Annotated in this window: 96 protein-coding genes and 2 tRNA genes (1 of these 98 running past the window's edge); 50 read left to right on the top strand and 48 right to left on the bottom strand. The window is 71.1% G+C overall.

From position 1 onward, the window contains the following. Together BM287_RS11140 and BM287_RS11135 are read left to right on the top strand one after the other, a co-directional pair. Positions 1–1,191, top strand: partial view of an ATP-binding protein gene (locus BM287_RS11140; RefSeq protein ID WP_090039469.1) — the 3' portion only. Its footprint begins 2,574 nt before the window's first position; only the last 1,191 of its 3,765 coding nucleotides appear in the window; its start codon lies beyond the left edge, outside the window; the stop codon is at positions 1,189–1,191. A gap of 43 nt (positions 1,192–1,234) precedes the next feature. After that, the gene (locus BM287_RS11135) at positions 1,235–1,453 is read left to right on the top strand and encodes a hypothetical protein (RefSeq protein ID WP_139230658.1); all 219 of its coding nucleotides are present in this window, start codon (positions 1,235–1,237) and stop codon (positions 1,451–1,453) included. A gap of 1,061 nt (positions 1,454–2,514) precedes the next feature. Here BM287_RS11135 and mscL read toward each other — a convergent pair. The 3 genes from mscL to BM287_RS11120 are packed head-to-tail and all read right to left on the bottom strand — an operon-like array spanning position 2,515 to position 4,008. Beyond that, entirely contained in the window at positions 2,515–2,952 is a 438-nt protein-coding gene (mscL, locus tag BM287_RS11130) for a large-conductance mechanosensitive channel protein MscL (RefSeq protein WP_090039466.1), read from the bottom strand. A gap of 37 nt (positions 2,953–2,989) precedes the next feature. Next, positions 2,990–3,388, bottom strand: coding sequence for an FmdB family zinc ribbon protein (locus tag BM287_RS11125; protein WP_090039463.1), 399 nt, complete (start codon positions 3,386–3,388; stop codon positions 2,990–2,992). 35 nt (positions 3,389–3,423) lie between these two features. Continuing rightward, positions 3,424–4,008: a 5-formyltetrahydrofolate cyclo-ligase gene (locus tag BM287_RS11120; RefSeq protein WP_090039460.1), complete on the bottom strand. Its 585-nt coding sequence runs from the start codon at positions 4,006–4,008 to the stop codon at positions 3,424–3,426. A gap of 59 nt (positions 4,009–4,067) precedes the next feature. Between BM287_RS11120 and galU the strand changes: the two genes are divergently transcribed. The 4 genes from galU (at position 4,068) to BM287_RS11100 (ending at position 7,215) form a co-directional block, all read left to right on the top strand. After that, a complete protein-coding gene (gene galU / locus BM287_RS11115) occupies positions 4,068–5,036 on the top strand; it encodes a UTP--glucose-1-phosphate uridylyltransferase GalU (RefSeq protein WP_090039457.1) in 969 nt (322 codons plus the stop codon). 22 nt (positions 5,037–5,058) lie between these two features. Beyond that, on the top strand, positions 5,059–5,721 hold the full coding sequence (locus BM287_RS11110; RefSeq protein WP_090039455.1) for a GNAT family N-acetyltransferase: 663 nt from the start codon (positions 5,059–5,061) through the stop codon (positions 5,719–5,721). Between the two features lie 160 nt (positions 5,722–5,881). Further along, the gene (locus BM287_RS11105; RefSeq protein WP_090039453.1) at positions 5,882–7,045 is read left to right on the top strand and encodes a hypothetical protein; all 1,164 of its coding nucleotides are present in this window, start codon (positions 5,882–5,884) and stop codon (positions 7,043–7,045) included. Between the two features lie 94 nt (positions 7,046–7,139). After that, positions 7,140–7,215 (top strand) — tRNA-Ala (locus tag BM287_RS11100). 68 nt (positions 7,216–7,283) lie between these two features. Here the strand turns inward: BM287_RS11100 and BM287_RS11095 are convergent. Beyond that, a complete protein-coding gene (locus BM287_RS11095) occupies positions 7,284–7,883 on the bottom strand; it encodes a LysE/ArgO family amino acid transporter (RefSeq protein WP_090039450.1) in 600 nt (199 codons plus the stop codon). Positions 7,884–7,953: 70 nt separating this feature from the next. On the opposite strand from BM287_RS11095, the gene BM287_RS11090 reads away from it, so the two are divergent. Then, a complete protein-coding gene (locus BM287_RS11090) occupies positions 7,954–8,976 on the top strand; it encodes a LysR family transcriptional regulator ArgP (protein WP_090039447.1) in 1,023 nt (340 codons plus the stop codon). Here BM287_RS11090 and BM287_RS11085 read toward each other — a convergent pair. Further along, complete coding sequence (locus tag BM287_RS11085) at positions 8,915–11,818, bottom strand: aminotransferase (protein WP_090039445.1); 2,904 nt, start codon at positions 11,816–11,818, stop codon at positions 8,915–8,917. The genes BM287_RS11090 and BM287_RS11085 overlap by 62 nt on opposite strands. Before the next feature lie 183 nt (positions 11,819–12,001). On the opposite strand from BM287_RS11085, the gene BM287_RS11080 reads away from it, so the two are divergent. After that, positions 12,002–12,445, top strand: a complete 444-nt coding sequence (locus tag BM287_RS11080; protein ID WP_170857520.1) for a DUF3054 domain-containing protein — start codon at positions 12,002–12,004, stop codon at positions 12,443–12,445. Positions 12,446–12,548: 103 nt separating this feature from the next. Here the strand turns inward: BM287_RS11080 and BM287_RS11075 are convergent, their stop codons facing one another. Next, positions 12,549–13,661, bottom strand: coding sequence for an aminopeptidase P family protein (locus BM287_RS11075; protein ID WP_090039440.1), 1,113 nt, complete (start codon positions 13,659–13,661; stop codon positions 12,549–12,551). 170 nt (positions 13,662–13,831) lie between these two features. Then, complete coding sequence (locus BM287_RS11070) at positions 13,832–15,010, bottom strand: acyl-CoA dehydrogenase family protein (protein WP_090039438.1); 1,179 nt, start codon at positions 15,008–15,010, stop codon at positions 13,832–13,834. Between the two features lie 150 nt (positions 15,011–15,160). On the opposite strand from BM287_RS11070, the gene BM287_RS11065 reads away from it, so the two are divergent. Continuing rightward, complete coding sequence (locus BM287_RS11065; RefSeq protein WP_090039435.1) at positions 15,161–16,141, top strand: aldo/keto reductase; 981 nt, start codon at positions 15,161–15,163, stop codon at positions 16,139–16,141. 485 nt (positions 16,142–16,626) lie between these two features. Here the strand turns inward: BM287_RS11065 and BM287_RS11060 are convergent, their stop codons facing one another. Together BM287_RS11060 and BM287_RS11055 are read right to left on the bottom strand one after the other, a co-directional pair. Continuing rightward, a complete protein-coding gene (locus BM287_RS11060; RefSeq protein ID WP_090039432.1) occupies positions 16,627–17,490 on the bottom strand; it encodes a hypothetical protein in 864 nt (287 codons plus the stop codon). A 328-nt stretch (positions 17,491–17,818) separates the two neighbouring features. Then, a complete protein-coding gene (locus BM287_RS11055) occupies positions 17,819–19,030 on the bottom strand; it encodes an MFS transporter (RefSeq protein WP_090039430.1) in 1,212 nt (403 codons plus the stop codon). A 275-nt stretch (positions 19,031–19,305) separates the two neighbouring features. Between BM287_RS11055 and BM287_RS11050 the strand changes: the two genes are divergently transcribed. The 7 genes from BM287_RS11050 (at position 19,306) to BM287_RS11020 (ending at position 27,643) form a co-directional block, all read left to right on the top strand. After that, on the top strand, positions 19,306–21,840 hold the full coding sequence (locus tag BM287_RS11050) for a ribonucleoside-diphosphate reductase subunit alpha (protein ID WP_170857519.1): 2,535 nt from the start codon (positions 19,306–19,308) through the stop codon (positions 21,838–21,840). A 121-nt stretch (positions 21,841–21,961) separates the two neighbouring features. Next, positions 21,962–22,951, top strand: coding sequence for a ribonucleotide-diphosphate reductase subunit beta (locus tag BM287_RS11045; protein WP_090039427.1), 990 nt, complete (start codon positions 21,962–21,964; stop codon positions 22,949–22,951). Between the two features lies 1 nt (position 22,952). Further along, positions 22,953–23,831, top strand: coding sequence for a sulfurtransferase (locus tag BM287_RS11040; RefSeq protein ID WP_090039425.1), 879 nt, complete (start codon positions 22,953–22,955; stop codon positions 23,829–23,831). A 231-nt stretch (positions 23,832–24,062) separates the two neighbouring features. Then, positions 24,063–24,962 (top strand): ABC transporter substrate-binding protein, encoded by a 900-nt coding sequence (locus BM287_RS11035; protein WP_090039423.1) that lies wholly within the window; start codon positions 24,063–24,065, stop codon positions 24,960–24,962. 5 nt (positions 24,963–24,967) lie between these two features. Beyond that, positions 24,968–25,951, top strand: coding sequence for an amino acid ABC transporter permease (locus BM287_RS11030; protein WP_090039421.1), 984 nt, complete (start codon positions 24,968–24,970; stop codon positions 25,949–25,951). Next, positions 25,948–26,724, top strand: a complete 777-nt coding sequence (locus tag BM287_RS11025; protein WP_090039419.1) for an amino acid ABC transporter ATP-binding protein — start codon at positions 25,948–25,950, stop codon at positions 26,722–26,724. The genes BM287_RS11030 and BM287_RS11025 overlap by 4 nt, the downstream gene beginning before the upstream one ends. A 124-nt stretch (positions 26,725–26,848) precedes the next feature. Next, on the top strand, positions 26,849–27,643 hold the full coding sequence (locus BM287_RS11020; protein ID WP_244528166.1) for an SDR family oxidoreductase: 795 nt from the start codon (positions 26,849–26,851) through the stop codon (positions 27,641–27,643). 97 nt (positions 27,644–27,740) lie between these two features. On the opposite strand, the gene hrpA is transcribed toward BM287_RS11020, so the two are convergent. After that, positions 27,741–31,781, bottom strand: a complete 4,041-nt coding sequence (hrpA, locus tag BM287_RS11015; protein ID WP_090039416.1) for an ATP-dependent RNA helicase HrpA — start codon at positions 31,779–31,781, stop codon at positions 27,741–27,743. Between the two features lie 195 nt (positions 31,782–31,976). On the opposite strand from hrpA, the gene BM287_RS11010 reads away from it, so the two are divergent. The 3 genes from BM287_RS11010 (at position 31,977) to BM287_RS11000 (ending at position 36,098) form a co-directional block, all read left to right on the top strand. Then, positions 31,977–33,551, top strand: a complete 1,575-nt coding sequence (locus tag BM287_RS11010; RefSeq protein WP_090039414.1) for a long-chain-fatty-acid--CoA ligase — start codon at positions 31,977–31,979, stop codon at positions 33,549–33,551. Positions 33,552–33,560: 9 nt separating this feature from the next. After that, positions 33,561–33,971, top strand: coding sequence for a hypothetical protein (locus BM287_RS11005; protein ID WP_090039412.1), 411 nt, complete (start codon positions 33,561–33,563; stop codon positions 33,969–33,971). A 261-nt stretch (positions 33,972–34,232) separates the two neighbouring features. Further along, the gene (locus tag BM287_RS11000) at positions 34,233–36,098 is read left to right on the top strand and encodes a thioredoxin domain-containing protein (protein WP_090039410.1); all 1,866 of its coding nucleotides are present in this window, start codon (positions 34,233–34,235) and stop codon (positions 36,096–36,098) included. A 334-nt stretch (positions 36,099–36,432) separates the two neighbouring features. On the opposite strand, the gene BM287_RS10995 is transcribed toward BM287_RS11000, so the two are convergent. The 4 genes from BM287_RS10995 to BM287_RS10980 all read right to left on the bottom strand — a co-directional run bounded on the left by BM287_RS10995 (position 36,433) and on the right by BM287_RS10980 (position 38,825). Continuing rightward, positions 36,433–37,053, bottom strand: a complete 621-nt coding sequence (locus tag BM287_RS10995; protein ID WP_090039406.1) for a dihydrofolate reductase family protein — start codon at positions 37,051–37,053, stop codon at positions 36,433–36,435. A 13-nt stretch (positions 37,054–37,066) separates the two neighbouring features. Further along, the gene (locus BM287_RS10990) at positions 37,067–37,402 is read right to left on the bottom strand and encodes a hypothetical protein (RefSeq protein ID WP_090039402.1); all 336 of its coding nucleotides are present in this window, start codon (positions 37,400–37,402) and stop codon (positions 37,067–37,069) included. 127 nt (positions 37,403–37,529) lie between these two features. Then, entirely contained in the window at positions 37,530–38,423 is an 894-nt protein-coding gene (locus BM287_RS10985) for an aminodeoxychorismate lyase (protein ID WP_090039400.1), read from the bottom strand. A gap of 126 nt (positions 38,424–38,549) precedes the next feature. After that, positions 38,550–38,825 (bottom strand): acylphosphatase, encoded by a 276-nt coding sequence (locus BM287_RS10980; RefSeq protein WP_090039504.1) that lies wholly within the window; start codon positions 38,823–38,825, stop codon positions 38,550–38,552. Between the two features lie 412 nt (positions 38,826–39,237). Here BM287_RS10980 and BM287_RS10975 point away from each other — a divergent pair, with 412 nt between their 5' ends. Then, positions 39,238–40,845 (top strand): DUF7059 domain-containing protein, encoded by a 1,608-nt coding sequence (locus tag BM287_RS10975; protein ID WP_090039502.1) that lies wholly within the window; start codon positions 39,238–39,240, stop codon positions 40,843–40,845. Between the two features lie 111 nt (positions 40,846–40,956). Here the strand turns inward: BM287_RS10975 and BM287_RS10970 are convergent, their stop codons facing one another. After that, a complete protein-coding gene (locus BM287_RS10970) occupies positions 40,957–41,475 on the bottom strand; it encodes a metallophosphoesterase family protein (RefSeq protein WP_090039397.1) in 519 nt (172 codons plus the stop codon). 47 nt (positions 41,476–41,522) lie between these two features. Between BM287_RS10970 and BM287_RS10965 the strand changes: the two genes are divergently transcribed. Next, positions 41,523–42,554 carry an aldo/keto reductase gene (locus BM287_RS10965; RefSeq protein WP_090039394.1) on the top strand — a complete coding sequence of 344 codons (1,032 nt, stop codon included), beginning with the start codon at positions 41,523–41,525 and terminating at the stop codon, positions 42,552–42,554. A 75-nt stretch (positions 42,555–42,629) separates the two neighbouring features. On the opposite strand, the gene BM287_RS10960 is transcribed toward BM287_RS10965, so the two are convergent. Together BM287_RS10960 and BM287_RS10955 are read right to left on the bottom strand one after the other, a co-directional pair. Further along, on the bottom strand, positions 42,630–43,052 hold the full coding sequence (locus BM287_RS10960; RefSeq protein ID WP_090039392.1) for a WapI family immunity protein: 423 nt from the start codon (positions 43,050–43,052) through the stop codon (positions 42,630–42,632). Beyond that, positions 43,049–43,651, bottom strand: a complete 603-nt coding sequence (locus BM287_RS10955; protein WP_090039389.1) for an NADPH-dependent FMN reductase — start codon at positions 43,649–43,651, stop codon at positions 43,049–43,051. Before BM287_RS10955 ends, BM287_RS10960 begins: the two co-directional genes overlap by 4 nt. Positions 43,652–43,818: 167 nt before the next feature. On the opposite strand from BM287_RS10955, the gene BM287_RS10950 reads away from it, so the two are divergent. Both BM287_RS10950 and BM287_RS10945 read left to right on the top strand, forming a co-directional pair. Further along, complete coding sequence (locus BM287_RS10950; RefSeq protein WP_090039387.1) at positions 43,819–44,070, top strand: hypothetical protein; 252 nt, start codon at positions 43,819–43,821, stop codon at positions 44,068–44,070. Positions 44,071–44,155: 85 nt separating this feature from the next. Further along, positions 44,156–47,083: a helix-turn-helix transcriptional regulator gene (locus BM287_RS10945; RefSeq protein ID WP_090039384.1), complete on the top strand. Its 2,928-nt coding sequence runs from the start codon at positions 44,156–44,158 to the stop codon at positions 47,081–47,083. A gap of 147 nt (positions 47,084–47,230) precedes the next feature. Here BM287_RS10945 and BM287_RS10940 read toward each other — a convergent pair whose 3' ends face one another. Continuing rightward, positions 47,231–47,677 (bottom strand): TraR/DksA family transcriptional regulator, encoded by a 447-nt coding sequence (locus tag BM287_RS10940; RefSeq protein WP_244528164.1) that lies wholly within the window; start codon positions 47,675–47,677, stop codon positions 47,231–47,233. A gap of 97 nt (positions 47,678–47,774) precedes the next feature. Here BM287_RS10940 and BM287_RS10935 point away from each other — a divergent pair, with 97 nt between their 5' ends. Beyond that, the gene (locus BM287_RS10935) at positions 47,775–48,065 is read left to right on the top strand and encodes a hypothetical protein (protein WP_090039378.1); all 291 of its coding nucleotides are present in this window, start codon (positions 47,775–47,777) and stop codon (positions 48,063–48,065) included. A gap of 63 nt (positions 48,066–48,128) precedes the next feature. On the opposite strand, the gene BM287_RS10930 is transcribed toward BM287_RS10935, so the two are convergent. From BM287_RS10930 to BM287_RS10895, 8 genes are all read right to left on the bottom strand, one after another. Next, complete coding sequence (locus tag BM287_RS10930; RefSeq protein WP_090039375.1) at positions 48,129–48,617, bottom strand: glutathione peroxidase; 489 nt, start codon at positions 48,615–48,617, stop codon at positions 48,129–48,131. Positions 48,618–48,668: 51 nt separating this feature from the next. Continuing rightward, entirely contained in the window at positions 48,669–49,607 is a 939-nt protein-coding gene (locus BM287_RS10925; protein ID WP_090039373.1) for a sulfurtransferase, read from the bottom strand. A gap of 1,018 nt (positions 49,608–50,625) precedes the next feature. Next, the gene (locus BM287_RS10920; RefSeq protein ID WP_090039370.1) at positions 50,626–52,011 is read right to left on the bottom strand and encodes an L-serine ammonia-lyase; all 1,386 of its coding nucleotides are present in this window, start codon (positions 52,009–52,011) and stop codon (positions 50,626–50,628) included. Between the two features lie 164 nt (positions 52,012–52,175). After that, the gene (locus BM287_RS10915; RefSeq protein WP_090039367.1) at positions 52,176–52,994 is read right to left on the bottom strand and encodes an ABC transporter permease; all 819 of its coding nucleotides are present in this window, start codon (positions 52,992–52,994) and stop codon (positions 52,176–52,178) included. Continuing rightward, complete coding sequence (locus tag BM287_RS10910) at positions 52,991–53,992, bottom strand: ATP-binding cassette domain-containing protein (protein ID WP_090039365.1); 1,002 nt, start codon at positions 53,990–53,992, stop codon at positions 52,991–52,993. The genes BM287_RS10915 and BM287_RS10910 overlap by 4 nt, the downstream gene beginning before the upstream one ends. A gap of 213 nt (positions 53,993–54,205) precedes the next feature. Further along, on the bottom strand, positions 54,206–54,718 hold the full coding sequence (locus BM287_RS10905) for a Clp protease N-terminal domain-containing protein (protein WP_090039360.1): 513 nt from the start codon (positions 54,716–54,718) through the stop codon (positions 54,206–54,208). Continuing rightward, complete coding sequence (locus BM287_RS10900) at positions 54,711–54,950, bottom strand: helix-turn-helix domain-containing protein (RefSeq protein ID WP_090039358.1); 240 nt, start codon at positions 54,948–54,950, stop codon at positions 54,711–54,713. The genes BM287_RS10905 and BM287_RS10900 overlap by 8 nt, the downstream gene beginning before the upstream one ends. Before the next feature lie 62 nt (positions 54,951–55,012). Continuing rightward, entirely contained in the window at positions 55,013–58,582 is a 3,570-nt protein-coding gene (locus tag BM287_RS10895; protein WP_090039356.1) for an AfsR/SARP family transcriptional regulator, read from the bottom strand. Positions 58,583–58,863: 281 nt separating this feature from the next. Here BM287_RS10895 and BM287_RS10890 point away from each other — a divergent pair, with 281 nt between their 5' ends. Then, complete coding sequence (locus BM287_RS10890) at positions 58,864–59,445, top strand: class I SAM-dependent methyltransferase (protein ID WP_090039499.1); 582 nt, start codon at positions 58,864–58,866, stop codon at positions 59,443–59,445. A gap of 118 nt (positions 59,446–59,563) precedes the next feature. On the opposite strand, the gene BM287_RS10885 is transcribed toward BM287_RS10890, so the two are convergent. The 5 genes from BM287_RS10885 to BM287_RS10860 all read right to left on the bottom strand — a co-directional run bounded on the left by BM287_RS10885 (position 59,564) and on the right by BM287_RS10860 (position 66,097). Further along, positions 59,564–60,094, bottom strand: coding sequence for a CoA-binding protein (locus BM287_RS10885; protein WP_090039496.1), 531 nt, complete (start codon positions 60,092–60,094; stop codon positions 59,564–59,566). 215 nt (positions 60,095–60,309) lie between these two features. Continuing rightward, positions 60,310–61,611: an O-acetylhomoserine aminocarboxypropyltransferase/cysteine synthase family protein gene (locus BM287_RS10875; RefSeq protein WP_090039352.1), complete on the bottom strand. Its 1,302-nt coding sequence runs from the start codon at positions 61,609–61,611 to the stop codon at positions 60,310–60,312. 86 nt (positions 61,612–61,697) lie between these two features. After that, positions 61,698–62,720: a YeiH family protein gene (locus BM287_RS10870; RefSeq protein WP_244528163.1), complete on the bottom strand. Its 1,023-nt coding sequence runs from the start codon at positions 62,718–62,720 to the stop codon at positions 61,698–61,700. Between the two features lie 110 nt (positions 62,721–62,830). After that, positions 62,831–64,417: a S53 family peptidase gene (locus tag BM287_RS10865; protein WP_090039348.1), complete on the bottom strand. Its 1,587-nt coding sequence runs from the start codon at positions 64,415–64,417 to the stop codon at positions 62,831–62,833. A 54-nt stretch (positions 64,418–64,471) separates the two neighbouring features. After that, positions 64,472–66,097 (bottom strand): dolichyl-phosphate-mannose--protein mannosyltransferase, encoded by a 1,626-nt coding sequence (locus tag BM287_RS10860; protein WP_090039345.1) that lies wholly within the window; start codon positions 66,095–66,097, stop codon positions 64,472–64,474. Positions 66,098–66,187: 90 nt separating this feature from the next. Here BM287_RS10860 and rsmI point away from each other — a divergent pair, with 90 nt between their 5' ends. Then, positions 66,188–67,006: a 16S rRNA (cytidine(1402)-2'-O)-methyltransferase gene (gene rsmI, locus BM287_RS10855; RefSeq protein WP_090039341.1), complete on the top strand. Its 819-nt coding sequence runs from the start codon at positions 66,188–66,190 to the stop codon at positions 67,004–67,006. Between the two features lie 6 nt (positions 67,007–67,012). Here rsmI and BM287_RS10850 read toward each other — a convergent pair whose 3' ends face one another. Beyond that, complete coding sequence (locus tag BM287_RS10850) at positions 67,013–67,402, bottom strand: type II toxin-antitoxin system VapC family toxin (RefSeq protein ID WP_090039338.1); 390 nt, start codon at positions 67,400–67,402, stop codon at positions 67,013–67,015. An 11-nt stretch (positions 67,403–67,413) separates the two neighbouring features. Further along, on the bottom strand, positions 67,414–67,686 hold the full coding sequence (locus tag BM287_RS10845) for a hypothetical protein (protein WP_090107302.1): 273 nt from the start codon (positions 67,684–67,686) through the stop codon (positions 67,414–67,416). A 144-nt stretch (positions 67,687–67,830) separates the two neighbouring features. On the opposite strand from BM287_RS10845, the gene metG reads away from it, so the two are divergent. The 4 genes from metG to BM287_RS10825 all read left to right on the top strand — a co-directional run bounded on the left by metG (position 67,831) and on the right by BM287_RS10825 (position 72,313). Further along, on the top strand, positions 67,831–69,420 hold the full coding sequence (gene metG / locus BM287_RS10840; protein WP_090039335.1) for a methionine--tRNA ligase: 1,590 nt from the start codon (positions 67,831–67,833) through the stop codon (positions 69,418–69,420). Beyond that, on the top strand, positions 69,417–70,346 hold the full coding sequence (locus tag BM287_RS10835; RefSeq protein ID WP_090039333.1) for a TatD family hydrolase: 930 nt from the start codon (positions 69,417–69,419) through the stop codon (positions 70,344–70,346). The genes metG and BM287_RS10835 overlap by 4 nt, the downstream gene beginning before the upstream one ends. After that, on the top strand, positions 70,343–71,194 hold the full coding sequence (rsmA, locus tag BM287_RS10830) for a 16S rRNA (adenine(1518)-N(6)/adenine(1519)-N(6))-dimethyltransferase RsmA (protein WP_090039331.1): 852 nt from the start codon (positions 70,343–70,345) through the stop codon (positions 71,192–71,194). The genes BM287_RS10835 and rsmA overlap by 4 nt, the downstream gene beginning before the upstream one ends. A 183-nt stretch (positions 71,195–71,377) precedes the next feature. Continuing rightward, positions 71,378–72,313: a 4-(cytidine 5'-diphospho)-2-C-methyl-D-erythritol kinase gene (locus BM287_RS10825; protein WP_090039329.1), complete on the top strand. Its 936-nt coding sequence runs from the start codon at positions 71,378–71,380 to the stop codon at positions 72,311–72,313. A 506-nt stretch (positions 72,314–72,819) separates the two neighbouring features. Here the strand turns inward: BM287_RS10825 and BM287_RS10820 are convergent. Together BM287_RS10820 and BM287_RS10815 are read right to left on the bottom strand one after the other, a co-directional pair. Continuing rightward, a complete protein-coding gene (locus BM287_RS10820) occupies positions 72,820–75,720 on the bottom strand; it encodes a helix-turn-helix transcriptional regulator (RefSeq protein WP_090039327.1) in 2,901 nt (966 codons plus the stop codon). 162 nt (positions 75,721–75,882) lie between these two features. Beyond that, positions 75,883–77,694 (bottom strand): ABC-F family ATP-binding cassette domain-containing protein, encoded by a 1,812-nt coding sequence (locus BM287_RS10815; RefSeq protein ID WP_090039326.1) that lies wholly within the window; start codon positions 77,692–77,694, stop codon positions 75,883–75,885. A gap of 1,001 nt (positions 77,695–78,695) precedes the next feature. On the opposite strand from BM287_RS10815, the gene BM287_RS10805 reads away from it, so the two are divergent. Then, positions 78,696–80,315, top strand: coding sequence for an acyl-CoA dehydrogenase family protein (locus BM287_RS10805; protein WP_090039322.1), 1,620 nt, complete (start codon positions 78,696–78,698; stop codon positions 80,313–80,315). A gap of 52 nt (positions 80,316–80,367) precedes the next feature. On the opposite strand, the gene BM287_RS10800 is transcribed toward BM287_RS10805, so the two are convergent. Beyond that, complete coding sequence (locus BM287_RS10800) at positions 80,368–82,872, bottom strand: glycosyltransferase (protein WP_090039320.1); 2,505 nt, start codon at positions 82,870–82,872, stop codon at positions 80,368–80,370. 60 nt (positions 82,873–82,932) lie between these two features. Continuing rightward, on the bottom strand, positions 82,933–83,436 hold the full coding sequence (locus BM287_RS10795; protein ID WP_090039318.1) for a MarR family winged helix-turn-helix transcriptional regulator: 504 nt from the start codon (positions 83,434–83,436) through the stop codon (positions 82,933–82,935). Positions 83,437–83,503: 67 nt separating this feature from the next. Between BM287_RS10795 and BM287_RS10790 the strand changes: the two genes are divergently transcribed. The 3 genes from BM287_RS10790 (at position 83,504) to BM287_RS10780 (ending at position 86,040) form a co-directional block, all read left to right on the top strand. Beyond that, positions 83,504–83,575: transfer RNA gene (locus BM287_RS10790), tRNA-Gln, on the top strand. A 29-nt stretch (positions 83,576–83,604) separates the two neighbouring features. Then, complete coding sequence (gene glmU / locus BM287_RS10785) at positions 83,605–85,062, top strand: bifunctional UDP-N-acetylglucosamine diphosphorylase/glucosamine-1-phosphate N-acetyltransferase GlmU (protein ID WP_090039316.1); 1,458 nt, start codon at positions 83,605–83,607, stop codon at positions 85,060–85,062. Beyond that, the gene (locus BM287_RS10780) at positions 85,063–86,040 is read left to right on the top strand and encodes a ribose-phosphate diphosphokinase (protein WP_090039314.1); all 978 of its coding nucleotides are present in this window, start codon (positions 85,063–85,065) and stop codon (positions 86,038–86,040) included. Between the two features lie 723 nt (positions 86,041–86,763). On the opposite strand, the gene BM287_RS10775 is transcribed toward BM287_RS10780, so the two are convergent. The 4 genes from BM287_RS10775 to BM287_RS10760 form a co-directional block, all read right to left on the bottom strand. Then, positions 86,764–87,114 (bottom strand): hypothetical protein, encoded by a 351-nt coding sequence (locus BM287_RS10775; RefSeq protein ID WP_090039494.1) that lies wholly within the window; start codon positions 87,112–87,114, stop codon positions 86,764–86,766. 117 nt (positions 87,115–87,231) lie between these two features. Next, positions 87,232–88,689 carry an NADP-dependent phosphogluconate dehydrogenase gene (gene gndA / locus BM287_RS10770; RefSeq protein WP_090039312.1) on the bottom strand — a complete coding sequence of 486 codons (1,458 nt, stop codon included), beginning with the start codon at positions 88,687–88,689 and terminating at the stop codon, positions 87,232–87,234. A 200-nt stretch (positions 88,690–88,889) separates the two neighbouring features. Beyond that, the gene (gene uxaC, locus BM287_RS10765; protein WP_090039310.1) at positions 88,890–90,305 is read right to left on the bottom strand and encodes a glucuronate isomerase; all 1,416 of its coding nucleotides are present in this window, start codon (positions 90,303–90,305) and stop codon (positions 88,890–88,892) included. Beyond that, positions 90,302–91,477 (bottom strand): LacI family DNA-binding transcriptional regulator, encoded by a 1,176-nt coding sequence (locus tag BM287_RS10760; RefSeq protein ID WP_090039308.1) that lies wholly within the window; start codon positions 91,475–91,477, stop codon positions 90,302–90,304. Before BM287_RS10760 ends, uxaC begins: the two co-directional genes overlap by 4 nt. Before the next feature lie 133 nt (positions 91,478–91,610). Between BM287_RS10760 and BM287_RS10755 the strand changes: the two genes are divergently transcribed. Genes BM287_RS10755 through BM287_RS10715 form a run of 9 tightly spaced genes read left to right on the top strand, consistent with a single transcriptional unit; the run spans position 91,611 to position 101,091 of the window. Continuing rightward, a complete protein-coding gene (locus BM287_RS10755) occupies positions 91,611–92,972 on the top strand; it encodes an ABC transporter substrate-binding protein (protein ID WP_090039306.1) in 1,362 nt (453 codons plus the stop codon). Between the two features lie 10 nt (positions 92,973–92,982). After that, positions 92,983–93,972 carry a carbohydrate ABC transporter permease gene (locus BM287_RS10750; RefSeq protein WP_090039304.1) on the top strand — a complete coding sequence of 330 codons (990 nt, stop codon included), beginning with the start codon at positions 92,983–92,985 and terminating at the stop codon, positions 93,970–93,972. Further along, the gene (locus tag BM287_RS10745; RefSeq protein ID WP_170857518.1) at positions 93,969–94,892 is read left to right on the top strand and encodes a carbohydrate ABC transporter permease; all 924 of its coding nucleotides are present in this window, start codon (positions 93,969–93,971) and stop codon (positions 94,890–94,892) included. The genes BM287_RS10750 and BM287_RS10745 overlap by 4 nt, the downstream gene beginning before the upstream one ends. Before the next feature lie 52 nt (positions 94,893–94,944). Then, positions 94,945–95,784: a sugar phosphate isomerase/epimerase family protein gene (locus BM287_RS10740; RefSeq protein ID WP_090039490.1), complete on the top strand. Its 840-nt coding sequence runs from the start codon at positions 94,945–94,947 to the stop codon at positions 95,782–95,784. Beyond that, entirely contained in the window at positions 95,781–96,956 is a 1,176-nt protein-coding gene (locus BM287_RS10735) for a Gfo/Idh/MocA family protein (protein ID WP_090039301.1), read from the top strand. The genes BM287_RS10740 and BM287_RS10735 overlap by 4 nt, the downstream gene beginning before the upstream one ends. Continuing rightward, entirely contained in the window at positions 96,953–97,864 is a 912-nt protein-coding gene (locus tag BM287_RS10730; protein ID WP_090039300.1) for a sugar phosphate isomerase/epimerase family protein, read from the top strand. The genes BM287_RS10735 and BM287_RS10730 overlap by 4 nt, the downstream gene beginning before the upstream one ends. Beyond that, entirely contained in the window at positions 97,861–99,192 is a 1,332-nt protein-coding gene (locus tag BM287_RS10725) for a mannitol dehydrogenase family protein (protein WP_090039298.1), read from the top strand. Before BM287_RS10730 ends, BM287_RS10725 begins: the two co-directional genes overlap by 4 nt. Further along, on the top strand, positions 99,189–100,436 hold the full coding sequence (gene manD, locus BM287_RS10720) for a D-mannonate dehydratase ManD (protein WP_090039296.1): 1,248 nt from the start codon (positions 99,189–99,191) through the stop codon (positions 100,434–100,436). Before BM287_RS10725 ends, manD begins: the two co-directional genes overlap by 4 nt. Positions 100,437–100,491: 55 nt before the next feature. Next, positions 100,492–101,091 carry a gluconokinase gene (locus tag BM287_RS10715; RefSeq protein ID WP_244528162.1) on the top strand — a complete coding sequence of 200 codons (600 nt, stop codon included), beginning with the start codon at positions 100,492–100,494 and terminating at the stop codon, positions 101,089–101,091. Between the two features lie 49 nt (positions 101,092–101,140). On the opposite strand, the gene BM287_RS10710 is transcribed toward BM287_RS10715, so the two are convergent. After that, a complete protein-coding gene (locus BM287_RS10710) occupies positions 101,141–101,599 on the bottom strand; it encodes a MarR family winged helix-turn-helix transcriptional regulator (RefSeq protein ID WP_090039293.1) in 459 nt (152 codons plus the stop codon). Continuing rightward, positions 101,592–102,029: an SRPBCC family protein gene (locus BM287_RS10705; RefSeq protein ID WP_090039288.1), complete on the bottom strand. Its 438-nt coding sequence runs from the start codon at positions 102,027–102,029 to the stop codon at positions 101,592–101,594. Before BM287_RS10705 ends, BM287_RS10710 begins: the two co-directional genes overlap by 8 nt. 239 nt (positions 102,030–102,268) lie before the next feature. Between BM287_RS10705 and BM287_RS10700 the strand changes: the two genes are divergently transcribed. The 4 genes from BM287_RS10700 to mfd all read left to right on the top strand — a co-directional run bounded on the left by BM287_RS10700 (position 102,269) and on the right by mfd (position 108,605). Further along, positions 102,269–102,868: a 50S ribosomal protein L25/general stress protein Ctc gene (locus BM287_RS10700; RefSeq protein ID WP_090039486.1), complete on the top strand. Its 600-nt coding sequence runs from the start codon at positions 102,269–102,271 to the stop codon at positions 102,866–102,868. A 9-nt stretch (positions 102,869–102,877) separates the two neighbouring features. Continuing rightward, positions 102,878–103,525: an aminoacyl-tRNA hydrolase gene (gene pth, locus BM287_RS10695; protein ID WP_090039286.1), complete on the top strand. Its 648-nt coding sequence runs from the start codon at positions 102,878–102,880 to the stop codon at positions 103,523–103,525. Positions 103,526–104,219: 694 nt separating this feature from the next. Beyond that, entirely contained in the window at positions 104,220–104,924 is a 705-nt protein-coding gene (locus tag BM287_RS10690) for an alpha/beta fold hydrolase (RefSeq protein WP_090039283.1), read from the top strand. Between the two features lie 54 nt (positions 104,925–104,978). Then, complete coding sequence (mfd, locus tag BM287_RS10685; protein WP_090039281.1) at positions 104,979–108,605, top strand: transcription-repair coupling factor; 3,627 nt, start codon at positions 104,979–104,981, stop codon at positions 108,603–108,605. A gap of 103 nt (positions 108,606–108,708) precedes the next feature. Here the strand turns inward: mfd and BM287_RS10680 are convergent, their stop codons facing one another. Continuing rightward, on the bottom strand, positions 108,709–109,860 hold the full coding sequence (locus BM287_RS10680) for a Na+/H+ antiporter NhaA (protein ID WP_090039278.1): 1,152 nt from the start codon (positions 109,858–109,860) through the stop codon (positions 108,709–108,711). Between the two features lie 131 nt (positions 109,861–109,991). Between BM287_RS10680 and BM287_RS10675 the strand changes: the two genes are divergently transcribed. Together BM287_RS10675 and hisS are read left to right on the top strand one after the other, a co-directional pair. Further along, on the top strand, positions 109,992–110,807 hold the full coding sequence (locus BM287_RS10675; RefSeq protein ID WP_244528161.1) for a nucleoside triphosphate pyrophosphohydrolase: 816 nt from the start codon (positions 109,992–109,994) through the stop codon (positions 110,805–110,807). 359 nt (positions 110,808–111,166) lie between these two features. Next, complete coding sequence (hisS, locus tag BM287_RS10670; protein WP_090039276.1) at positions 111,167–112,459, top strand: histidine--tRNA ligase; 1,293 nt, start codon at positions 111,167–111,169, stop codon at positions 112,457–112,459. 61 nt (positions 112,460–112,520) lie between these two features. Here hisS and BM287_RS10665 read toward each other — a convergent pair whose 3' ends face one another. The 4 genes from BM287_RS10665 to BM287_RS10650 all read right to left on the bottom strand — a co-directional run bounded on the left by BM287_RS10665 (position 112,521) and on the right by BM287_RS10650 (position 114,954). After that, positions 112,521–112,925, bottom strand: a complete 405-nt coding sequence (locus tag BM287_RS10665) for a hypothetical protein (RefSeq protein WP_090039482.1) — start codon at positions 112,923–112,925, stop codon at positions 112,521–112,523. A 100-nt stretch (positions 112,926–113,025) separates the two neighbouring features. Further along, on the bottom strand, positions 113,026–113,436 hold the full coding sequence (locus BM287_RS10660; protein ID WP_090039273.1) for a hypothetical protein: 411 nt from the start codon (positions 113,434–113,436) through the stop codon (positions 113,026–113,028). Next, positions 113,433–114,497, bottom strand: coding sequence for a hypothetical protein (locus tag BM287_RS10655; protein ID WP_139230657.1), 1,065 nt, complete (start codon positions 114,495–114,497; stop codon positions 113,433–113,435). The genes BM287_RS10660 and BM287_RS10655 overlap by 4 nt, the downstream gene beginning before the upstream one ends. Positions 114,498–114,666: 169 nt before the next feature. Beyond that, positions 114,667–114,954, bottom strand: coding sequence for a hypothetical protein (locus BM287_RS10650; RefSeq protein ID WP_090039267.1), 288 nt, complete (start codon positions 114,952–114,954; stop codon positions 114,667–114,669). A gap of 201 nt (positions 114,955–115,155) precedes the next feature. Here BM287_RS10650 and BM287_RS10645 point away from each other — a divergent pair. After that, on the top strand, positions 115,156–115,343 hold a 188-nt coding region (locus tag BM287_RS10645), incomplete at its 3' end, for a transposase (protein WP_170857517.1).

The following is a 115,343-nucleotide window of genomic DNA, read 5'->3' as shown; positions in this document are numbered from 1 at the left end:
CCCGTCATCCGCCGCGCCAAGCAGGTCGTCGCCTTCGGCGACCCGGTCACGCAGACCCCCTCCCGCTTCGACATCGGGGCGCACGAGTACGGGACGACGGTCGAGCCGGTCGACGTGGATGCGCTGCACGCCGACTCCGCGCTGGCCCGGCTCTCCGAGCTCCTGCCCGCCTACACCCTCAGCCGCAGCTACCGCGCCGGCGGCGAGGACCTCGCGGAGCTCGTCAACCGCCGCTTCTACGGCGGCATGATCGACTCCCTCCCGTGGGCCGGAACCTACCTCGGGCACGGGAGCCTCGCCCTCCACTACGTCACCGGCGGCCAGGGGATGCCCGACACCGACACGGGAGCGGTCGAGTCCACGGATGCCGAAGTCGCCAAGGTGGTCGAGCTGGTGCTGCAGCACGCGACCGAGCGGCCGCGCGAATCCCTCATGGTGATCACGGCGAGCGAACGGCACGCGGTGCGCGTCAACCAGGCCGTGCTCGCGGCGTTCTCGAAGCGGTCGGAGCTGGCCGACTTCATCCTCGGCGACCGCGCCGAGCCGTTCACCGTGGTCACACTGGACCAGTCCGTCGGCCAAAGCCGCGACCGCGTCATCTTCTCGATCGGCTACGGCCGCACGCCGCACGGCCGGCTGCTCTCGAACTTCGGAGCGCTCGCCGAACCGGGCGGCGACCGGCTGCTCGCCGTCGGCATGACGCGCGGACGTCGCGGCATGGACATCGTCTCCTGCTTCCGCCCGGAGGACATCGACGAGACGCGCATGCGCCACGGCATCGCAGCGCTCGCGCAGGTGCTGGGGGAGGCCGACCAGCTGCAGAGCGCGACTCCGGAGTACCTCAGCCCGGACGCGGACCCCATGGTGCTCGACCTCGCGCGGCGCCTGGCCCGGCGCGGCCTGGAGGTGCACCTCGGGTACCGCGGCAAGCTGACCCTGGTCGCGTCGCACGAGGGCCGGGCGGTCGTGGTGGAGACCGACCGGGATGTGTTCAAGGGCAGCCTGCGCGAGTCGCTGCGCTTGCGTCCGGACGTGCTGCGCCGCCTCGGCTGGCACTACCTCCGCGTCCACAGCTTCGAGCTGTTCGCGGACCCGGACGCCGTCGCCGGCCGCATCGCCAAGCTGATCGGCAGGACCGAGCCCACCACCGACGCGGACACGGCCCCCATCACGCTGCCCACCCTGGCGTGACCGGGCGACGGTTCGGCGCCTCGTGTCGCTTTAAACTGGACGGATGAGCGAGACACCCGGGACGCGTCGGCACCGGCGCGTGCAGCGCCCGGGCGCGCCCGGCGCCGACCCGGAGCCGCGCGTCGAGCCGGCGCCGCGCGTCGAGCCGGCCGCGCGCGTCGAGCCGGCCGAGGAGGAGGCGCACCCCTCCGACACGGACAACGCGCCCGCCTGGTCGTCGAACGACGAGCGGCTGCGCCGCGACGTCCCCCCGCACTGGTAGCCGCCCCTCCCACCTCCGCCCTCCGCCCTCGGCCCCCCTCCGCCCTCCCGCCTCCGCCCTCCGCCCTCCGCCGAGGTGCTCGTCGTTGCAGGCGACACGCCGTGCGGGCGTGCAACAACGAGCACCTCGGTGGGATCGGCCGAGGGGATGCGAGCCGCCGCTCCGCGCGCCCCCGCGCCCCCGCGCGCGACCCTCCCGCGCGCCGCGCGCCGCGCGTGACCCTCCCGCGCCGCGCTCGCCGCGCGCCGCGCTCGCCCCCTCCCGCGCCGCGCGCGCCCCCTCCCGCCCCGCGCGCATCCGCTCCCCACCTCGTCGAGGTGCTCGTCGTTGCAGGCGACACGCCGTGCGAGGGTGTAACAACGAGCACTTCGGCGGAATCTGCCGAGTGGATGCGAGCCGTCGGTTCGCGCGCCCCCACGTGCCCCAGGCGCCCCACGCGCCGCGCGCGTCCCGGTCCCACCTCGTCGAGGTGCTCGTTGTCGCAGGCGACACGCCGTGCGAGGGTGTAACAACGAGCACTTCGGCGAGAGCTGCTGAGGGGGTGCGAGCCGTCGGTCCGCGCCCACGCGCGCCGCGCGCTTCCCACCTCGTCGAGGTGCTCGTTGTCGCAGGCGACACGCCGTGTGAGGGTGCAACAACGAGCACTTCGGCGGGATCTGGCGAGGGGGTGCGAGCCGTCGGTCCTCATGCCCCCGGTTTCTTGCGCAGTCGCGCCCGCGTCCTTCCGCGCTGCGATGGCGCGCGTCCCGGTCCCACCTCGTCGAGGTGCTCGTTGTTGCAGGCGACACGCCGTGCGGGGGTGTAATAACGAGCACTTCGGCGGGATCTGGCGAGGGGGTGCGAGCCCTTGGTTCTCATGCCCCCGGTTTCTCGCGCTCTCGCGCTCTCGCGCTGTCGCGCTCGCGTCCTTCCGCGCTGTGATGGCGCACGTCACTGTCCCCACTCCGCCGAGGTGCTCGTTGTTGCAGGCGACACGCCGTGCGGGGGTGTAACAACGAGCACCTCGGCGTGAGCCGGCGGAGTGGGAGTGGGGAGTGCGGCGCGGGGTGGCGGCGCGGGGGTTAGGGGAGGGGGTCGGCGTGCTTGCCCGCGGACTGGGGCGGGGCCTGCTGCGCGCGGAGGAGGTCGCGGATCTCGGTGAGGAGGTCGAGCTCGGTGATCGGCGCGTCCGGCTCCACGGCACCCTTCTTGCGGAGGCGGTCCATGCGCGACTTCAGGTGGTTGATCGGGTAGACGAAGACGAAGTAGACGACCACGGCGATGATCAGGAAGTTGATGATCGCCGCGAGGACTGCCCCGAACTTGATGTCCGCGTGGCCGATGGGGAGGATGAGCGCCTTGTCGAAACCCTGCGTCTTGGCGATGGCGCCGATCAGCGGGTTGATGAGGTTGGTCACGATCGAGGTGACGACGGCGGTGAACGCGGCGCCGATGACGACCGCGACGGCCAGGTCGATCACGTTACCGCGGAGGATGAACTCCCGGAATCCTTTGAGCAAGACCGATCCTTTCGAAGAGGAGGTGGTCGCAGATCCGCTAAGCGGCGGAACCGGAGGACGAGCTCGATCCGGACGAGCCGGAGGAGGAGGAGGAGGACGACGACGAGCCCGAGGAGGAAGACGAGCCGGACGAGGACGACCCCGAGCCGGACGACGATGACCCGGAGCCGGACGACCCCGAGCCGGACGACGAGGACGACGAGCCGGACGACCCCGACCCCGACCCCGACCCCGAGTCCGCCGCGGCCTTCTTCGTCCCCCCGCGCGAGTCCGTCCGGTAGAACCCGGACCCGTTGAAGGTCACGCCGACCGTGCCGAACACCTTGCGCAGCGAACCGCCGCAGTTCGGGCACACCGTCAGAGCGTCGTCGGTGAAGGCCTGCTGGATGTCGAAGGAGGTGCCGCAGTCGCGGCACGAGTACGAGTAAGTGGGCATTGTCTTTCCGCTACGTGGGTCAGGTGGTGCGGTGCTCAGGTGAACTGGACGATCCGGGTGGGGGTGACCGCGCCATCCACCGGCTGGTCGTGACGCTCGCGCGGCACCTCGTCCACGAGCTCGCCGTCGAAGACGACGGCGTACACCGGGGGACATTTTTCCATGCTGCCGAGTGTCTTGTCGAAGTAGCCGCGACCCCAGCCCATGCGCATCCCGGTCGCATCCACGGCCGCCGCCGGCACCAGGATGAGGTCGACGTCGTTGATCGCGATCGGTCCGAGCAGGTCGCCGACGGCCTCGGGGAGCCCGAACAGCCCCTCCGTCTCGCTCTCGCCGTCGCCGGTGGTCCAGTCGAGGAGGCCGTCCTCGCGTGACACGGGGAGCAGCACGCGCATCCCCTGCTCGTGGGCCCAGTTCAGGAACGGCCGGGTGTCCGGCTCCGTCGGGGTGGAGAGGTAGGCCGAGAGGCTGCGGGCGGAGAGGTCGGTCGCCAGGTCGACGAGGTTGCGCGTGATTCCCGCTGTCGCGGTCTCCCGCTCGGTCGTGGTCTGGTTCTGCCGGCGCTCGCGGAGCTCCGCACGCAGGGCGCGCTTGCGATGAGCGGCAGTGTCCGGGTCCATACCGCAATCCTAGGAGATGCCATCCTGTGCGCCGATGAAATGCGGATACTGTAGGCGGCATGGCTAATCACGACCGCGTCACGAAAGCAGTGATCCCTGCCGCCGGCCTCGGAACCCGCTTCCTCCCTGCCACGAAGGCGATGCCCAAGGAGATGCTTCCGGTCGTGGACAAGCCGGCCATCCAGTACGTCGTCGAGGAAGCGGTGGATGCGGGCCTCCACGACGTCCTGATGATCACCGGCCGCAACAAGAACGCCCTCGAGAACCACTTCGATCGCAACGCCGAGCTGGAGGAGACCCTCACCAGGAAGGGCGACACCGACCGTCTCGAGAAGGTCAACTACTCCACGGCCCTGGCCGACATGCACTACGTGCGCCAGGGCGACCCGAAGGGGCTCGGCCACGCGGTCCTCCGTGCGAAGATGCACGTCGGACGCGAACCGTTCGCCGTGCTCCTCGGCGACGACATCATCGACTCTCGGGATGTGCTGCTGAAGCGGATGCTGGACGTCCAGGCCCAGCGCAACGCCACGGTCGTGGCCCTGCTGGAGGTCGACCCCGACTCCATCCACCTGTACGGCGCTGCGGCCGTCGAGCCGACCGACGAGGAGGACGTGGTCCGGATCACGGGCCTCGTGGAGAAGCCGGACCGGGAGCACGCACCCTCGAACTACGCCGTCATCGGCCGCTACGTGCTGCGGCCGGAGGTCTTCGACGTCCTCGAGCAGACCGCCCCGGGACGCGGCGGCGAGATCCAGCTCACGGATGCGCTGCAGTCGATGGCACAGGCGCCGGACTGGACCGGCGGCGTGTACGGCATCGTCTTCCGCGGCCGCCGCTACGACACCGGCGACCGGCTCGACTACATCAAGGCGATCGTCCGTCTGGCGGTCGACCGCGAGGACCTCGGCCCCGAACTGCGGCCGTGGCTGCGGGAGTTCGCGGCGGAGCTGGAGGACGAACCGGTCGACTTCGTCGAGGAGATGCCGACCGGCCCCATCCAGACGCTCTCCGACCGCATCCGCTGACAGCCGGCCGAAGGAGGAGTCTGTGGCGTTCGTGGTCCCCACCCTCACCGAGGGCCGCGTCGGGTTACGTCCCATCCGCTTGCGCGATGCCCGCGCCCTGGAGCGATCCCTCCTCGAGAACCGCCGCTGGCTGCGGCAGTGGGAGGCGACGAGCCCGTACGCGCCCGGGTCGTTCGACACGCGGGCCAGCATCCGCTCGCTGCTCGGCAACGCGCGTGCCGGGCACGGCCTCCCGTTCGTCGTGGAGTGGGACGGCAAGCTCGCCGGCCAGCTGAACGTCTCCTCCATCGCCTACGGGTCGCTGTCGAGCGCGACGATCGGGTACTGGATAGCGGAGGAGTTCGCGGGCCGCAGCATCACGCCGACGGCGGTCGCGCTGGCGACCGACTACTGCTTCTACCAGCTGGGCCTGCATCGGATGGAGATCTGCATCCGCCCCGAGAACGCGCCCAGCCTGCGTGTGGTCGAGAAGCTCGGCTTCCGCTACGAGGGACTGCGCCGGCGGTACATCCACATCAATGGGGACTGGCGCGATCACTTCTGCTTCGGGCTGGTGTCCGAGGAGCTCAGCCAGGGGGTGCTGCGGCGGTGGCTGGACCACAACGTCCCGGACGACGCCGCTGTGATCCCTGCCGAGGACCGCGCGGCGGCGGCGGTCCCGCTGCCGATCGCGCGCCAGCACTGAGGGTCGGGCCTCCCGCCGTTGGCGTAGGCACGTGCGACCTCCGGCACGGGGCTGCGTGCAGCGAGCCTCCAGCCCGGAGCCTCCTGAAAGAACTCTGGATCAGGTGACACACCCCCACGACTGACCGGGCCGCGGTCCCTGCCGCCCCTACCGTAGAGGCATGACTGGGGATGTGATGGGCGGTGGGGTCGTCGTCGCTGTAGCGGCCGCCCTGTGGCTGGCCTACCTTGTCCCGGTGTGGCTGCGTCGCCGGGAGTACCTGGCGACCGAGCGGAACGCCGTGCGCCTGCAGCAGACGCTGCGCATCCTCGCCGAGACCAGCGAGCTCCCCGACGAAGTGCGGATGGAGGCGACGGCGCGCACGGTCGCGGAGCAGCAGCGCATCCTCCGCAAGGCCGAGCAGCGGACTCTTGCCACCGCCCGCGCCGAGGCCGCCGCCCACGCCCGCCGGGAGCAGGCGCTCGCGGAGGAGCGCCGCCGGGCCGCCGAGGAGGCGGAACAGGCGGCTGCCGAGGCGATCGCGATCGAGCGGGCTTCGCGCGCGGCCGCGGCCCAGCGGGCGCGGGTGCTCGCGACCGCACGGATCACGACCGATGCCGTCGCGCATGCCCTCTCGCCGCAACGGCGTCGCCGGCTGCGCCGGGCGCGTGCGGTGTCGACGCTCGTGCTCGTGGCCGGACTGATGGGACTCGTCGCCGGCGCCGTCCTGCTGTTCGAGACCGGTGCGTGGCTGCTCGTCGCCGCCTCCGTCGGCGCCGTGTCGGTCGCCGGGTGGATGCTGGGCCGGCTGGCTCGCCCGCAGCGAGCCGCCGCGCGTCCGCAGCCGCTCGTGCGCACCTCGCAGGTCGCGCCGGAGCTGTACGACCACGCGCAGCACGATGTTCCTGTGCAGGAGCGGCTGCGGCAGAGCTGGACGCCGCGTCCGCTGCCGAAGCCGTTGCACCTGTCGCCGGGAACGGTCGCCGCGGCCGCGATGGCGTCGGTGGATGCGGCCGCCGAGCTGCGACGCGCCGCGGCGCGCGCGGAGCTGGAGCGGAAGGCGGCTGCGGCGGGCGCCGCGGCTGTGGCGGGGGCGGGGGCGGAGCGCGCGGCTGCGGCTGCGGCTGCGGCGGGGGCGGCAGAGCGCGCAGCGGCGCCGGCGCCGGTTCCGCTCAGGGCGGTCGGACGCGTGGGGGAGGCGCTGGGGAACGCGGGAAGCGGGGCTGCGGTTTCCGCGCCAGCATCCACTCCGAGCCGCTACGCCCGCATGGGCGTCCTGGACGACGTCGGCACCGGCAGCCTGGACCTGGACGCCGTGCTGCGTCGCCGCCGGGCCGCGAGCTGAGACGGTTCCCGGGCGCCGTCGGAGGTGCCCTCAGCGGCCCTCGCGGATTTCGACTCGACCGGCGGAGGGTGCTAGTCTTTCTAAGCAGTTCCCCGGGGCTATGGCGCAGTTGGTAGCGCGCTTCGTTCGCATCGAAGAGGTCAGGAGTTCGAATCTCCTTAGCTCCACCACCACCGGAAAGGCCGCCCGATCGGGCGGCCTTTTCTGCTCGATGCGGGGCGCCCGGGGCTCAGCGCGGTCAGACGATGAGCAGGATCGCCAGGACCAGCATGAGCACGGCGATCCCGCCGTCGAGGATGCGCCAGGCTACCGGCTTCGCGAAGACGGGCGCGGCGAAGCGCGCGCCGAAGCCCAGCAGCCCGAACCAGAGCAGGCTCGCCGTCGCCGCGCCAGCGCCGAAGACCCAGCGTCCGGGGTCGCCGTGCGACGCGGACAGGGAGCCGAGCAGGAGCACCGTGTCGAGGTAGACGTGCGGGTTGAGCCACGTGATCGCGAGACACGTCGCGACCGCCGCCGCGAGCGAGCCGGCGACGGCACCGGTGGCGGTCAACGATTCCGGCCGCAGCGCGCGGCGGGCGGCGAACACGGCGTACCCGAGCAAGAAGGCGAAACCGGCCCAGCGAACGATCCCGAGCGCCACCGGTGCGTTCTTCACCAGCACACCGATCCCGGCGACGCCCGCGGCGATCAGCGCGGCGTCGCTCACAACGCAGATGATCACGATCGGCAGCACGTTCGCGCGGCGGAGGCCCTGACGGAGGACGAATGCATTCTGCGCGCCGATGGCGACGATGAGGGATGCGGCCGAGCCGAGGCCGGTGAGGAACGTTGCGAGCACGGTGTCGACGCTAGGTCCTGCAGGCTGTTCAGTACAGCTCAGGTTTCTTAGCCTGCGTTAGCATCGCTTCATGACCGCGAACGTCGAACACCTGCGAACTCTCGCGGCAGTCGTCGACGGCGGAACGTTCGAGGTCGCGGCCGCCTCCCTCCACATCACGCCGTCCGCTGTCAGCCAGCGGATCAAGGCGCTGGAGCAGCAGAGCGGTCGCGTCCTCGTCCGCCGCAGCAGGCCCGTGGAGCCGACCGAAGCGGGCACCGTCCTCCTGCGGCTGGCGCGGCAGCTGACCCTGTTGGAGGCGGAGGCGACGGCCGCCCTCGCCGACGACGCGTCCGCGGCGAGCACGCCCGTCCCGCTCGTCGTGAACGCCGATTCGCTCGCGACGTGGGTCCTGCCGGCCCTCGCACGACTCGATGGCATCGCCTTCGAGCTCGTCGTGGACGACCAGGAGCACACCCTCGACCGCCTCCGCGACGGGACGGCGATGGCCGCGATCGGCTCCGACCCGGAACCTGTCCAGGGCTGCGTCGCGCATCCACTCGGCTCCATGGTCTACCGCGCGACCGCCAGTCCTGCCTTCGTCGCCCGGTGGTGCCCGGAGGGATGGACGCCGCACGCGGCCGCCGCCGCTCCGATGCTGGTCTTCGACCGCAAGGATGCGCTGCAGGACCGCTACCTGGACGCCTTCGCACCGGGCGCGCGCCCCCCGCGCCACTTCATCCCCGCCTCCACGCAGTTCGTCGACGCGGCCGTCCTGGGACTGGGATGGGGGATGCTGCCCGACCTCCAGGCCGACGCCCTCGTCGCGGAAGGTCGCCTCGTCGTGCTCGACGACGCCCGCGTCGCGGAGGTGCCGCTGTACTGGCACCAGTGGTCGCTGCGGTCGACCGCGCTCGCCACCGTCGCGGCAGCGATCGCCGAGCAAGCGGCCCGGACGCTGCGCCCGCCGGCCGGGCGGATGCCGGGCGCTGCCGCAGGCCGGAGGCCGGGCGTTCCCGCGGACGGGACACCGGGCGCCGCCGCAGGCCGCCCTACAGCGTCGCCAGCACCAGGTCGAGCGCGTCCACGAAGCGGTCAGCGCTCTCCCGAGTGATGCCGAGCGGCGGCTTGATCTTCAGCACGTTCCGGTAGTCGCCGGTGGGCAGGACGATGCAGCCCTCCGCCAGCATCCGGTCGCACACCAGTGCGGTCTTCGCCGTGGCGGGTTCGAGCGTCTCGCGGTCGAGCACCAACTCCATCCCGAGGTAGAGACCCATGCCGTGGACCGCACCGACGAGTGGATGCCGTTCGCCCAGTTCGCGCAGGCGGGCCGCGAGGTGGTCGCCCACGACGGCGGCGTTCTGTTGGAGTCCCTCGTCGCGCATGACGTCGAGCACGGTCAGGCCGACGACCGCCGACACCGGGCTGCCGCCCGCGGAGGAGAAGAAGTTGCCCTCGGCGGCGAACGACTCGGCGATCTCCCGTCGGGTGATGACGGCGCCGAGCGGATGGCCGTTGCCCATGGCCTTGGCGATGGTGATGACGTCCGGAACGACTCCCTGTTGCTCCGAGCCCCAGAAATAGTGGCCGAGCCGTCCGTAGCCGACCTGGACTTCGTCGGCGATGCAGACGCCGCCGCGGGCACGGATCCTCTCGTAGACGCCGGCCAGGTACCCGTCGGGGAGCATGAGGCCGCCCGCGTTGCCGAACACGGGTTCGGCGATGTAACCGGCGACGTCGGTGCCGGACGCGTCCAGCGCGGCGAGGTCGGCATCCAGATCGGCGAGGTAGGCGGCGGCCGAGTCCGGACCGCGATGCGCGCCGCGCAGGGAGTTGGGTGCGGCGACGAGCTTCACCCAGTCCGGGCGGGTCTCGAGAGCGCGCGGGTTGTCGCCGAGCGACGACGAGACCGCGTCCGCCGCCGTGGTCCAGCCGTGATAGGCCTCGGTCACGGCGAGGATCGTCTGCCGTCCGGTGTGGACCTGCGCGAGCCGCAGCGCCAGATCCACGGCCTCGCTGCCGCTGTTCACCAGGAACACCGTGTCCAAGCCGTCCGGGGCGACCTCGACGAGGCGCTCCGTGAAACGCGACAGCTCGTCGTAGTGGAATCGCGAATTCGTATTGAGACGCGCCCACTGGTCGCGGACCGCCTCCACCAGCCGGGGATGCCCGTGACCGATCTGGGTGACGTTGTTCACCATGTCCACGTAGGTCTGGGCGCGGGTATCGACGAGGTGCTGGCGCCAGCCGCGCTCGATGAGCGGTGGATGCGCGAAATAGTGCTCCTGCACGGTGGCGAAGGTCGCGTCCCGGCGCGCGAGGGACGCTTCGGGGTCCGCGGTGGCCGCTGCGAGGTCGACGCCGAAGAGGTCGGACGGATCGGGTGAGATGGCCGCCCAGACGGCGAAGGGGAGGGTCGGGGTGACGAACGCGGGCGGGCGGTGGCCCGGGAGGGTGCTCAGCTGAGCGGTCAGGCGGGTGGCCGTGCCGATGCGTTCGCCGCGGGCGACGGTGGTGGTCGCCGGGGCGGCGGCGCTGGTGTGCGGCCGGTCCAGTCCGTCCAGCCAGAGGTCGATCCCCTCGCCGGCCAGCAGCCACGCGGCGCCGGTCCAGGAGAGGTCGCCGGCGAACGGAGCGGTCACCTCAACGCCGGACGGCGCGTCGAGGGTGACCCCGAGCGCCACCGAGGCGGAGGCCCGGTCGCGGTCGATGCGGGCGCGCGTCAGGCGGGCCTCCCCGTGTCGGGTGAGGGCGTGTCCCTGCTCGCGCGAGGTGCGGGCGAGCACCTCATCTTCGGCGTCAGGGTGCAACCAGGCTCCGCCGTCGAGCTCGCGGGCGAGGACGGACAGATCGGTGAGGTGGGATGGCGTGCTGGCGATCGAGACGAGCCGGCCGAACGCGGGCCGGGCGGAGGCGCGCCCCTCGCTGCCGGGGCCCCGGAGTCGCGCCCGGATGGCCGTCTCCAGTTCGTCCGCATCCAGTCGCCGGGCGACGTCGAAGGCGACCCACTCGTGGGCTCGGTTCTCGTCCGCGTAGGCATTGTCCGCCTCGAGGGCGACCTGCTGCTCGCCGCTGACCACGAGTACCGCTCCGCGCAGGACGACGAGCGGCCAGAGGGCGGAGATGTCGGCGGCGTCCAGCGGGGTTTCGGCGTGGAACGCCTCCACGACCTCCAGCACGGCGAGGGGTTCGTCGGGGAGGTGGTGCAGCGCACTCGCGACGGTGGCCGCCAGCTCGGCGACGAGCCAGCCGTCGGAGACATCGCCGAAGTCGATGACTCCCGGGCCGTCCTCGCCCAGCACGATGTTGTCGTCGGTGACGTCGCCGTGGACCGCCTGCACGCGCAGACGCTCGCGCAGCGGCTCGAGGCGCGCGAGTGCCGCATCCGTCGCCTCACGGACGACGCGGCGTTTCGCCGGCTGCGCGACGTGCTCGAGGAGGAGGTCCACTACCTCTCCGCTGATGCGCGCATCCCACTGGGTGGTGCGGTCGAGGCCCGGATGCCGGAGCTCGGAGAGGCCACCGGCAACCCGGCCGGACAGCGTCCCCAGAGTCCGCAGCTGCTCGCGGGACGGGCGTTCGACGCCGGTGAGGGGTTCGCCGTCGAGGTAGCGGAGGACTCGTGCGAGGAGCGCCACCCCGCTCACGTCGACGCTGACGAGCTCGTGGCCCTGGAGCGAGCGGACGACCTCGGGGATGCGCACGCCCGACCCGGCCAGCGCTGCGAGCGCCGCATTCTGCGCGCGCAGCTCGTCGGCGGAGAACACGGGATTCGCGAGCTTGAGCACATAACGGCCGGCGCCGGTGTCGATGAGGAAGTTGCGGTCCTGCTGGCTGCCGAGCTCGGTGATGCGGCCGTCGAGGCCGAAATGCGTCGTTGCGATGGCGGCAGCGTGCTTCGGCTCCACCGCTGGGCGCGGGAGCGCAGGCTGGGTGAGGAAGTCGGAATTCGGCAACGGGTCTCCAAGACTCGCCAGAGGCGGATCGGTTCGGATCTGCGGTCAGTCTATTGAGCGGTGTCGGACGCGGTGTCGACCCCGACTGGAATCTGTGGACAGGCTGCCGATTGTGGATAACGTCCGGGATCGGCACGGTTCCCGCCCAGCGAACGTTCGGCGGCTCCACGTACGGTGGAGCCCGTGAAACCTCGGAGGACCGCACTTATCGCTTTTGTCATCGATGCGGCCCTCGTGACGGTTTTCGTGCTCATCGGACGGCGCAGTCATGGCGAGGCGGACAATGTCGGCGGCATCGTGGGCACGCTCTGGCCGTTCCTGGTCGCACTCGTCGTCGGCTGGCTCGTGACCTGGGCCTGGCGGCGGCCGCTGGCGATCGTGTGGGCTGGTGTCCCGGTCTGGTTGATGACGGTGGCGCTCGGGATGTTGCTCCGAACCTCCGCGGGACAGGGCGTCCAGCCGACCTTCATCGCCGTCGCGGCGGTCGTGCTCGGCGTGTTCCTCGTGGGCTGGCGGCTTGTCGGGCTGCCGATCGCGCGGCGGAGGCGGAGGCGGAGCGCGGCGGATGCGCGCCTCGCGGTCGACGCGATCGGCGCCGTCGGCGCCGTCGACGAGGTCGCTCGCTAGCCGGGGCCGTCGACGAGGTCGCTCGCTGGCCGGGGCCGTCGACGAAGTCGCTCGCTAGCCAGGGCCGCTGACGAGGTCGCTCGCTAGCCGGGGCCACGGGGCGTCACCGCACCAGGTGCAGCTCGTGGCTGGTGTTGTTGAGCCGGTGTCCTCCATCCTCCGCAGCGACCACGATGTCCTCAATACGCACGCCGAAACGGCCCGGCAGGTAGATCCCCGGCTCGATCGAGAAGCACATGCCGGCCTCGATCGGATGCTCCTCGCCCTCCACCAGGTACGGCGGCTCGTGCGTCGTCACGCCGATCCCATGCCCGACGCGGTGGATGAAGTACTCGCCGTAACCGGCGTCCGCGATCACGCGGCGCGCGACCCGGTCGATCTCCTGACACGGGACGCCCACGGCGACCGCATCGAACGCCTCCTGCTGGGCCCGTTTCACCACGTCGTAGACCTCGTGCCCCTCATCCGTCGGCTCACCGACGTGCACGGTGCGGGTTGTGTCCGAACCGTATCCATCGAGGAGGCCGCCGAAGTCGAGCACGACCATGTCGCCCTCCCGGATGGTGCGGCCATCCGGCGAGTGATGCGGGTTCGCACCGTTCGGGCCGGCGGCCACGATGGTGAAGTCGACCTGGGTATGGCCGTGCTCACGCAGCAGCCGGTCGAGCTCTGCCGCGAGCTCGAGCTCGGTCCGCCCGGCGAAGGTAAGAGAGAGCACGTCCTCGAACGTCGCGTCGGCGCCCGCTCCCGCCGCTGCGAGACGGTCGATCTCGTCGGTGGTCTTCACGGCTCGCAGCATCGGAAGGATGCGCGAGAGTGACCCGAACTGCGCGGACGGAAGCTTCTCCTGCAGACCGAGGAGATGCATCGCCCAGGTGGCGTCGGAGATGCCGTAGCGGCCGTCCGGGCGCAGCAGCGCCGCGGTCGGGACGTATTCGTCCTCGCCGTCCCGCCAGTCGACCAGCTTGATGGCGTCAGCGGCGCGCGTTCCGGCCGCGTCGCCGTGCTCGAGCGCCGGAACGAGCATGGTCGGCTCACCGTCCGCCGGGATCACGAGCAGCGTGATGCGTTCCGTCGTCGCCGCCGGAAGGTAGTCGGCGAAGTACCCGAGATCGGGCCCCGGCGCGATGACGAGGCCGTCGAGGCCCGCCGCGCGCGCATGCTGCGCTCCGCGCTCCAGCCGCTCGGCGAAGTGACGGGTCGTGATCTCTTGCATGTCGGCTCCTGCCTGCGTATCGGCTCCTGCTTGCGCGTGGGTTCCTGGGTGCGCGTGGGTTCCTGCTAGCGCTTGGGTTCCTGCTTGAGCGTGGGTTCCTGGTTGCGCGTCACCGGCCTTGGCGTGCCTTCGGTGCGCTTCGCGTGCCCCGGGTGTGTCGTTCGCGTGCGCTACTCCTCGATCGGCCCCAGCCAGGCGTTGGCCACGGTGTTGTGTGCCGACTCGGCGTCCGACGGATGGAAGATCCCGGCCAGCACATCCCGGTACAGCCGGCCGAGCTCGCTGCCGGCGAAGAAGGTCGAGCCGCCGGACACGCGGATGGCCTGGTCGACCACGCGCCGCGCCGTCTCCGTGGCTCGGACCTTCAGTCCGACGAGCTTCGGGAACCACATCCCGCCGTGGTCGGCGAGGCTGTCCACATCCCGAGCCAGCGCATCCAGTTGGGGGAGGAGTGCGTCCTGCTCGATCGCCGCCTCCGCCACGCGCCAGCGGATGTCGGGATCGCTCGCATAGGTACGGCCGTCGTTCTTCAGGCTGGTCCGCCGGTGCGCCGCCTCGACGGCGAGTTCCAGCGCTCGCGCACCGATTCCGGTATAGACGGCGGCGAGGAGGATCTCGAAGTTCGCAAAGATGGCGAACACCAGCGGGTCGGCGTTCGGGCCGGGAGCGAGACGGCGGACCACGCGATCGGCGGGAGCCCGTGCTCCGTCGAGGATCGTCGTGTTGCTCTGCGTCGCGCGCATCCCGAGCGTGTCCCAGTCCTCGCGGATCTCGAATCCTCCGCCCGTGCGCTCGATGAAGCCGTAGACGATCTGGGGAGCATCCGGGCTCGTGCTGTCGAGTCCCATCGTGCCCAGGCGCGTCCATGACGGCGAGAGAGAGGTGAAGATCTTGCGGCCATGGAAGCGGTAGGAGCCGTCGGGCTCCGGGCGCGCCTCGGTCGTCGATCCGAACAGGACCAGGTCGTTGCCGGCCTCGCTCAGCCCGAAGCCGAACACCTCGCCGGCGCCCGCCTCGCGCAGCACGAACTCCAGGGAATCGTCGCCGCGATCCCGGAGCGTTTTCGCGATTCCGGTCCAGACCAGGTGCATGTTGACCGCGAGGGCGGTCGCGGGTGCAGCGGCAGCCAGACGCGATTGCAGACGAGCGGTCTGCTGCAGGCTGAGGCCGAGGCCGCCGAACTCGGCCGGGACCAAGGCTTTCAGATAGCCGCCATCGGCGAGTTCCGCGAAGTCTTCGGTGAAGAAGCGGTTGTCGCGGTCGTAGCCCGCGGCACGCTCGTGAATGCGGGAAAGGAGGTTGTCGGGGAGGGGATCGCTTGCCGGGGGGAAGTGCTGGTGCTCTTTCACGTTCCTCACACTAAGGGAGCGGGAGCCGGCCCGGCAGGGATCGCTGAGAACTGTGGAGAACCGGTGTCTGTGGAGGGTTATGTCGTCGTGTACGTCGCCCGGATCCGCTCCCCGGCTTGGCGCTGCGGCGAGCGGCATAGGCTTGGTGACATGGAACAGCGCATCCTCGGTGGAACCGGTCGGGACGTGTCGGTCGTCGGACTCGGCACCTGGCAGCTCGGCGCCGACTGGGGCGACGTCTCCGACGACGACGCGCTCGGCGTGCTGGAAGCGGCGGCGGAATCGGGCGTGACATTCTTCGACACGGCGGACGTGTACGGGGATGGGCGCAGCGAGCAGATCATCGGCCGGTTCGTGAGCGAGCATCCCGAACTGCCGTTGACCGTCGCCACGAAGATGGGTCGGCGCGAAGCGCAGGATCCGGCCAACTTCACGCTGGCGAAGTTCCGCGAGTGGACCGATCGCTCCCGCCGCAATCTCGGCGTCGACCGCCTCGATCTGGTGCAGCTGCACTGCCCGCCGACGCCGGTCTTCTCCAGCGACGCGGTCTACGACGCGCTCGACACGCTCGTCGCGGAGGGCGCCATCGAGAGCTACGGCGTGAGCGTCGAGACTGTGGATGAGGCCCTCGCGGCGATCGCGCACCCCGGCACGGCGACGGTGCAGATCATCCTGAACGCGTTCCGCCTGAAGCCGCTGGACCGGGTCGTCCCGGCCGCCCGCGATGCGGGAGTGGGGATCATTGCGCGCGTGCCGCTGGCGTCCGGCCTCCTCAGCGGCCGCTACTCCGAGCAGACCACGTTCGCGGCGGACGATCACCGCACCTACAACCGCCACGGCGAGGCGTTCGACGTGGGCGAGACGTTCTCGGGCGTCGACTTCGATGAGGGCGTGAAGGCCGCGCGCGAGTTCGCGTCGCTCGTGCCCGAGGGCGCGACGCCGGCACAGGCCGCGATCGCGTGGCTGATCGCCCAGGACGGCGTGACCACCGTCATCCCCGGCGCCCGCTCGGCCGAGCAGGCGCGCGCGAACGCGGCCGCCGCATCCATCCGCCTCCCCGACGGCTTCGACGACGCGGTCCACCGCATCTACGACACGCACTTCCGCGCCACCGTCCACCCCCGCTGGTAGCGTCCCCGGTCGCGGCGCGCGCGCCCGGCGCCTGCGCCTGCGCCCGGCGCCTGCGCCTGCGCCCGGCGCCTGCGCCTGCGCCTGCGCTTCGCCGAGGTGCTCGTTGTTGCACCTCCGCGCGGCGTGTCGGCTGCAACTTCGAGCACTTCGAGCACTTCGGCGTCTCAGGACCCTCCGCCAGCTCCGCCCCTTCGCCGGCTCCACCAGCTCGCCGCTCCGCCAGCTCCGCCGACTCGCGCCTGTGGCGAGGTGCTCGTTGTTGCACCTCCGCGCGGCGTGTCGGCTGCAACTTCGAGCACTTCGAGCACTTCGGCTTCTCCGCCGGCTAGCGGCTCCGCCGGCTCGCGCCTCCGCCGCCTCTTTCGCCTGGCGCCCGGCGCCCGGCGCCCGGCGCCCGGAGCCTCGCCTGCGCCTGCGCTTCGCCGAGGTGCTCGTTGTTGCACCTCCGCGCGGCGTGTCGGGTGCAACGTCGAGCACTTCGGCGGTCAGCGGGTACGGAGGAGGCGGCGGACTCGGGCGACGAGCGCAGCGGGATCATGCAGATCGTCGGCGGTGACCCGCACCATCCGCCAGCCGAGGTCCTCGACGCGCTCCCTGCGAGCGATGTCCCTCCGCCACACGTCGCGATCGACGCGGTGCACATCACCCTCGTACTCCAACGCAAGCTTCGCCACCGGGTATACGAGGTCGGCTCGTGCGACGAAGGCACCGCGGGCGTCCAGGATCCGGTAGTTGGGGGACGGTTCGGGCAGCCCCGCGCGGACCAGCGTCAGGCGCAGGCGCGTTTCACCGGGCGACTCGGAGCCGGTCCTGACGCTTTCGAGAGCCAGGCGGGCGTGGCCGATCCCACGGCGTCCCGCAGATTCCGAGATCGCTCTCCGGAGACGTTCGCGATCGGTGAGGGCATGAGGACCGCCGACAAGGTGATCGCCCACGACCACGAGGTCGTCGTGGCGGAGCATGGTCGCCAGATCCAACCAGGTCTGTTCGGGAGTGGTCACCGGGAGCCCCGCGACCTCGACCGTATGCCAGCGGGCGAGCTTGTGACCGACGAATCCGCGGATGACTGGCGGCCGGCAGCCGGCGGGAACAGTGACATGGATGCTCTCGCTCGACCAGGATGGCAGGGGCAGGCCGTAGATCGCGGCGGCGGTCGAATGGCTGAACGCGAAATCGGTCCGGCGATGGGCGGCGAACGCATGGAGGCGGGCGGCGGCACTGTCGACATCGCGCTCGATCCGCATTCCGCGGAACGGCCTGACCAGCTTGGCCGAGCGCGACCGGCCCATGGAGATGCCGTGCGGGAGGCGTACGGACGAGACGTTCGGACGGTCGAGTTGCTGTTCCATCCGCACAGGGTGCCAGGTTTCGCCGCGACTGGTGCTCGTTATCCACAGCCCCCTTGCCGAAGTGCGCGTTGTTGCAGCCGCCGACGGCGTGTCGGGTGCAACAACGAGCACTTCGGCGAAAAGGGAGGGAGGGAGGGAGCGGGACGCGCGCGGGAGGGAGGGAGCGGGACGCGCGCGGGAGGGAGGGAGCGGGAGGCGCGAGAGAGGGAGGGAGCGGGAGGCGCGAGAGAGGGAGGGAGCGGGACGCGCACGGGAGGGAGGGAGGGGCGGAGCGGGACGCGCGCGGGAGGGAGGGAACGGGACGCGCGCGGAGCGCGCAGGACGCGGGTCAGGAGGGCTGGACGGCCACCGGCTCCGTGTCCGGGATCGGGGACGCGTCGCGGCCGCGCAGGTCGGGGTGGACGCGGTGGGCGAGCGCCGGGACGGCGAAGCCGACGAGCGCGAGGACGCCGGCGACCCAGAAGGCGCCGACGGCGCCCACGTCGTCGATGAGGAAGCCCGCGCCGGCGGATCCGAGCGCCGCGCCGATGAGCTGGCCGGTGCCGACCCAGCCGTAGGCCTCCGCCGTGTCCGAGAACTTGACGCTCGCCGAGACGATGGCGAACAGCACCGCGAGCGCAGGCGCGATGCCGACGCCGGCGATCAGGAGGGTGAGCGAGAGCCCCCACCACGACCAGAGCATGAAGGTCGAGAGCACGACTCCGACGAAGACGAGGAACATGCGGCGCGCCGTCGCCCACGGTCCGATCGGGATGTGCCCGAACGCCAGACCGCCCACCAGGGATCCGAGGGACCAGATGGCCAGGACGATCCCGGCCAGCGGCGATCCCTCGCCGAACGTCGCGACGACGCCCGCCTCGACCGCGGCGCAGGAGCCGATGAGCAGGAAGCCCACCACCGTCGCGAGCAGCACGGGCGGCCGCGCCAGCACCGTCCCGAACCTCCGCTTGCTGCGCGGGATGCGCACCCGCCCGACCTCGGGCGAGGAGATGAACCAGCATCCACCGGCCAGCATGATCGCGACCGACATGAGGATGCCCTCGACCGTGCCGATCTGGGTCGAGACGAACGTGATGGCGACGGGCCCGGCGATCCAGATGATCTCCTGCGCGGAGGCGTCGAGCGAGAACAGGGGAGTGAGCTGCCGCGAGTTCACCATCTTCGGGTAGATGGTGCGCACGGCGGGCTGGATGGGCGGCATGCTGAGGCCGGCGAAGAACGCCACCCCCATGGTCACCGGGATCGGCATCACGAAGATCCCGATCGCAGCGACGGCGAGCGAGCAGAACGCCAGGGTCGTCCACAGCACCACGCGCATCCCGAGCACGCCCATCAGACGGCTCGTCATGGGGCCCGCGATCGCCTGGCCGATGCTCATCGCGCCCAGCACGAGGCCGGCCGCGCCGTAGGAGTGGTGGATGCGCTCGATGTGGAGGAGGAAGGCGAGCGACAGCATCCCGAACGGGAAGCGCGCCGTGAGCTGAGCCGCGATGATGCGGGACACGCCCGGCGTCTTCAGGAGGCTCGAATAGGTGCTCACAACGCTCCACACTATCGGTCCGGACCGGGGCGTCCAGGGGCTGTCCACAGCGTTCCGTCCCCTCTTCGCGGGGTGTGGAAACTGTGCATAAGTTGTCCCCACCTGTGGACGACACGCCCACTAGATGTGGGGGGATGGAAATGTCCGACCCCCGCTATATAGTGGTCGAGCACAGAGAGCCGGAGGGCCGTCCGGACGTTCGACGGCACGGTTCCATGGGGACGCAGCTCCGCTGCACAGGGCCGCTCACGCGGCACATCGAAGAGGGAGAGACAGTGGCAATCACAGTCGTGAAGCGAAACGGCGAGCGCGAGCCGTACGACGCCAACAAGATCAATCTGGCCATCGAGAACGCGGCCCAGGGACTGGACGAGAACATCACCTGGGTCACCCAGATCGCCAGCGAGCTCGAGCTCACGCTGTTCGACGGCATCACGACGCAGCAGTTGGATGAGGCGGTCATCCAGGTCGCCCTCCAGAACGTCAAAGACGACCCCGCGTTCGACACCGTCGCCGCCCGCCTCCTCCTGAAGACGATCTACAAGCGCGTGCTCGGCGACTACGAGAGCCAGGACGCGCTGGTCGAGCTGCACCACGAGCGCTTCCGCCCGTACATCGAGCGCGGCGTCGCCGAGACGCTCCTCGACGGCCGGTTCACCACCGCCTTCGACCTGGACCGCCTGGCCGGCCACCTCGACCCCTCCCGCGACGAGCTGCTCAAGTACATCGGCGTCGTGACCCTCAACAACCGCTACGGCATCAAGGCGCGCAACGGCGACTCGCTCGAAGTGCCGCAGTTCTTCTGGATGCGCATCGCGATGGGCCTCTCCCTCAACGAGGCCGACCCCACGAGCCACGCGATCGCGTTCTACGACAAGATGTCGAAGCTCGAGTACCTGGCCGCCGGATCCACCCTCGTCAACGCCGGGACGGCCTACCCCCAGCTCTCCAACTGCTTCGTCATGGAGATGCAGGACGACATCGAGCACATCGCCAAGAGCGTCCGCGACGTGATGTGGCTGACCAAGGGCACCGGCGGCATCGGCCTCTCCGTCACCAAGCTGCGCGCCCAGGGTTCCCCGATCCGCTCCAACAACACGACCTCGACCGGTCCGATCCCGTTCATGCACACGATCGACTCGGTCCTGCGCGCGGTCAGCCGCGGCGGCAAGAAGTTCGGCGCGCTCTGCTTCTACATGGAGAACTGGCACCTCGACTTCCCCGAGTTCCTCGACCTCCGCCAGAACTCCGGCGACCCGTACCGCCGCACCCGCACCGCGAACACGGCGGTCTGGATCAGCGACGAGTTCATGAAGCGCGTCCAGAACGACGAGGACTGGTACCTCTTCGACCCGCTGGAGGTCGGCGACCTCAACGAGCTGTACGGCAAGGCGTTCTCCGAGCGCTACGCCCACTACGTCGCAGAGGCCGAGGCCGGCAACCTGCGGATGTTCAAGAAGATCAGCGCCCGCGCGCAGTTCAAGGACATCCTGATGAGCCTGCAGACCACCAGCCACCCGTGGCTGACCTGGAAGGACACGATCAACAACCGCGCCCTCAACAACAACACGGGCACCATCCACCTCTCCAACCTGTGCACCGAGATCACGCTGCCGCAGGACCGCGACAACGTCTCGGTCTGCAACCTGGCCTCGATCAACCTGGCGCGTCACCTGGTCGACGGCAAGATGGACTGGGTCCGCATCGAGGAGAGCGCACGCCAGGCGGTCCGCCAGCTGGACAACCTGATCGACATCACGCTCTCGAGCGTGCCGGAGGCGGACTTCTCCAACCAGCAGAACCGCGCCATCGGCCTGGGCGTCATGGGCTTCACCGACCTCGTCGAGAAGCTCGGCCTCAGCTACGAGAGCGAGGAGGCGTACGACCTGATCGACGAGATCATGGAGCACGTCTCGTACGCCGCCATCGATGAGAGCGCCGACCTGGCGCAGGAGCGCGGTGCGTACCCGAACTTCGAGGGATCGCGCTGGTCGAAGGGCCTCGTGCCCTACGACTCGATCGCCCTGACGGAGGCCGACCGCGGCCTGCCGATCACGGTCGACCGCACCATCCGCCTCGACTGGGACCGCCTGCGCGAGAAGGTCAAGGGCGGGATGCGCAACGCGACGCTCATGGCGATCGCGCCCACCGCATCCATCGGTCTCGTCGCGGGCACGACCCCCGGCTTCGACCCGCAGTTCTCGCAGATCTTCAGCCGCTCGACCTCGTCGGGCAAGTTCCTCGAGGTCAACCGCAACCTCGTCGAGACGCTGCAGGAGCGCGGGCTCTGGCAGGACGTGCGCGAGGCGATCCTGCGGTCGCAGGGCGACATCCAGAACATCGCCGAGATCCCGGACGAGGTGAAGGCGACGTTCAAGACGAGCTTCCAGCTCTCGCCGTACGCCTTCATCGAGGTGGCCGCTCGTGCGCAGAAGTGGATCGACCAGTCGATCAGCCGCAACATGTACCTCGAGACGCGCGACCTCGGCGACATGATGGACATCTACTACGCGGCCTGGGAGAAGGGCGTCAAGACGACGTACTACCTCCACATGAAGCCGCGTCACCAGGCCGAGCAGTCGACCGTCAAGGTCAACAAGGCGGAGGAGATCTCCGGCGGTCGCAAGGGCTTCGCGACGGTCGGCGCGGGTGCTCCGGCAACCGCGGGGGCAACGGCGGGAGCAACCGCGGGGGCAACGGCGGGATCGACCGAGTCGGCTCCGTCCCCGGCTCCGGCCGCTCCCGCACGGCGCGGCTTCGGCTTCGGAGGCCTCACCTCCAACAGCACCGCGGGTGGTGAGAACGCGTGAACACCACCAAGATCGAGGACTACTACGTCCCCGTCGACCCGATGGACGACCTGCAGTGCGAGTCCTGCCAGTAGTCCTCACCAACCGCATCCGGCCGTAAGCAACGAGGAGAAGAAACACGATGGCGATTCTGGGAACGGGAATCGAAGAGGGCCTGCTGCTGAAGCCGGTCACGTACCAGTGGGCGATGGACCTGTACGACCAGGCCGTCGCGAACACGTGGTTCCCGAACGAGATCCAGCTGGGCGAGGACATCGCCGACTTCAAGCGGATGACGGACGAGGAACGCCACGCGGTCACCTTCCTGATGAGCTACTTCAACCCGAACGAGCTGCTCGTCAACAAGGCGCTGGCCTTCGGGGTGTACCCCTACATCAACGCGGCCGAGGCGCACCTCTACCTCGCCAAGCAGATGTGGGAGGAGGCGAACCACTGCATGTCGTTCGAGTACGTCCTCGAGACGTTCCCGATCGACCGCGAGCAGGCGTACAACTCGCACGTCGACATCCCGTCGATGGCGCGCAAAGAGGAGTTCGAGGTCCGCTTCATCAAGCGGATGACCGAGCAGGCGCTGGACATCACCACCACCGAGGGCAAGCAGGACTTCATCCGCAATCTGGTGGCGTACAACGTCATCCTCGAGGGGATCTGGTTCTACTCCGGCTTCATGGTCGCGCTGTCGTTCCGCCAGCGGAACCTGCTGCGCAACTTCGGCTCGCTGATCGACTGGGTGGTGCGCGACGAGTCGCTGCACCTCAAGTTCGGCATCAACCTCATCCTGACCGTGCTGGAGGAGAACCCCGACCTGCAGACGCCGGAGTTCGCCGCCGAGATCCGCCAGATGATCCTGGATGCCGTCGAGATGGAGGAGCAGTACAACCGCGACCTGCTGCCGGGCGGCATCCTGGGCCTGAACGCCAACTACATCAACCAGTACGTCAAGTACCTGGCGGACCGCCGTCTGGAGGAGCTGGGCTTCGAGGCCGAGTACAAGGTCTCGAACCCGGCCAAGTGGATGGCGACCGCCAACGACACTCTGGAGCTGGTGAACTTCTTCGAGGCCACCAACACCTCCTACGAGTCGAACGCGAAGGCGTCCAGCGGACGCTGACATGAGCACGGAGAACTCTCCGCTGATCAGCGCCGCCGCGCTGGACGTCGCACTCGGCGCCGAGTCGCTCTGGAGCGCCGCCGGCGGGCGGCGCTCCTCGTGGCGGGTGCTCGACGTGCGGTGGAAGCTGGGCGGTCCGCCCGGTCGTGAGGAGTACGAGCGCGGCCACATCCCGGGTGCCGTCTACGTCGACCTCGAGACCGAGCTCGCCGGACACGGCGCACCGACCGATGGGCGCCACCCGCTGCCGGAGGAGGACGACCTCCAGGCGGCGGCCCGGCGCTGGGGCCTCGACGACGGAGACGGCGTGGTCGTCTACGACGACGCCTTCGGAACCTCCGCCGCACGAGCCTGGTGGCTGCTTCGTCACGCCGGCGTGCGGGACGTCCGGGTGCTCGACGGCGGTCTGGCCGCCTGGCGCGACGCAGGGCTGCGTGTGGAGACGGGGTCGGTGGTGACCCGTCCGGGCAGCATCCGGCTCCGGTTCGGCGCCCTTCCCACGCTCGACGGCGACGGTGCTGCGGCGCTGGCGGCCGGCGACGGGATCCTGCTCGACGCACGGGCAGCGGAGCGGTTCCGCGGCGAGGTGGAGCCGATCGATCCCCGGCCCGGGCACATCCCGGGGGCGGTCAGCGCGCCGACGACGGACAACCTCGACGGGAGCGGCCGGATGCTGCCGCCCGCGGCTCTCGCCGCGCGATTCCGAGCGCTCGGAGTCGACGACGGGACGCGCGTCGGGGTGTACTGCGGCTCGGGGGTGACCGCAGCCCACGAGGCGCTTGCGCTGGTCAGCGCCGGTTTCGGGATGCCGTCCCTGTATCCGGGCTCCTACTCGGCGTGGTCGAACGATCCCGCACGGCCCGTGGCGACCGGGGACTGACCGCTCCGCGACACGCGACGCCGGCGACTCGGCCCGCCGATGAGCGCGGTGGAGGGCCCGGACACACGGTTTCCGCCGCCGGAAGACGGAAACGTGCCGGAAATGCGCGTGTTATCCGCTGTTCTCCGCGCGAATTAGTGTTGAGAAGCGGTTACGCCGCTACGGTATCCTCCACTTACCCTTGCAATACTGAGACACATTCCTGCACCAGGAAGAAGGACGACAATTATCATGCGCATTCGTACCGCGACACCCATCGTCGCCGTCGCCGCCCTCGCAGCGCTCGCGCTCACGGGCTGCGTCGACAACTCCACGCCCTCCGGCAGCTCAACGTCGAGCGCCGGCGCGGGAGTGAAGAAGGACGACGCTCTCGCGAGCCAGCTGCCGCAGAGCGTCAAGGACGCCGGAAAGCTCGTCGTCGGCATGGACGACACCTACCCGCCGAACGAGTACAAAGACGACAACGGAAACCCGGCCGGCTGGGAGGTGGACCTCGCCAACGCCATCGGCGACAAGCTGGGCGTGAAGACGAGTTTCGCGATCGCGAAGTTCGACAACATCATCCCGAGCATCACGGGCGGCAAGGACGACTACGGAATGTCGTCGTTCACCGACACGACCGAGCGCGAGAAGCAGGTCGACTTCGTCAACTACTACTCCGCCGGCATCCTCTGGGCGTCGGCCAAGGGTAAGACGATCGACCCGGACAACGCCTGCGGCCTCAAGGTCGCCGTGCAGTCCACCACCTTCGAGGACACCGACGAGGTCCCCGCCAAGTCGAAGAAGTGCACGGACGCCGGCAAGCCGGCCATCCAGGCGCTCCGCTACGACAACCAGGACGACGCCACCAACGCCGTCATCCTCGGCAAGGCGGACGCCCTCAGCGCCGACTCGCCGGTCACCCTCTACGCCATCTCGAAGTCCAGCGGCAAGCTCCAGGCAGCCGGCAAGACCTTCGACCAGGCACCGTACGGCCTCCCGGTCAAGAAGGGCTCGGCCCTCGGACCGGTCCTTCAGAAGACCGTCCAGGCCCTGATCGACGACGGCACGTACAAGAAGATCCTCGACAAGTGGGGCGTCGGCGACGGCGCGGCCACGACCGCCGAGCTCAACGCGGCCGCGAAGGGCTGACCTTCATGTCCCAGAGCAACACCGCCCGGCCGGCGACGGGATCCTTCCCGTCGCCGGCCGGGGGCCGTTCCGAGCCGATCAAGGCGGTCAAGCTCCGGCACCCCGGGCGGATCGTCCTGGCGGCGGTCCTCATCCTGCTCCTCGTCTGGTTCGTGGTGGATGCGGCGAACCGGGATGCGTACGGCTGGCAGTACGTCGGCAAGTACGTCTTCGACAAGCGCATCAGTGCTGCTGCGCTGGTCACCCTCCAGCTGACCGTCTATTCGATGATCATCGGTGTCCTCCTCGGACTGATCCTCGCGGTGATGCGGCTCTCGCCGAACCCGGTCGTGAAGTCGGTCGCCTGGCTCTACCTGTGGGTGTTCCGCGGGACCCCGGTGTACGTCCAGCTGGTCTTCTGGGGCCTGTTCTCGCTGATCTACCCGCACATCTTCCTCGGGGTGCCGTGGACGCACCTCGGGATCGACCTCGACCTCGGTTTCATGCAGAACGCGTTCATCATCGCGTTCGTGGGCCTGGCCCTCAACGAGGCCGCGTACATGGCGGAGATCGTGCGAGCCGGACTCCTCTCCGTCGACCAGGGCCAGGAGGAGGCGGCGACAGCGCTCGGGATGTCGTGGTGGCAGACCATGACCCGCATCGTCATCCCGCAGGCCATGCGCGTCATCATCCCGCCGACCGGCAACGAGGTCATTTCGATGCTGAAGACGACCTCGCTGGTGGCGGCCATCCCGCTCACGACCGACCTGTACGGGGTCGCGCGCGATATCTCGGCGGTCACGTACACGCCCATCCCGCTGCTGATCGTGGCGTCGCTGTGGTACCTGCTGTTCACCTCCCTCCTGATGGTGGGGCAGTACTTCCTCGAGAAGCGGTTCTCGCGTGGCGTGAACGCGCGGCGACCCGACCGCAACGAGCCCGCGATGGCGACCGGGGCCCTCCCGGCTGCCGGCGCACCGGACGGTAACGACCTCGGAGGCAAGGGATGACCGACACGAACACGACCCCGATGGTCCTGGCCGAGGGCGTCTCGAAGAGCTTCGGCTCGAACGAGGTGCTGAAGGGCATCGACCTCCGGGTCAACCCGGGAGAGGTGCTCTGCATCATCGGCCCGTCCGGATCCGGCAAGTCCACGTTCCTCCGCTGCATCAACCACCTGGAGCGGGTCGACGCGGGCCGGCTCTCGGTCGACGGCGAGGTGGTGGGCTACCGCCAGCACGGCGACAAGCTCTACGAGCTGAAGCCGAAGGAGGCCGCCCGGCAGCGCCGCGAGATCGGGATGGTGTTCCAGCGGTTCAACCTGTTCCCGCACATGACCGCGCTGGAGAACATCATCGAGGCGCCCATCCGCGTGAAGGGGCTCTCGAAGGCGAAGGCCGTGGAGCGCGGGACGCAGCTGCTCGCGCGTGTCGGGCTCTCGGACAAGGGCGACCACTACCCTTCGCAGCTGTCCGGCGGGCAGCAGCAGCGCGTCGCGATCGCCCGGGCGCTGGCCATGGATCCGAAGCTCATGCTGTTCGACGAGCCGACGTCGGCCCTCGACCCGGAGCTCGTCGGCGAGGTGCTCGATGTGATGAAGGGCCTGGCCTCGAGCGGCATGACGATGGTGGTCGTGACGCACGAGATGGGCTTCGCCCGCGAAGTGGCGGACGAGCTCGTCTTCATGGACGGCGGCGTCGTCGTCGAGTACGGTGACCCTCGCGAGGTGCTCAGCAACCCGCAGCACCAGCGCACCCAAGCCTTCCTCTCCAAGGTGCTCTAGCCTCCCGCGTCGGTTCCGCCCCACCGTCGAGTACACGAAGACTGCACGCTCCTACGGCGTTTCGCGTCAAGTCTTCGCGGACTCGATGGTGGGGTGGGACTGGTAGCGTCGCGGGATGAGTGCGATGCGGGGGATGCGGCCGGTGGTGTTCGTGACCGGCGCCAGCAGGAGCGGGTCGATCGGGGACGGGATCGCCCGGCGGCTCGCCGCCGACGGCTGGGACGTCGCGTTCGGGTACTTCGACGGCTACGACGCGGCGATGCCGTGGGGCAGCGGCGAACACGCCGAACTGACGTCGGCGCTGGAATCGCTCGGGGCGCGTGCCCTTCCCGTGCCGCTGGACCTCGCCGACCCTGACGCGCCGGCGGCGGCGCTCGCGCGCATCCGGGATGAACTGGGTCCGGTCGTGGCGCTGGTCGCGAGCCATGCGCACTCGGTGGACAGCGGCCTGCTCGATACGAGCGTGGAGGCGTTCGACCGGCACTTCGCCGTGAATACGCGTGGGACGTGGCTGCTGATCCGCGCGTTCGCCGAGCAGTTCGGGGCCGACGGGCGCGCTCCGGCGACCGGGGTGCCGCTGACGCCGCCGGCCGGCCGGATCGTCGCGCTGACCAGCGACCACACCGCCTACAACCTGCCGTACGGCGCCAGCAAGGGCGCGCTCGACCGCATCGTCATCGCGGCCGCCGTCGAGCTCGCCCACCTGGGCATCACGTCGAATCTGATCAACCCCGGCCCGATCGACACCGGATGGATGACGCCCGACCTCGCCGAGTCCCTCCGCGCCCAGACCGCGCTCGGCCGCCTCGGCACGCCCGCCGATACCGCCGACCTGGTCGCGTTCCTGCTCTCGCCCGCCGGCGCGTGGATCACCGGCCAGCTCCTCCACTCCAACGGAGGCTTCCACCTCCCCGTCTGACGCCCGACGACCCCCACCGTCGAGTACACGATGATTGCACGCGACACGCCGACGGAGCGTGCAATCATCGTGTACTCGACGGTGGGGGGTGACCGGTTCAGGGGGTGAGGACTTTGCGGATGCGCTGGAGGGAGACGGACTCGGCGGTGCCGAGGGACTGGGCGAAGAGGGAGACCCGGAACTCCTCCAGCATCCATCGCGCGTGCACCAGGGAGAGCGGCGAGTCCGGGGCGAGAGGGATGCGGCCGCCGGCGTCGGTGTAGAGGGCGACGGCGGTCTCCACCTGCGTCTGCCACGCGCGATCGCGGCCGGGGTTGGTGGGCAGCGCCTGCATCCGCTGCGAGATGCCGGCCAGGTAACGGGGGAGGTGCCGCAGCTGCTCCAGGCCGGTCGCCGAGACGAACCCGAACCCGGGCCCGGCGGAGCCCGAGCCCGAGCCCGAGCCCGAGCCCGAGGCGGAGGCCGAGGCCGAGCCCGAGGCCGAGCCCGATCCCGAGCCCGAGCCGGCGGCCGGCCGGCCGGCCCAGACCAGGCCGCCGAGCTGCCCCTTGGCGTCGTTCAGCGCAGAGAGATAAGTCAGCGCCGTCACCCCCGCGATCGCCTTCTCCGCAGCGCGGGCCGCGGTGAGGATGCGCGTGACCAGCGCGACCGTCTCGAACATCGCATCCATCACGATCCCGGAAACGCGGTCGCGCACCGCCTCGAACTCCGCGCGCATGAAGACCTGGCCGTCCGGCTTCATCCGGTACAGCACGGAGTCGACCACGGCCAGCAGGCAGTCGTCGAACAGCGCTTTCGTGTTCGGGTAGGGGCTCCCGGCGAGGGTGAGCTTCTCGTTCGAGGTGAGGTGCTGCTGCACATAGGCGACGGGCGACGGGATGCTGGCGAGCAGCAGCCGGCGGACTCCGCCCGGGATCGCGCGTGCCTGCTCGGCGGGCGTCCCCATCAGGCGGATGCTCACCGATCCGCCGTCGTCGACCAGCGCCGGATACGCCCGGATCACGTTCTGGGTCCCGCCCGGACCGGTGTGGGTGGTGTCGAGGAAGCGCGGGAGCTCATCGAAGTCCCACGTGGTGAGCCCGGCGCGCTCGAGGGCGTTCGGCGTCCGTGCCTCGGCGACGGCGGCGACGGAATCCCGGGCGCGAGAGCGCAGCCGGTCCTGGAGCGCCCCGAGGTCCTTGCCGCCGGCGAGGGTCCGCCCGCGCTCGCCGATGACCTCGAACGTCGGTCGCAGGTGCGCCGGCAGCCGCTCGAGGTCGAAGTCGGACGCACTGACCCGTGAGCCGGTCAAGCGGGAGATGGCGGCCGCGAGCGTCTCGGTGAGGGATGCGGCGGGCCGCTCGCCTTCGTGCGCGCGCATCCCGGCGGTGCCGGCGAGCTCGCCGAGCAGCCGCCGCGCCCAGTCCGCCGCGGGCACGACCTGTCGGCGGATCGCCTTCGGCAGCGACTTGATCAGTGCGGTGACCAGCTCGTGGCGCAGGCCCGGGACCTGCCAGTCGAAGCCGTCCGGCAGGAGCCCGGCGAGCAGGGGAAGCGGCACCTGCACGGTCACGCCGTCGTCCTCCGCGCCGGGCTCGAAGCGGTACCGGAGGGTGAGCTGCTGGTCGCCCTGGCGCCACACCGGCGGGAAGGCGTCCTCGTCGACCTCCGCAGCCTCCTCGTCGAGGAGGGCCTCCGGGGTCATGGTGAGGAGGTCCGGCGTCTCCTGCCGGGCCTTCTTCCACCATCCCTCGAAGGACCGGGTGGATGCGATGTCCGCCGGGATGCGCTTGTCGTAGAACTCGAAGACGGCTTCGTCGTCGTTCAGGATGTCCCGCCGCCGGGTCCGCTCCTCCAGTTCGCGCAGCTCGGCGCGCAGCCTCCGGTTGGCGCGGTCGAACGCCTGGTGCGAGTCCCATTCGCCGTCGACCAGGGCGTGCCGGATGAACAGCTCGCGCGAGAGCTCGGCGTCGATCCGTGCGTACTGCACCCGGCGGCGCGGGATGATCGGCACGCCGAACAGGGTGACGCGCTCGTACGCGACGACGGATCCCTGGCCCTTCTCCCAGTGCGGCTCGCTGTACTGCCGCTTGCAGAGGTCGCCGGCGATGGGCACGGCCCAGGCCGGGTCGATGGCGGCGTTCATGCGGGCGAACAGGCGGGAGGTCTCCACGAGCTCCGCGCTCATCACCGCGTTGGGCTGCTTCTTGGCGAGGGTGGATCCGGGGAAGATCACGAAGCGGGTCTGGCGTGCGCCGAGGTACTCCGACGAGCGCGGGCCGCGGGCGCTCCCGTGAGCGGAGCTCTTGGATCCGGTGGGGGACTCGCGCAGATCCTTCAGCCCGATGTGCGACAGCAGCCCGGCGAGCAGTGAGCGGTGGATGCCGTCCGGGTTCACCGACGGCTCGCTGATGGTGAGCCCGAGCGGCTTGGCCAGCTGCCGCAGCTGCCGGTACACGTCCTGCCACTCGCGCACCCGGAGGAAGTTGAGGTACTCGGCCTTGCACAGCCGCCGGAACGCGCTGGAGGAGAGCTCCTTCTGCTGCTCCTCCAGATAGTTCCAGAGGTTCAGCAGAGTGAGGAAGTCGCTGCTGGGATCGGCGAAGCGCGCGTGCTTCTCGTCGGCGCTGCCGCGCTTCTCCACCGGACGCTCGCGCGGATCCTGGATGGTCAGCCCGGCGACGATCGCCATCACCTCGCGGGAGGTGCTGTGGCGTTTGGATTCGACCACCATCCGGGCGAAGCGGGGGTCGATCGGCAGCTGGGCGAGCTGGCGGCCGACGGGTGTGAGCCGGGTATCCGCGCCGTTCGCGGGGGCGCTCTTGGCGCCATCCGACGTTCCGTTCTTCGCGCTGCTGATCGCGCCGAGCTCGGTCAGCAGGTCGAGGCCGTCCTTGATCCCGCGCGAATCCGGCGGGGTGAGGAACGGGAACGCGGCGATGTCGCCGAGGCCCAGCGAGATCATCTGCAGGATGACCGCGGCCAGGTTCGTGCGGAGGATCTCCGGCTCGGTGAACTCCGGCCGCCTCTCGAAGTCCTCTTCCGAGTAGAGCCGGATGGCGATCCCGTCGCTGGTGCGGCCCGAACGACCGGAACGCTGATTGGCGCTCGCCTGCGAGATCGCCTCGATGGGGAGCCGCTGCACCTTGGCGCGGGTGCTGTAGCGGCTGATCCGGGCGGTTCCCGCATCCACGACGTACTTGATGCCGGGCACGGTGAGGCTGGTCTCGGCGACGTTCGTGGCGAGCACTACGCGCCGCCGGATTCCGGGCGTGGTGGAGGCCTGGAAGACGCGGTGCTGCTCGGCCGCCGAGAGCCGGCCGTAGAGCGGGAGCACCTCTGTTCCGGGCAGATTGCGGCCACGGATCGCGTCGGCCGCATCCCGGATCTCGTTCTCGCCGGAGAGGAACACGAGGACGTCGCCGGGCGCCTCCCGGGCCAGCTCGTCGAGGGCGTCGTTGATGCCCTGCAGGTAGTCGCGGTCGGCGGACGGGATGGGGTCCGGATCGTCCGCGTCGTCCGTTCCGTCCTCGAGAGCTTCGGCGACGAGCGGGCGGTAGCGGATCTCGACGGGATAGGTGCGGCCCGAGACCTCGACGATCGGCGCGGGGGAGCCGTCCGCTGCCGCGAAGTGGCGGGCGAAGCTCTCCGGGTCGATGGTCGCGGAAGTGATGATGAGCTTGAGGTCGGGACGCTGCGGCAAGAGCTGCTTGAGGTATCCCAGCAGGAAGTCGATGTTGAGGCTGCGCTCGTGCGCCTCGTCGATGATGATCGTGTCGTAGGCCCGCAGGAGCCGGTCACGCCGGAGCTCGTTGAGCAGGATGCCATCGGTCATCAGCTTGATGCGCGTGGCCCGCGAGACCTTGTCGGTGAAACGCACCTGATAGCCGACCAGCTCGCCGACCGGCTGGCCGAGCTCCTCCGCGATGCGCTCCGCGATCGTCCGCGCCGCGATACGCCGCGGCTGGGTGTGGCCGATGCTCGTCCGCCCCAGCTCCAGCGCGATCTTGGGCAGCTGCGTGGTCTTGCCCGACCCGGTCGCGCCGGCCACGATCACGACCTGGTTGTCGCGGATGGCGTGCGCGATCTCCTCCCGCATCCGGCTGACGGGCAGCTCGGGCGGGAAGTGGATGCGGGGGAGGGTCGCGGCGGTCGACATGAGCCCTCCAGTCTATCCGGGCGCCGCGCCGGGCGGCGGGCCGCGCGCGGGCGGGCGCGGGCCCAGCGGCGGAGCGCCCCGGGACGCACCCCACCCGGGGGCGTTGCCGCGCGACCCCGCCTGACGTAGGTTCTCCTCAACCGGATACGGACACGATCCGCGGCCGGCTCGGCGTCGAAGGAGACGAGGAGAACCATGAGTCACGGCTATGCGACCATGTCGGTCGCGAGCATCCTGGCGGAGACCGCCCGCCGCATGCCGGACAACGTCGCGCTGATCTTCGCCGGCCGCGAGATCCGCTACGACGAACTGTGGGAGCAGACCCGGCGCTACGCCGGAGCGCTGCGCGAGCTCGGGGTCGGACCGGGCGACAAGGTCGCGCTGATGGTGCCGAACGTCCCCGACTTCCCGCGCGCCTACTACGCCGTCCTCGCCCTCGGCGCCGTGGTGGTGCCGGTGCATGCGCTGCTGAAGGCGGAGGAGATCGCGTACGTGCTCGGCGACTCCGGATCCGAGCTGCTGATCTGCGCCGCTCCGCTGCTCGCCGAGGGCGCCCGGGGTGCGGGGCTCGCCGGCATCCCGACGATCTCCGTGCTCGTCCCGGACGAACTGGTCGAGCAGCTTCCCTTCCCGCGCCTGGAAGAGCTGGCCGCCGCTGCGGAAGCGATCGGCACCTACGTGCCGCGCGACCCGTTCGACACCGCGACCATCCTGTACACGAGCGGCACCACGGGCAAGCCGAAGGGTGCGGAGGGATGCCACTTCTCGCTGGTCGAGCAGGTGAACGTGCTGCTGCAGGGGACGCTCGATCTCACGCCCGCCGACCGCATCCTGGGCTGCCTTCCGCTGTTCCACACGTTCGGCCAGACCTGCGTCATGAACATGGGGTTCCGCGCGGGCGCCGCCGTGGTGCTGGTGCCGAAGTTCGACGGAGCGACCGCGCTGCAGCTGCTCAACGAGCATGCCTGCACGATCATGACGGGCGTGCCGACGATGTACATCGCGCTTCTGGAGGCGGCCAAATCCAATCCGGACCGGCCGCCGCTGCGCTACGGGATGAGCGGCGGCGCGGCCATCCCGGTCGCGGTGATCGAACGGATGAAGGAGGTCTACGGCATCGACGTCCACGAGGGATACGGCCTCACCGAGACCTCGCCCGTCGCGTCCTTCAACCACCGCGGCCTGCCGACGCGGGTCGGGACCGTGGGGACGCCGATCTGGGGCGTGGAGGTGGAGATCGCGGACCCGGAGCTCGACGACCGGATCGAGCTCCTGCCGCGTGGCGAGCTCGGCGAGATCGTCGTGCGCGGCCACAACCTGATGAAGGGGTACCTGAACCTCCCGGAGGCGAACGCGGAGGCGGTGGTCGACGGCTGGTTCCGCACCGGCGACCTCGGAACCAAGAGCGACGACGACTACATCACCATCGTCGACCGCAAGAAGGACATGATCGTCCGCAACGGCTACAACGTGTACCCGCGTGAGGTGGAGGAGGTGCTGTCGACGCATCCCGCAGTCGCGATGGTGGCGGTGTTCGGCGTAGCGCACGAGACGCACGGGCAGGAGATCATGGCGGCGGTCACGCTCATGCCAGGCAGCGAGGCGGAGCCGGAGGAGCTGGTCGCGTTCGCGCAGGAGCGGGTGGCGGCGTACAAGTTCCCGCGGCGGGTGGAGATCCTGGAGACCCTGCCCCTCGGCCCGAGCGGCAAGGTGCTGAAGCGCGAACTGGTGGCGCACTTCGAAGGGGAGGGAGTGGCCGGTCCCCGTTAAGCTCGTTGCGTGAGGATCACGACCATCGCGGGGAAGATCAGCTACATCGTCGGCGTCTTCGCGCTCATCCTGGCGCTGAACGTCTTCCTCATCGCGCGCCTGGTCAACCCGACCCTCGACCTCGTCATCGTCGCCCTGCTCAACATCGCGTACGTGCTCGTGGGTGTCCGCACGTTCCGGGGCGCAGGAGAGAACCGGGTCGACCCGCGGCCCTGGTGGCGGGCGACCGCGAGGCCGGCCGCAGGCTATTGGATCGGCGGAGCGCTCGGCGTCGGCGCGTTCATCTCCTGCGTCGGTGCGCTCGCGAGCAAGCCGGAGGACGCGTTCGTGCCGTCGGTGGCCTGCCTGACGTACGGGGCGCTCGCCCTGTTCTACCTGCACTCGTCGGTGCGGCTGCACGGGATGGATGCGCCGGGCTGAGCCGCGTGCTGCGCGCTCTGCGTGACTGTCGCGCGCGTGCTGGCGCCCGCTGAGCCGCGTGCCGCGGGCTCTGCGTGACTGTCTGCGTGCGCTGGCGCCCGCTGAGCCGGGTGCCGCGGGCTCTGCGTGACTGTCTGCGGCGGTTCGGAACGTATGCGGTGCGGCGAACAGCCGCAAACGTTACGAACCGCCGCAGTCGTGGTGGGCCAGAACCCTCGCGGGAGGGAGGCGGGCGGACGAAGGCGGTCGTAGGGTGAGGCCATGGCGAATCGGCTCGCGGATGCGATCAGTCCCTATCTTCGCGGCCATGCGGACAACCCGGTGGACTGGTTCCCGTGGGGCGCGGAGGCCTTCGCCGAGGCGCGCCGGCGCGACGTCCCCGTCCTGGTCTCGATCGGGTACGCCACCTGCCATTGGTGTCACGTCATGGCGCGCGAGAGCTTCAGCGACTCCACCACCGCCGCCGAGCTGAATGCGCGATTCGTCGCGATCAAGGTCGACCGGGAGGAGCATCCCGAAGTGGATGCGGCGTACCTCGCCGCGGCCAGCGCCTTCACCGACAACCTGGGCTGGCCGCTGACGGTCTTCGCCACACCGTCGGGCACGGCGTTCTTCGCCGGAACGTACTTCCCGCCGGAGCCGGTCGGCGACCGGGCGTCGTTCCGGCAGGTGCTCGATGCCGTCTGGGACGCCTGGGAGAACCGGCGGGCGAACGTCGAGTCGGATGCGGCCCGCGTGGGCGAGGCGATGGCCGCCGCCGCCCGCTCGGCCACCGCGGTCGCCGAGCTGCCCGGCGGCCACGCGCTCGACGGCGCGGTCGAACGTCTCGCGCAGGCCGAGGACGGCCTGTACGGCGGCTTCGGCACCGCGCCGAAGTTCCCGGTCGCGCCGGTGCTCGGCTTCCTCCTCACGCGCCCAGCCGGGCGGGAGCTCGCGCTCCGCACCCTCGAGCGGATGGCCGGCTCCCCGCTGCGCGACCCGGTCGACGGCGGGTTCTTCCGCTACGCCACCCGCCGTGACTGGAGCGATCCCCACTACGAGCGGATGCTCTACGACAACGCGCTGCTCCTCGACGCGTACGCGGTCGCGCGGCAGCAGGGCGGCGACGGGTGGGCGGAGCGAACGGCCGACGGCATCGCCGGGTTCCTGCTCGGCGTCCTGCGGCAGCCGTCCGGCGGGTTCGCCTCCGCTCAGGATTCGGAGAGCATCATCGACGGCGCCCGCGTCGAGGGCGCCTACTACCGGCAGCCGGCATCGCAGCGGGTCGCTCTGGAGCCCCCGCCCGTGGATGCCAAGGTGCTGACCGGCTGGAACGGCTTCGCGATCGGCGCGCTGGCCCGCGCGGGACGCATCCTGGACCGTCCGGCCTGGATCGCGGCGGCGGCCGAGGCGGCGGACGTCCTGCTGGCCCGGCACCGTCGCGCCGACGGGATGCTGGTGCGGGCGTCGCTCGCGGGCCGGGTGAGCGCGGCAGCGGCGACCCTGGAGGACTACGGCGGCCTGGCCGGAGGACTGCTCGAGCTGGCCCTGGCCGGCGGCGGGCCGGGCTATGCGGTGGCCGCCCGCGACCTGGTGGACCTGTGCCTGGATGCGGCGGGCGAGGGTTCCTGCCCGTTCGACGCGCCGGGCGGGGGCGACCCGGTGCTCGCCGCGACGGGCCTGGCGGTGCGGGTCGATCCCAGCGAGGGCGCCTATCCCTCGGGGCTGAGTGCGACGGCGACCGCAGCGCACACGCTGTACCTGATGACCGGCGAGCGAAGGTACGAGCGCGCGGCCCGGGAGGGGATGCGGCTGGTCGCCGGGCAGGCGACGCAGTCGCCCAGCGCGTTCGGCGCGTCCCTCGCCCTGATGTCGCGGCTCGCCGGCGAGGCGGAGCAGCTCGTGGTGGTGCGCCCGGCGAGCGTCGGCGCAGGTGCCGTCGGGCTCCTGCGTGCCGCCCGCCGGCATCCCGCGCCGCTCGTGGCGCTCGTCACGGAGGAGGATGCGGCGGCGCTCGCCGAGGACGGCTTCGAGCTGTTCGCGGGCCGCACCTCGCGCGACGGACTGCCGACCGCGTACCTCTGCCGCGACTTCGTCTGCCGCCTCCCCGTCACCGACCCCGCCGCGCTCGAGTCCGGCAGCTCCTGAGTCCGTCCGCGCGCGGCGGCGCGCGGCGTGGCGCGGCGGCGCCCGGCTTCGCGCGGCGGCGCGCGGCGTCAGCTGGGGGTCGGGGCGGCATTCGTGACGAATGTGCATTCAGGCGCGGCTGGGGGCGGTATTCGTGACGAATGTGCACTTAGGCGCGGCTGAGGGCGGTATTCGTGACGAATGTGCACTTAGGCGTAGGCGGGGGCGGTATTCGTGACGAATGTGCATTCAGGCGCAGCTGAGGGCGGCATTCGTGACGAATGTGCTTTCAGGCGCAGCTGGAGGCGGTATTCGTGACGAATGTGCACCCGGGTCCGGCGTCGAACGGGATTCGTCACGGCTTCGGACGCAGAACCCGGTAGGTGAGGTGGGCGACCTCGGGGGTGACCCGCTCCCGGAGCAGTTCCAGGCTGAGGGGCGGGACGCGGTCGAATACGCGCTCACCGGCGCCGAGCGTGAGGGGGACGATGTGCAGCCGCAGTTCGTCGACGATCCCCGCCCAGAGCGCCTGGTTGAGCGTCTCCGGACCGCCCGCGATCGCCACATCGGCGTCCCCGGCGGCCGCGCGGGCCTGCTCCACTGCCGAGTGGATGCCCTCGGTCACGAACCTGAACGTGGTCCCGGTCAGCTCCAGCGGCTCCCGGGCGTAATGGGTCAGCACGAAGACGGGCGCATGGTACGGCGGTTCGTCGCCCCACCAGCCGATCCAGTCGCCCAATGCCTCGTCCGGGCCGGGCCAGTCGTGGCGGACCGGGCCGAACATGTTCCGGCCCATGACGTAGGCGCCGGCCTGGGTGATCGCGTCGATCTCGGCGGTGTGCGCGTCGGCGTGCTCGAACATCCAGGTGTGCAGCCGCTGGTCGACGCCCTCGCCCATCGGCTTCTCCAGCGACTGGTTCGGACCGGCGGCGAAGCCGTCGAGCGAGATGGCGATGTCCGCCGTCACGATTCCCATGAGGGAAGGCTAGTCAGGCCCGCTCCACCTTGTCGAGCATCCCCCAGACCGCTTCGCTGAGTTCGGGATGCTCGAGGGCGATCCGCCGCAGCACGCCGTACTCGAACCGCGTGAACACCTCGCGGCCGGCCGAGGGATGGTGCGCCCGCGACCGCTCCTCTTCGAGGTCGAACGCCTCGATCGCGACGGCGCGGAGACCGATCACGACCTGCTCGTCGACGCTGGGGAGCTCCGGGATGAAGTGCCACGGGTCCTCGCCGGCGCGGCAGCGGTGTTCGATGATGGCCGACAGCTCGTCGCGCGCCTGCTGGCGGAGCAGCTCGATGCTCCGCGGCACGTGCTCGGTCATCTCGCCCTCCCTTCCCCGGGGTCGTGGACGCCCCAGCGCCCTGTGCGCGGCTCCTTCGCCCGCGCGGTGGATTCAGCCTAGGGGGTGCTGCCGACGGTCGCCAATCGGGGTGAAACGAGGTGTCTGCCTACTCGGTCCGAGCGAGCAGGTAGGCGTTCAGGTCTGCGGTGAGCGCCGCATCCACCGGGTACTCCCGCCCGTCGAGGTGCGTGACCGGTGCCGCCTGCCGGACGCTGGAGACGAGCCAGAGCGCGTCGGCGGCCACGACATCCTCGAGAGTCAGCGCTGCGAACTCGGTACGGAGGCCGCGCTGCTCGAAGAACGCGAACACGGCGGCCTGGGTGGTCCCGGCGAGGATGCCCTGGTCGGTGTTCGGGGTCCGGACGACGCCGTCGGTCAGCGTCACCACGTTCGAGGTCGGCCCCTCGAGGGCGAAGCCGTCGCTGCTGACGAACAGCACGTCGTCGGCGCCGCGGCGGACGGCCTCGCGCTGCGCCGCCCGGTTGATGGCGTAGGACAGCGTCTTGGCACCGGCCAGCAGCCACGGCGAGGTCGCGGCGACGTCGTGGCGGTAGCCCCGGTCCAGCGTGACGACCCGGATGCCGCGGCGTGCCAGCGAGAAGTCCTCGCCCTGGTCGACGAACAGCCATCCGCTCGGGAATCCCGAACCCTCCACACCGCGCGTGTAGATCAGCTTGGCGAACAGCTCGGCGTCGCCGCCGCCGTTGCGGGTCTGGTAGTCCGCGACGCCCGCGCGCACCGCCTCCCGCCACACGTCGAGGGCGGGGACCGGCAGGTCGAGCAGGGCGGCGGAGTGGGCGAGCCGCGCCAGGTGCGGCTCCAGCGCCTGCGGATGGCCGTGGATGACGGCGACCGTCTCGAAGACGCCGTCGCCGCGCGTGACCGCCAGGTCGGTGATCCGCACCTGCGGCGCGTCGAAGTCGGCCACCACATATCCGGGATCGCCGGACTCCGGCATCCCGGACGGTGTGGTGATGGTGAGGAGAGTCGCGCGCGTCATGCGTCCCATTCTGCCGCGCGCATCCCGCCCGGCTCACCCCCCACCATCGAGTACGCACAGACTGCACGCTTGCGGGGCGATTCGCGTGCAGTCTGTGCGTACTCGATGGTGGGGGGGCGGGGCGCGTCAGGCGGTTTCGCGGATACGGAAGGCGTCGTCGCCCTCGGGCGGCAGGTCGGAGACGGCGACGGCGTCGACGGCGGCGCCCGGGGGTCCGCGGCGCAACCAGTCCAGCATCCGGTCGACCTGCTCCGGCTCGCCCTCGAGCTCGGCCTCGACGCTGCCGTCGCTCCGGTTACGCGCCCAGCCGCGCACGCCGAGCCGGTGAGCCGCCTCGCGCGCGCCCCAGCGGAACCCGACGCCCTGCACGCCGCCGGTCACGATCGCTCTCCTCCGGATCACAGCCCCATTGTGCCCCCACGCACGCCTGAGGCGGTCGGGGCCGCGCCGCGCCGGCGCCGCGCGCCGCACGCCGGGGGCCGGGTGCCGGGGCGACTGCTGCGGTTCGGAACGTCTGCGCGTGCTCGCCGGGGCGTAGTCGTTCCGGGAGGGCGCAGTCACCGCCGGCGCTGCGGCCGGCGACGCGCCCTCGGCGCAGACATTCCGGGCACGGGCAGTCGCGGCCTGGCGCGGCGGCGATTGCTGCGGTTCGGAACGTGTGCGCGTGCTCGCCGGGGCGCAGTCGTTCCGGGAGGGCGCAGTCGCGGCCGGCGCCGCGACCGGCGGCGCCGCGACCGGCGGCGCCGCGACCGGCGGCGCCGCGACCGGCGGCGCCGCGGCCGCGCCGCCGCCGCGCATGGGTTTCAATGGAGGGATGACCGACTCCGCTCCTCCCGCCGCCGACCGCATCCCGGATCTCCGCTCCGACCTGCTCGCGGCGGGCCTGTCCGTCGACGCGCTGATGCGGCTGTGGGGCGAGGAGGCCGCCGAGGCGCTGCACCGGGGGCAGCGCGTCCCGGCCGAGCGGGCGCTGGCCCGGCGCGAGCCGTCCGCCCTCGCGACGCTGGCCCGCCTGTTCGTGCTCGGCCTGCCGGTCGCCGCGGACGCGGCCGCGGCCGCACTGCCGGCTCTCGGCGTCGAGGGAGCGGTCGCGCTGGGGCTCGTCACCCTGGACGACGCGTCCGGCACGATCTCCGCGGCCGTCGACCTGCGCCCGTACGCGTTCGTGGATGCGGCCGGTCCCGCCGAGTGGTGGATCGTCTCCGACCTCGGCGAGCTCGTCCTCGGCGGACCCCTCCCCGAGGATCACGTGCTCGGCGTCGGCGGCGCCTCCCTCACCCTCAGCGGGCTCATGCTGCAGGATCCTGTCGAGAGCGTCCTCGATCTGGGGACGGGATGCGGCATCCAGGCCATGCACGCCGCCCGGCACGCGCGCCGGGTCGTCGCCACCGACATCTCGCCGCGGGCGCTGCGCCTCGCCGCGCTGAACCTGGCACTCAACGAGATCGACGGCGTGGAGCTGCGTCTCGGGAGCATGTTCGAGCCCGTCGCCGGGGAGCGGTTCGACCACATCGTGTCCAACCCGCCGTTCGTCATCACCCCGCGCGTGGAGGGCGTCCCCGCCTACGAGTACCGCGACGGAGGGATGGTCGGCGACGGCCTGGTCGCCTCGTTCGTGAGTGGATGCGGCACCCACCTGGCTCCGGGCGGCGTCGCCCAGCTGCTCGGCAACTGGGAGTACCGCTGCGCGGGCGACGGGCTGGCGCGCGTCCGGGAGTGGGTGGATGCCTCCATCGTCCCGCTCGACGCCTGGGTGATCGAGCGGGACGTGGAGGATGCCGTCCGGTACGCCGAGACCTGGATCCGCGACGGCGGCACCCGCCCGGGCACGCCCGCGTTCGACCGTCTGCTCGGGGCCTGGCTGGAGGACTTCGAGGGCCGCGACGTCCGCTCGGTCGGCTTCGGCTACCTGCTGCTGCGGCGGGTGGATGCGGTGCCCGGTCGGGACGCGGACAGTGGCCCGGACCGGGCCCCGGACGGCGGCCCGGCCGGATGGATGGATGCGGTGCCGACGCTGCGCAGGTTCGAGCGCCTGCACGGGCCCGTCGGCGCGAACGAGGCCGGCCTCGGCGTGCACCTGGGTGAGGCGCTCGTGGCGCACGACCTGCAGGCCGCTCTCGACGACGACGCCCTCGCCCGGTTGCGGCCCGTCCTCGCGGGCGACGTGACCGAGGAGCGGCACCTGTGGCCGGGCGCGGACTCGCCGACTGCGATCCTGCTGCGTCAGGGCGGCGCCTTCGGGCGCGTCGTCTCGGCGGGCACGGGGCTCGCCGCCCTCGTCGGAGCCTGCGACGGCGAACTGTCCGTCGGCGCCATCGTCGCGGCACTCGCGCAGCTGCTCGAAGTGGATGAGGACGCCCTGCGCAGCGAACTGCTCCCCGCCGTCCGCGGCCTCCTCGTGGACGGCTTCCTGCGCGCCTGACGCGTCAACCGGGCACCGCCCCCGCCGGACGCCGACGCGTCAGCCGGGCACCGCTCCCGCCGCACGCCTGACGCGTCAGCCGGGCGTCGCCACCGCCGCACGCCTGACGCGTCAGCCGGGCGCCGCCCCCGCCGCCCGGTCGACGGGAACGAGCGTCACCGCGGCGAGCCGCCCATCCACCACTTCGACCCGCAGATACGTGCACTCCGGCTGGCGCCGCCGGTCCGTGGGCGAGCCGGGGTTCAGCAGGCGCAGGCCGCGCGGGCTCACCGTGTCCCACGGAATGTGCGAGTGCCCGAAGACGAGCACGTCCGCCTCCGGGAAGTCCCGCTCGCACCGCAGTTCGCGGCCGGTCGCCGGCCCGGTCTCGTGCACGACTGCGAACCGGACCCCCTCGAGCGTGGTCTCCGCCACCTCCGGCAGCCGCCGGCGCAGCTCCGGCCCGTCGTTGTTGCCGTAGACGCCGACCAGGCGGCGCGACCGCTGCTCCAGAAGGTCGAGAGTCGCCGCATCCACCCAGTCGCCGGCGTGGATGACGACGTCGGCCGCATCCACTTCGTCCAGCACCGGGGCGGGCAGCGATCGGGCGCGCTTCGGGATGTGGGTGTCGGAGATCAGGAGGAGCCTCACGTCCGCTCACGATACGCACGCCTGCGGAACGGGGCTAGTTTCGCAGTATGGACCCACGCAACCTCGGAAACAGCGGAACGATCGTGTCGGAGTTCGCCCTCGGCACCATGACCTTCGGAGCGGAGGCCGACGAGCGCACCTCGCACGCCATCCTGGAGCGGTACCTCGACGCCGGCGGCAACTTCATCGACACCGCCGACGTGTACTCGTCGGGCGCGTCGGAGTCGATCATCGGCCGCTGGCTGGGCCGGCACCACGGCCGCCGCGATGGCATCGTGATCGCGACGAAGGGCCGCTTCCCGATGGGAGCCGGGCCGAACGACCTCGGACTCTCCCGCACGCACCTGCGGAACGCGCTCGACGCCTCCCTCCGTCGCCTCGGCGTCGAGCACATCGACCTCTACCAGCTGCACGCCTGGGATGCGCTGACGCCGATCGAGGAGACGCTGCGGTTCCTCGACGACGCCGTCACCGCGGGCAAGATCTCGTACTACGGCTTCTCGAACTACCTCGGCTGGCAGCTCACCAAGGCCGTGCACGTCGCCCGCGCCAACGGCTGGGCGCCCCCGGTCACGCTGCAGCCGCAGTACAGCCTCATCGTGCGCGGCATCGAGCACGAGGTGGTGCCGGCGGCTCTGGATGCGGGCGTCGGCCTGCTGCCCTGGTCGCCGCTCGCGGGCGGCTGGCTGAGCGGGAAGTACCGCCGCGACGAACCGCCGACGGGCGCCACGCGCCTCGGCGAGAACCCGGCCCGCGGCATGGAGGCGTGGGAGGCGCGGAACGCGGACCCGCACACGTGGGAGATCATCGACGCCGTGGATGCGGTGGCGCGCGAGACGGGCGCATCGGCGTCGCAGGTCTCGCTGGCGTGGCTGAGCGACCGCCCGGCGGTGACCTCCGTCATCCTGGGCGCCCGCACGGTCGAGCAGCTGGAGGACGATCTCGGTGCCGCCGGCCTGGAGCTGACCGACGAGCAGCGCTCCCGGCTGGATGCGGCGAGCACCCCGCGCACGGAGGTCTACCCCTACGGACAGCAGGCCGTCCAGCAGCGTCACCGCAAGCCCGAGGGCGGTCGCTGACCGCGCTGCGTGCTGTCTGCGCGCCTCGCGAGCGCGCCTCGCGAGCGCGCATCGCGAGCGCGCCTCGCGAGCGCGTCAGCGGAGGGCGTCGAGGCCGGCGAGGAGGTCGCGGGCGGCGGCGCTGACCGCGGCCTGCGGGGTGCGCAGGCCGACGACGACGTCGGCCGTCCGGTCGTCGGAGGCGCGCATCCTGAGCACCGCGATCCGCAGCTCCACGGTGCCGCCCGGGATGCGGTGGCCGCTCATCGAGAGCACGTTCGACGAGAACGTCAGGGAGGTCCACTCATCGGCGGCCGCCGTCGCATCCTCCGCGATTCCGGCCAGCCATGCGGCCAGGTCCCGTGCTTCGTCCCGGGTGAGGCACGGGGAGTCCGTGAGCGACCAGCGGCGGGCGCCGTCGTCCACGGCGACCTCGGCGAGCACCCGGTCGTCGTCCGGCTGAAGGGCGGTCGGGCGCAGCTCGATGCTGCGCTCGCCTCCCTCGTCCTGCAGCCTCACGGTGCGCTCGGCACCACGGTGAGCACGCGCTCGATGTACTCGAAGAAGGCATTCATGAAACCGCGGAGGAAGTCTTCCGTCCCGGCCTCGGTGACCGTGCCGTCCTCCTGGATCAGCCCGGGGCGCATCCAGATGTAAGCCTCCGGCGCGTTCATCTGCGGCGCCTGCAGGAAGCCGAGGACGCTGCGCAGCTGCTGCTGCGCGACGGCCGTCCCGATCTGGCCCGTGGAGGCCCCGATCACGGCGGTCGCCTTGCGCGCGATCACGTTCTCGCCATACGGACGGCTCGCCCAGTCGATCGCGTTCTTCAGCGCACCCGGGATGCCCCGGTTGTATTCCGGCGTGATGAAGAGCAGCGCATCCTGCTCAGCGATCAGGGCTTTGAACTCGCGGGCCTCGGGCGGGTAGTCGCTGTCGAAGTCCCGGTTGTAGAGCGGCAACCCGCCGATCGGGATCTCGGTGAACTGGAGATCGGCGGGTGCCAGCCGCAGCAGGGCTCTCGAAAGGATGCGGTTCACGGACTTCGCGGAGAGGCTCCCCACGACGTAGCCGACGCGGTACGGAGGCTGGAGTTCGTTGATCGTCGCCATGAGTGCCATGCTGCCCCAGGCCTAGGGAGGAGTGAAGCCCCTCATGCCCTCGCGCAGGCCCGCGGCGGGGCGGGAATAGGGCATCTTCCCGATGTCCGGAGGGGGCCTTAGCGAGCAGGCTGAGGTCATCGCCGAAAGCGGCGCGAGAGCCGCAGGCGAGGATGAAGGGGAGCAGGATGATGCTGATCGACGAGTTCGCGAACACGCGGATGTGGGCCGCGGAGGCCGAGCGCCAGGAGCGGGAGCGCGAGCAGGCGCGGCAGGTGCGGGAGCACGGCCGCTGGCTGCGGTCGGCCGGGCGCGCGCTGCGGCCGGCGGCGTCCGGGGCGGGCACGGTTGAGGCGCACACCCCGAACGGTGAGGCGGTGACGCCCGGGTCCGAGGCGTCCGCGTCGCAGGAGCGGGAGCTGGCCCACGCCGGCCGATGACGGCTCCGCCGGCGGCGTGTCTGCCGTCGGCGAAGCGGTCCATCCGGGGGCACCGGATGTCGGTGGCTCGTGGCACGATGAGGCCATGCGATCATCGGCGTCGAGCCACACTCTGGTCGGGCGGGAGCCCGACCTGGCGGCGCTGCGCGACGAGTTGCGTGCGGCGGCCGCCGGTGAGCCGCGCACGGTCGTGATCGGGGGAGAGGCCGGCATCGGGAAGTCCCGGCTGCTGGAGGAGTTCCTCGCCGAGCGGGAGCCGTCGGCGATGGTCCTGCTCGGCCGGTGCGTCGATCTGGGAGATGAGGGCGCGCCGTACGCGCCCTTCGCGGCCGTGCTGCGGCGTCTCATCCAGACGGTCGGGCTCGAGCGGGTGCTGGAGGCGGCCGGCTCGGGAGCCGGAGTGCTCTCGGCGCTGCTTCCGGAGCTGGCCGACGAGTCGGCGCTGCCGCCGCGGACCGGCGCAGAGCGGTTGTATGAACTGGTCACCGTGCTGCTGGAGAAGATCTCGGTGGAACGACCGGTGATCCTCGGCATCGAAGACCTGCAGTGGGCCGATCGCTCCACGCTCGAACTGCTTCGCTTCATCGTGCGGATGTCCGAGGGCGGCCGCATCCTGGTGCTGCTCACCTACCGGAGCGAGGAGGTTCCGCGCGGGCACATCCTGCGCTCCTGGCTTCCCGAGCTCGACCGGACGCGCCGGGTGACCCGGTGGGAGCTGGCCCGCCTCGGCCTCGAGCAGGTCGCGGAGCTGGTGGAGGAACTGCTTGGCCGCACGCCCGACGCCGCGTCGCTGCAGCGCGTGGCAGAGCTGAGCGAGGGCGTTCCGTTCTTCGTCGAGGAGCTGGTCGGGATCGACGGGCTCCGCTCGGGCGACGACCTGCCCGAGACCCTCCGCGAGCTGGTGCTGACGCGCTTCGAATGGCTGAGCGAGCCGGCGCAGCGCCTGTTGCGCGTGCTCGCAGCCGGCGGAGTCTGCGTGACGCACGAACTGCTCGCCGGCGTGTTCGACGGGTCGCCGGACGAACTGGATGCGGCAGCGCGCGAAGCCGTCACGGCGAACCTGCTCACCGCCGACTCCACGGAGTACTCGTTCCGCCACGCCCTGGTGCGCGAAGCGATCCACGCCGATCTGCTGCCGGGGGAGCGCACGCGCTTCCATGCCCGCTACGCGGAGGCGCTCGAGGCGAGCACGCAGCGCTCGGCCGTCCAGCTGTCGGCGCACTGGCTGGCGGCGCACGACATCCGCCGCGCGTTCCTCGCCTCCCTCGAGGCGATGGATGAGGCGAAGCGCTCCTACGCCTACGCGACGGCCGCGGCGATGGGCGACCGCGTCCTGGAGCTGTGGGATCGCATCCCCGACGCCGAGGAGCTGAGCGGACGCGACCGTGTCGCCGTTCTGGCGTTCACCGCCTCGGCGCTGCGGAACGCCGGCAACAGCGAGCGCGCCCTCGCCCTGGTCGAAGTGGCCCTCGCCGAGGCGGAGGACCGGGAGCCCGCCCTCGAGCCGGCCCGCCTGGCGCGGCTGCTGCGGGACAAAGGGCAGTACATCGCGAACCTCAACCGGCCGGGCACCGCCGAACTCTTCGAAGAGGCGCTGACCCTGGTGCCGCCCGGGTCGCTGCCCCCCACCGACTTCCTCCGCGCACACCTGCTGACCGAGCTCGCGGCCCAGCGGATGCTGCAGGGGTCGTTCGAGGCGGCCATCGAGACGGCGAGTGCGGCGATCGCCGAGGCGGAGGAGGCCTCAGCCGGCCTGCGCTCGATCGCGCACAACATCCTCGCATCGTCGCTGGTGGCATCCGGACACATCGACGAGGGCTTCGCGGAGTTCGAGATCGCCGGTGAGCTCGCCGCCGGCGACGCGGGTGCGATGCTGCGCTACGCGGTGAACATGTCGGATGCGCTCAACTCGGTCGGTCAGTACGCCGAGGCGTTCCGCTTCGCCGAGTCCGGCGTGGCACGGGCGCGGGAGCGCGGAGTGGAGCGCACGACGGGCGTCTGGCTCGCCGCCAACACCGCCGAGCCGCTGATCGCCCTCGGCGAGTACGAGCGTGCAGAAGAGATGCTGCGCATCGCCCTCGGCTTCGACGATCGGGCCGGCGTCACCGCCCAGTTGCAGCGTGCCCGGCTGTGGATCTGGCACGGCGAGCCCGAACGCGCGGATGCCCTGCTGCGGAGGCTGCGCACACCGCTGCTGGCCCTCGCCGAGCTGGAGCAGCAGACGCGACTGGCGCTTGCCCGTATCTCGGCCGAGGTCGCCATCGCGCTCGGCGACTTCGACCGGGCGTGGGCGGAGACGCGCGGCGTCGGCGCGGCACCCTTCCGCCGGATGCCCGGGTCCGACATCCCGGTGCTGGCGGCGGCGGCGCGCGCTCTGGCCGAGCTGGCCCTGCGCGGCGACCGCGGGTCGGGGCTCGACGTGCTGGGCGAGGTCGAGCGGCTCGAGGAGGTGCTCGACGGGAGCCGCGGCTGGCCGACGGCCTCCGCCTGGGCGCCGCTGGTCGAGGCGGAGCTGGCGACCGCCCGGGCGGCGGTGTGCGCTGAGGCGGACCGCGGCGAGCGGTTCGCGCTCGCCGCGACAGCCTGGGCGACGGCGACGGAGGCTGCGGCAGGTCCGCTGGCGCCCGTTCATCTGCTGCCCTACGTCCTCCTGCGCTCGGCGCGCATCGCGCTGGTCGCGGGCGAGCGGTCGCGGGCCGAGTCTCTCGTCGCCCAGGGGCGCGAGCTGGCCGAGCGCAGCGGCATCCGGCAACTCGTCGTGACCGCCGACGCGCTCGCCGCCCAGCCGGCGGGTCGGCCCTCGTCGGCGGCGAACGGGCACGGACAGCCGCTGACCGAGCGCGAGGAACAGGTGCTCGCGCTCATCGAGCAGGGCCTCAGCAACAAGCAGATCGGCGAGCGCCTCTACATCAGCGCGAAGACCGCGAGCGTGCACGTCTCGAGCATCCTCCGCAAGGTCGGCGCTTCGAGCCGCACGGAGGCCGTCTACTTGGCGTCGCGACCCGTCCCCTGACCCGGCCGCGTGCCTTCCCGCTTGGGCGACCTGCTCCGCTGCGCTGCGCCGCGCATCCAGTTGACACGGAACGCCGCCGGCGATGGCCGTGCGACTGCGTGCTGCGTGAACTCGGCGCGAGGCCGGATGGGCGAGCAGCGGTGCCGGTCAGCTCTCGACGGCGACCGCGCACCGGATGCAGAGCTCGGCCGTCGGCCGCGCCCGCAAGCGGTCGACGCCGATCGGCTCGCCGCAGTGCGAGCAGGTGCCATAGGTGTCCAGGCGCAGGCGTTCGAGAGCGGCATCCACGGCGGCGATGTCGTGGGCGGCGTCCGACCGCAGAGCATGCAGCCGGCTCCACTCGGACGAGAGCGTCGGTCCCTCCGGATCGTGTTCGTCGTCAGCAGTGGACTCGGACCGCGAAGCGAGCAGCAGCCCCAGCGACTCCGCCAAATGCTGCGCCTCGGCGACATCGTCGTCTCGCCGTTGTCGCAGCAGCCTTTCCAGCTCGAGGCGCTCGTCCGGGGTGAGGACTTCCACGTCCCTCACGACCGTCAGCTCCTCGGTCTGCGGCTCATCCGGCCGCATCCGCTCCTCCATCTGGGCATCCTGCACGCGCCTACCCCTTCCGATCCCCCGATCGTGCCTCTGATCGAGTCAGGGTACGCCTCGCGGACGGATTCCGCAGGTCCGACTCGCGTAGGCTCAGCCGGTGCCCTCCTTCCGCGTGATCGTCGCCGTCGGCCGTCTCCGCCCGGGTGTGGATCCCCGAACCGTCGAGCCCGCCGCGGCGACGGCGGCCCGCGAGCTCGCCGTCGTGGAAGCTTCGAGCGTGGATGTGGTGGCCGGGGAGGCGCGGATCACCGTCCGCTTCACCGAGGACACGGTGCAATCGGCCCTCCGCGTCGCGGAGCACACGGTCGCCGGACTCCGCGCGATCGCCGACGTCGGCTCCTGGAGGCTCACCGAGCGCGTGGGCGGACGCTGGTTCCGTCGCGCGTGAGAGCTGCTCGCGCCTCGATCCGGCTCCGCGGGTCGGCGCCTCCGCGGCTCACATCCCCTCGCGTCACACCGAAGCGGGCAGCGACGCCTCGATGAGGCCGACGATCGCCGGATCGTCGGGTTCCGTCTGCGGGCGGAAGCGGTGCACCGCACCCTCCGGCGTGATGACGAACTTCTCGAAGTTCCACTTGACGCGGCCCGCCTTGCCTTCGGCGTCCGCGGTCTTCGTCAGCTCCTGGTAGATCGGGTGGGCATTGCGGCCGTTCAGGCGCACCTTCTCCATGATCGGGAACGTCACTCCCCAGGTCATCGAGCAGTACTCCTTGATCGCATCGGTCGAGCTCAGCTCCTGCAGGAACTGGTTGCTCGGGAACCCGACCACCGTGAAGCCACGGTCGCCGTACGTCTCCTGCAACTTCTCGAGCTTCTCGTACTGCGGCGCGAGCCCGCAGCGGGAGGCGACGTTGACGACGAGGATCACATTGCCTGCATACGCGGACAGGGCGGTCTCGTCGCCGTCGATGGTGTGGAACGGGATATCCATGACGGTCATGAGGGAAGCGTATGGTCGTTCGCTTCGAACCGGCTCGGAGTTCCCCGGACGTTACGCGGCGGAGGCGAGCGGTGCGTCGGGATCGGCCGTCCACTCGCTCAGCGACCCGTCGTACAGGAGCACGTCCGTGCGGCCGAGCACAGCCAGTGCGAGGGCGTCGGCGGCCGCGGCGATCCCCGCACCGCAGTAGGAGACGATGGGGCCGGGCGCGCTCAGGACGTCCGCGAAGATCGTGCGCAGCGCATCCACCGGAAGAACGGCGTTGCTCTCACGATCCACCAGCCGCACCGCAGGTGCGCTGACGCTGCCCGGGATGTGGCGGGCGGCGAAGTCGCGGGGCGGCGTCCCGCACACCAGCGTGCCGGTGCGAGAGCCGTCGACGATGGCCGCGACATCGGCGGTGCCGGCCCAGAATCCGTCGCGCTCGACCGCCGTCAGCGGAACCGCCGAGCGATCGCCGGCTGCGGTGACCACGCCGGAGTGCCCGCGATCCAGAGGCCGGCCCTCGGCGGTCCATTTCACGGCGCCCCCGTCGAGCACCGCGACGCGGTCGTGCCCGAAGGCCCGGAACAGATACCACAGGCGCGAGGCCCACTGCCCGACCGCCGCGTCGTACACGACGACGGTCGTCTCCGCCGAGACGCCGACCGATGCTGCGGCCGCCGCGAACGCGTCGGCATCCGGCCGGGTGAAAGGGAACCGGGCGGCCGGATCGCTGAAGGACTCCAGCAGGTCGGCGAAGACGGAACCGGGGAGGTGTCCCTCCTCGGTGAACCGGTCGAGTCCGGTCCGGTAGACGGGCCGTCCGTCCGCACCCTGCGCCGGGACGACGGTCGCGTCGAGGACGACCAGCCCCTCGGCGCCGAGGTGGTCGGCGAGCCATTGCGTCGAGACCAGCGGCCCGTCGAGGGCGGCGGCCAGCGCCGCAGGTGCGGCGGGGACGGCGGAGGAGTCGGACGAAAGGCTGGAGGCGTGGTCGGTCGTGGTCACCCGCTCACGCTAACGGCGACCACCGACGCGGGAAACGCATCCCGCAACGCGCCGTAACGCGACGCGCATCCCGCCCCCGCCCATCCCCACCCCCTCCCGCACCTCGCCCATCCGCACCTCGCCTCTCCCGCACCTCGCCTCTCCTGCGGCAGCCCAATCCCCGAAGTGCTCGTTGTTGCAGGCGACACGCCGTGCGCGTGTGCAACAACGAGCACTTCGGGGGAGGGAACCGGCTCACACCGCACGCGGCGCGAGAACGTGCACCCCTGCGGAGCCCACCGGTGCGGCGCCGCGCCGCCGCCGGCGGGCCGACGCCGCCCCGGCGGCCGCGCGCATCCCCGCGAAGTGCTCGTTGTTGCAGGCGACACGCCGTACGCGTGTGCAACAACGAGCACTTCGGCGGGAGGGGACGGGCTCACGCCGTGCGCGACGCAAGAATGTGCATCCCAGCCGAGCGCGCCGCCGCGCCGCCGCGCCGCCGCGCCGCCTCGGCCCACCCGCACCTCGCCCCACCCGCACCAGCCCCATCCGCGAGGTGCTCGTTGTTGCAGGCGACACGCCGTACGCGTGTGCAACAACGAGCACTTCGGCGGGAGGGAACGGGCTCACGCCGTGCGCGGCGCAAGAACGTGCACCCCTGTGGAGCCCACCATGCCGCGGGCGCGCATCCATCCGCGAGGTGCTCGTTGTTGCAGGCGACACGCCGTACGCGTGTGCAACAACGAGCACTTCGGCGGGAGGGAACGGGCTCACGCCGTGCGCGGCGCGAGAACGCCCACCCCTGCGGAGCCCACCAGTGCGGCGGCGCGCCGCCGAGCCGCGCCGCCGAGCCGCGCCGCCGAGCCGCGCCGCCGAGCCGCCCCCGGCAGACGCCGCGCCGCCCCGGCAGCCGCGCCTCCCCGCGAGGTGCTCGTTGTTGCAGGCGACACGCCGTACGCGTGTGCAACAACGAGCACTTCGGCGGGAGGGAGGCGGCACGCGCGCATGCGCCGGAACGAAGCGCGCGCAAACGGACCGCTCAGCACTCGATGACGTTGACCGCGAGGCCGCCCTCGCTCGTCTCCTTGTACTTCGTGGACATGTCGAGCCCCGTCTGCCGCATCGTCTCGATGACCGTGTCCAGCGACACGAGGTGCCGGCCGTCGCCGTGCAACGCGAGGCGCGCGGCGGAGACCGCGGTGGACGAGGCGATCGCATTCCGTTCGATGCACGGGATCTGGACCAGGCCTCCGACCGGGTCGCAGGTGAGCCCGAGGTGGTGCTCCATCGCGATCTCCGCTGCGTTCTCCACCTGGCGGGGCGTGCCGCCGAGCACCGCGCAGAGCGCCCCGGCGGCCATCGCGCACGCCGAGCCGACCTCCGCCTGGCAGCCTCCCTCGGCTCCCGAGATGGAGGCGTTCGCCTTGAACAGCGAGCCGATCGCGGTCGCCGTCAGCAGGTACTGCCGGATTCCCTCGAGGGATGAGCCGGGCACGAACCGCAGGTAGTAGTGCGCCACGGCGGGGACGATTCCCGCGGCGCCGTTCGTCGGCGCCGTCACGACGCGACCGCCGGACGCGTTCTCCTCGTTGACCGCGAGCGCGAACGCGTGCAGCCACTCCAGCGAGGTGGCGCGTCCCGGATCGTCCTGCACGGACTCCAGGTGCTCCCGCATCGCGGCCGCCCGCCGCCGCACGCCCAGGCCGCCGGGGAGGGTCCCGTCGCCGGCGAGGCCGCGCGCGACGCACTCGGCCATCGCCTCCCAGATCAGGTCGAGCCGTTCCCGCGTGGCCTGCTCGCCGTGGAGTGCGACCTCGTTGCGCCGGGCGACCTCGCAGATCGGGATGCCGTCCCGGTCGCAGATGGCGAGCAGCTCCTCCGAGCTGTCGTAGGGGAGTGGATGCGCGTTGCGCGCCGCCAGCTCGGCCTCCTCGCCGTCGCGCCGGATGAACCCGCCACCGATCGAGTAGTACGTCTCCTCGAGCAGCGGCAGCGGCGACCGCTCGCCCGCGGCATCCCGGCCCCACGCCCGCAACGTGAGCGCGTTCGGGTGGCCCGGCAGGCGCGTCCGCGGCTCGAACGCGATGTCGTCCTTCGAGAGCGGGATGCTGCGCCGCCCCGCGAGCAGCAGGGACGCGCCCGGTTGCAGCTGCGACCAGGCGCCGTGCACGTCGTCGGGGCGGCAGGTCTCCGGCTGCAGGCCGGCCAGGCCCGCGATGACGGCGTCCGGGGTGCCGTGGCCGATCCCAGTCGATCCGAGGGATCCGTAGAGCGTGCAGGTGACCTGGTCGACGCGGTCGAGCATCCCGTCCGCGTCGAGGCGTGCAGCGAACGCGGCCGCCGCGCGGAGGGGGCCGACGGTGTGCGAGCTCGAGGGGCCGATGCCGATCGAGAACAGGTCGAAGGCCGAGACGTACGCTGTCACTTCTCCAGTGTATGTCGGTTCCAGCGCAGGATTTCCGCGTGGGCCCGCACATTCGCGCAGCGATCCTGCAGCAGCGAGCCCCAAGGCGCCGCACGCGTGAAGCGGCCGCCGCATCCCTCCGCAGGGTGCGACGGCCGCCGCCGGGTGACCGGACGCTCGCCCGGTCAGGCCTTCCGCATGTAGGCGCGGACGGTCAGTGGCGCGAACACCGCCACGATCACCGCCGCTCCGGCGAGGGCGATCCAGCCGTCCGCGCCGAACGTGGCGCTGTCGGCCAGGTCGCGAACCGCCGTGACCAGGTGGGAGACCGGATTGACGTTGACGAACGACTGGAGCCAGTCGGGCATCGTCTTCACGGGCACGAAGGCGTTCGAGAAGAACGTCAGCGGGAACAGCACGAGGAAGGAGATTCCCTGGACGGATCCCGCGGTCCGGGCGATGACGCCGAAGAACGCGAAGATCCAGCTGATCGCCCACGAGCACACGATCACCAGCAGGCCGGCGAGGATCACCGGGCCCGCACCGGCGGCAGGGCGGTAGCCCATCAGGATGCCGACGATGAAGGTGATGGTCGTCGCGATGGCGTAGCGCAAGGTGTCGGCGAGCAACGCGCCGGAGAGCGGTGCGATCCGCGCGATCGGCAGGGACTTGAAGCGGTCGAACACGCCCTTGTCCATATCCTCCCGCAGCTGGACGCCGGTGACGACGGACGTCGTGATGACCGTCTGGACGAGGATTCCGGGGATGAGCACCGGCAGGTACGACTGCACGTCGCCGGAGATGGCGCCGCCGAAAAGGAGCGCGAACATGACGGTGAAGATGATCGGCTGGAGCGTCACATCCATCAGCTGTTCGGGCGTCCGCTTGATCTTCAGGAGCCCGCGGTGCGCCATGGTGACGGTGTTGGCAAGCGTCTGGCTGAGGCTGACGTGGTTCTTGAGGTCCCGCTCGGCGGGAGGGGTGATGGTGGCGATGGCGGTCATGCGGGGACCTTCTCTCCTTCGTCGGCGGACGCGTGGTCCGCGGTGTCGTCGTCCACGCCGTGGCCGGTGAGCGTGAGGAACACTTCGTCGAGCGTCGGCTTCTGCACGGACATCTCGGACAGGTGGATGCCGGCCTCACGCAGGGTCACGAACAGGTCGGTGACCGTGTCCGCGCTGCGCATCGGCGCGGTGATGCGGGAGCCCTCGGGGGAGGCGACCGCATCCACACCGAGGACCGTCCGGATGGCGCGGCGCGCGTCCTCGAGGTCTGCCGGGTCGGCCAGGCGCAGCTGCAGCGAGGACTCGCCGACGGACGCCTTGAGCTCGTCCGCCGTTCCCTCGGCGACGACGCGGCCGCGGTCGATCACGGCGATGCGGTCGGCGAGCTGGTCGGCCTCGTCCAGGTACTGCGTGGTCAGCAGCACCGTGGAGCCGGTGGCCACGAGGCGCCGGATGGTGTCCCACATCTGGGCCCGGGTCCGCGGGTCGAGGCCTGTGGTCGGCTCATCGAGGAAGATCAGCGGCGGCTGCGCGATCAGGCTGGCCGCGAGGTCGAGGCGGCGGCGCATCCCGCCCGAGAACTTCTTCAGCGGACGCTTGGCCGCCTCCGTCAGTCCGAACTCCTCGAGCAGTTCGGCGGTCTTCCGCTTCGCCTCGCTGCCGCTGAGGCCCAGGAGCCGGGAGAAGATCATCAGGTTCTCGTTCGCCGAGAGGGTCTCGTCGACGGAGGCGAACTGGGCGGTCACGCCGATCAGCTGGCGGACGACCTGCTGCTCCCTCCGGATGTCGTGCCCGAAGACGAAGGCTTCGCCGGCGTCGGGCTTCAGAAGAGTGGCGAGCATGGAGATGGTGGTGGTCTTGCCGGCGCCGTTCGGGCCGAGGACGCCGTAGACGGCGCCGGCGCGGACCGTGAGGTCGACGCCGTCGACGGCGCGGTTGTCGCCGAAGGTCTTGACGAGTCCGTGGGCTTCGACGGCCCACTCGGAGCTGCGAGTCATGGTGGTCCTTTCCTGGTGGGAATGGGTGATGCTCCGATCGTGCCGAGGCGCGCTTACACGGCGCTTACGTCGCGCTTACACCGGCAGCCGGACCCTGTAAGCGGCCGCCGTGCGAGTGAGGGCCGTGGATCGAGTGGTCCCGACACGCCGTTATCGCGCGCGTCGAGACGGCGTGTTGGGACCAGCGGATGGATGCGGCGGTGCGGCCGTGCGTCAGGCGGCGGCCGCCGCTGCGGCGAGCACCGCGGCGCGGTCCACGTCGGCGATGGTCAGGGCGCGGGGGACCGTTCCGAGCTCCAGGCCCAGCAGGGCCGTGAGCAGGTCGAGCTCGGCCATGCCCTGGCGCCGGCGGTTCGCCGACGCGACCCGGTGGGCGCGGCTGAGCACGTCGCGGGCGGAGGTCCCCCAGCGCGGCCGTGCCACGCGCGGGGCCGCGGTCAGACGCGCGGCCGGGGGCGGGGTCACGCCTGCCACGCGGAGGCTCGCCGCGCGCTCGGCGGCGAGCGCCGCATCCAGCCCTTCCGGGTCGAGGCCCGCGTTCGCGAGCGCCGACCGGATCGGGACGCTGCTCTCGCGGGAGAGGGCGAGCAGCAGGTGCTCCGCCTCGACCAGGGGCGCGTTGCGGAGCTGCGCCTCGGTGACGGAGCGGATGACGATGGGCCGCAAGGCCCGCGGCAGCAGCTGGGCCGGCACGTCGGTGGGGGCCCCGGCAGGGATCTCAGACATTGCGTCTCCTCAGTTCGACACCGGCGGCGGCGACGCGGCGCAGGTGCTTCTTGTGGACCGCCTGACGTGTGACGCCCAGTGCGTCGGCGATCTGCGTCCAGGTCCACCCCTCGCGGAGGGCTCGCTCGACCTCGGCGTCCTCGAGCTGGTCGGCGAGTTCGCGGAGCGCGACGACGGCGGCGAGCCCGTCGGCGACGCCTCCGACAGGGTCCGGGAAGGGTGCGGCGTTCATGCAAGCAACTATAGTTGCTTACTGCTCGTTGTCAACTGTGGTTGCTAATGCGGCGGGATGGGCTACGTGCGGACGGCGGAGAGCAGGGCGAGGCCGCGGGTGGCCGCCTCGCCGGGGGTGAGGGATGCGACGGCCGCGAGGGCCGCATCCCGTCGCTCCGCGCCCCACGCGGCGGCGATCGGGAGGGCGATGGCGTCCCGGTGCAGGCTGGGCACGTCCTGACGCGAGTTGGCCCGGCCGGCGAGGGCGAACATCGTCAGCCCGCTCTCCACCCAGTCGGCGGCGGAAGCGCGCGCCTCGGCGCCATGCGCCTCTGAGCCGTGCCACTCTGAGCCGTGCCTCTCTGTGCCGTGCCACTCTGAGCCGTGCCACTCTGAGCCGTGCCTCTCTGAGCCGCGCGCCTCGGCGGTGCGCGGGTCGAGCATCCACGCGGCATACCCGGCGAGGCAGGAGCCGATGACGGGCCGGTCGAGGTTCGGCGGGCTCATCCGCGACGTGACGAGCGTGCGGATGCGCAGGTCCGCGGCCGCCGCATCCGTCCCGGCCCAGTCCACGAGCCCGGGCTCGGTCGCGTGCACGCGCAGGCGCGCCACCAGCCGGGCCGCGCCCATCATGGTGCGCCACGGGCTCAGGGACATCCTGCTCGACGCGCTCTCCTCGGCGAACACGTCGATCGCGTCGTCGTAGAGCCGCACCGACTGCGCGAGGTCGCCCTCCGCGAGCGCGATCTCCGCCATCCCGGCATGTCCGATGGCGTAGTAGTCCACGAAGTCGAAGCCCCTGCGGTCGACCTCGGCGGCGAGGTACCGCTCCAGCAGCCGGCGGGCGCGGGCCGTTTCGCCCACCGAGATCGCGTTCATGGCGATCAGCCAGTCGAGCTGACGGAGGTCCCCGTCCGCCTGGAGCAGCGCCATGCGGTCGTACGCGCGCTGCGCCCACTCCAGGGCCTCGGCGGGATGCGCGAGCTGGCTGTGCGACTGGGCGATGGATTGCGCGGCGGACGCCATCGACCAGGCGTCCCCGGAGATCCCCGCCTGCTGCCAGGCTCGCGTCGCAGAGGCGAGGGACGCCTCCAGATCGCCGGCGTTCTCCTCCAGCTGCGCCGTGAGGAAGTTGCCGATCGCGGACCGCTCCGGATCGGCTGAGGCAGCGAACTCGGAGAGCAGCCGCACGCCGGTGTCCCGGTGCCCGGCCGCGAGGGCGAGCTCGGCCAGCGCATCCAATCGCGGATCGGCCAGCGGCTCGGCGCGGCGCAACCGGCGCAGGCGGGAGAGGGCGCGCGCCGAGGTCCGCAGGTCGATGAAGAGGAAGGTGCCCCCGATGACCGTGTAGCCGGCGGCGACCGCATCGCGCACCTCGGCGGAGGGTTCGTGGCCGGCCAGCACATCCATCACGGCAGGGCCGAAACCGAGGACCTCCGAGTGCGCGCTGCGCAGCGACCAGTAGTACGAGAGTGCGGCGAACACCACGGCGACGGTGTCCCGCCGGACCCCGGCGAGGGCGGACCGGAGCACCCCCACGAGGTTGTCCTGCTCGGCCGTCACCCGCTGGAAGGTGCTCACCTGGGTGCGGCCGTGCATCGTGGACAGCGCGTCGCGGCAGAAGGCGATCGCCCACGCGTCCATGCCGTCGCAGACCTCGTCCTCTTCGCCCGCAGCGACCAGCTCGCGGTCGCCGAACTCGCGGACGGTCTCCAGCATCCGGTACCGCAGCAGCCCGGTGGACGGATCTTCGCTCACGGTCACCAGAGACTGTGTCACGAGCGCGTCGAGGTCGTCGAGCACAGAGACCGTGCCGGATGCGGCCACCGCCTCCGCGGCCTCCGCACTGAAGCCGTCGGGGAAGCGGGAGAGCCGGCGCAGCAGCGACTGTTCGGAGGCCGCGAGCAGATTCCAGCTCCACTCGATGACGGCGAACAGGGTGCGGTGGCGTTCCGGCGCGGTGCGCTCGCCGCCGGTCAGCAGGGCGAAGCGGTTGCCGAGCCTGCGTTCGATCTCGTCCACCGAGAGGGACCGGGTGCGGGCGGCGGCGAGCTCGATCGCGAGCGGAAGTCCGTCGAGCCGGTCGCAGAGACGGGCGACGACATCCAGGGGCAGCATGGCGGCGGGGCGGGCGGCGCGGGCGCGGTCGACGAACAGGGCCACGGCGGGGCCGTAGCGCGACTCTGCGCGCGGTGACCCGGTGGCGGCGCGGGTGCGGTCGCGGTGGGGGCGGGTCTCGGTGCCGGGGTCGGTGCCGGGCTTGGCGCCCGTGTCGGCATCGGGCTCGGTGTCGCTGTCCGCGCCGGGCTCGGCATCGCTGTCGGTCTCGGTGTCGGCCTCCGTGTCGCTCTCGGTGCTCTTCAGCGAATCGAGCGGGTAGACGTGCTCTGCGCCGATCGACAGCGGCGCCCGGCTGGTCGCGAGGACGCGGACGGTGGTGGTCGAGTCCAGGATGTCCTGGATGTACGCGGCGGCCGCATCCACGATGTGCTCGCAGTTGTCGACGATGAGCAGCGTCTCACGCTCCGCCAGCAGTCCCAGGATGCGCGAGCGCAGGTCGAGCCGAGCGCCCGGATCGACGGGACGCGCGGCGCGGGCCTCGCGGATGCCGAGCGTCGAGGCGAAGGCGAGTTCGACATCCTCTCCGGTGCGGACGCTCGCCAGCTCGACCACGATCACGGCGGGCGTGTGGACGGCGCGGTGGCCGACCTCCTGCGCGAGACGGGTCTTCCCGAGGCCACCCGCGCCGAGGACGGTCGTGAGGCGGGAGGTGGCGATGAGGTCCTCGACGGCCTGGAGGTCGTACTCGCGCCCGAGCAGCGTGTTGGGTGCGGAGCGCAGGCCGATGCGAATCCGGCGCGGGGCGTCCGGGTGCGGTTCGGCGTCGTCGGCGTCGTCAGCGACGTCCTCGGCGAGCAGTTCGGCGTTCAGGGCGACGAGGGCGGGGCCGGGACGGGTCCCCAGGCGTTCGAGCAGCGCCTCCTTCAGCTCGGCGAACGCCAGCAGGGCCTCGCTGCGGCGGCCGGCGTCGGCCAGGGCGTGCAGCTGCTCCAGGCGCAGGGTCTCGTCGAGCGGCCGACACGCGACGAGCGGGCGGAGGTCGGCGAGCGCACCGGACGGATCGCCGCCGGCGCGTCGGGCCCGGGCGCGGGCCAGGAGGAGGTCGTCGTAGAGAGCGGAGGCGGTGCGCTGCAGTTCGCCGGCGAGGGGGGTCCCGCCGAGCTCGGCGCCGGGTTCGCCACGCCAGAGCGCGAGCGCTGCCGTCGCCTCGGCGGCAGCGGAGGCCGGGTCGCCGTCGAGGAGGGCGGTCTCCGCCCGGTCGAGGGCATGCCGCGCTCGGCCGAGATCGGTCTGCTCGGGAGGGACGGCCAGCGCGTAGCCGCTCGGTGTCGACTCCAGCAGGCCGTCGGCGGTCGTGGTGCGGACGCGGGAGACGAGCGTCTGCAGAGCGGCGCGTTCCTGTCGCGGCGGGGCGTCATCCCACAGGTCGTCGACCAGCGACGGGACGCTGGCGGCGCCGCGGGCGAGGACCAGCGCGACGATCAGGCTCTTGCCGAGGGCGCCGGCCGGCTCCGTCAGCGCGCCGGTGCGGTCCTCGACCAGCACCGGGCCGAGCACGGCGACGCGAGGGGACGAAGGCTCGGACTGCACCCGCCGATCCTAGAGCCTGCGCCTCCCGATGGCATCGCTGCCGCAGCCGACATTCGTGACGAATGTTGCGCTGGGTGCGGCGTTGGTGCACATTCGTGACGAATGTTGCGCTGGATGCGGCGTTGGTGCAGATTCGTGACGAATGTTGCGCTGGGCGGGGCGTTGGTGCACATTCGTGACGAATGTTGCGCTGGGTGCGGCGTTGGTGCACATTCGTGACGAATGTGATCTACTCCGACAGGGCCGTGCTGAGCGGGCCGCGCGCGCGTAGGCTCAGCCGCATGGCGTTCGACTGGTCGCAGTTCTACGAGAAGCAGGGCGGGCGCGGCGTGCGCCCGACGTTCCAGAGCGCACTCGAGGCGTGGGCCGGGCCCGCCGGCGACGCGATCGACCTCGGCTGCGGCGACGGGGTGGAGACCCGGCATCTGGCCGAGAACGGCTGGCACGTGCTCGCGGTGGACTCCGATCCGGGCGTCGAGGAGCGCGTTCGCACGGGACTCTCGCCCGACGCGTCGCAGCGCGTGACCGTCCGGCAGGCTCCGTTCGAGAAGCTCGGCGATCTGCCCGAGGCCGACCTGATCTACGCGGGCTTCGCCCTGCCGTTCTGCGACGAGACCCACTTCCCGTACCTCTGGGCGGACATCCGCGAGGCGCTGCGCCCCGGAGGCCTGTTTGCCGGCGAGCTGTTCGGGCCGCACGACGAGTGGGTGGGCCGCCCCGGCATGAGCTTCCACGAGCGCAGCCAGGTGGAAGGGATGCTCACCGGGATGGAGGTGCTCCAGCTGGTCGAGGACGACCGACGCGGGATGTCCTTCGACGGCCCCAAGCACTGGCACGTCTTCCACATCGTCGCCCGCGCCTGACGCATCCCTCGTCGCCCCGCCCCACCATCGAGTCCGCGAAGATTGCACGTTTCCGCGGCGAATTCGTGCAATCTCTGCGGACTCGACGGTGGGGCGCGACGGTGGGGGACGGTGGGAGTCAGCGGATGGTTTTGCGGGAGGTGATCTGGCCGGTGTCGAAGCCGAGGAGGTGCAGGCCGCCGTGGAAGCGGGCGTGCTCGATCTTGAGGCAGCGGTCCATGACGACGGTCAGGCCCTTCGACTCGCCGTACTCCGCGGCCTCCTGGTTCCAGATCCCCAGCTGCACCCAGACGGCCGGCGCGCCGACCGCGACGACCTCGTCGATGACGGCCGGGAGATCGCTCGGCTTGCGGAACACATCCACGATGTCGGGCACCTCCGGAAGCGACGCGAGGTCCGGGTACGCCTTCTGACCGAGGATGGTGTCGGCGTTCGGGTTGACGAAGTACACCCGGAAATCGCTCGACTGCTGCAGGTACGTTCCGACGAAGTAGGAGGAGCGGGCGGGATTCGGAGATGCGCCCACGATCGCCACCGACTTCGCGGAGCGCAGCAGCTTGAGGCGCGTCTTAGCGTCCGGTCCGGCCCAGGTCCGCTGCGACTTCAGCAGCTTCGCCAGCGGCGAGTCCGCCGGCACGGCGCAGCTCAGGCCGTTCGCGAGCTGGACCTCGGTGGTGGAGCCGGACGTGGTGGCGCCGGACGTGGTGGAGCCGGACGTGGTGGAGCCGGACGTGGTGGCGCCGGACGTGGTGGAGCCGGACGTGGTGGAGCCGGACGTGGTGGAGCCGGACGTGGTGGAGCCGGACGTGGTGGAGTCGGTGCGCGCGTCCGCCGGAATCGTGGCGGACGCATCCGTTGCGGTCGTCATGCTGCCTTCCCCTCCTCGACGGCGGCGCTGAGCGCCTGATCCAGGTCGTAGATGATGTCCTCGACGTCTTCGATGCCGACGCTGATGCGCACCACACCGGGCAGGACGCCCGCGTCGTGGAGCTGCTGCTCGTTCAGCTGCGCGTGGGTGGTGGAGGCGGGATGGATCACCAGCGTCTTCGCGTCGCCGATGTTCGCCAGGTGGCTGGCGAGGTCGACCGACTCGATGAACCGCTGTCCGGCCTCCCGGCCGCCCTTCACCACGAAGCTGAACACGCTGCCCGGTCCCTTCGGGAGGTACTTCTGCGCGCGTTCGTGGTGTGGATGCCCGGGCAGGCCCGCCCAGAGCACCTTCTCGATGCGGGGATCGGCATCCAGCCATTCGGCGACCGCTCGCGCGTTGTCGACGTGAGCCTGGACCCGGTACGGCAAGGTCTCGACGCCCTGTGCGAGCAGGAACGCCGAATGCGGCGCGAGCGTCGGGCCGATGTCGCGCAGCTGCTCGGCCCGCAGACGGGTGAGGAAGGCGTACTCGCCGAAGTTGCCGGACCACTGCAGCCCGCCGTAGGACGGCACCGGCTGCCCGAACAGCGGGAACTTCGAGGAGTGCCAGTCGAACCGGCCGCTCTCGACCACCACGCCGCCGAGGGTGGTCCCATGGCCGCCCAGGAACTTCGTGGCCGAGTGGATGACGATGTCGGCACCCCACTCGATGGGCCGGTTGAGGTAGGGGGTCGCGATGGTGGAATCGATCGCGAGCGGGATGCCGGCGGCGTGCGCGACCTCCGCCAGTCCCTCGATGTCGGCGATCTCCCCGGACGGGTTCGCGATGGTCTCGGCGAACAGGATCTTCGTCCTGTCCGTGATCGCGGCGGCGTAGTCGGCCGGGTCGGAGCTCTGGACGAACGTGGTCTCGATGCCGAACCGGCGCAGGGTCACATCCAATTGGGTGATGGATCCGCCGTACAGGTTGGCCGACGCGACGATGTGGTCGCCGGCGCCGACGAGCGAGGCGAACGTGATGTACTGGGCGCTCAGCCCGGAGGCCGTCGCCACCGCGCCGAGGCCGCCCTCGAGGCTGGCCACCCGCTCCTCGAAGGAGGCCACGGTCGGGTTCGCGAGGCGGGAGTAGACGTTCCCGTACTTCTGCAGGGCGAATCGGGCGGCGGCGTCGGCCGTGTCGTCGAAGACGAATGCGCTCGTCTGATAGATCGGCAGGGCTCGCGCGCCGGTCACCGGGTCGGGGATGTTGCCCGCGTGGATCGCACGCGTGCGGAAGCCGTATTCACGATCTGCCATGCCGTCACGCTACCCGACCCTCCCCGCACCGGTCCTGCACCCGTAACACACCGCAACCCCGCCTCCTCGATGGCGGGAGAGAGGGGTCAGCGCGTCGAGAGCCAGACGGCGGCGAGGGCCAGGACGGCGATCAGCGCCCACGAGATCACGCCGGTCGCCAGCGCCCGCCAGCCGGTGCCGACGAGCGTCCGCAGGCGGACGGCGGTTCCGAGCCCGAACAACGCCATCGCGAGCAGGGCCGTCTGCAGGGTGTCCGCGGCATCCGTCACGACCGGTCCCACCGGGAGGAACGTCCGTGCCAGCACCGCGACGATGAAGCCGGCGATGAACAGAGGGAGGATCGGCGGCCGCTTCACGCCGGGGTCGCCCTCGACGTGCCTCCGCCGCTCCACCACCGCAGCGATCGCGACCATCGGCGCGAGCATCAGCACGCGGGTGAGCTTGACGACGACCGCCACCGCGAGGGCGCCGGCGCCCGCGATCTGCGCGGTCGCCACGACCTGGCCGACGTCGTGCACGCCCGCGCCCACCCAATGCCCGAACTGCCGCGCATCCAGGCCCAGTGGATGCCAGAACAGCGGCAGGACGAAGATCGCGAGCGTCCCGCACAGGGTGACCAGGGCGACCGGCGTCGCCGCCTCCTCGTCCTTGGGCTTGACGACGCCGCTCATGGCGCCGATGGCCGAGGCGCCGCAGATCGAGAAGCCGGTCGCGATGAGGAGCGGCTGGTGCCCGGGCAGCCGGAGCATCCGTCCGATCCAGAACGTCCCGGCGAAGCTCAGCAGCACGACCGCGACGGTCGTCGCGATGGCGACCCAGCCGAGCCCGGCGATGTCGCCCAGGCTCAGCTTGAGCCCGAGCAGGACGACGCCGACGCGCATCAGCCGCTTGGCGCTGACGGACAGCCCGGGAGCGAGCCGTCCGAGCAGCGCCGGGCGCGCCACGGGCAGCTGACCCACGACGATCCCGAGAACGACGGCCGCCGTGAGCAGGGGGACCGCCGGCACCAGCCAGTGCACTGCCCAGGCGACGGCCGCCGCGAGTCCGCACACCGCGAGGCCGGGGAGCCAGGCGAGCGGGACACGGGGGGTGGGGGATGGCGTGCTCACCCGATCCATTCTGGCGAGGATTCAGCCGGGCGAGCGCCGACCGCGAGCCGCCGCGCCGAGCCGCCGCGCCGGGCCGCCAGCCGGGCGCGCTGCCGACCGGCGGCCGCCCCTCAGAGCGACGACAGCAGCTTGGTCCCGTCCGGGACCCCGAGCCCGGTGCACGCATCCCACCCCGCTGCCGCCTGGTACGCGCCGTTGTCCCCGGTGACGATGTCGCGGAACCCGGCCGCCACCTGGCCGGCGGGCACCGAGTCGTAGAGCGTCGGCTGCAGGAGTCCCAGCGGCCGCCCCGTGGACTGCACCAGCCGCGCGACCAGCGCCGCCCACAGGGGTGCGACTGCACTGGTGCCGCCGATCACCGTGTCCCGGCCGTCGACCCGGACGCGGTAGCCGGTCTGCGGATCGGCCACCGCGGAGACGTCCGGCACCCCGCGTCCGCCGGGACCGTTCGCGGCACCTCCCGCGTCCGTCCCGTCCGCACCGGTGGGCACGCCCGCCCGGGCCTGCCAGGACGGCAGCGGGAACACCGCGCTGACCCCGCCGCCGGTGGCGCCGTTGCCCGCTCCGTTGTTCCACACCGTCTCCGACCGCACGGCGCCGGTCGAGGCGTCCGCATCCAGCCGGGTGCCTCCGCAGGCGAGTGCGTGCGGCGACGAGGCCGGGAAGTCGACGTGCGGCTTGCCGTCGCCGACCCGGTCGCTGCTCCCGTCGTCGCCGGCCGCGGCCGTCGTGGTGACCCCGAGGGCTGCGGCGTCCTGCAGCGCCTGGTCGAAGGCCGTGCGCGCCTGAGCCGTCCACTGGTCTTCCGACTGCCCCCAGCTGATGCTGATCGCAGCGGGAGTCGGGTTCGCGTGCGCGGCCGTGCTGACCGCATCCAGGAATCCGGCATCGGTGTTGGGCGCGAAGTAGACGACGATGTCCGCAGCCGGGGCGAGGGCCCCGACGACCTCGATGTCGAGCATCACTTCGCCGTCGGCGCCGTTCGGGTCGCCCCCGGGCGCATTGGAGCCGCCATCCACTCCGACCGTGCGCACCGACGGGGTGGGGATGCCCAGCCCGCGGAAGTACGTGTCCAGATCGGACTGTTCATACCCTCCGCCGAGCTCGATGATCGCGACGGTCCGCCCGCTGCCGTCCGTCCCTTCCGGGAACGAGTACACCGTCCCGAGCTGGGGCGGCGTGTAGCTCGTGCTGACCGCGGCGGCCGGGACGTAGCGGAACTGCGCGCGCGCCTGCGGGCGGTCGTCGAGGCCCAGCACGGCGGTCACGACGCCGTCGAGGGCCGCCGGGATGCTCAGGCCGCCCGAGCGCTGCCGGTACGTCGCAGCGTCGTCGCCCTCGTCCTCCGGGGTGGACCGCGCGAGGTCGGTGCCGAAGACGCGGGCGATGGTCTGCACCGGGCCGGAGACACGCACGCGGCGCGCCCCCGCATCCACCTCGTCCACGGCCACGCCCAGGGCTTCGAACGTGCTGCGGACCAGCTCCACATCCTCCGGGGATGCGCCGTACCGCTCCGCCAGCTCGTCGCGGGTCAGCGGGGTCGTGAAGGCGTCGTCCGGAAGTTCGGCACGGCGGCGCAGCACCAGCGTCGCCTCCACCGGGGAGTCGGGCGCGAGCCCGCCATGCGACCGGAAGCCCGGCCGCTCCGGGCGCTCGCTTCCGGGAAGGGGGACGAGGTCGAGGGGCTCATCGTTCATACCACTCGGTCTACCACCGGCCGCTGACACCGCACATGCCGGCCCGGCGCGTCGTCACACCCAGCTGGGCAGCCACATGTGGATCTGCCAGAACCAGAACGGGACCGTCTGCCCGATCCAGATCGGCCAGAAGAACGCGCTCACGAGCGCCGCAGCGACGAGGAACGCCCCGGTCCAGACGATCCCCGTCGTCCGACGCGGCCGGGGGTCCGTCCGGCGCCCCAGGACCATCGCGATCACCGCCGAGAGCGCCAGGATCAGGTACGGCTCGAACGAGATCGCGTAGAAGGTGAAGATCGTGCGCGCCATGTACAGCCACCACGGCAGGTACCCGGCGGCGAGACCGGTCAGGATCAGCCCGATCCGCCAGTCGCGCGACCGGATCAGCCAGTACACCAGGAACAGGATCGCGGCAGTCCCCGCCCACCAGATCAGCGGGTTGCCGAGCGAGGTGATCGCGGCGGAGCACGAGCTGTACGCGCAGCCCTGCTGGCCCTGCGTCGTCCCGACGTAGTACATGCTCGTCGGCCGCAGCATCAGGGTCCACCCCAGCGGATTGGACTGGTAGGGGTGCGGCGTGTGCAGGTTGATGCTGTAGCCGTACATCTGGGTCTGGTAGTACCAGAGGTTCTGCACCCAGTGAGGCACCCAGGCGAACGCTCCCGTCCACTGCGCGTGCGTCGACTCCGCCCAGTTCCGGTAGTAGCCGTTGGAGGAGAAGATCCAGCCCGCCCAGGTGGCCACGTAGGCGACGAAGGCCAGCGGGACCATGAGGACGAAGGTGGCAGGAGCCTGCTTCAGCAGTGCGCCGCTGACCGGGAACGGGAGGGCCTCCCGGTGGCGCGCTACCGCATCCACGATCACCACATAGACGGCGAAGAAGGCGAGGAAGTAGAAGCCGGTCCATTTGACCCCCGCGCACAGCCCGCAGAGGACCCCCGCGGCGATCAGCCACGGACGCCACCAGAGCACCGGCCCCCACGCGGGGTCGCGGCCCGACGAGCGCGCAGCGGCCACCCGTGCGGACAGCCTGTCCGCCGCCCACCGGCGGTCGAGCAGGATGCAGCAGAACGCGAGCAGCGCGAAGAACATCACGAAGTTGTCCAGCAGCGCCACCCGGCTCATCACGATGGCGTGCCCGTCGATGGCGAAGAGGAATCCCGCGATCGTGGCGATCATCGTGGACCGGAACAGCATCCGCGCGACGAGGAAGACGAGGAGGACGGCGAGGGTACCCGCGATGGCGGTGGAGACGCGCCAGCCGAACGAGTTGCCCGGCCCCGTGGCCGCCATCCCGAGCGCGATCAGCCACTTGCCGAGCGGTGGATGCGCGACGAACGACGGATCGGAGGAGAAGATCTGCGTCTGGCCCGCTGCGAACCGCCCGTCGGCGTGGTCCGGCCAGCTGCCCTCGTAGCCGAGGTTCCACAGGCTCCACGCGTCCTTGACGTAGAAGGTCTCGTCGAACACGAGAGAGTGCGGCGCGCCCAGATTCCACAGCCGCAGGACGGCCGCGAGCAGCGTCACCGCGATCGGGGCGCCCCACAGCCACACGCGCAGCCGCGTCGGGGTTCCGAGGACACGCCCCCACCAGTCGTCCAGGCGGCTGCCGAGCCGGGGCGCAGCCCGGTGCGCGGCCGGAACGTCGGCCGGAAGGTCGGCGGGAGGAGCGTACGTCACCAGGCCATGTTAAAGGCGCAGGCCATGCCTGCATGCATGGCCGGCGTTCGCGGGCGCAGCCGCCGACGCGCGGCTGTCAGACTAGGGCGCATGATCATCCTCGCCGCCACCCCGATCGGCAACCTCGGCGATGCGTCGCGGCGGCTGGTGGAGGTCCTGGAAGCGGCGACGATCGTGGCCGCAGAGGACACGCGCGTGGCGCAGCGCCTGCTCGCCGGGCTCGGCGTGGCGAACCGGCCGCGCCTGATCGCCCTGCACGACCACAACGAGCGCGACCGCGCCGGCGAGCTCGTGGAGCTGGCGCGCGATCAGGATGTGGTGCTGCTCAGCGACGCCGGGATGCCCACGGTGTCGGATCCCGGGTTCCACCTCGTGGAGGCGGCCGCCGCCGCCGGAGTCGCCGTCACGGCCCTGCCTGGACCGTCGGCGGTGCTGACCGCGCTCGCCGTCTCCGGCCTGCCGACCGACCGGTTCACCTTCGAGGGCTTCCTGCCGCGGAAGCAGGGGGAGCGCCTCTCGGCGCTCCGGGCGCTCGCGGCCGAGGCCCGCACAATGGTCTTCTTCGAGTCGCCGAATCGGATCGCTGCCTCGCTCGCCGACATCGCCGCGATCTTCGGCGACGACCGCCGGGTCGCGGTCTGCCGAGAGCTGACCAAGCTCTACGAGGAGGTCCGGCGGGGAGGCGCGGCCGAGCTGGCCGCCTGGGCAGCCGACGGCGTCCGCGGCGAGATCGTGGTGGTGGTGGCCGGCGCGCCGGCGCGGGCCGCCGATCCCGAGACCGCTCTGGAGCAGGTGCTCGCCCTGGTCGCCTCCGGCACCCGGCTGAAGGATGCGGCCGCCGAGGTCGCGGACGCGACCGGGCTGGGCAAGCGCGACCTCTACCAGGCCGCGCTCCAGCGGCGCGGCTGACCGCAGTCAGCCCTCGTCCGACGGCAGTACTTCGAGCCGTACGGCAGGGAACCGGCTGAACCCGTCGTCACGGGTGACGAGCGTCAGGTCGTGCGCGTAGGCGTGCCCGGCGATGAGCGCATCCTTCAGTCGCATCGCGGATTTCGGCTGCGCGGTGAGTCGACCGAAGCCGTCCGCGGCGCGCTGGTCGAACTCCATCCAGAACCCGGGGACGGAATCGAGCAGCTGCAGAAGCTCGCGCCGGATCAGCGCCCGGCTCTTCCTCGCCGGGTCCTCGGCGAAGACCGCCAGGCCGCGGGCCAACTCCGCCCGGCAGATCATGGAGGACGCATAGCTCTCGAAATCCGCGATGATCTCCGGGGTGAAGCCCGCGACGATCACGCTGGTGTCGAGCATCGCCCGCGGGCTCACCGGGCGTCTCCGACCGCTTCTGAGTCACGGCCGGCAGAGAGTTCCGCCAGTTCGTCGGCGACATCCTCCGGCGAGCTCATCCGGGCGAGCAGCCGCAGCTGCGCCTTGACGCCGTCGAGCGCATCGTCCGGCTCCGCGATGGGGACGAACGCCGCCCGCACTTTCCCGTGATTGGTCACGAGTGCCCCGGTCTCGAGGTAGCGGACGGGGTTGGACTTGAATGCGCTGATCGGGACGCGGGGAAGATCGTCAGCGAGGGCTATTCTCATGGGCATGGCTCCGATCAATGGCAAGCAGAGCCATTCTAGCTCTTCTCGCTCCGATCGCGGAGTAGTCTCCACATCCCGTCGCGGTTCTCCACAGGCGCGGTAACACGCCGATCCGCGCCTCCGCGCGCCCGTAGGATGGTCAGCATGTCCGACGGCTCTTCCTTCTACATCACCACGCCGATCTTCTACGTGAATGATGTCCCGCACATCGGGCATGCCTACACGGAGGTGGCGGCCGACGTCCTCGCCCGGTGGCACCGCCAGGCCGGGGACGACACGTGGCTGCTCACCGGGACGGACGAGCACGGCCAGAAGATCCTGCGCACGGCCACCGCGAACGGCACGACGCCGCAGGAGTGGGCCGACAAGCTGGTCAGCGAGGAGTGGCTCCCGCTGCTGAAGACCATCGACATCGCGAACGACGACTTCATCCGCACGACGGACGAGCGTCACGAGGTCAACGTCCAGAAGTTCCTGCAGAAGCTCTACGACGACGGCTACATCTACGCCGGCGAGTACGAGGCGCTGTACTGCGTCGGCTGCGAGGAGTTCAAGCCGCAGAGCGAGATCGTCGACGGCACCGGCGAGTACGCGGGCCAGAAGGTCTGCGCCATCCACTCGAAGCCGCTGGAGCTCCTGCAGGAGAAGAACTACTTCTTCCGGATGAGCCAGTTCGCCGACCGGCTGCTCGCCCTCTACGAGGAGCGGCCGGACTTCGTGCAGCCGGAGTCGGCGCGCAACGAGGTGGTCAGCTTCGTGCGCCAAGGACTCTCCGACCTGTCCATCTCGCGCTCCAGCTTCGACTGGGGCATCAAGGTGCCGTGGGACGAGTCGCACGTCGTCTACGTGTGGTTCGACGCGCTCCTCAACTACATCACCGCGGTCGGCTACGGGCAGGACGAGGAGGAGTTCGCACGCCGCTGGCCGGCGAACCATCTGGTCGGCAAAGACATCCTGCGCTTCCACGCCGTCATCTGGCCGGCGATGCTGATGGCCGCTGGGCTCGAAGTGCCGCAGCGCGTCTTCGGACACGGCTGGCTGCTCGTCGGCGGCGAGAAGATGTCCAAGTCGAAGCTGACCGGCATCGCCCCGACCCAGATCACGGACACGTTCGGGTCGGATGCGTTCCGCTACTACTTCATGCGCGCCATCAACTTCGGGCAGGACGGCTCGTTCAGCTGGGAGGACCTGGCCGCGCGGTACCAGGCGGAGCTCGCCAACGGGTTCGGCAACCTCGCGTCGCGCGTGATCGCCATGCTCACCCGGTACTTCGGCGGGATCGTGCCGCCGGCGGGCGCCTACCAGGAGGTCGATCTGGCGGTGCAGTCGGTCGTGCGCACCGCCACGGCGGACGCGGACGCGGCGATCGCCCGGCTCGGCATCCACGACGCCCTCACCGCGATCTGGCGGATCGTCGACGAGCTCAACGGCTACATCACCGAGCAGGAGCCGTGGGCGCTGGCGAAGGACGATGCGCAGCGCGAACGCCTCGGAACCGTGCTGTACACGGCGGCGGAGGGCCTCCGGGCGCTTGCGGTACTGCTCTCGCCGGTCATCCCCGGCGCCACGGCCAAGCTCTGGGAGGCGCTCGGGGTGGAAGGCGAGCTCGGCCCGCTGACCGCGCAGGGCCTCCGCACGGCCGGCGACTGGGGCCGGCTCCCCGCAGGCACGGAGGTCAACGGGCTGGAGGCGCTGTTCCCGCGGATCGACGCGGAGGCGGTCGCCGCCGTATGACGGACCCGTCGTTCGTCCGGCAGCGGCACGTCACGGACGGCCGCGACCTGGCCTACCCTCCGCTGCCCGAGGCGCTCGTCGTCCCCGTCTACGACAACCACACGCACCTGGAGATGGCCGACGGCGAGCAGCCCCTGGACTACCGGGAGCAACTCGACCGCGCCTCCAGCGTCGGCGTGCGCGGCGTCGTGCAGGTCGGCAACGACGTGGAGACCTCGCAATGGTCTGCGGACATGGCCGCCATCGAACCGCGGATGCTCGCCGCCGTCGCCCTCCACCCGAACGACGCGCCCGACTACGCCGAACGCGGCGAGTTGGATGACGCCCTCGCGATCATCGACGGCCTCGCCCGGCGCCCGCGCGTGCGCGCCGTCGGCGAGACCGGGCTCGACTTCTTCCGCACAGAGGAGGGGCCGCGCCGGGATGCGCAGTTCCGGTCGTTCGAGGCGCACATCGAGATCGCAAAGCAGAACGGCATCGCGCTGCAGATCCACGACCGCGACGCGCACGCGGCGGTCGTCGCGACGCTGAAGCGCGTGGGTGCGCCGGAGCGGACGGTGTTCCACTGCTTCTCCGGCGACATCGAGCTCGCCCGCATCTGCGCCGACAACGGCTGGTACATGTCGTTCGCCGGCAACCTGACCTTCAAGAACGCGCCGAACCTCCGTGCCGCGCTCGCCGCTGCGCCGCGCCACCTGGTCATGGTGGAGACGGATGCGCCCTTCCTCACTCCGATGCCGTTCCGCGGCCGGCCCAACGCGCCCTACCTCATCCCGCATACGCTCCGCGCCATGGCCGAGGTGATGGGCACGGACGCCTCCACGCTCGCCGCGCAGATCAACTCCAACACCGAGCTCGTCTACGGCCGGTGGGACAGCGAACCCGTCGGACCGCCGCCCACCATGCCGATCGGGATCATCGCGTGAGCGAGGTCCGCCTGCTCGGGCCGGCGGAGATCCGCGACCTGGCCGAGCTGCTCGACGTGACCCCGACCAAGAAGCTCGGGCAGAACTTCGTCATCGACGCGAACACCGTCCGGCGCATCGTCCGGGTCGCCGAGGTCGAGTCCGGCGACCGTGTCGTCGAGATCGGCCCGGGCCTCGGCTCGCTGACCCTCGGGCTGCTGGAGGCGGGCGCGTCGGTCGTCGCCGTCGAGATCGACGGCCGCCTGGCGGCGCAACTGCCGGTCACGGTCGGCGAGCTCGCTCCGGCCGCGGCATCCCGGCTCACAGTCGTCCATCGCGATGCACTCGCGGTGACCGAGCTCCCGGTGGATCCCGTCCGGCTGGTCGCGAACCTGCCGTACAACATCTCCGTCCCGGTGCTGCTCCACTTCCTGGAGCGCTTCCCCAGCCTCCGCTCGGGTGTCGTGATGGTGCAGGCAGAAGTCGGCCACCGGATCGCGGCGCCGCCCGGCTCGAAGGTGTACGGCGCACCGAGCGTGAAGGCCGCCTGGTACGGCGCCTGGCGCACGGCCGGCGCCGTGAGCCGCCAGGTCTTCTGGCCGGTGCCGAACGTGGACTCCGTCCTCGTCGGCTTCGAACGGCACGAGCACGACACCGGGAGCGAGGAGCAGCGCCGCCGGACCTTCGCCCTCGTGGATGCGGCCTTCCAGCAGCGCCGGAAGACGCTCCGTCAGGCACTGGCCCCGGTGTTCGGCGATCCGACGGCGGCGGCGATCGCGCTGCAGGCGGCGGGCCTCGACCCGTCCCTCCGTGGCGAGCAGCTGTCGCTCGCCGACTTCGCCCGGCTCGGGTCCGTTCCCGCGGCGTAGGGCCGTCGCCGGGCCGTCGTCCGGCCTTCGCCGGGCCGTCGCTCCGCCGAGCGCCGCCCGTCCTGGCGGTCCGCTGCTCCGCTGGTCCGCCGCTCGTTCAGCGGCCCATGCCGGCGAGGGGGATGCGAACGCGCGCCCAGGCGCCGCACAGCGGGGAGCATCCCGGGTGTGTAGGTTGGAAGCATGGTGGACGCGTGGGACGTCGACGGGGTGCACGTCCGGGCTCCGGGCAAGATCAACGTGTTCATGCGTGTAGGTGCCGTCATGGAGGACGGGTACCACGACGTCGCGACGGCGTACCAGGCCGTTTCCCTCTATGAGGATGTCCGCGCCTACCATGCCGACGACTTCTCGGTGAGCTTCGGCGGCAGCATCGACACGAGCGGGGTGCCGCGCGACGAGACCAACCTCGCGATGAAGGCGGCCCGGCTGCTGGCCAAGCGGTCCGGTTATCAGGGCGGCGTCCGGCTGGAGATCGACAAGCACGTCCCCGTCGCCGGCGGGATGGGTGGAGGCTCGGCCGACGCGGCGGCGACACTGGTCGCCTGCGACGCACTCTGGGGCACCGACCTCGGCCGCGAGGAGCTCCTCGCGCTCGCCGCGCGCCTCGGCGCCGACGTGCCCTTCGCCCTCGTCGGCGGCACGGCCATCGGCGCAGGACGGGGCGACCGGCTGAGCCCGGCCCTCGCGACCGGCCAGTTCCACTGGGTGCTCGCGCTTCCCGAGGGCGAGCTGAGCACACCGCTCGTCTACAGCGAACTCGACCGGCACCGGGAACGTCACGCGGCCGACATCGCGCCGGCGCAACTCACGCCGAGCGTGGATTCGGCGGTGCTGCAGGCCCTCCGCGCGGGGGACCCGGCCATGCTCGCCGAGGCGCTGACGAACGACCTGCAGGCACCGGCCATCCACCTCGTCCCCGAGATCGCGGATGTGATCGAGCTCGGCGAGATGAACGGTGCGCTCTCGGGGATCGTGTCGGGCTCCGGACCGACTGTCGCGTTCCTGGCCGCCGACCTCGACTCGGCGATCGACCTCCAGATCGCGCTCAGCGCGGCCCGCGTCACGGCCGTCCGGGCGATCGGCCCGGTGCACGGCGCCCGCATCCTGAACGACTGACTCCGCCCCTCCCGGGCACATTCGTCACGAATGTCGCCCTACGCGGGGTCAGACGCAACATTCGTCACGAATGTCGCCCTACGCGGGGTCAGACGCAACATTCGTGACGAATGTCGCCCTACGCGCCGCGGCGCCCACGCATGATTTCGTGACGAATGTTGCGTTGCGCTGGGTGGGAGGCGACATTCGTGACGAATGTTGCGTTGGGCTGGCTGGGAGGGGACATTCGTGACGAATGTTGCGTTGCGCTGGGTGGGAGGGGACATTCGTGACGAATGTTGCGTTGGGCTGGCTGGGAGGGGACATTCGTGACGAATGTCCTGGCGCACGCGGCGCAGGGCACGCGACGCGCTCGGAACTGCCCGAGGATGCCCGGCGACGACACGCGTCGGGTTGAGACGATTCGTCGATGAGGGGAAGCGTATCCACGCGCCGGGCCGGGCATCCCAGGTGCTTCCAACCTAGCGAGCGACCGCCCGGCGCGCCCTGTCCGGAGGCGGAAACCGTCAAGACTTGACGGGTCGCCTCCGCGACAGCGTCCGCAGGTCGCGCCGCGACCGCAGCCCGAGCTTCGACAGGATGTTGCGCACGTGGAAGTTCACGGTCGTCACCGACACGTACAGGCGCTCGGCGATCTCCTTGTTCGTCATCCCGGCTGCGAGCGCGTGCGCGACCTGGCGTTCCCGGGTCGTCAGTGTCGCGAGCGGATCGACGGCGGTCGCCGGGGTCGGCGTCTCCTCGAGCAGGTGGATGCAGCGCGCCAGGTAACCGGACGCCCCGAGCCGGCGGAAGGTGGTCGCTGCAGCCTCCAGAAGTTCCCGTCCGTGCCCCGTCGCCCCTGCGGCGACGGCCAGCCGCCCCGCGTCGAGCGCGGCGACGGCCTGCGGGAAGGGGAACAGCTCCGCCTCCGGCTCCCCGGCCGCGGCCCGATAGGCCCCGAGGGCCTCGCCCAGGCGCCCTTCCGCCTCGAGCACCCGTCCCTCGAGCCAGAGCAGCGAGCCGTAGGAGGGTCGCCACAGTCCGGGCGCAGCGCACCGCTCGTAGGCGGCGCGTGCATCCTGCGCCTGGCCGAGCGCCGCGAGCGCATCCACCCGGTAGGTCAGCCAGCCGAGCGTCGAACCGCGGGACGCCGCCGCCTCCGCCTCCTCCGTCGCCGCCAGCTGGTCCTCGGGCCGGCCCAGGGCACGACCCAGCTCCGCACGCGCCAGGTACGGCAGGTCGCCGTCGTAGGAGCCTGTGATGCGCGGGTCCGCCTGCGCGGCGGCGCGCAGCCGCTCCTCCACGGCGTCGGCCTCTCCGCGTCCCGCGCGCACGAGCGCGGACACCCCGAGCGCGATCGGCCAGCACGACAGGTCCGTCTCGTCGAGCGCGAGAGCGACCGCGGTGTCGGCGAGGGTGACCGACTCCTCCCATTCGCCCGTCAGGAACAGGATGTGCGCGTACATCGTGCGCGCGAATCCCGCCGTCCAGCTGGCCGGGAAGCGTCGCACCAGCTCGGCGGCGCGCGCCAGGTCCCCGCGTGCCCGCTGGATGTCGCCGCTCAGGATGAACACCCGCGAGCGGCTGACGAGGGCGTCCACCGCGGCGGGCGACTCGTGCCCGGCGAGCAGCTCGTCCAGCTCGATCGTCAGCGGACCGAAGAGATCGGGACGCCCGGCGTGCGCGGCCGAGTTGATCGCCCATCCCAGCAACCGGGTGAGGTCGTCCTGGGGTGCCGCCAGCCAGCGCAGCGGCGGGTCGGCGACCTCTGCCGGGTCCGGGCTCTCCGCGATGTGCCGGCGGCCCGCATCCAGGTGGTCGAGCACTCCGGCGAAGTCGCCGCTCGCCATGAGCACCTTGGGCAGCGCCTCGGCCGCGTGTGCCCGCAGCGCGCGCTCGTCGGGCGTCGTCGCCGGGCGCCGCTCGAACTCGAGCGCGAGCGCCAGCGCCCCGGGAACGTCGCGGGAGAGCGTGCGCAGCTCCAGCAGAACGGCATCGCGCGTGGGGGAGGGCGGGGTCGCCTCGAAGGCCGGCCGCAGGTCCAGGATGCGCTCGTGCATCCGGAACCGCATCGCGATGAGTCCGAGCTCCAGCAGCGCTCGCCCGGCGTTCGTCCCGTCGGCGAGTTCGACGGCCGAGCGCGCATAGCTGAGCGCCTGCTCGCCCCGTCCGAGGTCCGACACCGCGAGCGCAGCCGCGAGCAGCTCGCCGACGAGGGTCGGGTCGGTGCGGTCGGCCGCCTCCACACGGTGCCGCAGGGCGCGGTGCCCGGACAGCACCTCGGCCGCGACCCGGTGGATGGCGACCCTGCGCGCGAGCGTCAGCTCACCGGCGAGCGTGTCGGCGAGGATGGCGTGCGCCGGCTCCACGTTCACGACGCCGTCGCGCGTCTCGGCGAGGACGAGGCCGCGTGCGACCGCCGCGGACACATCCACCTCGACGCCCAGCCGGTCGGCGATCGTCCCGACGACGGGAAGCGGCAGCGGATCGCGCAGCACGGCCACCAGCTCGGCCGCAGCGCGCACCGAGGGATCCGCGCCCTCCAGCGACGCGGAGACCGCCGTGGCGAGCGGGGCGATCGCGGTGGCAGGCAGGTCCCATCCCGCTGGATGCACGGCCTGCGCGAACGTGTCCCGCAGCTGACCGAGCAGCACGCTCAGCAGCAGCGGCGACCCCTGCGTCGCCTCGGTGAGCCGCGTCGCGGTGCGCCGCGAGACGGGATGGCCGAGCAGGTGGTGGGCGAGCTCCTGGGTGTCGGCGACGGCCAGCGGGGTGAGATCGATTCGCGCGCGGTTCCCGGTGGTGGAGGCGATGTCGTCGAACAGCGCGACGACGCTGTTCTGCTGCGGCCGGGTCGCCGCCAGGAAGAGGAAGCTCTGATCCACGAGGCGGCGCACGAGGAAGCGCAGCGCCCGCACGGACGGCTCATCCGCCCACTGCGCGTCGTCGACGATGAGGCACACCGGCCCGTCGATCGCATCGATGGCGTCCAGGAGGAGGCGGCCGACCGTGAGGGGATCGTCCCCGGAGGACGGGGTCCGGAGGTCGCCGCGCGACCTGCTCGCCCGGGCCCCGCCGGCGGCCCGCGCTCCGCCGGGGGTGCGCGCACCGCCCGGGGTGCGCGCCCCGCCCGGGGTGCGCGCCCCGCCCGGCCGGGTCAGCGCGTTCAGCCCGCGCACGAGGGTCTCCACGGTCGCGTAGGCCAGGTCGGACTCGAACGAGTCGGCGTGGACGCGCAGCACCGTCCATCCGTCCAGGCGCTCGGCGACGTCCGCGAGCAGCGTTGTCTTGCCGAGGCCTGCCTCACCCGTGACGAGCACGGCCCCGCCGCGGTCGCGGGCACGGTGAGCGACGAGCAGTATCGTCTCGCGCGCGCGATCGCGGCCGAACAACGGCCGGGCGTCTCCGGCCGGGCTGTCGTCCGTCACGTTCGGCTCCCCGTTCCTGTCGGTCGCCGCCTCGGGGCGGATGCGCGACCGATCTCAGGATCATCCCACACCGAGGTCCCGGGTGGGTTCCCCACTCCGGGGGTGCGCCGGGGGTGCGGAGGGGATGCGGAGGATGCGGCGGCGCGCCGCTGGGGGCCGGGCTCAGGCCTCGAGCTGTTCCGAGAGCTCCAGCCAGCGCGTCTCGAGGTCGGCGACCTCGCCCTCCAGCGCGCGGAGCTCCTCGGTGAGCCGGCCGAGGCCCACGTAGTCGCTCTGGTCGTGGCGGGCCAGCTCCTCGTGCTTGGCGGCGACCTGGTCGCTGACCTTGCCCAGGCGGCGGTCGAGCGCCGACAGCTCCTTCTCGGCGGCGCGCAAGGCGGCGCCGGTGAGGGCCGGGCCGGGCGACGGCATGGATGCGGTGGACGGCATGGATGCCGTGGACGCCTCCGCGCGTTCCGAGCCGTTCGCCTCCTGCGCCCGCCGCAGCCGGAGGTACTCGTCCACTCCGCCCGGCAGGTGCCGCAGCCGCCCATCCAGGATCGCGTACTGCTGATCGGTGACGCGCTCGAGGAGGTAGCGGTCGTGGGAGACGACCAGCAATGTCCCCGGCCACGAGTCGAGCAGGTCCTCCATCGCGGCGAGCATGTCGGTGTCCAGGTCGTTGGTCGGCTCGTCCAGGATCAGCACGTTGGGCTCGTCGAGCAGGATGAGGAGCAGCTGGAGGCGACGCTTCTGACCGCCCGAGAGGTCCTTCACCGGGGTGGCGAGCTGGGCGTTGGAGAAGCCGAGGCGCTCCAGCAGCTGACCGGGCGTCACCTCCTTGCCGCCCGCGAGGTACGTCGTCCGCTTGCCGGCGACGACCGCGCTGACGCGCTGGTCCTGCACCTCGTCCAGCTCGGACAGCTGCTGGGTGAGGGTGGCGATCCGGACGGTCTTGCCGCGCTTCACGGTGCCCGAGTCGGCGCGGACCGTCCCGGCGACGAGGCCGAGCAGAGTGGACTTGCCCGCGCCGTTGACGCCGAGGATGCCGGTGCGCTCGCCCGGTGCGATCCGCCACTCGACGTCGCGCAGCACGGTCTTGGGCGGATACGACACGGAGACGTCGATGAGGTCGACCACGTCCTTGCCCAGGCGTGCGGTGGCCAGGGTCGTCAGCTCGACGGAGTCGCGGATCGGCGGTTCGTCGGCGATCAGGGTGGCCGCGGCATCCATCCGGAACTTCGGCTTCGAGGTCCGCGCCGGCGCGCCCCGGCGGAGCCAGGCGAGCTCCTTGCGCATGAGGTTCTGCCGCTTCGTCTCGGCGACCGACGACATCCGGTCGCGCTCCACGCGCTGCAGCACGTAGGCGGCGTAGCCGCCCTCGAACGGCTCGACGATGCCGTCGTGCACCTCCCACGTGGTCGTCGAGACCTCGTCGAGGAACCAGCGGTCGTGCGTCACCACCACGAGCGCCCCGGAGGTGGCGGCCCAGCGGGACTTCAGGTGCTGCGCCAGCCAGGCGACACCCTCCAGGTCGAGATGGTTCGTCGGCTCGTCCAGGAACACGATGTCGTGGTCGTGGACCAGCAGCGCCGCGAGCGCCACGCGGCGGCGCTGTCCGCCGGAGAGCTCGGCGATCGTCGCATCCCAGCGGATGTCCGACACCAGCCCGGCGAGAACGTCGCGGACGCGGGGGTCGCCCGCCCAGAGGTGCTCGTCGCGGTCCCCGACGATGGAATGCCCGACCGTGACGGTCGAGGGCAGTTCGTCCCGCTGATCCAGCATCCCGACCGTCACACCGCGCCGCCGGGTGACCCGCCCGTCGTCCGGCTCCACGCGCCCGGCGAGCAGCTGGAGCAGGGTCGACTTGCCGTCCCCGTTGCGGCCCACCACGCCGATCCGGTCGCCCTCCGCGATGCCGAGCGTGACGGAGTCGAAGACGGTGCGCGTCGGGTACTCCAGGTGGAGCGATTCCGCGCCGAGAAGGTGAGCCATGAGGGTCTCCAGCCTACCGGGGCGGGCCGTGCGGCAGACGCGGTCGCGGAGGGTGGGCGGTACCCGGCCGCTGGCGTGGGCGCCAGTCGGTGATAGGCGTCTGTGAATCAGCGCCCCTCCAAGGCTAGAGCTTCACGGCTTCCTAAAATGCGAGGGCCTTTGGCCTTTGGCCTTTGGGCCTTTGGGCCTTTGGCGCAAGACCTCCGCCATCGTGTTCGCCGATCTGCGGATTCTGCCCGGTGTTCGTCTTGCCATACTTGGATTGGTTGTCGCCACGGCCTTTGGGCTCTGGATGGTGCTCTCCGGCGTACTTGTCGCGGCAGTGTTGGGCATGGCTCATGCTGGCGTTCGTCATGGTTCGTCGTCGCTACGCCGATTCAGGTATTTGCAATGAGGCTTCGCCTCGAGTCCAAGGATGCCAATCGGGGTGACGCGTTCACCATGGGGTATGGGCCGTCGGCGCTCTGGGTGCACTTCCCTGGAACGCCTCCGTGGAAATGCACGTTCGACGCAGTCGATGAGGTGAAGTTCAGGAAGCGCATTGTGATGGTCAGGAAATCAGGAGAGCTCAGTTGGCTTAGATTTCGGCTGAAGGCGATCATCGCGGACTGCGAGTCGGCGCTTCGCCAGCAGGTCCTGCTGAGTCAGCGATCTGTCGGTTGACCGGCCGGGAGGTGTTTGCTGCTGTTTGGAACATTTGCGGTTGTTCGCCGGACCGCATACGTTCCGTGGACCCGCAGAGGCGGCACCCGGTCAGCTTTCCAGCTCGTGGAGGAGCAACCACGGTGACTCTCGACCTACGTCGGCACTTCGCGAGCTGCACATCCCATCGATGGGGCGGAACACGCCGCCTCGCGCGACAGCTGACGGCGTGTTGCGACCCATGGATGCGATGAAGGTCATTCGTGACGAATGTCGCATGAGCGGCGCGAGAAGGCGACATTCGTGACGAATCGGGAACCGCGGCCGCGCTGAGGCGGCGGCCGACGTAGACTCCCGCCATGGTCACTCACACCGTCGTGAACCAGGCCCCTCCGCGTGTGGACGTGGATGAGTTCGCCGCGAACCTTCCGCTGCGCGAGGGCGTGGAACGGTACGACGCCGGCTGGGCCGCGGCCTCGCTGGATGAGGTCGGGCGGCTGGTGGGGTCGGCGGGGTTCCAGCGGGATGCGGAGCTCGCGAACCTCCACGAGCCGCAGCTGCGCGCGTTCGACCGGTGGGGCAACCGGATCGACGAGGTGGAGTACGACGACGGGTATCACCGCGTCCTCGCGGCGGCGGTCGCGGCCGGCGCGCACACCTCCGCCTGGGCGGAGCCGCGGCCCGGCGCGAATGTCGCGCGCGCTGCGACCTTCATGCTGTTCGCGCAGGTCGAGCCCGGGCACGCCTGCCCGGTGTCGATGACGCAGGCGGCGGTCCCGGCGCTCGCCGCGGCCGATGCGCTCGCCGCCGAGTGGATGCCGCGCCTCCTCAGTCGCGAATACGACGGCCGCCTCATCGCCGGCAAGACCTCCGCGCTGTTCGGCATGGCCATGACCGAGAAGCAGGGCGGGTCCGATGTGCGCGCCAACACCACCCGCGCGCTCGCCGACGGGGAGGGCCGCTGGCTCCTCACCGGGCACAAGTGGTTCTGCTCGGCGCCGATGTCGGACGCCTTCCTGGTCCTCGCACAGACGGCCGGCGGGCTCTCCTGCTTCCTCGTGCCGCGGGTGCTGGAGGACGGCGAGCGCAACGTGTTCCTGCTCCAGCGGCTGAAGGACAAGCTCGGCAACCGCTCCAACGCGTCCGGCGAGGTCGAATTCGACGAGACGGTCGGCTACCTGCTGGGGGAGGAGGGGCGGGGCGTGCGGACCATCCTCGAGATGGTGAACCGCACGCGCCTCGACTGCGTCTACGGGAGCGCGGCGGGGATGCGGCAGGCCGTCGCGGAGGCCGCCTGGCACGTCCGGCACCGGTCGGCCTTCGGTTCCCGCCTGATCGATCAGCCCGCAATGACGGCCGTGCTGGCGGACCTCTCGCTCGAGTCGGAATCGGCGACGGAGGTGGCCCTGCGGCTGGCACGGGCGCACGACGAGGACGCGCCGGCAGCCGATGTGGCGTTCCGCCGGCTCGCGACGGCGGTGACGAAGTACTGGGTCTGCAAGCGAGGGCCAGGGCACGCCGCCGAGGCCCTGGAGTGCCTCGGCGGGAACGGCTACACCGAGGCGTTCCCGCTGGCCCGGCGCTATCGGGAGCAGCCGGTGATGGCGATCTGGGAGGGCTCCGGCAACGTCATCGCCCTGGATGTGCTGCGCGCGCTCCGGCGCGAGCCGGGGGCCTGGGAGGCGTTCGACGCGGAGCTGGCCGCCGCGCGCGGCGTGTACCGGACCTTCGACGGGCATCACGATCGCCTGCGGGCGCGCGTGGCCGCGGTCTCGGCGTCCGAGGACGCGGCCGAAGCATCCATCCGCCCGCTGGTCGCCTCCCTCGCGCTGGCCCTGCAGGCGTCGCTGCTGATCCGCCACGCCTCGGAGCCGGTCGCCGACGCGTTCGTCGCCGCTCGCCTCGGTCCCGAACGGGGCTCCGTGTACGGGGAGCTGCCCTCCGGGCTCGCCGTCGCAGCCCTCGCCGCCCGCGCCTGACCCGGCCACGCCGCCGACGCGCGCTCGACTCCAGAGGAGGACCGCGACCGCGTCAGGCGTCGACCGGGACGGCGCCGATCGCGCGGGAGAACTCGGCCACGGCCTTCCGGTTGTACGCGTGGTAGTCGAAGTGGCTGTCCGGGACCTCGCCGCGCAGGAATGCACGCATCCCGGCGGCCACGCCCTCGACCGTCTGCGGGACGACCATCCCGGTTCCGGCGGGCAGCGCGTTCTTCGCGGAGGCGAACTCGACGGTGACGATCGGCAGCTGCAGCACGAGCGCCTCCAGCAGCACCATCGGCTGCCCTTCGTAGTCGCTGGAGAGCACGAAGCAGTCGGCCTTGGCCATGATCGCGTACGGGTTGCGCTGCATCCCGGTCAGGAAGACCGAGCCGGTCAGTCCCAGCTCGGCGACCAGCGACTCCAGTGCGCCGGCGAGCGGACCAGATCCGACGACGACCAGCCGCGTCCGCGGATTCGCCGCATGCACTTCCGAGAACGCCCGGATGAGGCGCGCCTGGTTCTTCTCCGGCGACAGCCGCCCCACGGTGACGAACGTGGTCACGTCGTCATCGGCGAGCAGGAGCTCCGCCCAGTCCGGGATGCTGCCGAGCTCCTCGTCGAAGGTGAGCTCATGCAGATCGGCCGTGGAGTTCTCCAGGATGTGCTCGGCGTCCACCGTGTTCAGCGCCGACACGAACTTCGAGGGCGCTGCGTACGCGGCCAGCGCCGCCCGGTTGATCTCCGACAGCGTCGGTGAGACGGACACGAGGTGGTCGTACTGCCCGTACAGGGTGAAGATCTGCGTCAGGCTGTGCAGCATCCGCTTCTGCCCGTTGACCTCGCGGTGCGCGTCGGACGCCAGGTCGTTGTGCAGCCAGATCGCGCGCTGAGCGTCGGGGGAGTGGAGGAGCAGCGCCGCCCAGAACGGCCCGTAGCCGGAGAAGTCGACCACGTAGTCGAAGCGGCTCTCGCCGAAGCAGCGGTACCACTCGTCCTCCCACAGCCGGTTCTGCGCGGGGGATTCGGCGTGCAGAGCGATCCGCCCGCGGCGGAAGTCGAGGTGCCGCCCGAGGTGCAGCAGCTTGGCGCCGTTCATCCCGCCGACGCGAGGGAACTGACGGACGGCGGGATGGATCTGCCGCTGCTTCCCGATGACGACCTGCGACCGGCTCTGGGCGAAGAGCGCCGAGACGTCGTAGCGCTCGTGGTCGAGGTTGTTGAGGAGGTTGAGGGCGGAGGTCGTGATGCCGTTCGGGCGCATCCCCCCGAGGTACAGCAGGATCTTCTCCCGGCCGTCGTCGGCGAGGTCCGTCCGGAGCCGGTAGCCGTCGCGCACGCCGCGGAAGACGATGTCGACGACGCGGCGGGAGGCGGCGCCGTCCTCGTACGGCGTGAAGCGCCGCTGCAGGCCGAGGTAGCGTTCGCGCGACTCGGCGGGGATCCGGTCCCCGTCCTCCGCGATCGCGTGCAGCGTGTCGCCGACCTCGCGCGCGGACGGCAGGACCGGACCCGGCCACTCCTCCGGCTCGAAGTAGAGCCCGCGCGTCCCCGCGTAGTCGGCGAGGTCGGGCGTGAAGAAGACGATGGGCCTGCCGGTCTGCAGGAAGTCGAAGAAGATGCTCGAGTAGTCCGAGATCAGGATGTCGGTGGCGCCGAGCACGAGATTGCTCGGGATCTCGTTGGGCACGAGCAACCGCTTCAGCTCCGGCCGGTGCGCGGCGAGCGCGTGCACGGTCTGGTGGGTCTTGAGCAGCACCGCGTAGCGGCTGGTGTCGATGCGCTCTTCGATCTGGGCGATGTGGGCGAGCAGCGCATCCACGTCGTCGTCCGGGCGCCCGAAGGTGTCGCCCTTCCAGGTGGGCGCGTACAGGATGACCTTCCGGTCGCCGAGCGGGATGCCCGCGGAGCTGAGCCGCCGGCGCACCGCTTCGCGGCCGGCGTCGTCGAGGAACTGCCGGTCGATGCGCGGGTAGCCCTCCTCGACCAGCGTGCCGCGGTAGACGCCGGACAGCTTGTAGCCGGTCTCGTACATCTGCTCGGACATGAACGGGTTCGCCGAGAGGAGGTAGTCGGCCTGGACGAAGTTGCGGAGGATGTTCGCGGTGCCGAGCGCACCATCCTCGATGTCGTAGCCCATGCGCTTCAGCGGCGTTCCGTGCCAGGTGTTCAGGTAGACCTGCCCGGGGCGCTTGGAGAAGTCGGGCGGGAAGGTCGCGTTGTTGACCAGGTACTGGCTGGTGGCGAGCGCCCGGTAGTAGGCGGACGAACCGTAGCGGACGAAGCTGACGCGCGGGTCGCCGGCGAACTCCTCGACCGTGGCACGGTACAGGCGGAGGTCGGACAGCGCCCAGATGTGGGTGAGGTGACCGAGGTCGGGGGAGGCGAGCACCTCGCGGAAGAGCGCCTCCGGGTTGTCGAGCATCCCGTTGCCCGAGAAGGACTCGTAGAACACGGCCCCCTGCACGATGGGCCGGCGCCGCCAGTGCGCGTGGATCTCGAAGCGTGCCGCGCGCTTGACCCGAGAAGGGAGTCGCTTCAGTCGGGAGAGTCTCATCGCCCCTCAGTTTATGAGAGGGGGATAACAGAGTGCTGGGAGCGGACCGTGCCGCGCGGCTCAGCTCTCCGTGTCGAAGCCGAGGCTGAGCTTGCGCAGCAGACCCGCCAGGCGCTCCGCGTCGCCGGACGAGAGGCCCTCGAGGAGCTCGGCCTCCGCATCCACGAGCCGGGTGATCGCCGCATCCACCCGGGTGAGGCCCTGCGCGGTCATCTGCACCAGGATGCCGCGGCCGTCATTGGGGTCGGTGCGGCGCTCGACCAGGCCGCGGGCGACGAGGCGGTCGATCCGGTTCGTCATCGTTCCGGAGGAGACGAGGGTCTGCTGCAGGAGCGACTTCGGGCTCAGCTGGTAGGGCGCGCCGGCGCGGCGCAGAGCGGCGAGCACGTCGAACTCCCACGATTCGAGGTCCGAGCGCTCGAAGGCTCCGCGGCGGGCGCGATCGAGGTGACGGGAGAGGCGGTCCACCCGCGAGAGCACCTGCAGGGGCGCGAAGTCGAGGTCCGGGCGCTCCCGCAGCCACGCATCCACGATGCGGTCAACCTCATCGCGTGCGTCGGCCATCCCCCCATGCTATTGGGGTGGCACCCGGGATGGGTCTGGCAGACTGTCAGGTGCGCGAAAAGCGCGTTCCGCCTTGGTGTAATGGCAGCACGACAGCCTTTGGAGCTGTTAGGTCCAGGTTCGAGTCCTGGAGGCGGAGCGTCCGACAGTCCGATCCCCTGGAGGGACATGACCGACCAGAATCTCGCCATCGTCGTCCTCGCGGCGGGGCAGGGCACGCGGATGAAGTCCGCCACGCCGAAGCTGCTGCATCCGCTCGGCGGCATCCCGATCGTCTCCCACGTGCTGGCGACCGCCCGCGAGCTGGATGCGGCCCACGTGGTCGCGGTCGTCCGGCACGAGCGCGACCGGCTCGCCGAGGTGATCGCGGAAGACCTCCCCGAGGCGGTGATCGTCGACCAGGACGAGGTCCCGGGCACCGGTCGCGCCGTCGAGCTGGCGGTCGAGGCGCTTCCCGAGGGCTTCTCGGGCGATGTGCTCGTGGTGAACGGCGACGTCCCGCTGCTCGACGCCGGGACGCTGCGCGAGCTGATCGGCCGGCACCGTTCGGGCGAGGCCGCTGCCACCATCCTGTCGTCGTTCCCGGCCGACGCCAGCGGGTACGGCCGGATCGTCCGCACACCGGAGGGCCACCTCGACCGGATCGTGGAGCACAAGGATGCGACCGACGCCGAGCGCGGGATCGGCGAGATCAACGCCGGCATCTACCTCTTCGGGCTGGCCGCGCTCCGCGACAAGCTCGCGCTGGTCTCCACCGACAACGCGCAGGGCGAGAAGTACCTGACCGACGTCATCGGGCTGCTCCGCGAGGCCGGATTCGACGTGGATGCGCTCCCCGTCGCCGAGTCGTGGCTGGTCGAGGGCATCAACGACCGGGCGCAGCTGAGCGACGCCGCGGCGAAGCTCAACGCGCTCCTGGTCCGCACCTGGCAGCTCGCCGGCGTGACCGTGCAGGACCCGGCGACGACCTGGATCGACGTCAAGGCGAAGCTCGCACCCGACGTCACCATCCTCCCCGGCACGCAGCTCCGCGGGGCGACCGTCGTGGAGACGGGCGCCACGGTCGGGCCCGACACCACGCTGACCGACACGGAGGTCGGCGAGGGCGCCACGGTGACCCGGACGGATGCGACCCTCGCGGTCATCGGCGCGGGCGCGACGGTCGGACCGTTCGCGTACCTCCGTCCCGGCACCGTCCTCGGCGCTCACGGGAAGATCGGCACCTTCGTCGAGACCAAGAACGCCGTCATCGGCGAGGGCACCAAGCTCGCGCACTTCAACTACGTCGGCGACGCCGAGGTGGGCGAGAAGGGCAACCTCGGCGCAGGCGTCATCACGGCCAACTACGACGGGGTGAACAAGCACCGCACGGTGATCGGCTCCAACGTCCGCATCAGCACGAACACCGTGCTGGTCGCGCCCGTTAGGATGGGGGACGGAGCGTACACGGGAGCAGGCACGGTCGTCCGCAAGGACGTCCCGGCCGGTGCCCTCGCCATCACGGTCGCCCCGCAGCGCAACATCGAAGGCTGGGTCGCCCAGAAGCGACCGGGCACGGACGCCGACAGGGCTGCACGAGAGAGCAGCGCTCCGGACGGCAGTGCGGCCGAGAAGAGTGGAGAGTAAGTGTCAGGGATCACCACGACCGGCCAGAAGCGACTCGTCCTCATCTCCGGCCGCGCGCATCCCCAGCTCGCGCATGAGATCGCAGAAAGCCTCGGAAGCGAGCTGATCCCCACCGACGCACGGACCTTCGCCAACGGCGAGATCTACGCGCGTTTCGACGAGAGCGTCCGCGGGTCGGATGCGTTCGTCATCCAGTCGCACACGTCGCCCATCAACGAGTGGCTCATGGAGCAGCTCATCATGGTGGATGCGCTCAAGCGCGCCTCGGCGAAGCGCATCACCGTCGTGGCCCCGTTCTACCCGTACGCGCGTCAGGACAAGAAGGGCCGCGGCCGCGAGCCGATCTCGGCCCGCCTCGTCGCCGACCTGTTCAAGGCGGCCGGGGCCGACCGGATCATGTCGGTCGACCTGCACGCCGCGCAGATCCAGGGCTTCTTCGACGGACCGGTCGACCACCTGTTCGCCATGCCGGTTCTCCTCGAGCACATGCGCCGCGAGCTCGACCCGGCGACGCTGACCGTCGTCTCGCCCGACATGGGCCGCGTCCGCGTCGCCGACATCTGGAGCGACAAGCTCGGAGTCCCGCTCGCGATCATCCACAAGCGCCGCGACCCGCTCGTCCCCAACCAGGTGTCGGTGCACGAGATCGTCGGAGACGTGAACGGCCGCGTCTGCCTCCTGGTCGACGACCTGATCGACACCGGACGGACCATCGTGAAGGCCGCAGAGGCGCTCAAGGCGAACGGCGCCACGGGCGTCGTCGTCGCCGCGACCCACGCCGTGTTCAGCGACCCGGCGGTGGAGCTGCTGCAGAGCGACGTCATCGACTCCGTCGTGGTGACGGACACCCTCCCGCTTCCCGAGCACAAGCGCTGGGACAAGCTGACGGTGCTGCCGATCGCGCCGCTCCTGGCGAACGCGATCCGCGAGGTCTTCACCGACGGCTCGGTGACCTCCATGTTCGACGGCGCCGCGTAGGCGCGCTCCCTCCCTCACCTCCCTCCCTCCGCGCGAAAAGGGAGGACATCCGGCCGCAGCCGGCCCAGATGTCCTCCCTTTCCTGCGTCTCGCCGGCGCGCCGGCCGCATCCGCCTCCCTTTCCCACATCTCGCCGGCCGCATCCGCCTCCGCCTCCCTTTCCCGTATCTCGCCTGCCGCATCCGCCTCCCTTTTCTGTATCTGACAGGCTTGCCGGCCGCCTCCCTTTCCCACATCTCGCAGGCCGCCTCCGCCTCCCTTTCCCAGCTCCCCGTGCGTGGAAAAGGGAGGAGATTCCTCCGGTCGGCCCGGCAATTCGGACGAACCGGAGGACATCCCGGGTCGAAACAGGGCCGGACGTCCTCCCTTTTCAGCGTCTGTGGGCCGAGGCGGTCAAAGCTCCTCCGTTGCCTGCGCGGATCCCGGAGTGGCGACCCGGTTCGCCGAAGTGCTCGACGTTGCACCCGACACGCCGTGTCGAACTGCAACGTCGAGCACCTCGGCGGCGAGAGGCGCGCGAGACGGAGGCGCACGAGACGAAGGTGGCGGCGGCGGGAGGCGCGCGAGACGGAGGCGCACGAGACGAAGGCGGCGGAGGCGGGAGGCGCGCGAGACGGAGGCGCACGAGACGAAGGCGGAGGCGGCGGCGGTGGGCGGCGGCGGCGGTGGGTCGGCGGCGGCGGTGGGTCGGCGGCCGCGGCGGCAGGCGCCGTGAGCGGGCGGCTACGGGAGGTGGTGCGGCGTCGAGGGGATGAGGCCGAGCGGGGCGACCCAGGTCGCGTCGCCCTCCGTGTTCAGCGCGTAGCACTGCCAGCCCGGTCCGACCGGACCCGCCAGCTCGAACCGCGCCGACGAGCCGAGGGCGTCCGGCTGGTACTGCCGGGTGTAGACGGAGCAGGTGTAGCCGGCCGTCTGGGTCTGGATGCTGATCGTCAGCAGGACGCCGGGCAGCAGCAGCGCGCCCAGCGCGACGACGACGAAGACCCGGCTGGCGACCGTCATCGTCCGCCCGCGCAGCGGTCGCTCTCCGAGCGGCTCGTACTCGGCGAGTTCCGGATGGTCCTCGTACGTCACCACCCCATCCTCTCGCGCCCCCGCCGTCGAGTACACAAAAACTGCACGCGAATCAGCGGATTCGCGTGCAGTCTTTGTGTACTCGACGGTGGGGCTCGGCGGGGACGGGAGGGAGGGCTAGTGCGAGGAGCCCTCGGTCGCGATCTCGGTGCGGTCGCCCGACCAGAGGGTGTGGAAGACGCCGTCCTTGTCGACGCGCTTGTAGGTGTGGGCGCCGAAGAAGTCGCGCTGGCCCTGCACGAGCGCGGCCGGGAGGCGGGTCGAGGCCAGCGAGTCGTAGTACGACAGGGCGGCGCCGAATCCGGGGACCGGGACACCGGACAGCGCGGCCGTGGCGACGATGCGGCGCCAGGCCGCCTCGCCCTCGCGCACGGCGTCGGCGAAGTACGGGGCCTCGAGCAGCGTCGAGATGTCCGGGTTCTCGTCGTAGGCGTCGGCGATCCGGTTCAGGAACTGGGCGCGGATGATGCAGCCGCCGCGCCAGATCTTCGCGATCTCGTCCTTGTGGATGTCCCAGCCGTACTTCTCGGCGCCGGCGATGATGGCGTCGAAGCCCTGCGCGTAGGCGACGACCTTGGAGGCGTAGAGCGCCTTGGACACGTCGTCGGCGAACGCGGCCACATCGGACGCCTTCTGTACCTCGGGACGCGACTGGAGGGTCGCCTGCACCGCGGCGCGCTGAGCGGGCTTCGAGGACACGGCCCGGGCGAACACGGCCTCGGCGATGCCTCCGACGGGGACGCCGAGATCGAGCGCGTTCTGAACGGTCCAGACGCCGGTGCCCTTCGAGCCGGCCTGGTCGAGGACGATGTCGATGAACGGCTTGCCGGTCTCGGCGTCCACCTGGCGCAGCACCTCGGCGGTGATCTCGATCAGGTACGACTCGAGGTAGCCGTTGTTCCACTCGGCGAAGACGTCCGCGATCTGCGAAGGCTCCAGGCCGCCGACCGTGCGCAGCAGGTCGTACGCTTCGGCGATCAGCTGCATGTCGGCGTACTCGATGCCGTTGTGGATCATCTTGACGAAGTGGCCGGCGCCGTCGGTGCCGACGTGGGTCACGCACGGCTCGCCCTCGGCGACCGCGGCGATCGACGCGAGGATCGGGCCGAGCGTCTCGTACGACTCCGCCGATCCGCCCGGCATGATCGAGGGGCCGTTCAGGGCGCCCTCCTCGCCGCCGGAGATGCCGGCGCCGACGAAGTGGATGCCGGTCGGCGCGATCCGCTTCTCCCGGTCGATGGTGTCGTGGAAGTTGGCGTTGCCGCCGTCCACGATGATGTCACCCGGCTCGAACCGCTCGACCAGCTGGTCGATCACGGCGTCCGTGCCCTTCCCGGCCTGCACCATGATGATCGCGGTGCGGGGCTTGGACAGCGAGGCGACGAAGTCGTCGATCTGCTCGGAGCCGACGAAGCCGGCCTCCGGGTGCTCCTTCAGCAGGTCCTCGGTGCGGGCGTAGGTGCGGTTGTACACGGCGACGGTGTTGCCCTCGCGGGAGGCGAGGTTGCGGGCCAGGTTCGATCCCATCACCGCCAAGCCGACGACTCCGATGTTGGCGGTTGCTTCCTGTGACACGTCATGCTCCTTCGTGGGGCCGCGGCAGGCAGAGGCCGTCCGCCGCGACGGGTAGGGTCCGGGGTCAGCTCTCCCGCTGGTGGCAAGAATCGAGCAGTCCTCCCAGCGTAGCGTGGCGCCGGTGCTGCTCCGTCCCCGGGCGTAACGATCGCGCCTCCGGCGTACCACCCGCTGGCCTGCCGCGGCAGCGAGGGCGCCGATCATCCCAGCCGGAACGTCGCCCGCGGGATGTCGTCCACGAAGCGCTTCGCCACGGCGAGCGCTTCCTCCTCGCTCAGCTGGTGCGTCGCGACGAGATTCGCCAGGTAGCCGGCGTCGACCCGGCGGGACATGTCGTGGCGGGCCGGGATGGAGCAGAAGGCGCGGGTGTCGTCGATGAAGCCGCTGGTCTTGGTGAAGCCGGCGCTGTCGGTGACGGCCTCGCGGTAGCGCCGGATGGCCGAAGGAGTGTCGAGGAACCACCACGGCGCGCCCGCGTACACCGAGGGGTAGAAGCCGGCGAGCGGAGCGATCTCGCGCGAGAAGACGGTCTCGTCGACGGTGAACAGCACGAGCCGGAAGGCGGGGTTCGTGCCGAAATCGCGCAGGATGGGCGTGAGCGGTTCGGTGAACGCTCCGACCGCCGGCAGGTCGTGGCCGGTGTCGGGCCCGTACGCGTCGAAGGTGGGCCGGTGGTGGTTGCGGATCACACCGGGATGCAGCTGCATCACGAGGCCGTCGGAGGCGGACATCTCGGCCAGCCGGTAGAGCAGGTCGCGCCGGTAGGCGACGGCCTCTGCCGCCGTCAGCGAACCGGAGAGTGCGGCCCGGTGGATGCGCTCGGCCTCGGCCGGCGCGAGGGGCTCGCTCCCGGCATCCCGCACTCCGGTGTCCGTCGCGGTCCCGCCCGCTTCGGCGAAGGCCCGGCGGCGAGCCCGGAGCGCCTCGAGGAGGCCGGCGTGCGAGCGGGTGTCGACGTCCGCGCGGGCCGCCAGCCGTTCCAGGCGGTCGGCCCAGCCCGGCTCGTCGGGGTGCATGTAGCGGTCGGCGCGGAACGTCGGGAGCACACGTCCGCGGAAGGACGGATCGGCGGCCAGCCGGGCGTGCGCCTCCAGGTCGTCCGCGGGGTCGTCGGTGGTGGCGAGCACCTCGATGCCGAACCGCCCGAACAGGGCGCGCGGGCGGAACTCCGGGCGGGCGAGGGTCTCGGCGAGCTGGTCGTACAGGGCGTCCGCATTCCGGGCGGACGGCTGCTCGGCGAGCCCGAACACCTCGCTGAACTCCGACTCGAACCAGAACCGGACGGGCGTGCCGAGGAACGCATCCCAGTGCTCGCAGAGCGTGCGCCAGACGGCCCGCCCGGAGACGGGGGAGGGGACGCCGTGGCGGGACACGCCGAGCTGGTCCAGCGGGACGCCGACGGCGTGCAGCATGCGGGTGACGTAGTGGTCGGGCGTGATGAGGAGCGCCGCCGGATCCGGGAACGGCTCGTCGTCCGCCAGCAGGCGCGCATCCACGTGACCGTGGGGCGACAGGATGGGCGCGGTCGCGACGGCCGAGTAGAGCCGGCGGGCGAGCTCCCGCACACCGGGATCGGCGGGGAGGAGGCGGTCGGGATGCGGCGCGAGCGCGGTCATCGGGCTTCTGGCTCCGTTCGGTCGGCCGGGGAGGACGGCGAGATCGGCGAGGTCGGGGAGGACGGCGAGGTCGGGGAGGCCGCCGACGGCAACGGGGAGGCCGCCGTCGGCAACAGGGAGGCCGCCGTCGGCAACGGGGAGGCCGCCCGCCCCCCGGCCGGCGCCGGCCCCGTGGAGTCGCGGACCGTCAGGTGGGTCGGCAGCGTCGTGCCGCTGCGCACGAGCGGCGCGTGCCCCCCATCCAGCCGCGAGAGCAGGATACTGACGGCCGTCCGTCCCGCCTGCTCGATCGGCGCCGTCAGGGTGGTCAGCGGCGGGTTGCAGAAGTCGGCGCCGAAGATGTCGTCGCAGCCGACGATGCTGACGTCCTCCGGCACGCGGACTCCGCGTTCCCGGAATCGCCCGAGCATCCCGATCGCCAGCAGGTCGTTGAACGCGACGCACGCCGTCACTCCCGCGTTGAGGACCGCGTCGGCGGCAGCGGCGCCCGCGTACTTGCGCGGTGCGAACGGGCCGATCCGCCGGGCGGAGACGCCGTGCTCGCCGGAGGCGCGGAGGAAGGCGCGCCAGCGCCGCTCGTTCGACCAGGAGGTCTCCGGTCCCGCGACGTACGCGATGTCCCGGTGACCGAGGGACACCAGGTGCCCGACGGCCTGCTCGACGCCGTTCGGCGTGTCGATGAAGACGCTGGCGACGCCCCGGGTCTGCCGGTTGATGGCGACCAGCGGCATCTCCTGGGCGAGCGCCGTCAGCCGGCGATCCGTGAGCCGGGACGCGGCCAGGATGGCGCCGTCGAACGAGCGGCGGAGCTTGTGCAGCATCCCGTCCTCGAGCTCGTCGGACTCCTCGGTGTCCACGAGCAGCTGCGTGTAGCCGGCCGCCTTGAGCTGGTGCTGCGTGCCCCGGATGATGCCGAAGTAGAACGGGTTGGTCACATCGGAGACGAGCACGGCGATGGCGCGGGTGCGCCCGCTGGTCAGCGCGCGTGCCTGCGAGTTGGGGACGTACTCGAGCTCCCTCGCCGCCTTCTCGATGCGGGCACGCGTCGCAGCGTTCACCCGGCCGGGATCGGAGAGGGCACGCGACACCGTCGAGGTGGCGACCCCGCTGGCCGCTGCCACATCCGCGAGGGTCGCCGGCCGCTTCGCTGCGGCGCCGCTGAGGGAGCTCATGAGGCCATCACAGCACAGCATGGCAATTTTTGGCAATCGCTTGCACCCGGTTTGCCGTCTCTTCTAGAGTCGGCCCCAGCCTCCCCTGGACAGGTGGGGCGCACGCCACATCCCGACTCGAAGGAGAGCCACGATGAGATCACGACTCGCACTCGGTGCGGTCGCGGGGCTGGCAGCCCTCGGCCTCGCCCTGACCGGATGCTCCGGCGCAGGCAGCAGCAGCAGCACGAGCTCCGGAGGAGCGGTCGACGGCAAGGGGAAGACGCTCGACGTCATGATCGCCGCCAACGCCCTCTATCCGACCCAGCAGCAGAAATGGTTCCAGGACGTCTCGGCGCAGTTCCAGAAGAAGACGGGAGCCACGGTCAAGTTCGAGACCTTCGCCTCGGCGAACGACGAGCTCACCAAGATCCAGACCTCGGTGCTCAGCGGCCAGGGCCCGGACATCTACGACCTGGGCACGACGTTCACCCCGACCGCGTACTCCACCGGCGCATTCGTGAAGCTGACGGACGACGACTGGAAGAAGCTCGGCGGCCGCGACCGGTTCGTCCCGGCGACGCTCGGCATCTCGGGCCCGGACCAGAAGGACGAGGTGGGCATCCCGTTCCTCAGCCGGCCGTTCGTGATGGCATACAACAAGGACCTGCTGGCGGCCGCGGGCATCGACAAGCCCGCCACCACCTGGGATGGCCTGCTCGCGCAGGCGAAGAAGCTCACCACCGGCGGTGTCCACGGCATGGCGATCGCCTACGCCGACGGGTACGACCCGTGGAAGTTCATCTGGACCATGGCGATGCAGCAGGGCAACACCATCCTGGATGCGAAGTCCAAGAAGGCGACCATCGACGACGCGGCCGTGAAGAAGGCCTACCAGACCTACTTCGGCTGGCTCACCTCCGACAAGGTGGTCGACCCGGCCGCGATCGGCTGGAAGAACGCGCAGGCCGTCGCCGCCTTCGCGCAGGGCAAGGCCGCGTTCCTGCCGATGGTGTCCTCGTCCTCGCAGGTGAGCCTGGACGCCTCTCCGATGGCGGGCAAGTACGCCTATGCGGTGATGCCGACCGTCCCGCCGGGCGCCACCAAGCTCCCGAGCGACGGCAAGGCAGCGGCCACCATCATCTCCGGCGACAACATGGTCGTCGCCAAGTACTCGAAGAACCAGGACCTCGCCTTCGCGCTGATCAACATGCTCACCAGCGAGGACAACCAGGTGGCCTACACCAAGACCTTCGGCGACCTCCCGACCAACGCGGCGGCGGCCAAGAAGATCGAAGAGGGCAACCAGCTCCTCACCCCGATCCTCGACGCCGGGACGAAGGCGTACGGAACGCCGTTCACCGGCGCCTGGGGCGACACGCAGCTGGCCCTGGTGAACGTGGTGGTGCAGTCCATCCCCGGGCTCTCCAGTGGAGGCGTGTCGGCCTCCGACCTCGAGGCCAAGCTGAAGACCGCTCAGGATGCCGCCCAAGCGGCACTGAACAAGTCCAAGTGACGAGCTGGCGATGACCGAGACGACTCTCGCTGCGCCGCGGGGCGCCGCAGCGGCGGGCGGACCGGGGGCGCAGGACGCGCCCTCGGGCCGCCCGGGCCGGCCCGCCCGGCGCCGGAGACTGGACACCCGCAACCGACCGCTCTGGATGCTGCTGCCCGGCGGCATCCTCATGGTCGTCATCATCCTGGTCCCCCTGGTCGTGGCGGTCGTCATGTCGACGCTCGACCTCGACCAGTACACCCTGCAGAGCTGGCTGCAGGCGCCGTTCATCGCCTTCGGCAACTACGTGGAAGCGGTCACCTCGTCCCCGCTGCTGCGCTCGATCGGGATCAGCGTCTCGTTCGCCGCGATCGCCTCGGTCATCACCCTGCCGGTGGGGGTCGCGGCGGCACTGGCCACCCAGAACCGCTTCCGCGGCCGGGCGCTGGTGCGCTCGCTGTTCCTCATCCCGTACGTGCTCCCGGCCTTCGTCGTCGGGACGCTGTGGCGCACGATGCTGCAGCCGGGCGGCGTGGTGGACGGGATGCTCGGCGGCCTGGGCGTCAATCCCGGCCTCTGGCTGAACGGGCCGCTCAGCTACTGGACGCTGATCATCGTGCAGATCTGGACGTCCTGGCCGTTCTTCTACCTGCTGGTCGTCGCCGGCCTGCAGTCCGTCGACCCTGAGGTCCACGAGGCGTGCGCCATCGACGGCGCGACCTGGTGGATCAAGCTGCGGTACGTCGTCCTGCCGTACCTGCGCGGGCCGATCCTGCTCGCGCTGATCATCGCGTTCCTGCACAACATCAACGCGTTCACTCTGCCGTTCGTGCTGTTCGGCATCCCGGCGCCGCAGGATGTGGATGTGCTGCCGGTGCTCACCTACACCACCAGTTTCCAGAGCTTCCGGTTCGGGCTGAGCGCCGCCATGGCGATCTGCTCGCTGGTGCTCATCGCGATCCCGCTGTTCGTGTACCTGCGGGCCGTGAAGCTCGACTCCGGAGAGGAGGAGCAGCGATGACCGCCACGACCTCGCGCACCGCCACGCGCCGCCCGGCCGCCCGGACCTCCGGCACCCGCCCGGTCAGCTCCGACGTGCACCGCCTGCTCCCGCGCCCGCTGCTGGTCGTGGTGATCGCCGTCCTGCTGGTGATCGTGCTCGGGCCGGTGCTCTACATGCTGTTCGCGTCGGTGAACTCGGATGTCTCGGTCGCGGGCGGCGCGTTCTTCCCTGCCGAACTGCACCTGGACAACTACCTGAAGGTCTGGACGACGGTCGACCTCGGCACGGGGCTCGCGAACAGCGTGCTCATCTCCGGCTCGGTCGCGATCGTCTGCGCCTTCGTGGCGCTCGCCACGGCGTACGTGCTGGTGCGGCACGAGTTCCGCGGCCGGCTGACCTTCCTGCGTGCGCTGCTCGGGCTGCAGTCCATCCCCGGCACGCTGATGCTGCTGCCCGTCTTCGTGCTGTTCTCGTCGACGGCGAGCCTGCTCGGCATCCAGATCATCGGCACGCGCTGGGCGGTGTTCCTCACCTACCTGACGTTCGCGCTGCCGTTCTCGACCTGGGTGATGGTGACGTACCTGCGCGGGCTGCCGAAGGCGCTGGAGGAGGCGGCCCGCATCGACGGCGCGTCCTCGTGGCGCATCCTCACCCGGATCATCATGCCGCTGTCGTGGCCGGGGATCGTCGTCTCGGGGATCTTCGCGTTCCTGCTGGGCTGGAACGACGTGCTCTTCGCGTCGGTGCTCACGAACCCCGACTCGCGGACGGCGGCGGTCGCCCTGCAGGTGTTCGGAGCGACGCAGGAGGGAGGCGCCGTCCCGCTCTACGGGCAGATGATGGCCGCATCCCTCATCTGTGCGCTGCCGGTGGTGGTGCTGTACCTCGTCTTCCAGCGGTATCTGGTGGGCGGCCTGACCAGCGGAGGAGTGAAATGACGTCGAGTGGAGGAGTTCGGTGACGACCGTGACGGGAACGGAAGCAGAGACGATGACGACGACGTGGACGCTGTCGGGGTTCGGCGACGAGATCGACCCGGACCCGGCGGTGCAGGCCGCGGTGCTGCAGTCCCTCGGAGCCGGCTGCATCGAGGTGCGGAGCGCCTGGGGCGTGAACATCGTGGACCTGGATGAGGACCAGCTGGATGCGCTCGCCGCCGTCTTCGAGGAGCGCGGGATGGCCGTCTCGGCCATCGCCTCGCCGGTCGGCAAGGTGGATGTGAGCCTCCCGGTCGACCACGAGGTGGAGCGGCTGGGCCGGGCGATCCGTGCGGCCGAGCGCCTGGGCACGCGCTACATCCGGCTGTTCTCCTTCTTCCGCGGCGAGGGGGTGGCCGTGGAGGACATCCGCGACGACGTGATGGTCCGGATGCGGGCCCTGGCCGATGCGGCCGAGCTCGCCGGCGTGGTGCTCCTGCACGAGAACGAGAAGGACATCTACGGCGACACTCCCGGGCGCTGCCTCGACATCGTGGAGACGGTCGGCTCGCCGGCGCTGCGGCTGGCCTGGGACAGCGCGAACTTCGTCCAGGTCGGCGTCGCGCATCCCTTCGACGACGGCTACGCGCTGCTGCGGCCGCACCTGGAGTACCTGCAGGTGAAGGATGCCCGGAGCGCGACCGGAGAGGTGACGCCGGCGGGGGAGGGCGACGGCCAGGTGCTCGAGACCCTCACCGCGCTGCGCGACGACGGCTACACCGGCTTCGCCTCGCTGGAGCCCCACCTCACGGATGTGAACGCCCTCGGCGGGTTCTCGGGCCCGGCGGCCTTCGGGGTCGCCGCCCGCGCGTTCCGCCGGCTAACCGACCGGATCGGAGTCGAACTCGCATGACCGATAATTCAGGTACGACCGCCACCCCGGGTACGACCGACACCCCGGGTACGACCGGCCCGCTGGGCGTCGCCATCGTCGGCTGCGGCATCATCGGACTGAACCACGCCCGCGCGATCCTGCGTCATCCCGGCCTCGCCATCGTGGCCCTGGTGGATGCGGTGCCCGCGGCCGCCCAGTCGCTCGCCGACACGATCGTGGCGGACGGCGGCGGGCCGCGGCCGCGCGTCTCGGCCGAGCTCTCCGACGCGCTCGCGGCGGGCGGCATCGACCTCGTCGTGATCTGCACGCCGAGCGGCCTGCACGTGGCACTCGCCGAGACGGCGCTCGCCGCCGGCACCCACGTGGTGATCGAGAAGCCGCTCGACGTGTCCCTTCCCCGCGCCCGCGAGATCCTCCGGCTCTCGCAGCGCGCCGAGCAGGACGGCCGTGTCGTCTCGGTGATCAGCCAGCACCGGTTCGATCCGGCGTCGCAGGTGGTGGCGCGCGCCGCGCACTCGGGCGAGCTCGGCCGGCTGACCAGCGCAGTGGCCTCCGTCGCCTGGTGGCGGAGCCAGGAGTACTACGACTCGGGGGAGTGGCGCGGCACCTGGAAGCTCGACGGCGGCGGCGCCGTCATGAACCAGGGCGTCCACACCGTCGACCTGCTGGTCTGGTTCCTCGGCCGGCCGGTCGAGGTGGATGCGCGCACGGCGCTGCTCGCGCACGAACGGGTCGAGGTGGAGGATGTCGCGGTCGCGACGGTCCGCTTCGCGTCCGGTGCGCTCGCCGTCGTGCATGCGACGACGGCCGCCTACCCGGGACTGTCGGTGCGGCTCCAGGTCCACGGAGACCGCGGGTCGGCCATCATCGACGACGATCAGCTCGAGTACTTCGGCACGGCGGAGGCTCCCGGCAACCGGGCCGCGGACCTCGTCCCGGCCGCCGAGCTGCGCGGCGGCGACCGCGGGCCGGACTACTTCGTGGAGGGGCACCTGCGCCAGTACGAGGACGTCGTCGCGGCGATCCGCAATGGTCGTGCTCCGGGCGTGACCGTGGCGGACGCGTTCCTGTCGCTCGCCGTCGTCCGGGCCGTGTATCTCTCTGCGACGCTCGGGAGGCCCATCCAGCTCGACGACGTGCTCGACGGCTCGCTCGACGACGTCATCGTGACGACGGGGGTGACCGCGTGAAGTTCTCGGTCTTCACCGCATCCACTCCGGAGTGGTCGCCCGAGGAGGCGGCGCGCATCCTCGCCGCTCAGGGCTGGGACGGCATCGAATGGCGGATCACCGACCAGCAGCAGGCGCAGACGCCGGGATTCTGGGCGGGCAACCGCGCCACCTGGCCGCTGACCGGCCTCGAGGACGCCCTCCCCGAGATCGCCCGCATCACGCGGGAGTCGGGACTGGAGTTCTCGGGACTCGGCGGGTACGCCCGCTGCGACGACCATGACGGCGTCGACCGGATGCTCGCCGCGACGGCGGAGCTCGGCGCGCGTCAGGTGCGGGTCACGATGCCGCGCTCCGACACGGGCGACTATCCGGAGCTCTTCGCCGGCGCCCGCCGCGACCTCGAGCGCGCGGCCGCTCGCGCCCAGGAGCTCGGGGTGAAGGCGCTGGTCGAGCTCCACCACGAGACGATCACGCCCTCCGCCTCGGCCGCCCGGCGTCTGCTGGAGGGGCTCGATCCGCGGCACGTGGGCGTCATCCACGATCTCGGCAACCTCGTCATCGAGGGTCAGGAGCGGACGCTCTCCGCCCTCCAGCTGCTCGGTCCCTACCTTGCGCACGTCCATGTCAAGAACGTCGCGTGGGTCGCCGGCGAGCCGGAGGAGGACGGCACGGTGCGCTGGCGGTCCGAGTGGGCGCCGCTGCGCACCGGGACCGGGGATGTGGAGGCGTACTTCCGAGCGCTGCACGAGTTCGGCTACGACGGCTGGGTGACCTGCGAGGACTTCTCGACCGCGCTGCCGCTGGAGCAGCGGACGGCGGACGACCTCGCGTACCTGCGGGCGGTGGCGGAGCGGACGAGCGCCGAGCAGCGGACGGGTGCCGAGCCGCGGACGGGCGCCGAGCGCGCGCGGGCGGTGGCATCGTGAGCGGTCCGCCCCGGCGGCACCGGCATCCCGTCCGCGTCGCCCATCTCGGGCTCGGCGCGTTCCACCGCTCCCACCAGGCCTGGTACACCCAGGCGGCGAACGACGCGGGCGGCGGGTGGGGGATCGCCGCGTTCACGGGCCGCAGCCCCGAGGCCGCCCGCGTGCTGGCCGCTCAGGATGCGGTGTACACGCTGGTCGAACGCGGCCCGGCCGCGGATGCCTTCACTCCCGTCGACGCGCTCAGCCGGGTCCACGACGGGGCCGATGCGGACGCCTGGCGCGGCACGCTGGCCGACCCGGAGGTGGCCGTGCTGACCCTGACGATCACCGAGGCCGGCTATCGGCCCGGATCCGCCGCGCCGGCACGCATCCTCGACGGTCTCCGCGCTCGTTCCGCAGCGGGAGCCGGAGCGCTCGCGGTCGTGAGCTGCGACAACCTGCCGCACAACGGCCGGGTCCTCCGGGATGCCGTCCTCGCGCTCGCGGATCCCGGTTCGGACCTCGCCGCGTGGGTCGAGGAGAACGTGTCGTTCGTCTCCACGATGGTGGACCGCATCACGCCGGCCACGACCGACGCGGACCGCCTGGCCGTCCGGCAGTCCGTCGGCTGGGACGATGCCGCACCGGTCGTGACCGAGCCGTTCACCGAGTGGGTGCTGGCCGGGAGGTTCCCTGCCGGACGGCCCGCGTGGGAGGCGGGCGGCGCCCGGTTCGTCGACGACGTCGAGCCGTTCGAGCGCCGCAAGCTCTGGCTGCTCAACGCCGGGCACTCGCTGCTGGCCTACCACGGCCTCCTGCGCGGCCTTCCGACGGTTGCCGCTGCTCTGGCCGACGCGGCGGTCCGCGACGAGCTCGAACGGCTCTGGGCGGAGCAGCGCACGGAGCTGCCCTTCGACGCCCCGGCCGTGGATGCGGCGCTCGCCGCCCTGCGCGCCCGCTTCGCGAACGCGCGCATCGAGCACCGCCTGGCGCAGGTCGCCGCCGACGGTTCGCAGAAGCTCGGCCCGCGCATCCTGGATCCTCTGCGCTCGCGGCTCGCCGCGGGGCGGGGCCCGGGAGAGGCGCAGCTCGGCGTCCTGGCCGCGTGGGCGGCCCACCTGACGACGCCGGAGCGGCGCGATCCCGCGGCGGATGCGCTCGCCGAGCGGCTACGCGACGCCCGGGATGCCGCCGAGCGCGCATCCCTCGTCCTCAGCGCGCTCGCTCCCGATCCGTCCGATCCCCTCCGTGCCGCCGGACTCGTCGACCCGCTGGCGCGCCGGATCGCGGCGCTCTCCGCCACACCTTCCTCGTCACACCGTCACCTCGCCTCAGGAGCCACCGCATGAGAATCACCGCCGCCGACGTCCTCGTATCGAGCCCCGGACGCAACTTCGTCACCCTCCGCATCACGACGGAGGACGGCATGGTCGGCCTCGGCGACGCCACGCTGAACGGGCGTGAGCTCGCGGTCGCCGCCTACCTCAGCGAGCACGTCGTCCCGCTGCTCCTCGGCCGGGACGCGCACCTGATCGAGGACACCTGGCAGTACCTGTACCGCGGCGCCTACTGGCGCCGCGGACCCGTCACCATGGCCTCCATCGCGGCCGTCGACACCGCGCTCTGGGACATCAAGGCGAAGGTCGCCGGGCTCCCGCTCTACCAGCTCCTCGGCGGGCGCAGCCGGCGCGGCTGCCTGACCTACGGTCACGCCTCCGGGGCGGAGCTGCCGGAGCTGTTCGACTCCATCCGCTATCACCAGGAGCAGGGCTACCGCGCCATCCGCATCCAGACCGGCGTGCCCGGGCTCTCGTCCGTGTACGGCGTCGCCTCGTCGGCGAACGCCACGGCCGGGGCGGGCGGCGTGACGACGCGGTACGACCACGAGCCGGCACGGCGCAGTGCCGTCCCCGTCGAGGAGCAGTGGGACACGCGCGCGTACCTCCGCCACATCCCGGGCATCTTCGAGGCGGTGCGCAACGAGTTCGGGCCGGAGCTGCCGCTGCTGCACGACGCGCACCACCGGCTCACGCCCATCCAGGCGGCCAAGCTCGGCAAGTCGCTCGAGCCGTACGACCTGTTCTGGCTCGAGGACGTGACTCCGGCCGAGAACCAGGCCGTGCTGCGCCGCGTCCGCGAGCACACCACCACGCCGCTGGCGATCGGGGAGGTGTTCAACACCATCTGGGACTACCGGGAGCTGTTCGAGGAGCAGCTGATCGACTACGTCCGCAGCCCCGTCACCCACGCCGGAGGGATCACCGGCCTGCGACGCATCTTCGACTACGCCGCGGTGTACCAGATCAAGTCGGGCGTGCACGGGCCGACTGACGTGTCGCCGGTCGGCCTGGCCGCCGCGGTGCACCTCGGCGTCGCCATCCCGAACTTCGGCATCCAGGAGTACATGAAGCACAGCGCCTCGACCGACGACGTCTTCCAGCCCTCCTACCGCTTCGAGGACGGGCTGCTGATCCCGGGCGAGGATCCGGGACTCGGTGTCTCCTACGACCAAGTGCTGGCCGACTCGTTCCCGTACCAGGCGGCATACTTGCCGGTGAACCGTCTGCTCGACGGTTCCATGCACGACTGGTGATCGCCGGCGTGCCGGCACGGCGGCGGACAGGGCGGGACGGGTGATGGATGTGGCGGTGGAGCAGCCTGCGGAGTCGACGGGAGGACAGCGGGGAGCGCAGGCCCGGGAGCGGGCTGGCCAGCGGGCCGGGGCCGGCCGGGCCGCGTCCGGCGCAGGCCCGCGGATCGTGGTGATGGGCGTCTCCGGCTCGGGAAAGAGCACCGTGGGGCAGGCGCTGGCGAAGCGGCTCGGAGTGCCGTTCGTGGACGGCGACGGGCTGCATCCCGCGTCGAACGTCGCCAAGATGGCGTCCGGGATCCCGCTCACCGACGAGGATCGGACCCCCTGGCTCCGTGCCGTGGGAGAGGCCGTCGCCGGCACCGGCCCGGACGGTGTCGTCGTCGCCTGCTCGGCGCTCAAGCGCGCCTACCGCGATCTGATCCGCTCCGAGGCGCCGGGCGCCGTCTTCGCCGAGCTCGACGGGACGCGCGACGTGCTCTCCGCGCGGATGGCCGCGCGGCCCGGCCACTTCATGCCCGTCTCGCTGCTCGACTCCCAGCTGGCCACGCTCGAACCGCTGCAGGACGACGAGGCCGGCCTGCGCCTGGACGTGAGCCGCCCGCCCGAGGAGCTCGCCGCCGACATCGCGGCGGCCGTGCACGCGCCTTCCGCCTGACGCCGGCCTCAGTCGGCCGTCGCGGCGAGCGCCGCCGGCTACGGTACCGTCAGTCGGCCGTCGCGGCGAGCGCCGCCAGCTGGGCGGCGAACGCGGCAGCATCCACTCCCGTGAAGAACGCGGCGTCGGCCGCCTCGACATCCGCAGTCGCGCGCCGGGCCGCCGCCGCGCCCTCGGGTGTCGCTCTGAGCACCCGGGCGCGACCGTCGGTCGGATGCGGCAGCCGCTCCACCAGTCCCGCTCGTTCGAGGCTCCGCAGCACCTGCGACGTCATCATCGGGTCGGTCGAGGCGAAGCCGGCGAGGTCGATCTGGGTGACCACGCGCTCGGGCTCCCGGTCGGCCAGCCAGGTGAGGGAGGCCAGCAGCACGTACTGCACGTGCGTCAGCTCGTGCGGGGCGAGGGCCGCGCGCATCGCCGCCTGCCAGCGGTTCGTCACGCGCCAGAGCATCAGCCCGGGGCTCTGCGAGGCCGCGGGGAAGCGGCTTCCGAGTCCTTCCTCAGCCACGCGCGACTCCGGAGCGCTCCTCCGCTGCCGCCAGCAGTTCGTCCATCGCCTCGGGGAAGTCTCCGGCGATCTGAGGGCCGAGCTCCGGTCCGATCGCGTCGGCGCCCTGACCTTCGATCTCGAGGATGTGCGTCACGTCCGTCCCGCCGTCCCGGCGCGGGGCGAGGGTGTGGCGGAAGGTGAGCGCGAGGTCGCCGAAGACCGTGCGGTCGGCGTAAAGCCGTTCGGGCTCGAGTTCCACGATCTCCGAGGTCATCGAGTCCTGGCCTTGCGGCGTGACGGTGATGCTCGTCCCGACCGCGAACGGCCCGCGGAGCTCGAAGCGGTCGCTCGAGGGCCCGAGCGGGATGCCGCTGTGCAGGTCGCGGAGCGCCGACCAGACGGCGGAGGCGGGGGCGGCGGTACCGGAACGGTGCTGCGTGGTCCACATGATGTTCTCCCATCGGCCGAAAACTAATAAGCGCGCTTAGCATATCGCGATCAGGTAGACTCGTCAACTGAACTTCGGCGAGGGATGCGCTGGCCAACACTGGGGCATCCGTGATCGACGCGGTGGAGCAGGCTTCGCAGTCTTTCCTCGCGCACTTCGATGCGTTCGAGTCGAACAACACCACACTGCGGGCCTCGCGGCTCGCCCGACAGCCGGCCGATCGCCGGCGAGGAGACATCATGGCAGACGAGTCCAACAAGGTCGCAGCCGAGCTGCGCGAGAGCTTCGGCAAGGGCGCTGCGCGCAAGATCCGCGCAGCGGGCAAGATCCCGGCGGTCATCTACGGCCACGGCAGCGAGCCCCTCCACATCACGCTTCCCGCGCACCAGGTCGGCCTGCTGCTCCGCAAGGCGAACGCGGTCCTCGACCTGGACGTCGCCGGCAAGGGCCAGCTCGCGCTGGTCAAGGACGTGCAGAAGGACCCGGTGTCGCAGATCATCGAGCACCTCGACCTGATCCTCATCCGCAGCGGCGAGAAGGTCATCGTCGAGGTCCCGGTCCACGTCGAGGGCGAGCCGTTCTCCGGCAGCATCGCCGTGCTCGAGGTGAACACGATCCGCCTCGAGGCCGAGGCCACCCACATCCCGGAGCGCGTCGTCATCGACGTCACCGATGCTCCCGAGGGCACGCAGTACCACGCGAAGGACTTCGAACTCCCGGCCGGCTCGTCGCTGGCCGAGGACGAGGACCTCCTCATCCTCAACGTGCTCGTCCCGGCCGCGCTGCGCGGCGAGGGCGACGAGGCCGAGGCGGCCGCCGCCGCCGAGGCCGCGGAGTAACCGCCCGCGATGGATTCGACCCGTCCGGCCGCTTCCGCTGGAGCCTCCTCCTCGGGAGCGGCTTCCGCCGGGGCGGCCGACGGGCCGTGGCTCGTGGTCGGGCTCGGTAATCCCGGGCCCGGCTACGCCTCCACCCGTCACAACGTGGGCCAGATGGTGCTCGACGAGCTCGCCGAGCGCGGCCGTCTGACCTTCAAGACCCACAAGACGAACGCGACGGTCGCCGAGGGCCGGCTGAGCCCGGGCGGCCCGCGATTCGTCCTCGCCAAGCCCAACACGTACATGAACGTGTCGGGCGGCCCGGTGTCGCAGCTGCTGCGCTTCTACTCGCTCGATCCGTCGCGCCTGATCGTCGTGCACGACGAGCTGGACATCCCGTTCGACACCATCCGCCTCAAACACGGCGGCGGTCACGGCGGTCACAACGGAGTCCGCGACGTCATCGCGGCCATCGGAACCGGCGATTTCACGCGTGTGCGCGTCGGCGTCGGCCGCCCCCCGGGCTCCGCCGCGGCGGCCGACCACGTCCTCAAGGCGTTCTCGGCAGCCGAGCGCAAGAACCTGCCCATCCTGATCGCGGATGCGGCCGACGCCGTCGAGCACATCGCGGCCGAGGGCGTCACCGCCGCGCAGAACCGCTTCCACGCCGGCCGCTGACCGCCGGCCGCTGACCGCTGACCGCCGGCCTGGGCTGGCTCCGGGACGCGTGGGTGGCGAGCCCTCTCGCGCTGAAACGGAGGCATTCGTCCCCGGCGCGAGCCGAACCTCCTCCGTTTCCCCACATTCGTGCCGGCGCGAGCCGAACCTCCTCCGTTTCCTCACATTCGTCCCCGGCGCGAGCCGAACCTCCTCCGCCTCCCACGTTTCGCACCCGGCGCGAGCCGAACCTCCTCCGTTTCCTCACATTCGTCCCTGGCGCGAGCCGAACCTCCTCCGTTTCCCCACATTCGTGCCCGGCGCGAGCCGAACCTCCTCCACCTCCCACGTTTCGCACCCGCCGCGAGCTGAACCTCCTCCGCCTCCCACGTTGCGTCCCCGGCGCGAGCTGAACCTCCTCCGCCTCCCGCGTTTCGTGCCCGGCGCGAGCCGAACCTCCTCCGCCTCCTCCGCCTCCATCCGCCTCCTCCGCCCATCGCTGCGCAGCGAAAAGGGAGGCGACCCCGCGACGCGGGGGAAACAATCGCGCTGAACGGAGGACATTTCCAAGGCGTCGGGAGTTTCCTCCTCCGTTTCCATCGCGCGCGCCGGCCGGCGGGAGCGTTCCCGCTCGGTGCACCTTGACGGCGGATGCTCAGCCGGAGCGTAGGGGACACCCGGCGCCGGATCAGCCGCAGTCCGTATCGTGACCGCAATGAAGCTGTACACGCGCGAGTGGGGCACCGGCGACCGCTGCGCCGTGCTCGTCCACGGAGTGATGTCCGACTCGCGCAACTGGCGCCGCGTCGGCCCGGAGCTGGCCGCGCGCGGATACCGGGTGATCGCCGTCGACCTCCGCGGTCACGGCCACAGCCCGCGGACCGGGGAGTACTCGGCCGAGCTGATGGCGCAGGACATCGTGGATACGGTGCCCGGCCATCCCGAACTGGTGATGGGACACTCCCTCGGCGGCCTGACCGTCAGCCTCGCCATCGAACGGCTCCATCCGGAACGCGTGATCTACGTGGACCCCGCCTTCTCGTGCCCCGCGACGGACTGGTTCCAGCGGATGCTGGCGCCGGCGTTCCTGCGAACGCTCGCCCGGCAGTCGGCGACCCGCATCGCGAAGCGCAACCCGCGATGGGATCCGGCCGATGTCGCGATCGAGGTGGAGACGATGCGGGCGTTCGACCGGGCGGCCATCCCGGTGGTGCTCACGCCGTCCGCGATGCGCGCCCCGGATGCCATGACCGTGCCGTCCCTGGTGATGCTCGCGGACAACTCCCATCTGGTGAAGCCGCAGCTCGCGGACCGCCTCCGCGACGAGGGCTACGCGGTCCGGGTCGTGGCGGGCTCCGGCCACACGATCCACCGCGACGACCACGACGGCTTTATGCAGGCCCTCGACGGCTGGATCTGACCTTCCGGATTCCCGGCGGGACGAGTGTCGGTGGTCCCCCGTAGAATCGACCGAGTGATACTCCAGGGTCTGGTCGCCGCGCTCATGCGGGAGTCCTCGTTCAGCGACGCTCTCGCGCATGCGGCGCGTGACGCCGACTTCTCCCTGACCGACGGGCTGCGGGCGCCGTTGCTCGCGGGCCTGCTGCGCCGGCGGGCGGAGCAGGGCGCGTCGCAGGCGGTGCTCCTCATCACGGCGACGGGTCGGGAGTCCGAGTCGATCCGCGGAGCCCTGCCTGGCCTGCTGCCGCAGGCCGAGGTCGTCGAGTTCCCCGCGTGGGAGACGCTGCCGCACGAACGGCTCAGTCCGAGCGCCGAGATCGTCGGCAAGCGGCTGACCGCCCTGCGCCGGCTCGCCGACTGGTCCGCGGGGGAGCGGCGCACGCCGTTCGTCCTCGTCGCCTCCGTCCGGGCGGCCCTGCAGCCGCTCGCCGACAACCTCGTCGACTACGGCACGGTCGAGTTGACGTCCGGAGGCCGCGGCTTCGATCTCGGCGGACTTGCGGCGCAACTGGTCGATCTCGCCTACGGCCGGGTCGACATGGTGACCCGGCGCGGGGAGTTCGCCGTGCGCGGCGGGATCCTCGACGTGTTCCCGCCGACCGCCGACCACCCCTACCGCGTCGACTTCTTCGGCGACGAGGTGGATCAGATCCGCGCCTTCTCGGTGGCCGACCAGCGATCGCTTCCCGAGCCCATCCCGGCTGTGAGCCTGCCGCCGAGCCGCGAGCTCCTGCTGAGCGAGTCGGTGTGCCAGCGGGCGCGCGAGATGGAGCACGAGTTCCCGAGCCTGTCGGCGATGCTCGCGAAGATCGGCGAGGGCATCCCGGTCGAGGGGATGGAGTCGCTCGCTCCCGCGCTCGTCGATCGTCTCGTGCCGCTCACGCACTACCTGCCCGATGGTGCGGCCGTCGCCGTGCTCTCGCCGGAGCGCGTCGCCTCGCGCGCGGTGAGCCTCGCCGAGACGAACCGCGAGTTCCTCTCGGCCGCGTGGAGCGCCGCGACGGTCGGTGCCGCCGCGCCGATCGACCTCGCCGCCGGCGACTTCCTCACCCTCCAGCAGCTCAAGGATTCGGTGAAGTTCAGCCGGCCGGGCCAGAAGAGCCCCGATCACCCCTGGTGGACGATGAGCCCCTTCGCGGTGGATGCGGCCACCGAGGTCCTCCCGGAGGAGCGCGAGCTCGAGGAGCACCTGCAGGTGCGCCTCCACGCGGAGGCCGTTCCGAGCTTCCAGGGCAACGTGTCCGGCGCGGTCGACCACGTCGCGGCCCGGCTGCGCGACGGCTGGCAGGTCGCCATCGTGGCTGCGGGCAACGGACTGGTCGAGCGTGCCGCCGATGTCCTCGCCGAGGTGGAGCTGCCGGCACGGGCGGTGGACGAGTTCCCGGCCGAGCCGGAGCCCGGGATCGCGTACCTGATCAAGGCGAGCGTCGAGCACGGGTTCGAGGTCCCGGCGACCAAGCTGGCTCTGATCAGCGAGGCCGAGTTCTACGGCCGCGCCGCGGGCTACGACTCGCGCCAGGTCAAGAAGCTCGCCACGCGCCGCAAGAACGTGGTCGATCCGCTGGCCCTCAAGCCCGGGGACTACGTCGTGCACGAGACGCACGGCATCGGCCGGTTCGTCGAGCTCACGCAGCGCGAGGTGTCCAGCGGCGGACGGAACGCGGTCAAGTCCAAGCGCGAGTACCTCGTCCTCGAGTACGCGCCCTCCAAGCGCGGCTATCCCGGGGACAAGCTGTACGTCCCCACCGACCAGCTGGACCTCCTCACCCGGTACGTCGGCGGCGAGGCGCCGCAGCTCTCCAAGATGGGCGGCAGCGACTGGTCGGCGGCGAAGGGACGCGCGCGCCGCGCCGTCCGCGACATCGCCGTGGAGCTCGTCAAGCTCTACTCGGCGCGCATGGCGAGCAAGGGCCACGCGTTCGGGCCGGACACCCCCTGGCAGCGCGAGCTGGAGGAGGCGTTCCCCTTCGCCGAGACGCCCGACCAGCTGCAGACCATCGACGAGGTGAAGGCCGACATGGAGCGGCCCATCCCGATGGACCGGCTCATCTCGGGCGACGTCGGCTTCGGCAAGACCGAGATCGCGGTGCGCGCGGCGTTCAAGGCGGTGCAGGACGGCAAGCAGGTCGCCATGCTCGTGCCGACGACGCTGCTCGTGAAGCAGCACGCGGAGACGTTCCAGGAGCGCTTCGCCGGCTTCCCCATCCACCTCCGCCAGCTGAGCCGGTTCCAGTCCGACAAGGAGGCGCGCGAGACGCTGCGCGGCATGGCGGACGGCACCGTGGATGTGGTGATCGGCACGCATCGCATCCTCGCCGAGGGCGTGACCTTCAAAGACCTGGGGCTCGTCATCATCGACGAGGAGCAGCGCTTCGGCGTCGAGCACAAGGACTCGCTGAAGAAGCTGAAGACCAACGTCGACATCCTCGCGATGAGCGCCACGCCCATCCCGCGCACGCTGGAGATGGCGGTGACCGGCATCCGCGAGATGTCCACGCTCGCGACGCCGCCGGAGGACCGGCACCCGATCCTGACCTTCGTCGGGCCGTACTCCGACAAGCAGGTGGCGGCGGCGATCCGGCGCGAACTGCTGCGCGAGGGTCAGGTGTTCTTCGTGCACAACCGCGTCGGCTCCATCACCAGCATGGCCGCACGGCTCGCAGAACTGGTGCCGGAGGCGCGCATCGGCGTCGCCCACGGCAAGATGAACGAGCACGCGCTGGAGCAGGTGGTCGTCGACTTCTGGGAGCGCCGCTTCGACGTCCTGGTGTCGACGACGATCATCGAGACCGGGCTCGACATCGCCAACGCGAACACGATCATCATCGACCGCGCCGACAAGTACGGTCTCAGCCAGCTCCACCAGCTGCGCGGTCGCGTCGGCCGTGGCCGGGAGCGGGCGTACGCGTACTTCCTCTGGGATGAGAACAAGCCGCTCAGCGAGACCGCGCACGACCGGCTGTCGACCATCGCGGCGAACAACGACCTGGGCAGCGGCATGCAGGTCGCGCTGAAGGACCTCGAGATCCGTGGAGCCGGCAACCTGCTCGGAGGCGAGCAGTCGGGCCACATCGCGGGTGTGGGCTTCGACCTGTACCTCCGGATGATCGGCGAGGCCGTCTCCACCTTCCGCGGCGAGGTGGCGGAAGGGCAGACCGAGCTGCGGCTGGAGCTCCCGGTCGATGCGCACATCCCCGAGGAGTACGTCGACAGCGAGCGGCTGCGCCTGGAGGCGTACCAGAAGCTCTCGACCGCAGCATCCCCGGCTGCGAAGGACGGCCAGATCGACCTCGTGCTGGAGGAGCTCACCGACCGCTACGGCGAGCCGCCGGAGGCGGTCACGAACCTGATCGCCGTGTCCCGCCTGCGGCGCGCGGCCCAGAAGGCGGGCCTCGGCGAGGTCGTCGCCATGGGCTCCAACCTGCGGCTGGCGCCGGCGATCCTGCCCGACTCGCTGCAGGTGCGCCTCCAGCGGATGTACCCGGGGTCGAAGTACCACGCGGCGCCCAAGGTCGCGACCGTCCCGCTGCCGCGGGTTGACGGCGAGGCGCTCGAGGACTCGGTGCTGATCGGGTGGGTCGGCGACCTGCTCGGCGCCCTGTTCCCCGAGAAGGAGCAGGCCGCCGAGCGCGCGAGCTGACCCCCGCCCGGCGCTGCGTGCCGCTGCCCGTGGATGCGCCTTCCGCCGCCCGGGCGACCGGGCGACCGGGCGCCCGGGCGACCGGCCGTGCGGGGACGGCCGGTCAGGCGTGGGGGTGCGGGTGGAGCCGGCGGTTGCGCCGCGCCAGCGCGCTGACCAAGATGCCCGAGACGACGATCGCGACGCCCGAGCCGAGCAGGACGGCGAGCGTCCCCTCCGCACGCACCTCGGCCGAGCCCGCGAACGCGAGCTCGTTCATCAGCAGGGACACCGTGAACCCGATCCCGCCCAGAGCGGCCACCGTCAGCAGCGCGAAGGGCGAGATCCTGCCCCGGTCCTGCCTCCGCCCGGCGAACGACCCGAGCCAGCCGCCGAGGGTGATCCCGACCAGCTTCCCGACGGGCAACGCGACGAGGATCGCCCAGAACGCCGGCGACAACTGCGACGGCGCCACCGACGGGATGGGGACCAGCGCAGCCGAGAACGCGAACAGCGGCAGGACGACCGCGTTCGACCACGGCTCCAGCGCGTGCGTGACCCGGCCGGCGGGCCGGCGCGCCATGGCCAGGCCCAGCGCGACGCCCGCGATCGTGGCGTGCACGCCCGAGTCGTGGACCAGCCACCAGGACAGGAGGGCGAGCAGCACCATGAGGACACCCAGCGGCCAGCGCAGCCGTCCGCGCAGCATCCGGCTCAGCACGCCGAACAGAGCGACCGTGATCGCCGCGAGGACGAGCTCGAGGACGTTGGGGTTCGTCGTGAAGAAGATCGCGATGATGAGGATGGCGATCAGGTCGTCGAGGACCGCGAGGGCGAGGAGGAACACCCGAAGACGGTTCGGCAGCCCCCGGCCGAACACGGCCAGGACCCCCAGCGCGAAGGCGATGTCCGTCGCCGTCGGGATCGGCCAGCCCTGCTGCTGACCGGTTCCGGCGGTCACCGCCAGGTAGAGTCCGGCCGGGACGATGACCCCGGCGACCGCCGCGATCGCCGGGTGGATGGCCTTCTGCACGCTGTTCAGCTCGCCGGCCACGAGTTCGTGCTTGAGCTCGACGGCCACGATGAAGAAGAAGATCGCGAGCAGTCCGTCGCTGATCCAATGGCCGACGCTCAGCGCCAGTGCGCCGCCGCCCAGCCTCGAGTGCTGCAGGTCGAGCAGCCCGGGGCCGACCGGCGTATTGGCCAGCAGAAGGCCGAGGGCCGCCGCTCCCAGCAGGAGGCCGGCGGCGGTGCGCTCGGATCGGATGATGCTCATGCGGTGACGACTCTCGTTCGAAGACAGGCAGAATTCTCGCCGACCAGACTTCCCGGCACACCAGTCGCCCAGTCTACCGACGGCTCTCGGTGGGAGGATGCTGGAACCGAACGCGCACGAGAGGACGACCGATGAGCGACCCGAGCATCCCGACCGCGATGTCGACGGCGGACGCGGCCGCAACGAACGCGAGCGCCACTGCGTCCGGGATCCCCGACGGGATCCGCGACGGGATCGGCGCGGACCTCTCCGGCGCACCGACGCGGCTCGACGAGCTGGTCGCCGTGATGGCCCGGCTGCGCGCCGCCGGCGGCTGCCCGTGGGATGCGGACCAGACGCACGAGTCGCTCGTCCAGTACCTGATCGAGGAGACCTACGAGCTCATCGACGCGATCGAGACGGGCGACCGGGATGAGCTGCTCGAGGAGCTCGGCGACGTGCTCTACCAGGTGCTGTTCCACGCGGACATCGCGGCGCACACGCCTGGCGAGGAGTTCGACATCCAGGATGTGGCGGCGCACATGACGGCGAAGATGGTCGGCCGTCATCCGCATGTCTTCGGCGACCGGACGGCTCCCTCGGCCCGGACCGCGGAGACGGCGCAGGACGTCGTCGGCTTCTGGGACGACCTGAAGAAGCAGGAGAAGCCCGGGCGCACGAGCGTGCTCGACGGCATCCCTCAGGGCATGCCGTCGCTGGCGCTCGCCGACAAGCTGCTGGGGCGTGCCGAGAAGGTCGGGCTGCTCGACCTGAGGGAGCCGGGCGGAGTGCAGGTGGGCAGCGAGGACGAACTGGGGGCGCTGCTGCTGGCGATCGTGGCCTCCTCCAAGGCGCAGGGGATGGATGCGGAGCGCGCGCTGCGGTCGACGCTGCGGGAGCTGCAGGGCGAGATCCGGGAGCACGAGAGCGCGGACCAGGAGAGCCCCGCCCGCGAGAGCGCCGGGTAGCGGCCTCCCGGGGATGCCCGGGTGGCCGGCAGCGCGTCCGCCCGTCTTCCGATCGCCATTCGGGTGAGGCGCCTCTCGGCGGCGCGCTCGTGGTCTCCGGCGGACGCGTTGTCGGCCCATGTCTGGCAGCGAGCAAACCGCCGTGGTCGGACGGATGCGACTCATGCCAGGTCCCACTTGCGGGGACACCACCGAGTCGAGCACGGCGGCGCGACCTCAGGGTGGCAACGCGGCGATTCTACGCGCGGGCGGCTCGGCGGCACCATCCCCCGGGGAGGTGTGCGCGGCCGGGACGCGGGTCGCCGGGGTGCGGGTCGCCGGGACGCGGGTGGCCGGGGACGTCATGGAAGAATCGACGCATGGCCTCACCGATCACCCCGCCCCGCGGCATGCGCGACTTCCTCCCCGCCGAGAAGGCCCGCCGCGAGCATGCCCTCGGGGTGATCCGCCGCAGCTTCGCCGCCCACGGATTCGACGAGATCGAGACGCCGGTCGCCGAGGACATCGAGCGGCTGCACTCGGGCCTGGGCGGCGACAACGAGAAGCTGTCGTTCAGCATCCTGAAGCGCGGTCTCGACGGCGACGACCTCGCCGGCGCGATCGAGTCCGGCGACCTGCTCAGCCTCTCCGACCTCGGCCTCCGCTTCGACCTCACTGTGCCCCTCGCGCGGTTCTACGCCACCCACCGGGCGGAGCTGCCTCCCGTGTTCCGCAGCATCCAGATCGCTCCCGTCTGGCGTGCGGAACGGCCGCAGAAGGGCCGGTACCGCCAGTTCGTGCAGTGCGACATCGACATCATCGGCGAGGCCTCGCAGCTGGCGGAGGTAGAGCTCATCACCGCGACGGCGGCCGCTCTGGAGGCGCTCGGACTGAACGACTGCACGATCCGCATCAACGACCGGCGCATCCTGAACGGGCTGCTCGAGTACTGCGGCTTCGACGAAACCCGCTGGCCGCAGGTGCTGATCTCGATCGACAAGCTGGACAAGATCGGCGCCGAAGGGGTCGTGGCCGAGCTCGCCGAGGGCGGGGCGGATGCCGCTGCCGTGCTCGGCGGCATCCTCGCCGACCTCGAGCCGCACCTGGCCGAGGGTGGAGTCGCGCTGACCGTCGAGGCGATCACGGGCATCCTGCCGCAGGGGATGGACACCGACGCCGTCGCCGGCCTGGAGAGCCTCGCGCACGCGCTGGACACCCTCCCGCCGGGCGTGGGCCTCCGCTTCGACCCGACGCTGGTGCGCGGGATGGGCTACTACACCGGCACGATCTTCGAGATCGCCCACCCCGGATCGGGCAGCTCGGTCGGGGGCGGCGGGCGCTACGACGGGATGATCGGGCGCTTCCTCGGCACCGACGTCCCGGCGGCCGGGTTCTCGATCGGCTTCGAGCGTGTGGTCGACCTCATCGAGGTGCCGGAGGACGCGGCGCAGGACTCCGTCGTCCTCGTCTACGATCCCGCCGTCCCGCTCGACCGGCTGGCCGCGATCAAGTCCGAGCTGATCGCCCGCGGCAGCCGGGTGCGCCTGGATCGCCGTGCCAAGAACCTGAAGGGCGTGCTCGATCGTGCGGCGGCGTCCGGCTTCCGCTCCTTCGCCTTCGTGAACCCCGACACCGCCGACGCGTCCGAGCTGGAGCTGAAGCCGCTGGGTTGAAGGCGCTCGGCTGAAGCCGCTCGGCTGAAGAAAGTGCCGGCGTTGTGCGACAAGGAGGCAGTCAGAGTGCTCCTTTGAAGAAGCGGTGATCCGGCTGAGGGAGGGCATCGATGACGTGCTGTCCCGCGTCGGTGAGGTCGAACCAGCACGAGTAGAACCAGTCATCGTCGTCATCGACCTCGGGCGTGTAGACCTCGGCGAGCCGAGCCATTTGGTCGTCGAGGGTCCCGGGCCATTCCTGCCAGTCGAGGCTTCGTGGCTTTCCGGGGTCGCGTCGTTCGAGCTGGCCGATCTTGAGATAGCCGGCATCGGCCAGGGACCGGATCGTATCGAGGAGAAGAGCCTTGCGTTTTACAAGATCACTTTCGAAGTAGCCGGCGTAGTAGTGCGGATTGCCGAGTTCAAGCCAGTCGTCGTCGGCCTGATACAGCACGAGGTGTTCGAGAGTGTCCGGCTTGACGATCATCTTCCCCATCCCTTCGGGAGACGTACTTTGCGGCGTCGACGTCGGCGGGGGCAACGATTCGTCGGGCAGCCGGTTCGTCCGGTTCTCCAACGTGTCTCGGTCAGCTCCGCTTGCGCATCCAGTCGAAGAATCGACTGCTGGGCTTCGGGAGTTCCGCTGCTGCGTTCCGCCCGGCTTCCGTGATGTTGAGCCAACACGTCCAACGCCAGCTGTCGTCCGGATCGTCGGCGTCCAGGATCTTGCCGAGGCGGGTCAGCTGGTCGTCGAGGGTTCCGGGCCACTCCATCCAGTCGCGGATGCCCCGGTCCTCGGGATCTCGGTGTGCGAAGTCACCCAGCTGGATGAATCCGGCTCGGGCAAGGGATTGGAGGGTGTTCACGAGGAGGATCCTCCGTTTCGAAGGATCCTCCTCGAAAGTCTCGACATAGCCGGCAGGTTCACCGATAGGCATCCAGTCGTCTCGGCCAAGATGGAGGATCAGGTGCTCCAGGGTGTCCGGGTGAATCTTCATTTTCCTGATCCTTTCGGCAGGTGCACTTTGATGTATTTTCCGCCAGGACTGAAGATGTCGATTGTCGACCCACCCGACTTGCTCTGGTCTCGATAGCCGATTTTGGTGCCGTCAGGAAGCTCGACCATCGTGCCGTCGTAGGTTGCGGGCGCGTCGACCGCCTTCCCACCGCGGGAGATCTCGTCCCTCAGGTCTTCCAGCTCTTCTCTGGTATCGACTTCGCGATGTGGCTCGCTGTCGCCTTCCCGCGTCTTCCCCGGGATGTCCTCAACGCGCTCGAACGATGGTTCTTCGTTGAGGAACTTATCGAACGGGCCTGACGGCGGACCGACACGTTGTTTGAGCGATCCGTCGAGATTGTGGGTGTAGTAATACCACCGAAGCCGAGAACGCTTGAGTTGCTCTTCGGGTGTGTAGAACTGCGACCCGCCGGTCGACCCGCTGCCGACTCCGCCGAGGACGACGAGAGCCAAGGCGGCCATGACTGACGCGAGTCCGCACGCGGCTATCAGCTCGCCGGCGGAGTAAGCACCGGTGAGGAGCCACTGGGCGATCTGCTCAGCGGTCGCCCCTGCCGCCGGCACTGAAATCGAGGCTGGGCGGATCGTGCCGCCGTTCAGCGTGGAGGAGTCGAATTGAGTCAGCCCTGTGAGCAGCGACGTGAAGTCGTCGTTCAGCTCCGGATGCGAGGCGCGAGTCATCCCGCCCGTCAGGGTCTGTTCCAGACGGCGGGCGAAGACATCCGCCGCCGCCTCGTACTCGCGTTCCGCGTGTCGGGCCTTCGCCTTGGCTTCGGCGATACGCTCCTCCGCCTCCTCGACACGCCTGTGGATGCCGGTCATGTCCGCGTGCGCCATGACGAGCAGCTGTGCGTGCGCCCACGCCAGGTCTTCCTGCGCGTCCTCTGCGGCACGCAGGGCTCCATCCGCGTCCTCCTGAGCCTGCGCCATGGCCAGGACCCAGTTCCATGCCGCCTCCGCAGCGTCGCGGTGCTGCGTGGCGGCGGTCTTGGCCGTGTCGATGACCGTTCGAAGCGTTCCCGCGAACACCTCTGCGGCCATCCCGGACCAGTGCGGCACTGCAACCATCTCCAGAGCGCGACCCATGACCTCGGACTGATGCCAGAGCCAGTCGGCCTCCGTCCGGAGCTCGGACGCCCAGGTGTCCGCCGCCTCTGCCCAGCCGGGCGTGGGATCCGACTCGAATCCCACAACCGACCAGTCGCCTGCGCTAGACCGCACGAATGCCTCGCTGGAACTGCTGAGCGTCCTCAGTATCGCGTCGCTCATACCCATCCGCCGCCGCAATGAGCGCACGTTTCATCGCGTCCACGCTGCTCGTCAGCAACGATCGCGCGGGCGGCCAGTACTCCTCGAACCGCTCGAACGCGTCAGCCGCAACGGCCGAGCCGAGATACGACGCTTCCACCCCTGACATACGTCGAGGGTCGCTTGCCTGCGCCAACACCTGCGCAGCAGCCCTCAACTGTCCCGTGTCGACGGCGACCTCCTCGCTCACATGTACCCCTTTCGCAAGTCCGGTCACGCTAACAGGGCATCGGCGGGGCCGGGCGATTGCGGTCACCGCCCCCGAGCGGGGCCCAGTAGTGCCCCGTAATGTGGTGTAGCGCGGTGGCTGGCTCGTCGTTTCGGACGTGGGCGCGGTCACCGTGTGATCCTTCGAGAAGTCTCTTACCTCCACTCGAAAGGCATCATCACGATGACCGCACTTCACATTGTCGACCCTGCGAGCGTGCTCGCTGAAGCCTTGACCGACGCGTCGCCGGATCTGATGCGCAGCCTGTTGCAGACCACGATCAACGCGCTCCTCTCCGCGGACGCCGACGCCGTCGTCGGCGCGGAATGGGGCAAGCCCAGCCCCGACCGCACCGCGCAACGCAATGGCTA

The organism is Leifsonia sp. CL147 (assembly GCF_900114565.1).
In the GTDB taxonomy this organism is placed as follows: domain Bacteria; phylum Actinomycetota; class Actinomycetes; order Actinomycetales; family Microbacteriaceae; genus Leifsonia.
Note: the sequence above shows the minus strand (reverse complement) of the source record. Positions and strands in the feature narration are given on the sequence as shown.

Excerpts from the sequence above, each read along its gene's own strand:
- BM287_RS10965 (WP_090039394.1), top strand. The coding sequence starts at position 41,523 with ATGGACCCACGCAACCTCGGAAACAGCGGAACGATCGTGTCGGAGTTC.
- BM287_RS10905 (WP_090039360.1), bottom strand. The coding sequence starts at position 54,718 with ATGTCTGAGATCCCTGCCGGGGCCCCCACCGACGTGCCGGCCCAGCTG.
- BM287_RS10700 (WP_090039486.1), top strand. The coding sequence starts at position 102,269 with ATGGCAGACGAGTCCAACAAGGTCGCAGCCGAGCTGCGCGAGAGCTTC.
- BM287_RS10665 (WP_090039482.1), bottom strand. The coding sequence starts at position 112,925 with ATGATCGTCAAGCCGGACACTCTCGAACACCTCGTGCTGTATCAGGCC.
- BM287_RS10890 (WP_090039499.1), top strand. The coding sequence starts at position 58,864 with ATGGCGTTCGACTGGTCGCAGTTCTACGAGAAGCAGGGCGGGCGCGGC.
- BM287_RS10800 (WP_090039320.1), bottom strand. The coding sequence starts at position 82,872 with ATGAGACTCTCCCGACTGAAGCGACTCCCTTCTCGGGTCAAGCGCGCG.
- BM287_RS10930 (WP_090039375.1), bottom strand. The coding sequence starts at position 48,617 with ATGACCGTCATGGATATCCCGTTCCACACCATCGACGGCGACGAGACC.
- BM287_RS10945 (WP_090039384.1), top strand. The coding sequence starts at position 44,156 with ATGCGATCATCGGCGTCGAGCCACACTCTGGTCGGGCGGGAGCCCGAC.
- BM287_RS10705 (WP_090039288.1), bottom strand. The coding sequence starts at position 102,029 with ATGTGGACCACGCAGCACCGTTCCGGTACCGCCGCCCCCGCCTCCGCC.
- BM287_RS10655 (WP_139230657.1), bottom strand. The coding sequence starts at position 114,497 with ATGGCCGCAGAGGTGTTCGCGGGAACGCTTCGAACGGTCATCGACACG.
- hrpA (WP_090039416.1), bottom strand. The coding sequence starts at position 31,781 with ATGTCGACCGCCGCGACCCTCCCCCGCATCCACTTCCCGCCCGAGCTG.
- BM287_RS10805 (WP_090039322.1), top strand. The coding sequence starts at position 78,696 with ATGGTCACTCACACCGTCGTGAACCAGGCCCCTCCGCGTGTGGACGTG.
- BM287_RS10915 (WP_090039367.1), bottom strand. The coding sequence starts at position 52,994 with ATGACCGCCATCGCCACCATCACCCCTCCCGCCGAGCGGGACCTCAAG.
- BM287_RS10955 (WP_090039389.1), bottom strand. The coding sequence starts at position 43,651 with ATGGCACTCATGGCGACGATCAACGAACTCCAGCCTCCGTACCGCGTC.
- BM287_RS10825 (WP_090039329.1), top strand. The coding sequence starts at position 71,378 with ATGGTGGACGCGTGGGACGTCGACGGGGTGCACGTCCGGGCTCCGGGC.
- BM287_RS10735 (WP_090039301.1), top strand. The coding sequence starts at position 95,781 with ATGACCGATAATTCAGGTACGACCGCCACCCCGGGTACGACCGACACC.
- metG (WP_090039335.1), top strand. The coding sequence starts at position 67,831 with ATGTCCGACGGCTCTTCCTTCTACATCACCACGCCGATCTTCTACGTG.
- uxaC (WP_090039310.1), bottom strand. The coding sequence starts at position 90,305 with ATGACCGCGCTCGCGCCGCATCCCGACCGCCTCCTCCCCGCCGATCCC.
- BM287_RS10660 (WP_090039273.1), bottom strand. The coding sequence starts at position 113,436 with ATGAAGATTCACCCGGACACCCTGGAGCACCTGATCCTCCATCTTGGC.
- glmU (WP_090039316.1), top strand. The coding sequence starts at position 83,605 with ATGACCGACCAGAATCTCGCCATCGTCGTCCTCGCGGCGGGGCAGGGC.
- BM287_RS10750 (WP_090039304.1), top strand. The coding sequence starts at position 92,983 with ATGACCGAGACGACTCTCGCTGCGCCGCGGGGCGCCGCAGCGGCGGGC.
- BM287_RS11105 (WP_090039453.1), top strand. The coding sequence starts at position 5,882 with ATGACTGGGGATGTGATGGGCGGTGGGGTCGTCGTCGCTGTAGCGGCC.
- BM287_RS10675 (WP_244528161.1), top strand. The coding sequence starts at position 109,992 with ATGAGCGACCCGAGCATCCCGACCGCGATGTCGACGGCGGACGCGGCC.
- BM287_RS10835 (WP_090039333.1), top strand. The coding sequence starts at position 69,417 with ATGACGGACCCGTCGTTCGTCCGGCAGCGGCACGTCACGGACGGCCGC.
- BM287_RS11010 (WP_090039414.1), top strand. The coding sequence starts at position 31,977 with ATGAGTCACGGCTATGCGACCATGTCGGTCGCGAGCATCCTGGCGGAG.
- BM287_RS11000 (WP_090039410.1), top strand. The coding sequence starts at position 34,233 with ATGGCGAATCGGCTCGCGGATGCGATCAGTCCCTATCTTCGCGGCCAT.
- BM287_RS11045 (WP_090039427.1), top strand. The coding sequence starts at position 21,962 with ATGGCGATTCTGGGAACGGGAATCGAAGAGGGCCTGCTGCTGAAGCCG.
- BM287_RS11060 (WP_090039432.1), bottom strand. The coding sequence starts at position 17,490 with ATGGAACAGCAACTCGACCGTCCGAACGTCTCGTCCGTACGCCTCCCG.
- BM287_RS11120 (WP_090039460.1), bottom strand. The coding sequence starts at position 4,008 with ATGGACCCGGACACTGCCGCTCATCGCAAGCGCGCCCTGCGTGCGGAG.
- BM287_RS11030 (WP_090039421.1), top strand. The coding sequence starts at position 24,968 with ATGTCCCAGAGCAACACCGCCCGGCCGGCGACGGGATCCTTCCCGTCG.
- BM287_RS10900 (WP_090039358.1), bottom strand. The coding sequence starts at position 54,950 with ATGAACGCCGCACCCTTCCCGGACCCTGTCGGAGGCGTCGCCGACGGG.
- BM287_RS10995 (WP_090039406.1), bottom strand. The coding sequence starts at position 37,053 with ATGGGAATCGTGACGGCGGACATCGCCATCTCGCTCGACGGCTTCGCC.
- BM287_RS11125 (WP_090039463.1), bottom strand. The coding sequence starts at position 3,388 with ATGCCCACTTACTCGTACTCGTGCCGCGACTGCGGCACCTCCTTCGAC.
- BM287_RS11040 (WP_090039425.1), top strand. The coding sequence starts at position 22,953 with ATGAGCACGGAGAACTCTCCGCTGATCAGCGCCGCCGCGCTGGACGTC.
- BM287_RS10755 (WP_090039306.1), top strand. The coding sequence starts at position 91,611 with ATGAGATCACGACTCGCACTCGGTGCGGTCGCGGGGCTGGCAGCCCTC.
- BM287_RS10795 (WP_090039318.1), bottom strand. The coding sequence starts at position 83,436 with ATGGCCGACGCACGCGATGAGGTTGACCGCATCGTGGATGCGTGGCTG.
- BM287_RS11075 (WP_090039440.1), bottom strand. The coding sequence starts at position 13,661 with ATGCAAGAGATCACGACCCGTCACTTCGCCGAGCGGCTGGAGCGCGGA.
- BM287_RS11035 (WP_090039423.1), top strand. The coding sequence starts at position 24,063 with ATGCGCATTCGTACCGCGACACCCATCGTCGCCGTCGCCGCCCTCGCA.
- BM287_RS10910 (WP_090039365.1), bottom strand. The coding sequence starts at position 53,992 with ATGACTCGCAGCTCCGAGTGGGCCGTCGAAGCCCACGGACTCGTCAAG.
- rsmI (WP_090039341.1), top strand. The coding sequence starts at position 66,188 with ATGATCATCCTCGCCGCCACCCCGATCGGCAACCTCGGCGATGCGTCG.
- BM287_RS10740 (WP_090039490.1), top strand. The coding sequence starts at position 94,945 with ATGACGACGACGTGGACGCTGTCGGGGTTCGGCGACGAGATCGACCCG.
- BM287_RS11135 (WP_139230658.1), top strand. The coding sequence starts at position 1,235 with ATGAGCGAGACACCCGGGACGCGTCGGCACCGGCGCGTGCAGCGCCCG.
- BM287_RS10850 (WP_090039338.1), bottom strand. The coding sequence starts at position 67,402 with ATGCTCGACACCAGCGTGATCGTCGCGGGCTTCACCCCGGAGATCATC.
- BM287_RS11065 (WP_090039435.1), top strand. The coding sequence starts at position 15,161 with ATGGAACAGCGCATCCTCGGTGGAACCGGTCGGGACGTGTCGGTCGTC.
- BM287_RS11090 (WP_090039447.1), top strand. The coding sequence starts at position 7,954 with ATGACCGCGAACGTCGAACACCTGCGAACTCTCGCGGCAGTCGTCGAC.
- BM287_RS10985 (WP_090039400.1), bottom strand. The coding sequence starts at position 38,423 with ATGACGCGCGCGACTCTCCTCACCATCACCACACCGTCCGGGATGCCG.
- BM287_RS10990 (WP_090039402.1), bottom strand. The coding sequence starts at position 37,402 with ATGACCGAGCACGTGCCGCGGAGCATCGAGCTGCTCCGCCAGCAGGCG.
- BM287_RS10815 (WP_090039326.1), bottom strand. The coding sequence starts at position 77,694 with ATGGCTCACCTTCTCGGCGCGGAATCGCTCCACCTGGAGTACCCGACG.
- BM287_RS10745 (WP_170857518.1), top strand. The coding sequence starts at position 93,969 with ATGACCGCCACGACCTCGCGCACCGCCACGCGCCGCCCGGCCGCCCGG.
- BM287_RS10690 (WP_090039283.1), top strand. The coding sequence starts at position 104,220 with ATGAAGCTGTACACGCGCGAGTGGGGCACCGGCGACCGCTGCGCCGTG.
- BM287_RS10680 (WP_090039278.1), bottom strand. The coding sequence starts at position 109,860 with ATGAGCATCATCCGATCCGAGCGCACCGCCGCCGGCCTCCTGCTGGGA.
- pth (WP_090039286.1), top strand. The coding sequence starts at position 102,878 with ATGGATTCGACCCGTCCGGCCGCTTCCGCTGGAGCCTCCTCCTCGGGA.
- BM287_RS10760 (WP_090039308.1), bottom strand. The coding sequence starts at position 91,477 with ATGAGCTCCCTCAGCGGCGCCGCAGCGAAGCGGCCGGCGACCCTCGCG.
- galU (WP_090039457.1), top strand. The coding sequence starts at position 4,068 with ATGGCTAATCACGACCGCGTCACGAAAGCAGTGATCCCTGCCGCCGGC.
- BM287_RS10950 (WP_090039387.1), top strand. The coding sequence starts at position 43,819 with ATGATGCTGATCGACGAGTTCGCGAACACGCGGATGTGGGCCGCGGAG.
- BM287_RS10845 (WP_090107302.1), bottom strand. The coding sequence starts at position 67,686 with ATGAGAATAGCCCTCGCTGACGATCTTCCCCGCGTCCCGATCAGCGCA.
- BM287_RS10975 (WP_090039502.1), top strand. The coding sequence starts at position 39,238 with ATGACCGACTCCGCTCCTCCCGCCGCCGACCGCATCCCGGATCTCCGC.
- manD (WP_090039296.1), top strand. The coding sequence starts at position 99,189 with ATGAGAATCACCGCCGCCGACGTCCTCGTATCGAGCCCCGGACGCAAC.
- hisS (WP_090039276.1), top strand. The coding sequence starts at position 111,167 with ATGGCCTCACCGATCACCCCGCCCCGCGGCATGCGCGACTTCCTCCCC.
- BM287_RS11025 (WP_090039419.1), top strand. The coding sequence starts at position 25,948 with ATGACCGACACGAACACGACCCCGATGGTCCTGGCCGAGGGCGTCTCG.
- BM287_RS10865 (WP_090039348.1), bottom strand. The coding sequence starts at position 64,417 with ATGAACGATGAGCCCCTCGACCTCGTCCCCCTTCCCGGAAGCGAGCGC.
- BM287_RS10875 (WP_090039352.1), bottom strand. The coding sequence starts at position 61,611 with ATGGCAGATCGTGAATACGGCTTCCGCACGCGTGCGATCCACGCGGGC.
- BM287_RS11020 (WP_244528166.1), top strand. The coding sequence starts at position 26,849 with ATGCGGGGGATGCGGCCGGTGGTGTTCGTGACCGGCGCCAGCAGGAGC.